The sequence below is a fragment of the Lutibacter oricola genome (assembly GCF_900106565.1).
Classification (GTDB): domain Bacteria; phylum Bacteroidota; class Bacteroidia; order Flavobacteriales; family Flavobacteriaceae; genus Lutibacter; species Lutibacter oricola.
Genome location: NZ_FNNJ01000001.1, coordinates 173014 through 288356, shown reverse-complemented (window position 1 = coordinate 288356; position 115343 = coordinate 173014). Strand labels below are relative to the sequence as shown.

105 protein-coding genes (2 of these 105 only partly in view) are annotated in these 115343 nt (G+C 30.1%); 69 read left to right on the top strand and 36 right to left on the bottom strand.

Features of this window, described 5'->3' with window-relative positions:
* Nucleotides 1-705: the 5' end (the start) of a tetratricopeptide repeat protein gene (locus tag BLU40_RS01255; RefSeq protein WP_090118912.1), read on the bottom strand. It extends 1326 nt beyond the left edge of the window; 705 of the gene's 2031 nt are visible here — the first part of the coding sequence; the start codon lies at nucleotides 703-705; its stop codon lies beyond the left edge, outside the window.
* Nucleotides 706-845: 140 nt separating this feature from the next.
* Here BLU40_RS01255 and BLU40_RS01250 point away from each other — a divergent pair, with 140 nt between their 5' ends.
* Nucleotides 846-1814, top strand: coding sequence for an endonuclease/exonuclease/phosphatase family protein (locus tag BLU40_RS01250; RefSeq protein WP_090118910.1), 969 nt, complete (start codon nucleotides 846-848; stop codon nucleotides 1812-1814).
* 57 nt (nucleotides 1815-1871) lie between these two features.
* Here BLU40_RS01250 and BLU40_RS01245 read toward each other — a convergent pair whose 3' ends face one another.
* From BLU40_RS01245 to BLU40_RS01235, 3 genes are all read right to left on the bottom strand, one after another.
* Entirely contained in the window at nucleotides 1872-2189 is a 318-nt protein-coding gene (locus tag BLU40_RS01245) for a hypothetical protein (RefSeq protein ID WP_090118908.1), read from the bottom strand.
* A 303-nt stretch (nucleotides 2190-2492) separates the two neighbouring features.
* A complete protein-coding gene (locus BLU40_RS01240) occupies nucleotides 2493-4544 on the bottom strand; it encodes a DUF5689 domain-containing protein (RefSeq protein ID WP_090118905.1) in 2052 nt (683 codons plus the stop codon).
* An 11-nt stretch (nucleotides 4545-4555) separates the two neighbouring features.
* A complete protein-coding gene (locus BLU40_RS01235; RefSeq protein WP_090118904.1) occupies nucleotides 4556-7300 on the bottom strand; it encodes a TonB-dependent receptor in 2745 nt (914 codons plus the stop codon).
* 98 nt (nucleotides 7301-7398) lie between these two features.
* Here BLU40_RS01235 and BLU40_RS01230 point away from each other — a divergent pair, with 98 nt between their 5' ends.
* Complete coding sequence (locus BLU40_RS01230) at nucleotides 7399-8445, top strand: endonuclease/exonuclease/phosphatase family protein (RefSeq protein ID WP_090118902.1); 1047 nt, start codon at nucleotides 7399-7401, stop codon at nucleotides 8443-8445.
* On the opposite strand, the gene recJ is transcribed toward BLU40_RS01230, so the two are convergent.
* Both recJ and BLU40_RS01220 read right to left on the bottom strand, forming a co-directional pair.
* Nucleotides 8442-10139 (bottom strand): single-stranded-DNA-specific exonuclease RecJ, encoded by a 1698-nt coding sequence (gene recJ, locus BLU40_RS01225; RefSeq protein ID WP_090118900.1) that lies wholly within the window; start codon nucleotides 10137-10139, stop codon nucleotides 8442-8444. The genes BLU40_RS01230 and recJ overlap by 4 nt on opposite strands.
* A gap of 38 nt (nucleotides 10140-10177) precedes the next feature.
* Nucleotides 10178-10594, bottom strand: a complete 417-nt coding sequence (locus tag BLU40_RS01220; RefSeq protein WP_090118898.1) for an OsmC family protein — start codon at nucleotides 10592-10594, stop codon at nucleotides 10178-10180.
* Between the two features lie 142 nt (nucleotides 10595-10736).
* Here BLU40_RS01220 and BLU40_RS01215 point away from each other — a divergent pair, with 142 nt between their 5' ends.
* The 10 genes from BLU40_RS01215 (at nucleotide 10737) to BLU40_RS01170 (ending at nucleotide 24644) form a co-directional block, all read left to right on the top strand.
* On the top strand, nucleotides 10737-11006 hold the full coding sequence (locus BLU40_RS01215) for a hypothetical protein (RefSeq protein WP_090118896.1): 270 nt from the start codon (nucleotides 10737-10739) through the stop codon (nucleotides 11004-11006).
* A gap of 86 nt (nucleotides 11007-11092) precedes the next feature.
* Nucleotides 11093-11671 (top strand): hypothetical protein, encoded by a 579-nt coding sequence (locus BLU40_RS01210; protein ID WP_090118894.1) that lies wholly within the window; start codon nucleotides 11093-11095, stop codon nucleotides 11669-11671.
* 10 nt (nucleotides 11672-11681) lie between these two features.
* Nucleotides 11682-13313, top strand: a complete 1632-nt coding sequence (locus BLU40_RS01205; protein WP_090118892.1) for a flotillin family protein — start codon at nucleotides 11682-11684, stop codon at nucleotides 13311-13313.
* A gap of 54 nt (nucleotides 13314-13367) precedes the next feature.
* Nucleotides 13368-13808, top strand: coding sequence for a hypothetical protein (locus BLU40_RS01200; RefSeq protein WP_090118891.1), 441 nt, complete (start codon nucleotides 13368-13370; stop codon nucleotides 13806-13808).
* A gap of 2 nt (nucleotides 13809-13810) precedes the next feature.
* On the top strand, nucleotides 13811-14095 hold the full coding sequence (locus tag BLU40_RS01195) for a hypothetical protein (protein ID WP_090118889.1): 285 nt from the start codon (nucleotides 13811-13813) through the stop codon (nucleotides 14093-14095).
* 53 nt (nucleotides 14096-14148) lie between these two features.
* A complete protein-coding gene (locus BLU40_RS01190) occupies nucleotides 14149-15435 on the top strand; it encodes a DUF2157 domain-containing protein (RefSeq protein WP_090118888.1) in 1287 nt (428 codons plus the stop codon).
* Nucleotides 15425-16006, top strand: coding sequence for a GDYXXLXY domain-containing protein (locus tag BLU40_RS01185; protein ID WP_090118886.1), 582 nt, complete (start codon nucleotides 15425-15427; stop codon nucleotides 16004-16006). Before BLU40_RS01190 ends, BLU40_RS01185 begins: the two co-directional genes overlap by 11 nt.
* 64 nt (nucleotides 16007-16070) lie before the next feature.
* Nucleotides 16071-19373, top strand: coding sequence for an Ig-like domain-containing protein (locus BLU40_RS01180; protein WP_090118884.1), 3303 nt, complete (start codon nucleotides 16071-16073; stop codon nucleotides 19371-19373).
* Between the two features lie 81 nt (nucleotides 19374-19454).
* Nucleotides 19455-23057: a T9SS type B sorting domain-containing protein gene (locus BLU40_RS01175; RefSeq protein WP_090118882.1), complete on the top strand. Its 3603-nt coding sequence runs from the start codon at nucleotides 19455-19457 to the stop codon at nucleotides 23055-23057.
* A gap of 153 nt (nucleotides 23058-23210) precedes the next feature.
* Nucleotides 23211-24644, top strand: a complete 1434-nt coding sequence (locus tag BLU40_RS01170; protein WP_090118880.1) for a YiiX/YebB-like N1pC/P60 family cysteine hydrolase — start codon at nucleotides 23211-23213, stop codon at nucleotides 24642-24644.
* On the opposite strand, the gene BLU40_RS01165 is transcribed toward BLU40_RS01170, so the two are convergent.
* On the bottom strand, nucleotides 24636-25439 hold the full coding sequence (locus tag BLU40_RS01165; RefSeq protein WP_090118877.1) for a Cof-type HAD-IIB family hydrolase: 804 nt from the start codon (nucleotides 25437-25439) through the stop codon (nucleotides 24636-24638). The genes BLU40_RS01170 and BLU40_RS01165 overlap by 9 nt on opposite strands.
* Before the next feature lie 103 nt (nucleotides 25440-25542).
* On the opposite strand from BLU40_RS01165, the gene BLU40_RS01160 reads away from it, so the two are divergent.
* Entirely contained in the window at nucleotides 25543-26835 is a 1293-nt protein-coding gene (locus BLU40_RS01160) for a DEAD/DEAH box helicase (protein WP_090118875.1), read from the top strand.
* Nucleotides 26836-26912: 77 nt separating this feature from the next.
* Here BLU40_RS01160 and BLU40_RS01155 read toward each other — a convergent pair whose 3' ends face one another.
* The 4 genes from BLU40_RS01155 to BLU40_RS01140 are packed head-to-tail and all read right to left on the bottom strand — an operon-like array spanning nucleotide 26913 to nucleotide 30814.
* Nucleotides 26913-28247: a Gfo/Idh/MocA family protein gene (locus BLU40_RS01155; protein WP_090118873.1), complete on the bottom strand. Its 1335-nt coding sequence runs from the start codon at nucleotides 28245-28247 to the stop codon at nucleotides 26913-26915.
* A 25-nt stretch (nucleotides 28248-28272) separates the two neighbouring features.
* The gene (locus BLU40_RS01150; protein ID WP_090118871.1) at nucleotides 28273-29232 is read right to left on the bottom strand and encodes a formylglycine-generating enzyme family protein; all 960 of its coding nucleotides are present in this window, start codon (nucleotides 29230-29232) and stop codon (nucleotides 28273-28275) included.
* 18 nt (nucleotides 29233-29250) lie between these two features.
* Nucleotides 29251-29844 (bottom strand): YceI family protein, encoded by a 594-nt coding sequence (locus BLU40_RS01145; RefSeq protein WP_090118869.1) that lies wholly within the window; start codon nucleotides 29842-29844, stop codon nucleotides 29251-29253.
* Between the two features lie 4 nt (nucleotides 29845-29848).
* The gene (locus BLU40_RS01140) at nucleotides 29849-30814 is read right to left on the bottom strand and encodes an FAD:protein FMN transferase (protein ID WP_175454722.1); all 966 of its coding nucleotides are present in this window, start codon (nucleotides 30812-30814) and stop codon (nucleotides 29849-29851) included.
* Between the two features lie 182 nt (nucleotides 30815-30996).
* Here BLU40_RS01140 and BLU40_RS01135 point away from each other — a divergent pair, with 182 nt between their 5' ends.
* From BLU40_RS01135 to BLU40_RS01120, 4 genes are read left to right on the top strand one after another with little or no spacing between them, the layout of a single operon-like run.
* Nucleotides 30997-31740 (top strand): helix-turn-helix domain-containing protein, encoded by a 744-nt coding sequence (locus BLU40_RS01135; RefSeq protein ID WP_090118865.1) that lies wholly within the window; start codon nucleotides 30997-30999, stop codon nucleotides 31738-31740.
* A 15-nt stretch (nucleotides 31741-31755) separates the two neighbouring features.
* On the top strand, nucleotides 31756-31998 hold the full coding sequence (locus BLU40_RS01130; protein WP_090118863.1) for a VF530 family protein: 243 nt from the start codon (nucleotides 31756-31758) through the stop codon (nucleotides 31996-31998).
* Nucleotides 31999-32520 (top strand): TlpA family protein disulfide reductase, encoded by a 522-nt coding sequence (locus BLU40_RS01125; RefSeq protein WP_090118861.1) that lies wholly within the window; start codon nucleotides 31999-32001, stop codon nucleotides 32518-32520.
* 46 nt (nucleotides 32521-32566) lie between these two features.
* A complete protein-coding gene (locus BLU40_RS01120) occupies nucleotides 32567-33799 on the top strand; it encodes a DEAD/DEAH box helicase (protein ID WP_090118859.1) in 1233 nt (410 codons plus the stop codon).
* Here BLU40_RS01120 and BLU40_RS01115 read toward each other — a convergent pair whose 3' ends face one another.
* The 3 genes from BLU40_RS01115 to rlmF all read right to left on the bottom strand — a co-directional run bounded on the left by BLU40_RS01115 (nucleotide 33800) and on the right by rlmF (nucleotide 37131).
* A complete protein-coding gene (locus BLU40_RS01115) occupies nucleotides 33800-34852 on the bottom strand; it encodes a sugar phosphate isomerase/epimerase family protein (RefSeq protein WP_090118857.1) in 1053 nt (350 codons plus the stop codon).
* Between the two features lie 103 nt (nucleotides 34853-34955).
* Nucleotides 34956-36098, bottom strand: a complete 1143-nt coding sequence (locus BLU40_RS01110) for a Gfo/Idh/MocA family protein (protein ID WP_090118855.1) — start codon at nucleotides 36096-36098, stop codon at nucleotides 34956-34958.
* Between the two features lie 76 nt (nucleotides 36099-36174).
* The gene (rlmF, locus tag BLU40_RS01105; RefSeq protein ID WP_245729871.1) at nucleotides 36175-37131 is read right to left on the bottom strand and encodes a 23S rRNA (adenine(1618)-N(6))-methyltransferase RlmF; all 957 of its coding nucleotides are present in this window, start codon (nucleotides 37129-37131) and stop codon (nucleotides 36175-36177) included.
* 85 nt (nucleotides 37132-37216) lie between these two features.
* On the opposite strand from rlmF, the gene BLU40_RS01100 reads away from it, so the two are divergent.
* The 4 genes from BLU40_RS01100 to BLU40_RS01085 all read left to right on the top strand — a co-directional run bounded on the left by BLU40_RS01100 (nucleotide 37217) and on the right by BLU40_RS01085 (nucleotide 40400).
* The gene (locus BLU40_RS01100; RefSeq protein WP_090118851.1) at nucleotides 37217-37795 is read left to right on the top strand and encodes a TetR/AcrR family transcriptional regulator; all 579 of its coding nucleotides are present in this window, start codon (nucleotides 37217-37219) and stop codon (nucleotides 37793-37795) included.
* A gap of 2 nt (nucleotides 37796-37797) precedes the next feature.
* On the top strand, nucleotides 37798-38463 hold the full coding sequence (locus BLU40_RS01095) for a Rossmann-fold NAD(P)-binding domain-containing protein (RefSeq protein ID WP_090118849.1): 666 nt from the start codon (nucleotides 37798-37800) through the stop codon (nucleotides 38461-38463).
* A 4-nt stretch (nucleotides 38464-38467) separates the two neighbouring features.
* Nucleotides 38468-39100 carry a nitroreductase family protein gene (locus tag BLU40_RS01090; protein ID WP_090118847.1) on the top strand — a complete coding sequence of 211 codons (633 nt, stop codon included), beginning with the start codon at nucleotides 38468-38470 and terminating at the stop codon, nucleotides 39098-39100.
* Nucleotides 39101-39233: 133 nt separating this feature from the next.
* Nucleotides 39234-40400 carry an iron-containing alcohol dehydrogenase gene (locus tag BLU40_RS01085; RefSeq protein WP_090118845.1) on the top strand — a complete coding sequence of 389 codons (1167 nt, stop codon included), beginning with the start codon at nucleotides 39234-39236 and terminating at the stop codon, nucleotides 40398-40400.
* Between the two features lie 137 nt (nucleotides 40401-40537).
* Here the strand turns inward: BLU40_RS01085 and BLU40_RS01080 are convergent, their stop codons facing one another.
* Nucleotides 40538-41524 (bottom strand): YhdH/YhfP family quinone oxidoreductase, encoded by a 987-nt coding sequence (locus BLU40_RS01080; protein ID WP_090120274.1) that lies wholly within the window; start codon nucleotides 41522-41524, stop codon nucleotides 40538-40540.
* A 146-nt stretch (nucleotides 41525-41670) separates the two neighbouring features.
* On the opposite strand from BLU40_RS01080, the gene BLU40_RS01075 reads away from it, so the two are divergent.
* Entirely contained in the window at nucleotides 41671-41997 is a 327-nt protein-coding gene (locus BLU40_RS01075; RefSeq protein ID WP_090118843.1) for a winged helix-turn-helix transcriptional regulator, read from the top strand.
* A 125-nt stretch (nucleotides 41998-42122) separates the two neighbouring features.
* Here the strand turns inward: BLU40_RS01075 and BLU40_RS01070 are convergent, their stop codons facing one another.
* The 4 genes from BLU40_RS01070 to BLU40_RS01055 all read right to left on the bottom strand — a co-directional run bounded on the left by BLU40_RS01070 (nucleotide 42123) and on the right by BLU40_RS01055 (nucleotide 46397).
* On the bottom strand, nucleotides 42123-42704 hold the full coding sequence (locus BLU40_RS01070) for a GNAT family N-acetyltransferase (RefSeq protein WP_090118841.1): 582 nt from the start codon (nucleotides 42702-42704) through the stop codon (nucleotides 42123-42125).
* Between the two features lie 32 nt (nucleotides 42705-42736).
* On the bottom strand, nucleotides 42737-43417 hold the full coding sequence (rsmI, locus tag BLU40_RS01065) for a 16S rRNA (cytidine(1402)-2'-O)-methyltransferase (RefSeq protein WP_262493695.1): 681 nt from the start codon (nucleotides 43415-43417) through the stop codon (nucleotides 42737-42739).
* 26 nt (nucleotides 43418-43443) lie between these two features.
* Nucleotides 43444-44532: a radical SAM/SPASM domain-containing protein gene (locus BLU40_RS01060; protein WP_090118839.1), complete on the bottom strand. Its 1089-nt coding sequence runs from the start codon at nucleotides 44530-44532 to the stop codon at nucleotides 43444-43446.
* A gap of 65 nt (nucleotides 44533-44597) precedes the next feature.
* Complete coding sequence (locus BLU40_RS01055; protein WP_090118837.1) at nucleotides 44598-46397, bottom strand: AMP-dependent synthetase/ligase; 1800 nt, start codon at nucleotides 46395-46397, stop codon at nucleotides 44598-44600.
* Between the two features lie 323 nt (nucleotides 46398-46720).
* On the opposite strand from BLU40_RS01055, the gene aspS reads away from it, so the two are divergent.
* Complete coding sequence (aspS, locus tag BLU40_RS01050; RefSeq protein ID WP_090118834.1) at nucleotides 46721-48469, top strand: aspartate--tRNA ligase; 1749 nt, start codon at nucleotides 46721-46723, stop codon at nucleotides 48467-48469.
* Nucleotides 48470-48537: 68 nt separating this feature from the next.
* Nucleotides 48538-50307, top strand: a complete 1770-nt coding sequence (locus BLU40_RS01045; RefSeq protein WP_245729870.1) for an APC family permease — start codon at nucleotides 48538-48540, stop codon at nucleotides 50305-50307.
* A 56-nt stretch (nucleotides 50308-50363) separates the two neighbouring features.
* Here the strand turns inward: BLU40_RS01045 and BLU40_RS01040 are convergent, their stop codons facing one another.
* Nucleotides 50364-51041: a LysE family translocator gene (locus BLU40_RS01040; protein WP_090118832.1), complete on the bottom strand. Its 678-nt coding sequence runs from the start codon at nucleotides 51039-51041 to the stop codon at nucleotides 50364-50366.
* Nucleotides 51042-51077: 36 nt separating this feature from the next.
* Complete coding sequence (locus BLU40_RS01035; RefSeq protein WP_090118830.1) at nucleotides 51078-52115, bottom strand: ferredoxin--NADP reductase; 1038 nt, start codon at nucleotides 52113-52115, stop codon at nucleotides 51078-51080.
* Nucleotides 52116-52234: 119 nt separating this feature from the next.
* Between BLU40_RS01035 and BLU40_RS01030 the strand changes: the two genes are divergently transcribed.
* From BLU40_RS01030 to BLU40_RS00930, 21 genes are all read left to right on the top strand, one after another.
* A complete protein-coding gene (locus BLU40_RS01030; RefSeq protein WP_090118828.1) occupies nucleotides 52235-52567 on the top strand; it encodes a PadR family transcriptional regulator in 333 nt (110 codons plus the stop codon).
* Nucleotides 52568-52572: 5 nt separating this feature from the next.
* Complete coding sequence (locus BLU40_RS01025; protein ID WP_090118826.1) at nucleotides 52573-53244, top strand: hypothetical protein; 672 nt, start codon at nucleotides 52573-52575, stop codon at nucleotides 53242-53244.
* Nucleotides 53241-53975 carry a hypothetical protein gene (locus BLU40_RS01020; RefSeq protein ID WP_090118823.1) on the top strand — a complete coding sequence of 245 codons (735 nt, stop codon included), beginning with the start codon at nucleotides 53241-53243 and terminating at the stop codon, nucleotides 53973-53975. The genes BLU40_RS01025 and BLU40_RS01020 overlap by 4 nt, the downstream gene beginning before the upstream one ends.
* Nucleotides 53972-54655 carry a hypothetical protein gene (locus tag BLU40_RS01015; RefSeq protein WP_090118821.1) on the top strand — a complete coding sequence of 228 codons (684 nt, stop codon included), beginning with the start codon at nucleotides 53972-53974 and terminating at the stop codon, nucleotides 54653-54655. The genes BLU40_RS01020 and BLU40_RS01015 overlap by 4 nt, the downstream gene beginning before the upstream one ends.
* Before the next feature lie 83 nt (nucleotides 54656-54738).
* The gene (locus tag BLU40_RS01010; protein WP_090118819.1) at nucleotides 54739-56220 is read left to right on the top strand and encodes a DUF5687 family protein; all 1482 of its coding nucleotides are present in this window, start codon (nucleotides 54739-54741) and stop codon (nucleotides 56218-56220) included.
* A gap of 19 nt (nucleotides 56221-56239) precedes the next feature.
* Entirely contained in the window at nucleotides 56240-56935 is a 696-nt protein-coding gene (locus tag BLU40_RS01005; protein WP_090118816.1) for an ABC transporter ATP-binding protein, read from the top strand.
* Between the two features lie 94 nt (nucleotides 56936-57029).
* Entirely contained in the window at nucleotides 57030-59192 is a 2163-nt protein-coding gene (porW, locus tag BLU40_RS01000) for a type IX secretion system periplasmic lipoprotein PorW/SprE (RefSeq protein WP_090118814.1), read from the top strand.
* A 24-nt stretch (nucleotides 59193-59216) separates the two neighbouring features.
* On the top strand, nucleotides 59217-59618 hold the full coding sequence (locus BLU40_RS00995; protein ID WP_090118813.1) for a bactofilin family protein: 402 nt from the start codon (nucleotides 59217-59219) through the stop codon (nucleotides 59616-59618).
* Entirely contained in the window at nucleotides 59584-59814 is a 231-nt protein-coding gene (locus tag BLU40_RS00990; protein WP_090118811.1) for an AtpZ/AtpI family protein, read from the top strand. The genes BLU40_RS00995 and BLU40_RS00990 overlap by 35 nt, the downstream gene beginning before the upstream one ends.
* A complete protein-coding gene (locus BLU40_RS17725) occupies nucleotides 59807-60187 on the top strand; it encodes a DUF6168 family protein (RefSeq protein ID WP_090118809.1) in 381 nt (126 codons plus the stop codon). The genes BLU40_RS00990 and BLU40_RS17725 overlap by 8 nt, the downstream gene beginning before the upstream one ends.
* 124 nt (nucleotides 60188-60311) lie before the next feature.
* Complete coding sequence (atpB, locus tag BLU40_RS00980) at nucleotides 60312-61397, top strand: F0F1 ATP synthase subunit A (protein WP_090118807.1); 1086 nt, start codon at nucleotides 60312-60314, stop codon at nucleotides 61395-61397.
* Between the two features lie 33 nt (nucleotides 61398-61430).
* The gene (gene atpE, locus BLU40_RS00975; RefSeq protein WP_046746066.1) at nucleotides 61431-61622 is read left to right on the top strand and encodes an ATP synthase F0 subunit C; all 192 of its coding nucleotides are present in this window, start codon (nucleotides 61431-61433) and stop codon (nucleotides 61620-61622) included.
* Nucleotides 61623-61695: 73 nt separating this feature from the next.
* Nucleotides 61696-62196 carry a F0F1 ATP synthase subunit B gene (locus tag BLU40_RS00970; protein ID WP_090118803.1) on the top strand — a complete coding sequence of 167 codons (501 nt, stop codon included), beginning with the start codon at nucleotides 61696-61698 and terminating at the stop codon, nucleotides 62194-62196.
* 10 nt (nucleotides 62197-62206) lie between these two features.
* Nucleotides 62207-62761, top strand: a complete 555-nt coding sequence (atpH, locus tag BLU40_RS00965; RefSeq protein ID WP_090118801.1) for an ATP synthase F1 subunit delta — start codon at nucleotides 62207-62209, stop codon at nucleotides 62759-62761.
* 32 nt (nucleotides 62762-62793) lie between these two features.
* Nucleotides 62794-64371, top strand: a complete 1578-nt coding sequence (gene atpA, locus BLU40_RS00960) for a F0F1 ATP synthase subunit alpha (RefSeq protein ID WP_090118799.1) — start codon at nucleotides 62794-62796, stop codon at nucleotides 64369-64371.
* A gap of 72 nt (nucleotides 64372-64443) precedes the next feature.
* A complete protein-coding gene (gene atpG, locus BLU40_RS00955) occupies nucleotides 64444-65304 on the top strand; it encodes an ATP synthase F1 subunit gamma (RefSeq protein ID WP_090118798.1) in 861 nt (286 codons plus the stop codon).
* A 177-nt stretch (nucleotides 65305-65481) separates the two neighbouring features.
* A complete protein-coding gene (locus BLU40_RS00950; protein ID WP_090118796.1) occupies nucleotides 65482-65949 on the top strand; it encodes a hypothetical protein in 468 nt (155 codons plus the stop codon).
* Nucleotides 65950-66063: 114 nt separating this feature from the next.
* On the top strand, nucleotides 66064-66993 hold the full coding sequence (locus BLU40_RS00945; RefSeq protein ID WP_090118794.1) for a hypothetical protein: 930 nt from the start codon (nucleotides 66064-66066) through the stop codon (nucleotides 66991-66993).
* 112 nt (nucleotides 66994-67105) lie between these two features.
* A complete protein-coding gene (locus BLU40_RS00940; RefSeq protein WP_090118792.1) occupies nucleotides 67106-67861 on the top strand; it encodes an SDR family NAD(P)-dependent oxidoreductase in 756 nt (251 codons plus the stop codon).
* Between the two features lies 1 nt (nucleotide 67862).
* Entirely contained in the window at nucleotides 67863-69005 is a 1143-nt protein-coding gene (locus BLU40_RS00935; protein ID WP_090118790.1) for an ATP-binding protein, read from the top strand.
* A gap of 65 nt (nucleotides 69006-69070) precedes the next feature.
* Nucleotides 69071-69802 (top strand): metallophosphoesterase family protein, encoded by a 732-nt coding sequence (locus BLU40_RS00930; RefSeq protein ID WP_090118787.1) that lies wholly within the window; start codon nucleotides 69071-69073, stop codon nucleotides 69800-69802.
* A 105-nt stretch (nucleotides 69803-69907) separates the two neighbouring features.
* Here the strand turns inward: BLU40_RS00930 and amaB are convergent, their stop codons facing one another.
* From amaB to BLU40_RS00915, 3 genes are all read right to left on the bottom strand, one after another.
* On the bottom strand, nucleotides 69908-71446 hold the full coding sequence (gene amaB / locus BLU40_RS00925; RefSeq protein WP_090118785.1) for an L-piperidine-6-carboxylate dehydrogenase: 1539 nt from the start codon (nucleotides 71444-71446) through the stop codon (nucleotides 69908-69910).
* A 112-nt stretch (nucleotides 71447-71558) separates the two neighbouring features.
* Nucleotides 71559-72761: an outer membrane beta-barrel protein gene (locus BLU40_RS00920; RefSeq protein WP_090118783.1), complete on the bottom strand. Its 1203-nt coding sequence runs from the start codon at nucleotides 72759-72761 to the stop codon at nucleotides 71559-71561.
* Nucleotides 72762-72776: 15 nt separating this feature from the next.
* On the bottom strand, nucleotides 72777-73313 hold the full coding sequence (locus tag BLU40_RS00915; RefSeq protein WP_090118782.1) for an RNA polymerase sigma factor: 537 nt from the start codon (nucleotides 73311-73313) through the stop codon (nucleotides 72777-72779).
* Between the two features lie 89 nt (nucleotides 73314-73402).
* Between BLU40_RS00915 and BLU40_RS00910 the strand changes: the two genes are divergently transcribed.
* Nucleotides 73403-74380 carry a LuxE/PaaK family acyltransferase gene (locus BLU40_RS00910; RefSeq protein WP_090118781.1) on the top strand — a complete coding sequence of 326 codons (978 nt, stop codon included), beginning with the start codon at nucleotides 73403-73405 and terminating at the stop codon, nucleotides 74378-74380.
* A 1-nt stretch (nucleotide 74381) separates the two neighbouring features.
* On the top strand, nucleotides 74382-74783 hold the full coding sequence (locus tag BLU40_RS00905) for a hypothetical protein (RefSeq protein WP_090118779.1): 402 nt from the start codon (nucleotides 74382-74384) through the stop codon (nucleotides 74781-74783).
* Between the two features lie 66 nt (nucleotides 74784-74849).
* Here the strand turns inward: BLU40_RS00905 and tyrS are convergent, their stop codons facing one another.
* Nucleotides 74850-76136: a tyrosine--tRNA ligase gene (gene tyrS, locus BLU40_RS00900; protein ID WP_090118777.1), complete on the bottom strand. Its 1287-nt coding sequence runs from the start codon at nucleotides 76134-76136 to the stop codon at nucleotides 74850-74852.
* 151 nt (nucleotides 76137-76287) lie between these two features.
* On the opposite strand from tyrS, the gene BLU40_RS00895 reads away from it, so the two are divergent.
* The gene (locus BLU40_RS00895; protein ID WP_090118775.1) at nucleotides 76288-77289 is read left to right on the top strand and encodes an SDR family oxidoreductase; all 1002 of its coding nucleotides are present in this window, start codon (nucleotides 76288-76290) and stop codon (nucleotides 77287-77289) included.
* A 4-nt stretch (nucleotides 77290-77293) separates the two neighbouring features.
* Nucleotides 77294-77872 carry a hypothetical protein gene (locus tag BLU40_RS00890; protein ID WP_090118773.1) on the top strand — a complete coding sequence of 193 codons (579 nt, stop codon included), beginning with the start codon at nucleotides 77294-77296 and terminating at the stop codon, nucleotides 77870-77872.
* Between the two features lie 4 nt (nucleotides 77873-77876).
* Here BLU40_RS00890 and BLU40_RS00885 read toward each other — a convergent pair whose 3' ends face one another.
* The 3 genes from BLU40_RS00885 to BLU40_RS00875 are packed head-to-tail and all read right to left on the bottom strand — an operon-like array spanning nucleotide 77877 to nucleotide 80381.
* Nucleotides 77877-78305, bottom strand: a complete 429-nt coding sequence (locus tag BLU40_RS00885) for a DUF4296 domain-containing protein (protein ID WP_090118772.1) — start codon at nucleotides 78303-78305, stop codon at nucleotides 77877-77879.
* A gap of 1 nt (nucleotide 78306) precedes the next feature.
* A complete protein-coding gene (locus BLU40_RS00880; RefSeq protein WP_090118771.1) occupies nucleotides 78307-79647 on the bottom strand; it encodes a dihydroorotase in 1341 nt (446 codons plus the stop codon).
* A gap of 14 nt (nucleotides 79648-79661) precedes the next feature.
* A complete protein-coding gene (locus BLU40_RS00875; protein ID WP_090118769.1) occupies nucleotides 79662-80381 on the bottom strand; it encodes a polyprenol monophosphomannose synthase in 720 nt (239 codons plus the stop codon).
* A 70-nt stretch (nucleotides 80382-80451) separates the two neighbouring features.
* Between BLU40_RS00875 and BLU40_RS17870 the strand changes: the two genes are divergently transcribed.
* Both BLU40_RS17870 and BLU40_RS00865 read left to right on the top strand, forming a co-directional pair.
* The gene (locus BLU40_RS17870; protein WP_090118767.1) at nucleotides 80452-81117 is read left to right on the top strand and encodes a DUF4271 domain-containing protein; all 666 of its coding nucleotides are present in this window, start codon (nucleotides 80452-80454) and stop codon (nucleotides 81115-81117) included.
* A 16-nt stretch (nucleotides 81118-81133) separates the two neighbouring features.
* The gene (locus BLU40_RS00865) at nucleotides 81134-81880 is read left to right on the top strand and encodes a uroporphyrinogen-III synthase (RefSeq protein WP_090118765.1); all 747 of its coding nucleotides are present in this window, start codon (nucleotides 81134-81136) and stop codon (nucleotides 81878-81880) included.
* A gap of 54 nt (nucleotides 81881-81934) precedes the next feature.
* On the opposite strand, the gene radA is transcribed toward BLU40_RS00865, so the two are convergent.
* The 4 genes from radA to panC are packed head-to-tail and all read right to left on the bottom strand — an operon-like array spanning nucleotide 81935 to nucleotide 85533.
* Nucleotides 81935-83290 (bottom strand): DNA repair protein RadA, encoded by a 1356-nt coding sequence (gene radA / locus BLU40_RS00860; RefSeq protein WP_090118763.1) that lies wholly within the window; start codon nucleotides 83288-83290, stop codon nucleotides 81935-81937.
* A gap of 26 nt (nucleotides 83291-83316) precedes the next feature.
* Nucleotides 83317-84303, bottom strand: a complete 987-nt coding sequence (locus BLU40_RS00855) for a lysylphosphatidylglycerol synthase transmembrane domain-containing protein (RefSeq protein ID WP_090118761.1) — start codon at nucleotides 84301-84303, stop codon at nucleotides 83317-83319.
* A gap of 1 nt (nucleotide 84304) precedes the next feature.
* Nucleotides 84305-84655, bottom strand: coding sequence for an aspartate 1-decarboxylase (panD, locus tag BLU40_RS00850; RefSeq protein WP_090118758.1), 351 nt, complete (start codon nucleotides 84653-84655; stop codon nucleotides 84305-84307).
* 38 nt (nucleotides 84656-84693) lie between these two features.
* Nucleotides 84694-85533, bottom strand: coding sequence for a pantoate--beta-alanine ligase (gene panC / locus BLU40_RS00845; RefSeq protein ID WP_090118756.1), 840 nt, complete (start codon nucleotides 85531-85533; stop codon nucleotides 84694-84696).
* A 107-nt stretch (nucleotides 85534-85640) separates the two neighbouring features.
* Between panC and BLU40_RS00840 the strand changes: the two genes are divergently transcribed.
* Genes BLU40_RS00840 through glmS form a run of 3 tightly spaced genes read left to right on the top strand, consistent with a single transcriptional unit; the run spans nucleotide 85641 to nucleotide 89862 of the window.
* Nucleotides 85641-86447 carry a glycogen/starch synthase gene (locus BLU40_RS00840; protein WP_090118755.1) on the top strand — a complete coding sequence of 269 codons (807 nt, stop codon included), beginning with the start codon at nucleotides 85641-85643 and terminating at the stop codon, nucleotides 86445-86447.
* Nucleotides 86448-86494: 47 nt separating this feature from the next.
* A complete protein-coding gene (locus BLU40_RS00835) occupies nucleotides 86495-88003 on the top strand; it encodes a DUF4270 domain-containing protein (RefSeq protein ID WP_175454721.1) in 1509 nt (502 codons plus the stop codon).
* A gap of 5 nt (nucleotides 88004-88008) precedes the next feature.
* Complete coding sequence (gene glmS / locus BLU40_RS00830; protein ID WP_090118751.1) at nucleotides 88009-89862, top strand: glutamine--fructose-6-phosphate transaminase (isomerizing); 1854 nt, start codon at nucleotides 88009-88011, stop codon at nucleotides 89860-89862.
* 50 nt (nucleotides 89863-89912) lie between these two features.
* Here glmS and BLU40_RS00825 read toward each other — a convergent pair whose 3' ends face one another.
* Both BLU40_RS00825 and BLU40_RS00820 read right to left on the bottom strand, forming a co-directional pair.
* A complete protein-coding gene (locus tag BLU40_RS00825; RefSeq protein WP_090118749.1) occupies nucleotides 89913-90527 on the bottom strand; it encodes an FAD-dependent oxidoreductase in 615 nt (204 codons plus the stop codon).
* 12 nt (nucleotides 90528-90539) lie between these two features.
* Nucleotides 90540-91121: a MarC family protein gene (locus tag BLU40_RS00820; RefSeq protein WP_090118747.1), complete on the bottom strand. Its 582-nt coding sequence runs from the start codon at nucleotides 91119-91121 to the stop codon at nucleotides 90540-90542.
* 91 nt (nucleotides 91122-91212) lie between these two features.
* On the opposite strand from BLU40_RS00820, the gene BLU40_RS00815 reads away from it, so the two are divergent.
* The 14 genes from BLU40_RS00815 to BLU40_RS00750 all read left to right on the top strand — a co-directional run bounded on the left by BLU40_RS00815 (nucleotide 91213) and on the right by BLU40_RS00750 (nucleotide 112118).
* Complete coding sequence (locus BLU40_RS00815) at nucleotides 91213-91779, top strand: DUF3109 family protein (protein ID WP_090118745.1); 567 nt, start codon at nucleotides 91213-91215, stop codon at nucleotides 91777-91779.
* 81 nt (nucleotides 91780-91860) lie between these two features.
* Nucleotides 91861-93444 carry a tetratricopeptide repeat protein gene (locus BLU40_RS00810; protein ID WP_090118743.1) on the top strand — a complete coding sequence of 528 codons (1584 nt, stop codon included), beginning with the start codon at nucleotides 91861-91863 and terminating at the stop codon, nucleotides 93442-93444.
* 259 nt (nucleotides 93445-93703) lie between these two features.
* Entirely contained in the window at nucleotides 93704-95020 is a 1317-nt protein-coding gene (locus BLU40_RS00805; RefSeq protein ID WP_090118741.1) for an OmpA family protein, read from the top strand.
* Nucleotides 95021-95105: 85 nt separating this feature from the next.
* The gene (locus tag BLU40_RS00800) at nucleotides 95106-95639 is read left to right on the top strand and encodes a hypothetical protein (protein ID WP_090118739.1); all 534 of its coding nucleotides are present in this window, start codon (nucleotides 95106-95108) and stop codon (nucleotides 95637-95639) included.
* Nucleotides 95640-95678: 39 nt separating this feature from the next.
* Nucleotides 95679-96875 (top strand): hypothetical protein, encoded by a 1197-nt coding sequence (locus BLU40_RS00795; RefSeq protein WP_090118737.1) that lies wholly within the window; start codon nucleotides 95679-95681, stop codon nucleotides 96873-96875.
* A gap of 23 nt (nucleotides 96876-96898) precedes the next feature.
* Complete coding sequence (locus BLU40_RS00790) at nucleotides 96899-98374, top strand: PLAT/LH2 domain-containing protein (RefSeq protein ID WP_090118735.1); 1476 nt, start codon at nucleotides 96899-96901, stop codon at nucleotides 98372-98374.
* A 64-nt stretch (nucleotides 98375-98438) separates the two neighbouring features.
* Entirely contained in the window at nucleotides 98439-99341 is a 903-nt protein-coding gene (locus tag BLU40_RS00785) for a hypothetical protein (protein ID WP_090118733.1), read from the top strand.
* A gap of 16 nt (nucleotides 99342-99357) precedes the next feature.
* The gene (locus tag BLU40_RS00780; RefSeq protein ID WP_090118731.1) at nucleotides 99358-100464 is read left to right on the top strand and encodes a hypothetical protein; all 1107 of its coding nucleotides are present in this window, start codon (nucleotides 99358-99360) and stop codon (nucleotides 100462-100464) included.
* Between the two features lie 10 nt (nucleotides 100465-100474).
* Nucleotides 100475-101422, top strand: a complete 948-nt coding sequence (locus tag BLU40_RS00775) for a hypothetical protein (RefSeq protein ID WP_090118729.1) — start codon at nucleotides 100475-100477, stop codon at nucleotides 101420-101422.
* 468 nt (nucleotides 101423-101890) lie between these two features.
* Nucleotides 101891-102862 (top strand): ribonucleotide-diphosphate reductase subunit beta, encoded by a 972-nt coding sequence (locus BLU40_RS00770; protein ID WP_090118727.1) that lies wholly within the window; start codon nucleotides 101891-101893, stop codon nucleotides 102860-102862.
* A 113-nt stretch (nucleotides 102863-102975) separates the two neighbouring features.
* Nucleotides 102976-105357 carry a ribonucleoside-diphosphate reductase subunit alpha gene (locus BLU40_RS00765; RefSeq protein WP_090118725.1) on the top strand — a complete coding sequence of 794 codons (2382 nt, stop codon included), beginning with the start codon at nucleotides 102976-102978 and terminating at the stop codon, nucleotides 105355-105357.
* A 201-nt stretch (nucleotides 105358-105558) separates the two neighbouring features.
* Nucleotides 105559-107814: an inorganic phosphate transporter gene (locus BLU40_RS00760; RefSeq protein ID WP_090118722.1), complete on the top strand. Its 2256-nt coding sequence runs from the start codon at nucleotides 105559-105561 to the stop codon at nucleotides 107812-107814.
* Between the two features lie 110 nt (nucleotides 107815-107924).
* Nucleotides 107925-109709: a Na/Pi cotransporter family protein gene (locus tag BLU40_RS00755; protein WP_090118720.1), complete on the top strand. Its 1785-nt coding sequence runs from the start codon at nucleotides 107925-107927 to the stop codon at nucleotides 109707-109709.
* Between the two features lie 156 nt (nucleotides 109710-109865).
* Entirely contained in the window at nucleotides 109866-112118 is a 2253-nt protein-coding gene (locus BLU40_RS00750) for an inorganic phosphate transporter (protein WP_090118718.1), read from the top strand.
* A gap of 73 nt (nucleotides 112119-112191) precedes the next feature.
* On the opposite strand, the gene BLU40_RS00745 is transcribed toward BLU40_RS00750, so the two are convergent.
* Entirely contained in the window at nucleotides 112192-113382 is a 1191-nt protein-coding gene (locus BLU40_RS00745; RefSeq protein WP_090118715.1) for a porin, read from the bottom strand.
* Nucleotides 113383-113910: 528 nt separating this feature from the next.
* Between BLU40_RS00745 and BLU40_RS00740 the strand changes: the two genes are divergently transcribed.
* Nucleotides 113911-114258: a toxin-antitoxin system YwqK family antitoxin gene (locus BLU40_RS00740; RefSeq protein ID WP_090118714.1), complete on the top strand. Its 348-nt coding sequence runs from the start codon at nucleotides 113911-113913 to the stop codon at nucleotides 114256-114258.
* Nucleotides 114259-114351: 93 nt separating this feature from the next.
* On the opposite strand, the gene BLU40_RS00735 is transcribed toward BLU40_RS00740, so the two are convergent.
* Nucleotides 114352-115343: the 3' portion of a multidrug transporter gene (locus BLU40_RS00735; protein ID WP_090118711.1), read on the bottom strand. Its footprint extends 193 nt past the window's final position; only the last 992 of its 1185 coding nucleotides appear in the window; its start codon lies beyond the right edge, outside the window; the stop codon is at nucleotides 114352-114354.

Below are 115343 nucleotides of genomic sequence, written 5' to 3'. Positions count from 1 at the left end.
AGACAACTCTAAAGATTTTGAATAATACTTTAACCCTTCTTCAATATTTCCGTCTGTAGATATGGCATTACCCAAATTTATATATGTCGCTATTAACCCTGCTTTATCATTATTTTTTTTATAAATAGTGTAAGATTTTAAGTAATACTTATAGGCTTCTTCATAATTTTCAATGTCGTAATATAAATTTCCAAAACCGTTATTTACATCTGCAATCCCGTTTTGATCATTTATTTTTTTAAATATTTGAAGTGCTTTTAAAAAATATTCTGAAGCTTTTTCAACCGAATTTAAATAAGAAAAACTATAACCTAAATAATTATAGCAATTAGCTAAACCTTGCTCATCACCAATAGACCTATACAACTCCAAAGCCTGTAAATAATACTCTAAAGATTCTTTGTAACGCTCTTTTTCATCAAGATAATACCCAATACTTAGTAAGCATTTTGCTTCAAATTTTTTATTTTTTATTTTCTTAGCAATATCTAAAGCCTTGTTATATTTTATATACGAAGAATCTGGAAACGAATAATAACAATCATCACCAGCATTAATTAACTGCTTAATTTTAATTGTATCATGTTTCTTATAATTTAATGTTTTTTGTAATTCATTTACATCGGCTTGAGCAAATAAGGCACTAAAAAACACTAAAAAACAGATAAAGCAACCATATGTACCTATTTTTTTTTGGCTATTCATAAAAAATGGTTAATTAACCACCTAAATTTTACATTAAATATAAATTTACAATTTTCTAGACTATTTAAATAACTTTTCTCAAATTAAAATATCTGAAAATTAAAATAACTACATTAGCATTCTAAAACTTTTAATTGCCTATGTTTTCATTTTTTAAATCTAAAGGAAAAATTCAAAATGCTTACACAGTAGCATTCTATAATTTAGAAAATTTATTTGATGTTGAAGATGATCCTAAAACACTTGATGATGATTTTACCCCTAAAGGAAAAAAGCACTGGAACAAAAAACGTTATAAAAATAAACTTAGAAAGTTAGGTAATGTAATTGGCCAGTTAGGAACAGAAAAATCTATGCATTCACCTGCAATTGTTGGTGTTGTAGAAGTGGAAAATGAAAAAGTTTTAATAGACTTAGTAAACAGTAAAAACCTAGTTCATAAAAATTATGGCTATGTGCATTATGATTCTCCAGATGAAAGAGGAATTGACGTTGCCTTATTGTACCAAAAAGACCTTTTTGAATTAATTCATTCTGAAACCTTTCCTTTATATTTAAATGGAAAAAATGGTGAAAGAGATTACACTAGAGATGTTTTACTTGTTAAAGGTAAATTAAACGGAGAATTAATTCATGTACTTGTCAACCATTGGCCTTCTAGACGAACTGGTCAAGATTCTACAGAATCTAAAAGACTTAAAGCTGCAGAATTAGTAAATAGCATTGCAAATAATATTAGAAACACAACAGACAATGCTAAAATAATTATTATGGGTGATTTTAATGACGACCCACACAGCAATAGCATAAAAGAAATTTCAAAAAACGACTTTTATAATCCAATGGAACGGTTATTAGATACTGGAAACGGCTCTCTTAATCACAAATTTAAATGGCATTTATTTGATCAAATTTTATTTACTCAAAACTTTTTTAGTAACAAAGAAGGTGGACATTTTTTTAAATATGCTGAAGTTTTTGATAAGCACTTTTTAAAAGAGTGGAATGGTAAATACAAAGGAAACCCTTTTAGAACCTATGTAGGTAAACGATACTTAGGTGGTTTTAGCGATCATTTTCCTGTGTATGTTTACCTTAAAAAAAATTAAATAAAAAAGCCAAACATTTCTGTTTGGCTTTTTTTTGAAAATTGAGTTTGGTTAAATTTATTTTATTCTAATAGGCATAGTGTAATGTCTATTAACTTTTCCTGGGTTTTGTAATACTTTCCCATTTAAGTTTTTACGTACAAAACTTAATACATCTTTATCTGATGATGCAACTTTTAAAACAACAATCTCTCCTTCAGTACTAAAAGTAAATGTTACTTTTACATCTTGGTTATCAATTGTGCTTTGAAAATCTTGAACTAATTCTACAATTTGTTTTCTTATTTCTTCTTTTGAAACTTCTGGGTTTATACTTGCAAATAAACTTGTTGTTCCTAACACTAAGGCTAATGCCAATAATTTAAATTTATTCATAATATTTAGTTTTAAAATCTTTGTTTTATTTTAATACTCAAATTTACTTCAAAAAAGCATTATTTTTTACATTTTGAAATTTTTAATACATTTTCAACGTTTTTTTAGAAATTTACATTTTTCGCAATACGAATACCTTTTCATTGCGTTATAATTCGATTAAATACAATTTTATTGCTTCACTATTGTGATATTCACAATTTTTAAAGTGTTAAAAAACGTTAATTTCTGCGTAATTTGACAAAAACCTTAATTTTTTTGATTTTTTTTAAAATTAATTCAACTAAAAAAAACAGCATAAAACTACCTAATATTTGGATTAAAATCATCTGGTGCTAATTGCGGTGAATTCGGATTTGATATTAAAGAATTATTAGCATCCGAATAAATGGTCCACTCACTTGAATTAAAAGTTGTATTTGGCTCAACTATATCTATGTTTCTATATGCTCTTCCATCCAAAAATTCCCAATCTGTTCCATTTCCATCTTCGCCAACTACTCCAAATCGATCCATAACTGCTCCGGTATTGTCTACCAATTCAAAAGAATCATCTCCATTTGCCGACATATAAGCGGTTTCAAAATTTGGAGCTATTGAAAATGCAGTAGAAAAACCTGTATTAGCAATAATTAAAAACTCCCCAACCGCAATGGAATACCCTGTTAAGTCTAATCCTCCACTTGAAGGTGAAGTAGAACCGTTTACATACTTATTCAATTTCCAACCTGTTAAATCAATTTCAGTATCTCCCGCATTAAATAATTCAACAAAACGTGCTGTAGTATAATTATCAGGATCAGCAACCTCAGTTATCATTATTTTAGGTACGATTACTGGGCAAACTTCAAAAGCTTCATTAAAATTAACATCATCTATTGTTCTAACTTCAATAATTTGATCTCCTAATATTCCGGTAATACTTCCGTGACCTTGAGGAAATAATTCATTAGCGAATGTCGCATCACCATTTGTAAATACACCTAGCTTTTTTGCTTCGCCACAAGTTTCTAATGTTCTTATCCCGTCTTCTGTTCCACTAAACTCTGCAAAAGCACTTCCTAATTCAGCTTCAACTAACTGAACATTATTAACTCTTACTAAAATATTCTTATAGTCTTCATTTTCAATATCTGAAATAATTATTTCAGTTGGCGTTATTTCAAATGTTTCTCCACTATTAATAATAAATGAAGCAAAGTCTTCTTCGTCAATTTCTTTAATTGAAGAACCATAACCAACAGTTAAAACTCCATCAACCTCATCCATATATAATTTATCTAGATTTACAAAAACTTTGTCACCAATAGAATAGTTTTCATAAACCTCATCACTCTCAATAAGTATTTGAATACCTGCAGTTGGGTTTTCAATAGCATCTTGAATAATTAAACGTTCACTAAAATTACCATCTTCATCTGCTGAAATCACATATCCTTCAGCTATATAATTATTCGAAATTCCAAAGGCAACTACATCACCTTCAAACATATCTTTTACTTCAGATAATGTAATGTTTGGTGTTAATGCGTTTGAGTAATCACAACGAGCATCATTTAAAGTAACATCGCTAGGATCTCTTAAATACAACTGAAAATCATCATAGTAATTACTAAAAATAGCAACTACACTTCCTTTACCTTCGGGTAATAATTCATTTTTAAAATCGGCATAACCAGAATTTCTAACCTCAACTTCACCTGTTAAATTACAGCTATCGTTAAAACTTTGCAATGTTCTATTAACGGTTGATGTATTATCAACATTAGCATAAGATTTACCCAAATCTTCAGTTCTAAATTGAACATTTTCTAGCTCAATTAACATTTCTAACATATCTTCGGTTAAATCTTCAACAGCTACTTTTTTAGGTACAATTGTAGCTACCTCACAAGAACGAACAATATGATTATCTAATTCAAAAGGAGAAATACCTTCTAATTCAGAATTTGCTATTCTCCCAATTTGCAAACTTCCAAAACTAAAATCTATTGCCAACCCATTTAATTTCACATAAATTTTTCTTCCAACTTCATATTTTGTATAAATATCAGTTTGATCTATAGCAATTTTTATTGCTGAAGTAGGATTCTCTGGTTTATCTTGAATAGATAATGATTTATAAATATTCCCAGATTGATCACTAGAAACAACATAACCTTCTATAATAATATCAGTCTCAAATTGCGTACCTCCAAAAGCGTACACATCTTTAATTTGACTTAATGTATTTGTCGCTGTTAACGATTGCTCTACACAATCTACATTTGGTGTTGAAAAATCTGAATCTTTAACACAACTAGTTGCTAATACCGTTATAACAACTAAAATAATTTTGTTTATATATTTTCTCATTGCTGAATTTTTTAAAATCTTACATATAAATTAAAATAATAGGAAGTACCACTATTGTACCAATACTTAGGTCCGAAAATTGGGTTCTCTAAGTTTTTATCTTCCTTTAACTCTGGATAGTTTGCATTACGAGCTTGCTCAAAACCACCAGTTTTATAAGTCTCACCCAACACATTGTTTATTCCGGCAAAAACACCCAAGTAATAATCATTTATTTTCCACGATTTACCTGCTACAATATTCATTAAAAAGATATCGTCAAACTTCTCTTGTTGCAATAAACCATCTACTTGTTCTTGTGTTACCTGAACTCCAGTTTCGTCATCTATAAATGGAATTCCATCTGTATCAACATAAAAATTTTCTGTTCTTAATAATGGTGAAATATCTAAATAATTGTTAGACATATAGTTTCCACTTACCTGAAACCAATAATAAGTTGGATCTCTATATTCTATTCCTAATAAATAAGCTCTTTGTGGTGTTCCAGACAATTTATAATCTTGTAAATAAGCCGTTCCAAAATCACTATCTTCATCTACAAAACTTTCAGATTGTAAATATAAATTTGGATTGTTATTGTACGTGAATTGTCCAAATGAACCTGCTCCTAAAACCTTAACAGTAGGTGTAGCCTGATACTCTAAGCTTAACTCTGCACCAATATGCTTTTTTTCTACACCAGTTAAAATTTCACTTACAAAATCTGCCTGATCTCCTCTTAAGCCTTCAGCAAATAAAAATGAAGTTTCTACTGCATCGCTAATTTTTGTAAAATAACCTGTTAAACGCGCTTGTATTTTTGGTGATCTAAAAATATAATTAGCATCGGCAGTTACTACTTTTTCACTTGTAATAGTTGGAGTTATTTCATTGTTAACTCTGGAATTAGAGAAAACAGTTCTAATAGTTGCTGCGTTTGATAAATAAGCACCGTTTACATTAAACAAATGACGTCCTGTAAATTTATAGGTGAATCCACCTTTAGCACTAAAATCTGAAAACGATTGTTTTTCTCCTTTTCCAAAGGAATTATTAGCAAAGGTTCCATTTTTATATAAACCATCTCGCTGAAAATTGCTGTTTTTAAAATTAAGGCCGGCAAAATAATCAACCTTTTTACTAGTAACTTGTACTTGAGCAAATGCTCCAACACTACTTGCAGCTATATTGTAATTATATTGAAACTCATCTCCAACCCCAACAACCTTATTCGGGTTATTTAGATCGTTATCTCTTGCATCTCCAATTGCGTATTGATCTATATCTAAAAAACTAGTTGCTCCTAATAAATCTGTCATTTCAGCAAAATTTCTTGAGCTCAAACTTTTAAATGAAACACCTGTATTTATCTGAACATTAGCATTTATTTTTGTATTGAAGTTTGAATTAAAACTAATTTGAGAATCTTCAACCCTATCATCATACACATAATATGAAGCGTTTTCCTTTCCTGCATTAGTTAAATAAAGTTCATTCCAATTTAATTGACCATTATTTCTAAAATCTTGGTCCGCCAAATATGCCTGACCTAAATCGTAATTATTACCTCTTAAATAATTGCTTGGTAAATATTTCCAATACGTAGGATCTGGGTTTGGCGCATTAAAATAGCCTAATCTTCCATTGGTTGTGTGTCCAGTTTGGTATGAAATAGAAGAAGTAAGTGTAGATTTTTCTGAAGTATAATAATGTGTTAGCATTACAATTGGCTCAAAAATTTCTTTCATTCTAGAGTTTCTTATATCTCCAACTTGGTCTCCCCAATATGAATTATAGGTATAACCCTTTAAATCATAAACTTCTTGAGTACTTGGTGAGGATTTTCCCTTTCTATTAAAAGCACCAATTGCCGTTAAGTTTATACTGTGGTTTTCGTTAAACTTTTTCTCTGCAGCTATAAAACCAGACCAAGAATTGTATGGTGTTCCATCCATATAACCTTCCTCTGCATATCGCCGAGAACCAGAAACTGTTAGCGCCCAATTTTTATCGTTTAAACCAGTTGAATACGTTGCCATTGCTCTACCTGTATAACTCTTATTAGTAAGAGCATATGAAACTTTTCCTCCTTCTCTATTTAAAGAAGCTCGAGTTTTAAAGTTTGTAGTTCCCAACATATTTCCAAAAGAAACTTCTGAAGGAGCAATTCCATTGCTGAAATCTTGATTTCGCAAGGCATCATTTAAACCTCCCCAATTGCTCCATTGTGGTCTTCCGTCGTAAAATTTATTCATTTCAACACCGTTCAATGTAATTTGTCCGTAGCGAGAATCATATCCTCGAACTTTGAACCAAGCCTGACTAAAATTAAACGCTGCCGCTTTTAAATAAGCATCTTTAGAAGATTGAAATAGCCCTGAAATGTATTCAGAATTTGAACTATTATCTTCAGTTAAATCATCATCAGTTAAAGAAATAATACTGGCGTCTTGAAAATTATCAATTATTGGCTCTAAATAAATTGTACCTAAATCAATACTTTTCTCTAAAGAAATAGGTAACGTTTGAACCAAATAACCTGTTAAACGGATTTGAAGTTTGTAATCTCCTTTTTGCAATTTCTCTAACACAAATATTCCTCCAATATCAGTTTCGGTAAAATAATTTGTGTTTAAAATAGAAATTTGAACCTGTGACAACGGATTCTCAGTTGTTACTTCTTGGATTTCTCCACGGATAGAATAAGTAGTTTGCGCTCTTAAATATGGAATATACGAAAAGCACAAAAAACCTAATAAAATTAGCTTTTTCATTTACAATTTTTTTCAAATAAACATAATTTACATCACATTATCAAATAACTAGCTCTTTTTCATATTTTTGATGTAGCTTTGAACCCTCAAATTTTAATATGAAAAAAATAACCTTAATACTGATTTTTTTAATCGGTTTTGTCAATAACACATACAGTCAAAAACAATATAAAATTAGAACCATTGCTTTTTATAATTTAGAAAATCTATTTGACACCAAAAACGACACTTTAAAAAATGATGAAGCTAGTCCAATAATGGAAATTAAAACAAATAGAGATTCTATTTATAGCCAAAAACTGAATAATATGGCTAAAGTAATTTCAGAAATTGGTACAAAAGAAGCTAAAAATAGCCCTGCAATTATTGGTGTTGCTGAAGTTGAAAACAGAAAAGTTCTAGAAGATTTAACATCAACATCTTATTTGAAAGAAAAAAAATACGAAATTATTCATTTTGACTCCCCAGATTTAAGAGGAATTGACGTTGCGCTATTATATCAACCAAACTATTTTATTCCAACACATTTTGAAAATTTTGAACTAAAACTTTGGGACGAAAAAGGAATGAGAATTTACACCAGAGACCAATTATTGGTTAGCGGTTATTTAGATAATGAATTGGTTCATATCATAGTAAATCATTGGCCTTCTAGACGTGGAGGAGAGAAAAAAAGCAGGTCTAAAAGAGAAAAAGCAGCTTATTTAAACACTCAAATTATTGAGAAAATTAAATTATCAGATCCAAACCCTAAAATAATAATTATGGGAGATTTAAATGACGACCCTCATAATTCTAGCTTAAAAAAGGTTTTAAAAACTAAAAAGAAAAAAAGAAAAGTAAAAGAAGGAGACCTTTACAACCCATACGAAGATTTATTTAAAAGAGGCCATAACACATTAGTATATAGAGATAATATAAATTTATTTGACCAAATAATATTTACCTCTCCGCTGCTTACAACCAAAAAAGAATATTCTAGCTTTAAAATGTTTAAAGCTGCAGTATATAAACCGCAATATTTAACTACACAAACAGGTAAATATAAAGGCTATCCTTTTAGAAGTTTTTCTAGCGGAAAATTTTTAGGTGGTTACAGCGATCATTACCCTGTTTATATATATTTAATTAAAGAAAAAAATTAAGCTGGTTGCAGATCTTTTAGCATTAATTGTAACGATGTATTTCCATTCCAATGGTTTTCATCAATATTAAAAGCTGCTTTAAAATCTTGCTCTTTTTGAACCAGTTCAAATTTATCTCCCATACTAAAACCAATAGCATTGTATGTTTTTTGGTTTACACCATCAATAATGCTTAGTTTTAAATGTGTTTGGTCTGCACCAACTTTTTTTCCATACCCATTATCTCTTAAACCTGAAGCAGAAAAAACAGGCCTTAAATTTTGAGGTCCAAAAGGCGCTAACTGATTTATTATTCGAAAAAACTTTGGTGTAATTTCAGATAAACTAATTTCAGCATCTATCAAAATTTCTGGTGTTCGTAGCTCTTCTGGCAAAGTTTCCTTTACAACTTCTTCAAATTTAGCTTTAAACTTTGGGTAGTTTTCTTCAGTTAACGTTAAGCCAGCAGCATATTTATGCCCTCCAAATTGCTCAATAAACTCGCTACATTGCTCCAAAGCATTATACACATCAAACCCTTTAACAGATCTTGCAGAAGCGGCTAATTTATCTCCGCTTTTTGTAAAAACTAATGTTGGTTTGTAATAGGTTTCTATTAATCTAGAAGCCACAATACCAATAACACCTTTATGCCAAGTTTCATTATAAACAACAGTCGAAAAGTTTTGCTGTTCATTATTTTTTTCAATTTGTTGTAATGCTTCATGTGTTATGCTTTTATCTAAATCTTTACGCTCGTTATTATTTTTTTCTATTGCTGAAGCAAATTCAACCGCGGTATCAAAATCTACTTCGGTTAATAATTCAACAGCATAATTACCATGCTTTATTCTACCTGCAGCATTAATTCTTGGCGCTATAATAAAAACAACATCAGTTATAGTTAGTTCATCCTTATCTATTTGATGAATCATCGCTTTCATACCATTTCTTGGGTTGGTATTTATAACCTTTAACCCATAATAAGCTAACACTCTATTTTCGCCTGTAATTGGCACAATATCTGCGGCAATTGCCGTAGCAACCAAATCTAAATACGGTAATAAATCATCTATAGTTTCACCTCGTTTACCTGCTAACGCTTGAATTAATTTAAAACCAACTCCACAACCACAAAGCTCTTTATATGGATACTCACAATCTTCACGTTTTGGATCTAAAACCGCAACAGCTTTAGGTATTTCTTTACCTGGCCTATGATGATCGCAAATAATAAAATCGATTCCTTTTTCTTTTGCGTACGCTACTTTTTCAATGGCTTTAATTCCACAATCTAGCGCAACAATTAATGTAATTCCATTGTCTTCAGCAAAATCAATTCCTTTATATGAAACACCATAACCTTCAGCATACCTATCTGGAATATAGGTTGCAACATTTGGGTGAATTGTTTTTAAATATGAAGAAAGTAACGACACCGAAGTAGTACCATCAACATCATAATCTCCATAAACTAAAATGTTTTCATTATTTGAAATTGCCAACTCAATTCGCTCAACAGCTAAGTCCATATCTTTCATTAAATATGGATTGTGTAAATCTGCTAAATCTGGTCTAAAAAAAGCCTTGGCATCATCAAAATTTTGAATTCCACGTTGAACCAACAACTTAGCCAATGTATAATCTATACTTAACTCTTTTGCAAGATTTGAAGTTATTTGAGAATCAGTCTCAGGCTTTAATTTCCAACGCATAGCAATACTTTTTTTTCAAAAGTAAGTATTTTAATTTATTACTCTTCGTAAATAATTTCAGTAGTAACTGTTGCAAATTGTCTAAACATTTCCATAACACCACAATAACGGTCTACAGATAATTTTACAGCTTTTTCAATTTTATCTTTTTTGAAATCACTTCCAAAAAAACGATATGTTACGTGAACTTTATCGTAATACTTAGGATGTTCCTCCGTTAAGCTTGCTTCAACTTCAATTTTAAAATCTTCAACCTCTGCACGCATTTTTTTTAGTAATGAAGAAATATCCATACCTGAACAGCCTGCCAAAGATGTTAACATCATAGCTTTAGGGCGTAAACCCTTACCTTGCCCACCAACTTCTTCTGCAGCATCAATCATTACATTTCCTTCTGGAGCAACAGATTCAAATAACATTTGACCTTTCCAGCTTAGTTCAATTTTATTAGTCATAATAGTAGTTTTATATATAATATTAACAAATGTAAAAGAAATTTAGACGAAAAGGCGTAACATTTTATACAAAAACACAACATATAATTAGAGAATCATTTCTTCTTTCTTAAATTATTAATAATTGCTAAAAATATAAATTATGAATTTTGGAGGTGCAGTTTCAGCTATGGTCACATCAATTAAAAATAATGCTAGACCAAAACGTAAAACCTATTTTGATAGAGATAATAAACCTTCAAAAAAGAAAAAGGAAAGGAATGCTTTATTAGAAAAAAAGGCAACACCACAACAGCTGTTAAAAATTAGACAAACAATAAAACTAGAAAATAAAGAGGCTTTAAAAAAGAACATTATAATTGTAGCTATTGGATTTGTAATTATTATTGGTGGTCTTTTGATATTTAATTAAAGCTAAACGAAAAATTAACGATTAAACAGTCTTATATTTTTCTAATATTTAGTATATTCGATAACTTCTTAAAAAATTGTGAAACTATGTTAGAATTTTTCGACGGAATGTCGACTCTTGAACAAACCTATTGGGGTATTGCGCTTATAGGCTCAGCTATATTTTTTATAATACTTATTTTAACTTTTATTGGCGGTGGAGATGCTGATATGGAAGCTGACGCAACGGAATTTGAAGCTGATGATGGTGGAGTTGGGTTTCAATTTTTTACTTTTAAAGGTTTGGTTGGTTTTTTCACCATTTTTGGCTGGACAGGAGTAACATGTTTAGATGCTGGTTTAACCACAGCAATTACACTGATAATTTCTTTTGTGTCGGGCTTAATAATGATGGTTGTAATTTCATTATTATTCTTTTGGATGCACAAACTAGCAGAATCTGGAACTTTAAAAATGAAAAACGCTGTAGGGGTTATTTGTGAAGTATATTTACCTATTGGACCAAACCGTTCTAAAATGGGTAAAGTTCAAATTAAAGTGCAAGGAAGCTTACGTGAATTAGAAGCAATTACCGACGAAAACGAAGAATTAAAAACTGGCGCTATGGTTAAAGTAACCAAAATTGTAAGTGCAGAAATATTATTAGTACAAAAATTAAACCAATAAAAATTAACCTATGAATTTATTATTATTACCATTACAATCCGGCTCATATGGAGTTTACCTAACAGCTGCTGCTATTTTTATACCAATTGTAATTGTTTTTGCAATGATTAGACGCTATAAGCGTTGTCCTTCAGATAGAATTTTAGTTGTTTACGGAAAAACAGGTGGTGGAAAATCCGCAAAATGTGTACACGGTGGAGCTGCATTTATTTGGCCAATAATACAAGATTATGAGTTTTTAGATTTAACTCCAATGTCTATTGAAGTAAATTTAACAAACGCCTTAAGTAAGCAGAACATTCGTGTAAATGTACCTTCTAGATTTACCATTGGTATTTCAACAGAACCAAGCGTAATGCAAAATGCTGCAGAACGTTTATTAGGTTTAAACCTAGATGCTGTACAAGAATTGGCACAAGAAATTATTTTTGGTCAATTACGTTTGGTAGTTGCATCTATGGATATTGAAGAAATTAACTCAGATAGAGATAAATTTTTATCGCACATTACACACAGTGTTGAAGCCGAATTGAAAAAAGTTGGTTTAAAATTAATCAACGTAAACATTACAGATATACATGATGGATCTGGTTATATTGAAGCTTTAGGAAAAGAAGCTGCTGCAAAAGCTATTAATGAAGCTATTGTTACGGTTGCACAAAAAGATAGAGATGGAGCAATTGGACAAGCAAAAGCAGTTCAAGACCAACGTACACAAGTTGCCGATGCTTTAGCAAAAGCAAAAATTGGTGAAGCTAATGCCAACCAAAACGAACGTGTTCAAGTTGCCGACATGAATGCTACTGCTATGATTGGAGAAGCTAACGCAGACCAAAAAGAACGTATTCAAACAGCTGATGCTGATGCAAAAGCAAAAATTGGTGAAGCTGAAGCCAAACAAGTTGAACGTATTAAAACAGCAATTGCCAACGCTAAGGCTATTGAAGGTGAAAATATTTCTAAAATTGAAATTGCTGAATCTGATGCCTTAAGACGTGAGCGTGAAGCTGAAGCAGCAAAACGAGCAATAGCATCTGAAAAAGTACAAGCTGCAAAAGCATTAGAAGAAGCATATGCTGCTGAAAAATTAGCCGAAGAAGCAAGAGCAAAACGTAAAGAAGCTGAACAATTAGCAGATATTGTTGTACCTGCTCAAATAGACAAACAAAAGGTTGAAATTGATGCTGAAGCTGAAGCTGAACAAATTAGACGTATTGCTAAAGGTGAAGCTGATGCCATTTTCTTAAAAAAAGAAGCTGAAGCAAAAGGTATGTTTGAAATACTAACTAAACAAGCTGAAGGTTTAGATCAAATTGTTAGAGCTGCTGGAGACGATGCTAAAGATGCTGTTAGATTATTAGTTGCTGATAAACTTCCAGAATTAATTAAAATTCAAGCTGAAGCTATTAAAAACATTAAAATTGATAAAGTTACTGTTTGGGAAAACGGCGGAGGAAAAGATGGTAAAACATCTACTTCAAACTTTATTTCTGGAATGTACAAAGCAGTTCCGCCATTACAAGAAATGTTTGATATGGCTGGTATGCAATTACCAGAATATTTAAAAGGTAAAGATGTTGAAGATATAACTTCAGAAGAAGAAACGCCAAAAAAACCTGATTCTAAAGAAAAGAAATCTTAATAGATTAAAAAGGCAATAAGAAATTTCTTATTGCCTTTTTTTAAATATTGCTTTATGAAAAAAAATATACTTTTAATTTTTTTACCGCTATTACTATTTGGTTGTAAAAATGATTGTGAAGGTATAGCCTGCTTTACACCTCCTCCAAATTTTATATTTGAATTAGTTGATAAAACTACTGGCGATAATTTATTTACAAAAGGTGAATTGGACAGCGATACTATAACCGTTCTCAATAAAAATTTCGAATCTGTAAATTTCGAATTTATTAGTGAAAACAATCTTAATGTAATTGAGTTATCAGAAATTGGTTGGAATTTAAACTTAGAACAATACACCATTAAAGTTGGTGAAATAGAATTTGTTGTTACGCTAGAAATGGAAGAAAAACACGAGAACTGTTGCACTTTTTTTAATATACTTCAGTTTGAAGTTTCTAAGTACACGTATCAACAATCAAACTCTTCTGAAATAATTAAAATTTTAATAGAGTAATTATGAGTTTTGGTGCTGGCTCCATACCTGGATATCTTGAAAGGTTACTAAAATCAAAAAATAGAAGAACAAACCATCAAAAAGAATTTAAAGGCGGTAATGATTATTCAAATGTAAAAAGTGTAAAAACTGAATATAACCTCCCCAAAATAAGCAAATACAATCTTGCTGAATTAAAAATAAAATTAAGGTTTGAATCACTTCAGAACAGTAAAAAGCAACAAATTACTTGGGCTTTAGGGTTTGTAGTGCTCTTAATCCTATTCTTAATTTTTAACTTTTATTAAACATTTCTTCAGTAAAAATAAATTAACTTTAGTTGTTCATAAAAATTGTATTAATGAACATTTCAAAAGATCTTAAAGAACTTATTGATGCTAATGTAATTTCAACAGAAATTGCTGGCAAAATTGATTCTTATTACAAAAGCAAAGAAAGTACTTCAACCAATAAATTATTTATAGTTTTTGGTGTTTTAGGCGCTTTATTAGTTGGACTTGGTATTATTTTAATTTTAGCTCATAATTGGGATAACCTTCCTAAATTAATTAAAACAACTTTAGCTTTTATTCCTTTACTAATTGGACAATTACTTTGTGGTTTTACCCTATTAAAAAAAAGCAAAAATGTTGCTTGGCGAGAAAGTTCAGCTGTATTTTTATTTTTTGCTGTGGGTTCTAGTATTTCACTAGTAAGCCAAATTTATAATATAGATGGTGATATTGCTTCTTTTACAATTACTTGGATGCTCTTATGTTTGCCATTGGTTTACTTACTTAAATCTTCAGTTGTATCACTTTTATACATTATTGGTATTACCTTTTATGCCGGAAAGGTTGGTTATTGGTCATACCCTAGAGCTGAATCGTACACTTATTGGTTATTGTTACTTTTAGTTATGCCACATTACTACCTTCTGTTTAAAAACAAACCAAAAAGTAACTTTTTTATTGTCCATAACTGGTTTATTCCATTATCTATTCTTTACGCCTTAGGCACAATAGCCAATAATTATGAAGAAATAATGTTTGTTGCATATTTATCTCTTTTAGGCATCTATTATTTAGTAGGAAATTCGAATTTCTGCAACAATCAAAAACTACGAAATAATAGTTATTTAATAATAGGATCGTTAGGTACAATTGGTATGCTACTATCTTTAAGTTTTAGTTGGTATTGGGAAGATTTATTAGACATTGAATTTACATTTAACACCATAAATAACTTTGCTGAAGTAATTGCTACAAGCGTTTTATTTATAACTGCGTTAGTATTGTTAATTAAACAATTTCAAAAAAAATCCATTAAACAATCTACACTAATAGAAGCTGCATTTTTACTGTTTACAATTTCCTTTTTTATTGGGCTAAAATTGTTTTTACCTATAATTTTTATAAACCTTCTTATTTTCTTAATAGGAATATTAACTATTAGAAAGGGCGAACAAAAAAATCATTTAGGCATTCTAAACTATGGCTTATTAATAATAACTACGCTTGTTGTTTGTCGTTTTTTTGATACCGATTTAAGCTTTGTGTTAAGAGGCTTGTTATTTGTTTCGGTAGGTGTTGGTTTTTTTATTACTAACTATTGGATGCTAAAAAAAAGAAATAAAAATGAAAAGTAAAATAATCATATTCAGTTTATTTTTAATTGTTGCGGTAGCTCAATTGTTTGTTCCTTTTAAAATGATTTCTAATCAAGAAGACGTTTTAAAAACTGGTGTAGCTTTCAAGTTTAAAACCGAGCCGTTAGATCCGTCAGACCCTTTTAGGGGAAAATATATACGGCTAAATTTTGAAGAAGATAAATTTAGTATTCAAAATAAAGATAATTGGACTAGAAATGAAGAGGTTTATGTAGTTGTAAAAAACGACGAAAATGGCTTTGCATCTATTAAAAATATTGTAAAAGAAAAACCTTTAAATACAACTAATTTTATAACTGCTAAAGTAAAATACATTCACTCTTATAAAGAGAATAAAAACATTACTATTGAATACCCTTTTGAACGGTTTTACATGGACGAATTTAAAGCAAAACCTGCTGAAGACGCTCACCAAGAATCTTTCAAAAAAGAAAACAATACCACCTACGCATTGGTTTACTTAAAAAATGGAGAATCTGTTTTAAGCGATGTACTAATTAATAATGAATCTATAAAAGACATAGTTTCTAAAAGAAAAATGACTAAATAAAAAGAAAAATTAAAACGCTAATTTCAATTTCACTACTTTTATAGTTGAATTAATAATTTGGCTCATGTCTTTTAAATTTAAGCTTCAATTTTTAGTAGCAATTCATTTGTTTTTTTACACTTTCATATACTCCAACCAACCACCAGTATTAACTGCTAGTGGAAATCAAGTATATTGCCCACAAACGCAAATGAACATTGTAACCGATTTTAATATTACTGACCCAGATGATAATGAAACAGAAGCAATTTTTATTCAAATTTCTACAGGCTATATTAATGGTGAAGACACTTTAACTTTACAAGGCACACATCCAAACATTTCAACAGCTTGGAATGCTCTTGAAGGAAAATTAACTTTAAAAAGTTCAACTACAGGAGATGTTTTATACACCGATTTAATTAACGCAGTTAAAAATGTAGTTTTTGAAAGTAGCTCACCAAACCCTAGTGCAGATAAATCTTTTTCAATTACAATTGGAGATGCAAACTACCTTCCTTCAACAGATCATTATTACGAGTATGTTCCTTCTTTAGGTATAACTTGGACCAATGCAAAAGCTGAAGCTGAAACAAGAACATATTTTGGACTTAAAGGTTATTTAGCTACTATTACTTCTGCGGAAGAAGCTCAACTATCTGGAGAGCAAGCTGCAGGTGCAGGTTGGATTGGAGGTACCGACGAAGAAACTGAAGGCGTTTGGAAATGGGCTACCGGACCAGAAACTGGAACTGTTTTTTGGAATGGAGGAGTTGGCGGTAGCACACCAAATTTTGCTTTTTGGAACACTGATGAACCTAACCAGCAAGGAAATGAAGATTACACACACGTTACAGCTCCAGGAATTGGTATAAATGGATCTTGGAACGATTTAAGCAACACTGGTCAAACCTCTGGAGATTACCAACCCAAAGGTTACATTGTAGAATACGGTGGAACCACAGGAGATCCTGTATTAAATATTTCTGCAAGTACAACTCTTTTAATGAACGACGTTTTAAGCACTTCAGAAAACAACACTTGCGATTCTGGGATTATAAGTCTTTCTGCAACTGCTAAATATGGAGATATTGCTTGGTTCGATTCACTTACAAACCCTATTCCAATTTATACAGGAACAAATTTTAACACACCCAATTTAACAGCAACAACAACTTATTATGTAGTTGCCTCTATAAATGGTTGTTTAAACGGAACCAGAACAGCAATTACGGCAACAGTATATTCTACACCAACAATAACCTCAACTACAGACACAATAATTTGCGAATCTGGAACTGGCGTTTTAAATGCTGTTTCCTCTTCTGGTACAATTAATTGGTACGATGCTAATATTGGAGGAAATTTAGTAGGTAATGGAAATACTTTTAACACCCCAAACCTAACAACTACAACTAATTATTTTGTCGAAGCTACTGAAAATGGCTGCACAACAACTTCGCGAACTCAAGTAACAGCAACAGTTCAAAATACAACTGCGCCAACAGGAAATGCTTCACAATCTTTTTGTGATATTGAAAATGCAACAATTGCAAACCTTACAACAACTGGAACAGCTATTTTATGGTACTCAAGTCAAACTAGCAATACACCCTTAAATAGTACTGATGTTTTAGTTAATGGTACCACTTATTATGCTACACAAACTGTAAACACTTGCGAAAGCACAAATAGATTAGCTGTAAATGTTACCATTTTTAATACAGTTAACACTCTTGCTAACTCTCAAATACCTATTTTACAAACTTGCGATAACAATACAGATGGAGATGATACTAATGGATATAGCGAATTTGATTTAACTTTAAATGAAAACACTTTACTTAATGGCGAATCAATTTCAGAGTTTGAAATTCATTATTATTCTGACGCCAGTTATAGCCCCACTTCAGAAATAACAAATATTACAACTTTTACAAATACTGTTGCAAACTCACAAACCATATTTGTTCGAATTGAAAACAAATTAGATACAACCTGTTACTCAGATACTTCTTTTACTATTGAAGTAACACCGCTACCTTCAATTATTAATGCAGCAGCATTAAAAAATTGCGATGAAGATGGTATACCTGACGGATTTACCAACTATAATTTAAATGAAGCAACACCACTTATTACAAACGGGGATACAAACCTTTCTGTTAGTTACTATTTAACAGTTTTAGATGCACAACAAAACAACAATGCAATAAACCCGGTACCATTCAATAATTCAGCAACTATAACACCAAATACTGTTTATGCTCGCATTGAAAATAGTTTTGGTTGTTTTAGAACTGCAACTATAACATTACAAGTTTCAACAACTTCGTTTCCTGCAGGCTATTCTCACGCTCCATTAGAAGCTTGCGATAATGATGACATAAATGATGGAATTGCCTCTTTTGATTTAACACAAGTATCTAACGATTTTATCAATTTATTTCCTTCAACAGGACAAACACTCTCAGTACATTACTATAGAAATTTAACTGATGCTGAATTAGAACAAAACGAAATACTACCACAAAACGACTATAGAAACGAAACACCAAATTCGCAATCTCTTTTTGTAAGAGTAGAAAGCGAACTTAATGAAGAGTGTTTTGGAATAGGCGAATATTTAACTTTAAATGTACAATCTCGCCCAAATTTTGAAGTAGAACCAGCGCAAATACTTTGCAAAAATTTACTACCAAAAACATTAACAACTTTTAATGCAGATGGTAATTATCATTACCAATGGTTTACTAATGGTGTTCAAATTGGAACCGGTAAGTTTCAAGAAATTTATGAAGGTGGTGAATACACTGTTACTGCAACATCTTCGGCTGGATGCATTTCTTTTGAAAAAACTATTGAAGTTACAGAATCTAATATTGCTAGCATAACATTAGATGATATTTTAACTATAGAAGACACTACCAACAGTATTTCTATTGCTACTGAAAATTTAGGTATTGGAAATTACGAATTTTCTTTAGACAATATAAACGGGCCATATCAAAGCGAACCAATATTTAACAATGTTGCTCCTGGTATTAGAACTATTTTTATAAAAGACCAAAATAACTGCGGAATTGAAGCGATTGATGTTTCTATAATTGGGTACCCTAAATTTTTCACTCCAAATAACGATGGTTATAACGATACTTGGAAAATTATTGGAGCTACTAGCGAATTCTATAGGTCTTCAACTGTACAAATATTTGATAGATTTGGAAAACTAATAACTCAGTTTAATACTTTAAACGAATCTGGTTGGGACGGTACTTATATCAAACAAAACCTTCCTTCTAGCGATTATTGGTTTAAAGCAACACTTATAAATCACGAAGGTGCTATTATAGAAAAAATAGGGCATTTTAGCCTTTTAAAAAGATAACACCGCGCTTTTATAAAACTATTTAAATTTTATTACTTTTACGCTTTTACAACTTTTACCTAGCGATCATAAATTACAACTATGAAAAAATTTATATTACTACTTGGTGTTTTACTTCTAAGTAATACTATTAGTTCTCAAATTTTAGAAATTAATAATTCTGCGAGCGCAGAATCTTCTTATACACCACAACAATTAGTAGAAGATATTTTAATTTCTGGAGCTTGTGCTCAAGTAGATAATTTTACCTCTGTTGTAAGTGGAGCGCCTACAGACACAAACACTAAAAGTTATGGTTACTTTAAAAAACCAGCAGGTAGTTCTTTTCCTTTTGAAGAAGGAATTATTTTAACATGTGGAAGAGCTTTTCCTGCCGGAAATGCGACAAGCACAACAACTGTTGACTTTGCAAACGGAACCGCAGGAGATGCAGATTTAGAAACTGCACTTGGCCAAACCAATACAAATGATGCTACTTATATTAAATTCGATTTTACACCAACTTCATCAACCATTAGTTTTAGATATTTAATGGCTTCTGAAGAATATAATGGTAATTTTGAATGTACTTATGCAGATGCTTTTGCCTTTTTATTAAGACCTGTAGGTACAACAACCTATACCAACCTTGCTGTAGTACCATCAACAACAACACCAGTAAGTACTACAACCATTCACCCAGATGTTGCTGGTGTTTGCCCAGCCATAAATGAAGCTTATTTTGAAGGCTATAATTTGGGAGATACAAATTACGGTGGAAGAACAAAGGTTTTCATAGCGAGCGCTACTGTTGTTCCTAATCAAAAATATGAAATTAAACTTGTTATTGCAGATCAAGGAGACTCATCATTAGATACTGCAGTTTTTTTAGAAGCTGGTAGTTTTCTATTAGATGCAGACCTAGGTGCTCCAAAATTAACTTCAACAAACAATGCCGCTTGTGGCGGTTCAATTTTATTAGATGCATCTATAGTTGCCACTTCATACAAATGGTTTAAAGATGGTGTTCTAATTCCTGGCGAAACAAGTCAAACGTATAATGCCAATTTAGGAGATGGTTTATATAAAGTTGAGGCAACTCTAGCTGTTGGCTGTGTGGCAGATGATGAAATTGATGTAGAGTTTACATCACAACCTACAGCAACCACACCAACAAATATTATACAATGTGATGATAATGGTGACGGTTTAATGTATTTCGATTTTACTACAAAAGATACAGAAATAGAAAATGGTCAAACAGATGTTAATACAACCTACTATACATCTCAAGCTAATGCCGATGCTAGAACTGGAGCTTTAACAAGCCCCTACGAATCTGGAAACGCAACTATTTATGCTCGTGTAGAAAACAATGCAAGTACCAACTGTTATGCAACAACTTCTTTTACTATTGAAGTTATAGACGAACCTTCTCCATTAGATGCAGCTAGTATTTTACCTATTGAAATGTGCGACAACACCTCTTTTGGAACTGATATTGACGGATTTATTACTGAAGATTTAACTACAAAAGACACAGAAATTTTAAATGGTCAATCTGCTGCTAATTTTAACGTAGACTATTATACCGATGCTTCATATAACATAGCAAGTTTAGTTACAACACCAACAGCATTTACAAATACAATTGCTGGCGGACAAACTATTTATGTACGTGTTTCAAACAAAATTAACAGTTTATGCTACAAAGATACTTCGTTTATTTTTACAGTTTTTTCATATCCAACAGTTAATCCAATTGTGGATTTAACACAATGTGATAATGATACCGATAGCTTTTCTTTATTTAACTTAACAGAAGCTAATATTTTAATTTCTTCAGGTACAGGAGAAACATTCACTTATTATTTAACTGAAGCAGAAGCAATAACCGGACTAGTTGCAGACCAAATTACAAACTTTACAAACTACCAAAACCCAACACCAATAAACAGTTTTGTTTATGCTCGTATTGAAAATGTAAATGGTTGTTTTAGAACTGCTAGAATAAACTTAATTGTAGGAGTATCGCAAATACCTTCAACATTTAATAATTTAGAATATGCTGTATGTGATGATGAGTTAGTTGATGGAGACAAAAGAAACGGAATAGCAAGTTTTGATTTTAGCGATGCTGAACAAACTATTGAAAACTTATTTCCTTCGCAAAATGTTAAAGTTACCTTCTACAATAATGAAGCTGATGCTTTAGCAGAATTAAATGCAATTCCAGATATTAGTAACCATAGAAATGAAGGATATCCAAACACTCAAAATATTTATGTTAGGGTAGACAGTGAAGTAGTAAACTCTTGTGAAGGTTTTGGACATTATATAACTTTAACTGTTGAAGAAATTCCAGTTGCGAACCCTGTAACTTTTGCAAGACAGTGTGATGATGTTCCTACAGACACCGAACTATCTTCTGAATTTGACACTAGTAATTTAGAAGCTGATGTTTTACTTGGTCAAACAAATGCAAATGTTACCTATTTTGCTGCTGACGGCTCTCCTCTAACAGATATTAATGGAAACGCAATTACAAGTCCTTTTCCTGCTGCATTTAGAACATTATCACAAATAATAACAGCACGTGTTACAAACAACACAACCAATGTTGCTAGTGGAAATGCATGTTACGAAGAAACAACTATTGAATTTATAGTAGATATTACTCCTGTAGCTAACCCTGTTATAATTGCACCTGCCTGTGATGATGGTATTAGCGATGTTGATGGATTACACGAATTTGATACATCAAACATTGAATCAACATTACTAGGCACACAAACTGGTATGACAGTTACTTATACCGACGAAAGTGGAGCTGCACTACCTAGTCCATTACCAAATCCGTTTAATACTAGTACACAAACAATAACAGTTCAAATAGAAAACCCAACAAATACAACTTGTATAGCAACAACAACCATAGATTTTATTGTAAATCCTTTACCAGATTTTGAAGTAACTTCTCCTCAAATAATTTGTTTAAACAATCCTGTAACTACGTTATCTATAGATTCTGAGTTAGAAGCTTATTCATATAATTGGCAAGATGAAAACGGGAATACAATAGCAACAAACTCGGCTTATGTAGATGTATTTACTAGTGGTTTATACACAGTAACAGCAACCAATACAATTACAAATTGTACTAGAGATTTAGAAATTCAAGTAAACGATTCTAATATTGCAAGTATTACCAAAAATGATATTACAATTGTTGATGATTCCGAGAACAATACAATTACAATTGATCCAACAAATTTAGGTATTGGAGATTATGAATTTTCGTTAAACGACCCTGATTTTGGTTATCAAGATGATCCGTTTTTTGATTATGTTGAAGCTGGAATTCACACTATTTATGCAAGAGACAAAAACGCTTGCGGAATAACTCCTTTTGAAGTAGCAGTTTTAGGGTTTCCAAAATTCTTTACTCCAAATAATGATGGATATAATGATTCTTGGAAAATTTTAGGTGCAACCGACCAGTTTTATGCTTCTTCATTAATTTACATTTTTGATAGATTTGGAAAACTTATAGCACAATTCAACACCTTAAATAATTCTGGATGGAACGGTGTATACAACGGAAGTCTACTTACCTCTAGCGATTATTGGTTTAAAGTTCAATTAACCGATAAAGAAGGAAATGTTAGAGAACGAAGCGGGCATTTTAGCTTAATTAGAAATTAACTAAAGTTCAATTAGAATAATACTTTAATTTAGGGATATAATATTATATCTACGCAGTAATATATATGTAACAAATAGTAAGTATTAATTCGCTGCAAAAAAGTATATTTATATAGGTAAAATACAATTAACAATAATAAATATACTTTTTAAATGAGTCGAGTATTAATGGTCTTATTATTTATACTATTAGTAAATAGTACGTTTGGTCAGCCAAATGAAAAAATGCTCGATGAAATAAGTATTACCTATAAAAATTATTCGAACTTAATAGAGAACCATTACAATTATCAAGTAGAATTGATAAACGAAATTGATTATTTTAATAAAATTGAACACAAAAATTATGTTTTAAAAGGTTTAGATTTAAAACAAATAAACTCTAAGTTTTCTAAAATAATAAACCTACTTCAGCAATCAATTACTTTTAATAACAAAAAAAACTCTTCACAAAAAAAAAATGGTCCAAATAAATTAAGTTTAAATGAAAAGATAATGCTTGACTTAATATTTATTCATTTAAGAATTAAAGCATTTGAAACTTATACGCTTCAGCAAAAAATGTTTAAAAAAAACATAAAAATTGCCAACCTATTAAATGAAGAAAACAGGATTTACAATAGAAAAAAAAACTCATTCAAAAACATATCTAAAATAATAATTTCAAATAAATACAGAAAGTCTATTATTAAAAATTGGTTATTTGTTAGCTCGTATGACAGCATAATTTTAAACAATAAAATAAATAATTACTTATTCAAAAAAATAACATCAACTAAATATTTCCAAGAATATTTAAAAACATCAGAACATATTAAAATTTCAAAAAAACGTTATACCTATTTAATTAAACAAAAAAGGGCTTTTAATACAAAAAGAGGTTTTACTAATTTTATAAATTCATTAGTTTTTGGGTGTTCTAAAATAATTGGAAATACAGCAGGTATAATTGCTACAAGAAAAGGAAAGCTACTAAATAAAAAACAATTTAGTAACGCTATAAAAACAAAATCTAAACCCTTGGATGTGTTTTTAGAAAAAACTCCTTTTAGATTAACCGATAAATTTATACCTGGTTATTGGGGGCATGCAGCCATTTATATAGGCAATGAAAACCAACTAAAAGAATTAGGTGTATGGGAAAACCCACTAGTAAAAAAGTATCATCAAACTATTAAAAATGGTGCTTGTATAATAGAAGCTTTAAGAAGCGATGTTGCGCTTCATGAATTTAAAAAATTCACCAATATTGATGATTTTGCTCATCTTAGATTAAAGAATAAAATTCCTTTAGCAAAAAAAAGAGAAATGCTTATTAGAGCTTTTGCACAAATTGGAAAAAAATATGACTTTAGATTTGATATTGAATCAAGTAAAAAAATTGTTTGCACCGAATTGCACTATATGATATTTGATGAAGTGAAATTTAATACAACTAAAAATTTTGGAAGATATACACTTTCTGCAGACAAAATTGCTGAACAAGCCTTAAAAAACAAGCCTTTTAAACTAATTAATTTATACATTAATGGTGTAGAGGTTACCCCAAATAAAAGGCAAACTATTTATAAAAGACTATTAAAATAACTCTTTAATAACTTTAGCAACTCCATCATTTTTATTAGTATCAGTTACTTTGTTTGCTACAGCTAAAACTTCATTATTAGCGTTAGATACTGCTACACCTAAACCAACAGCTTTAAGCATTTCAATATCGTTATAATTATCTCCAAAAGCCATTACATTTTCCATTTCTAGGTGTGGGTAATTTTGTTCAAGTAACATTTCAATGGCTGTCTTTTTTGAAATAGCACTATGAGAAATTTCAATATAAGTAGGCTTAGACCTGTACAGCATAATTTCATCTGAAAACTCTTTTTCTAATGAATTATACAACACTTCAATCTCTTCTTCTTCACCCATACACATAATTTTATGAGCGCCTTTTTCTTCATTCTTCCATTTAGTTAAAACTTCTTTGTTTGAAAGAACTTCTGGAGTTACTTTAGTATTGTTTTGTTCTCTTTTAGCCCAATAATCCATAGAAGGCACATACCATTCATCATTATGATATAAACTTAAATGAATTGAAGTTCCTTCACATTTTTCAATTGTATTTTCTAAAACAGAATTACATATTACTGTAGAATGTAATACTTTATCATTATCTAACACTAAACCACCATTATAAGCAATTAATGGTGTTGAAGTATTTTTAAACTCTTGCTGCAAATGACGCATTGCCGCAGGCATTCTAGATGAAATTAATACAAAAGGAATAGGAGCTATTCGTTGTACTTCTTTTATTGTCATTTCCGATAATTCTCGATCTTTATTCAACAGGGTTCCATCAATATCTGTACAAACTATTTTATAACTCATTTTGCGTGTTTTTAGCGAATGGCAAAGATAAAAAAAGCACTCCAATTAATTAAATTAGTATATCAAAACAATTCAACTACCTTTGTCCACTTATAAAAGATACATGACATTTAAAGATTTAGGGATTATAGAGCCTATTTTAAAAGCTCTTAATGACGCAGGATATACAAACCCAACACCAATTCAAGAACAAGCTATACCAATACTTTTAAACAGAGAAGATTTATTAGGTTGTGCGCAAACTGGTACCGGAAAAACGGCTGCTTTTACTATTCCAATTATTCAACATTTATACAATAGCAAACAAGACCAAAAAGGTAGACGAAAAATTAAAGCATTAATAATTACACCTACTAGAGAGTTAGCTATTCAAATTAACGACAATATTACTGCCTACGGAAGATTTACAGGCTTAAGAAATACTGTAATTTTTGGAGGTGTTAAACAAGGTAGTCAAACAAACGAATTAAAAAGAGGAACTGATATTTTAGTTGCCACTCCTGGACGTTTACTAGATTTAATTTCGCAAGGTTTTATTACCCTAAAAGATATTAAATACTTTGTTTTAGATGAAGCCGATCAAATGCTAGACATGGGCTTTATTCACGATATTAAAAAAGTGATTGCCAAACTACCATTTAAAAGACAATCGTTGTTTTTTTCAGCAACTATGCCAGTTTCAATAGTTAAACTGTCTAGTTCTATTTTAGGCAACTACAAAAAGGTTACTATAAAACCGAAACAAGCGACTGCAGAAAAAGTTGATCAAGCTATTTATTTTGTTAGTAAACCAAATAAGTTAAAACTGTTAACGCATATATTAGAAGCTAATGAGAATTCTTCTGTATTAGTGTTTTCTAGAACCAAACACGGCTCAGATAAAATTGTTCGTCAATTAGGTAAAGCTGGAATTAAATCTGCGGCTATACACGGAAACAAATCTCAAAACGCTAGACAACGTGCTTTAAAAAGCTTCAAAAAAGGAGAATTAAATGTACTTATTGCAACAGATATTGCTGCACGTGGTATTGATGTTAGTGATTTATCGTTAGTAATAAACTACGATTTACCAAATATACCTGAAACTTACGTACACCGAATTGGTAGAACTGGACGTGCAGAAGCTAGCGGAATTGCACTTTCGTTTTGTAATACTGAAGAAAAGGAATATTTAAAAGATATTCAGAAATTAATAAACCAACAAATACCTGTTATTGAAGAGCATCCTTTTCCTTTAGATGAAAATGAAGAAGTTGTTGTTGCTCCAAAACAAACTAAAAACCAGCGTAAAAAATCTGCTCGACGAAAAAACTCGAATCAAAAACCAAAAGAAAGTGGAGCTGCAAGCGCTAACAAACCTAAAAAAAGAAGGTATTATTCTGGTAGAAGAAAATAGACAAAAAAACTCTCAATTTATTTCCGCAATGAACTAAATTGAGAGTCTAAGTATATTAACTTTTATAAATTCAACTACTAAATAACAATTGTTTTTCCTGGTGTTGGCACAGGATAATTACCTAAAGTATCTGGTAATACTGGTGGCGTAGAATTCATACTTGTTCCATCTGTATAATCAAATAATGTAACTTTAGATTCTATTGCTTTATCCCATTTCATTTCTTTACCAGACCAACCAGACATTCTACCAAAAGCACCTGTCATAGAAGATTCTGCAGCATAAAATGCATCGTTAAAATATTTTTTATTGTGATAAATACTTTCCATTAATACTTTTTGAACAGTATCGTGTGCTCCGTGAAATCTACCGTGCTCTTTACTACTAGCAGAAAAAATTTCTTTTCCTTTATGGTTGTAAATTTTTGCTCCGCCTGCAATTACACATTTTCCTTTTGTTCCATAAAAATACTCTCCATTTTTATTTTTACAATTAGGTATATTTCTACTGTAACTATGTACAGAAACATCATTTTTGTATTTAAAATTAGATATTAAACTATCAAAACCACCTAAAGAACCTGAAAAGTTTTTATCTGGAGATTTACCTCCCATTGCTAAAACAGATTGTGGATGAGATTCTTGCAATACCCAATTTACAATATCAATATTATGTACGTGGTATTCTTCAACATTTCCACCACTAACCCAAGCAAATGATCTCCAATGTCTATTTTGAAACTCCATTTCTGTCCAATGCTCTTTTCTAGGTCTAGATAAATCACCAATTGGTCCACCCATCCAATAACACTCTGCAGATAAAATATCTCCAATAGCCCCGTTATGAATTTCATTAACTACAGCTTGGTAACCCGTAGAATATCTTCTCTGTAAACCACCAGCCACATATAAATTATTTTGCTTAGCCAAAGAAGCTGCCGCAATAATTTGCTTAAATCCAACAGAATCTACACAAACAGGTTTTTCAATAAATACGTGTTTTCCTTGCTTAATTGCTTCTGCAAAAATAGTAGGCTTAAAGGCAGCTGGAGTTGTAATAAACACAACATCTGCCAATGCAATAGCATCTTTATAACCTTGAAAACCTGTAAATTTGGTTTCTTCAGTAACCTTAATTCTACTTTTATCTTTTACGTTATTTAATAAAACTTTTTCTTTGCCATCCATTTTATCTTTAAACAAATCGGCCATAGCTACAAGCTCTGTTGGTATATCTAAATCTAACGCTGCTTTTACAGCTCTTGCACCTCTACCTCCACAACCAATGTATGCTATTTTTAAAGCGCCTACTGAATTATTGTGAAAGCCTAATCCATTAGCTAAAACTCCAGATGAAGTAATGATTCCTGCTCCAGCCAAAGCTGAATTTCGTATAAAATCTCTTCTTTCCATTATATATATTTTATTAAATTTTAGGTTATTCTAACATTGAAGAAAAAAACATTTCTGCATCTTCTTTACTTGGTTGTTCTAACGGTCTTACCAATCTAAAACCTACAAACTCCGAATCTGTATTCCACCAAAAACTTTTTGGTAATTGAGGATCTCTTGCTTTCCAATCGTCTGTTGAAGTAATTCTATTTGTACTTCTACATCCTGTTTCATCATCTATAAACGAACCTCCACGAACTGATCTTGGATATAAAGCATCTGGCATTCCTCGAGGATCTTTTTCTCCATCTTTTATTTGCGTATAAAAATCTTCGTAATATTGATCTAAACACCATTCTGAAACGTTTCCATAAATATCATACAATCCGTTAGGATTTGGCTTTTTCATACCAACTTCATGAAGTTGACCTTCTGCATTCTCTGCATACCAAGCATATTCTTTTAATTCTTTTTTCTTTTTCCCAAAAAAGTAAGGAGTTTCACTACCTGCTTTTGCGGCTAATTCCCATTCTGCTTCGGTAGGAATTCTATAAAAAACACCTGTTCTTTTATACAACCAACGACAGTATGATAAAGCTCCGTATTGTGTTAAACCAACGGTCGGTTTCATATCTTCATCTTCTAATCCTTTTGAAGGATCTTCATAAGGGCTAGATGGTCTAGAAATTACTTCAGGATTCAATTTTCCATTTGCTAATCTATCTCTAGTAGCATCGGTAAATAATAAAAATTCTTTGTGTGTTACTTCATATGCTCCCATCCAAAAAGAACTAATTTCTACTTTTTTTTGAGGTAACTCATCAGCTTCTTTTTTCTTGTCTTTTTTTGAAGCTCCTAACATAAAAGTACCTCCTTTAATTGGCACCATTTTAAAAGAAACATCTGTACCTTCAATTTTTTGGGTATATGGTTTAAAATTGTCTTGAGCAAAGCTATTTGTTGTTGAAAAAGCAAGTGCCACAACTAATAATTTAAAAAATTTCATATAAATATAATTAGGGTATTATTGTTTTATAAAACTAACATTAAACTTTACGTTTAACTCGTCTTTTGTTTTTAATTTACCAAAAAATGCCGTTGGCTTTACAATGTTAAACATAGACATTGTTACATCTTTATTTCCTTCAAAAGAAATTGTTTTCATATCAGCACTTAAAGAACCATTTAATAAAACCGTAAAAGGTTTTTCTACGCCAGCAGCAGCAATTGTTCCTTCACACTCTAGCACAAATTTATTTTCTTTTACCGAAGTAATTTTATTTTTAGATGACTTAAAAATTACCAATGGATTAGCAGTACTTAATAATGCTTTCTTAATTTTAGAATTCATTATTGGGCCTCTTCCACTTTCCATTTTATCTACCGGAAAACTAAATTCTAAATTAGAGTAAAGCATAGCTCCAACTTCCATTTTAAACTCATTAACCGAAGTAAAACTACCCGTTGCTTCTTTAACTTCTGCAGACCATTCACTAACAGTTGAAGAACCATCAACTTTCATTGTAGATTCTTTTGTAAGTGTATATTTTGCTTGTGAATTTATTGTATTACTTACCAATAGTAAGGTTACAAATAGTGTGAATATTTTTAATTTCATTCTATTATAATTTATTGTTTAAGAAATTATTTGTCTCAAAAATTGTTCCGTTGTTATTAAATAGTAAGATTTCTACATCTTTATAATTATTCAATATTTTTTCAATTTCATTTTTAGCTATTACAACATTAAACGTTGATGCTAAATAATCTGCCGTAGTCGCATTTTTAGCAATTACAGAAGATGTTACATTGTGCGTTATTGGCGTTGCTGTTTTTGGGTTTATTATATGAGAATATTTTTTCCCTTCAATAACCCTATACCTATATGTATTACCAGATGTAGCAATTGCTTGGCCAGATTTTAAGCTAACAACATAGTTTTTACTATTACTTGCTGAAACCCCAACAACCCATAAATCACTACCTTCTGGCTTGCCAGAAACTCGAATATCACCAGCAGCTTCAACCAAAAAATTAGAAATATTTTTACTTTTTAAAAAGTTAAAAACCTCATCAATTATATAGCCTTTTGCAATTCCGTTTATATCTAGTTTACTCTTTCGTTTTAAAAAAATTTCCTTGTTATTAATATTTAATACAGAATTTAACCCAATAGTTTTTGCCTTTTTTTGTAAACATTTATTTGAAGGAAGTCTTTTTCGCTTTTCTGCTTTATTCCAAAAATCCATTAAAGGTTTTACTGAAATATCGAAATAACCATTTGTTTTTTTGAAGGCAATTTGAGAAGCTTCTATTACTTGAAGTAATTCAACGGAAGTATTTTTAAGCTTACCTTTTTTATTTAGTCTATTAATTTTACTAGACTTTATATAGCTGCTTAAAATTTCATTTAAAGAATCTACTAATAAATAGGATTGTTTAGCAATTAAATCTGCTTTGCTCTTTTCTGAAGTATAAAAAACAAGCTTAAAATTTCCGCCTAGCTTATTTTCATTGTAAGAAAACTTTTTTGCATAGCTACTTAACACTGAAAAAACAGCAATAACCAACAATACTTTTTTATACAATTTAGCGCCAGATTTCACCTTAATAAATGATAACTTAATTACAATTGCTCAAAGTTATTTTAATAAACACATTCTTTATATGAATAAATTATCTTTTTTTTGTAAAATATAACCAATTTAAAATATACTTTCGTTATAAATTAGCACTTTAGAGAAAAGTAAAAAGAATAAAATACCCATAAATGTATACAGAACACTTATTATCTCAGAAGTTAAACTCCATTAATTTTACTCAAAATTTGTTTGAACAAACCAACGTTGGCTTTTTTGCTAAAGACATTAATGGTAAAATTATAAGCTTAAATTCTTTTATGTTATCTATATATGGCGTTGATAAAAAATCGATTGTTTTAGGAAAAACAGATTTTGATTTTTTACCTGATCATTTTGCAAAGTCTATTACCAAAGATGATTTTTATGTTCTAGAAAAAGGAAAAGCAATAATTGATAAAATTGAAATGGTTCCTTTTATAGATTTTAAAACTTATTGGTTAAAAACATCAAAGCACCCAATTTTTGACAATAAAAATAACGTTGTTGGTTTAATTGGTATTACTTCAAAATTAAATGAATCGGGTACCTACACTTTCAAAAATAAAAACCTAATTAAGGTTTTAAAATATATGGAAGCAAATATTGATAAAAAAATATCTTTAGATCAACTTTGTGATATTGCTTTAATGTCTAAAACTTCTCTTTTGCGTCATTTTAAAGACGATTTTCAAATATCTCCAATGGCCTATTTAAAAAAAGTTCGCTTACATTTGGCTTGTAAAATGCTTAGGAACTCAAATAAGGACTTACTTTCAATAGCGTATGCTTGCGGTTACTACGATCAAAGTCATTTTAATAAAGATTTTAAAGCTATTTTAAATGAAACACCAAAAAAATATAAGGCTAGGTTTGAAGCCATAATTAAAGATTAGTTTATATTCGTAAAAATGATAAAAAACAAAAAACCAGCAGAACAACAGCCAAATAATCCACTACACGGAGTTAAACTAGCTGAAATAGTTCAATATTTAGTTTCAACCTATGGTTGGAAAGAACTTGGAGCTATTGTTAAAATTAATAGTTTTAATAATAACCCAACTATAAAATCGAGTCTTAAATTTTTAAGAAAAACTGAGTGGGCTAGAGAAAAGGTTGAAAAACTATACTTACAAACTATAAAAAACGAATAAATGAAACGGCTATTTACTATTATAACCATTCTATTTATAAACCTTTCATTTGCTCAAAATACAGACAATAGAGGTTATAAAGTTAAAGTTGGAGATATGTCTCCAGAAATTTCACTTAACCTATTAGATGATACACCAATAACAAATCAATCTTTAAAAGGTAAAGTAACTGTATTACAATTTACAGCATCTTGGTGCAGCGTTTGTATTAAAGAAATGCCCCATTTAGAAAAACAAGTTTGGCAACGTTTTAAAAATGAAGACTTTATTTTAATTGGAGTAGACTTAAAAGAAACTCCTGAAAAAGTAGAAAAATTTATTAAAAAAACCAACATAACCTATCCTGTTGCTATTGATAAAGATGGTTCTTTATTTGATAGTTTTACAGTTAAAAATGCAGGTGTAACTAGAAATATTGTACTTAATAAAAAAGGTGAAATTATATTTTTAACTCGTTTATACAATGTTGAAGAGTTTAATAAAATGGTTGAAATTATTGATAACGAATTAAAAAAAGGATAAATCAACTAATACTGTATCTTTGCAAAAACTTGTTTAAACAATATCTATGCAATTTACAGACTTAAAGCTAAACAAACCTATTCTAAAAGCTGTTTCAGAAAAAAACTATACTGAGCCTACAGCTATTCAGAAAAAAGCGATACCATTAATTTTAGAAAAAAAAGATGTTATTGCTTCTGCGCAAACCGGAACAGGTAAAACTGCGGCTTTTGCATTACCTATTCTGCAATTGTTATTTGACAAACAAGATTCTGGTAAAAAAGGAAAAAAAATTAGAGCTTTAATTGTAAGTCCAACTAGAGAATTAGCACTTCAAATTCAAGAAAATTTTAATACTTACGGTAAATACACAAATTTAAAAAGTAGTGTTGTTTATGGAGGTACGTCTATTGAGCCTCAAATAGAAACTTTATCTAAAGGTGTTGATGTTTTAATTGCTACTCCAGGTAGGCTACTAGATTTACATAAACAAGAATGTGTTAGACTTAACCAGGTTGAAACCTTAGTTTTAGATGAAGCTGATTTAATGCTTGATATGGGCTTTATTGATGATGTTAAAAAAATCAATCGTTTATGCCCAAAAACGAAGCAAGTTTTATTGTTCTCTGCAACAATGCCAGCTAAAATTGATGAACTGGCTCTAGATGTTTTAAAAGATCCTGCTATTGTTAAAATTACAAAAGGTTCTTCCACTGCTTCTGGTGTTAATCAAAAATTATATTATGTACACAAACCTAAAAAAATTGAACTTTGTTTACACTTGTTAAGAAACACAATAAAAGGTGACATTTTAATTTTTAGACGCACAAAATTTGGAGTGGAAAAATTAGAAAAATCGCTGCAAAAAAACGGATATAAAGTAGACAGTATTCACGGAGATAAAACTCAAGCTGCAAGAGAAGATGCTTTAAATAAATTTAAAAGTAAAGAGGTAAATATATTAATTGCAACCGATGTTGCATCTCGTGGAATTGATATACAAAATTTGGATGCTGTTATTAATTTTGACATTCCAAACATTGCCGAAACTTATATACACCGAATTGGACGTACTGGTAGAGCTGGGAATACTGGAAATGCTTTCTCTTTCTGTTCTAGAGATGAAAAAGTATACATTACTGGAATTCAAAAGTTAATTAAAAAGGATATTCCTGTTGAAAAAGAACATCCTTACCCAATTGAAAAAGACAGTCCAAATATGTTTTTTAGAAAAGACAATAAAAACAAAAAAAACAGAAAATCTGCAAATTCAAAAAAGAATAAAAAACGTTGGTATTAATTACAAGCCTAATATTTTTTTCAACATTTCTTTATCAACATCTCCACCAGCAAAATCATCAAAAGCTGTTTCCGTTGCTTCAATAATATGTTTTTGAATAAATGGAGCACCTTCTTTTGCACCTTGTTCAGAACTTTTTATACAACATTCCCATTCCATAACAGCCCAAACATCGCAGCCATATTGTGTTAACTTAGAAAAAATACTAGCAAAATCTACTTGACCATCACCTAAAGAACGAAAACGTCCAGCTCTATCAATCCAATCTGCATAACCACCATAAACACCTTTTTTACCTGTAGGATTAAATTCTGCATCTTTTACGTGAAACGCTTTAATAAACTGATGATAATCATCTATATGCGCTAAATAATCCATTTGCTGTAATACATAATGACTAGGATCATACAACATATTTACACGTTTATGATTTCCAGTAGCCTCTAAAAAACGTTCAAACGAAATACCATCATGTAAATCTTCTCCAGGATGAATTTCATAACAAACATCCACTCCATTTTCATCAAAATGATTTAAAATTGGAGTCCATCTTTTTGCCAATTCTTCAAAACCCATTTCAACCAAACCTGCAGGACGTTGAGGCCAAGGATAAACAGTATGCCATAAAAATGCTCCAGAAAAAGTAGCGTGAGCTTTCAAACCTAACCTTCTACTTGCTGTACCAGCATTTTTTACTGTTTTAATAGCCCATTCTGTCCTCGCTTTTGGATTATTTCTTAATTCAGGCGGAGCAAAACCATCAAACATTGTGTCGTAAGCTGGATTTACAGCAACTAACTGCCCTTGTAAATGTGTAGAAAGCTCTGTGATTTCTAGTCCGTATGAATTTATTTTACCTTTTAAATCATCGCAATATTGTTGGCTTTCTGCCGCTTTATCTACATCAATTAAAAAAGATTCCCACGTTGGTAATTGAACTCCTTTATAGCCTAAATCTGCTGCCCATTTACACATACCATCTAAAGAATTATATGGTGCTTCACCGCCTACAAATTGAGCTAAAAATACTGCTGGTCCTTTTATTGTTTTCATGTGTTTATATTTATTGTTGTTCAATGGTCACATGCAGTTCGCAATTAATCATTCCCTTGAGTGATAAAATTATTAGCATGCTTGTTTCATCTAATTTAATTTTTTATAATTTAACCCAAGCTGAGTTGTTCTTATTGCTTTCTACTGCTCCGTAAATAAATTTCATTCCTCGCAACCCATCATAAACCGTTGGATACTGTCCTTCTAAATCTTTTTCTCCATTTATTAAAGCTAAAATATCTTTTGCAAAACCTTTATAAATAGTTGCGAAGGCTTCTAAATATCCTTCAGGGTGCCCTGCCGGAATTCGAGAAGTTTCTAATGCCATTGGATATAAACTATTTCCGTTTGGAGTATAAATTTTAACAGGTTCATCTAACCAATGTGTAATTAACTTATTAGGTTCTTCTTGATGCCATTCTATACTTCCTTTTTGACCATATACTTTAATTGCTAAGTTATTTTCTTCACCAACTGCAATTTGAGAAATAGACATTGTTCCTTTTGCTCCATTATCTAAACGAAGTAAAATATTTCCATCATCATCTAAAGTTCTTCCATCACCAAACACACCTAAATCTGCAGCCAATTCTTCAATTTTTAATCCAGTAATATATTCTACTAAATTTTCAGCGTGAGTTCCTATATCTCCCAAAGCACCACCAATTCCAGAACGTTTTGGATCGGTTCTCCAAGAAGCTTGTTTTTGTCCAGTTTTTTCTACTGAAGTTGCTAACCAACCTTGTAAATATTGCACTTGAACTTTTCTAATTCTACCAAGATCACCATTTGAAACAAGCTCTTTAGCTTGTTTTACCATTGGATGGCCTGTATAATTATGAGTTAAAGCAAAAAGTAATCCTGATTTTTCTACAATCGATTGTAATTCTTCAGCTTCTTTAAGCGTTAAAGTCATAGGTTTATCGCAAATAACATGAAAACCATTTTCCAAAGCCATTTTAGCTGGCTCAAAATGCATATGATTTGGAGTAACAATAGCCACAAAATCCATTCGTTCATTTTCTGGAAGCTCTGCTTCTTTCAGAATCATTTCTTCAAAAGTTCCGTAACAACGATCCTCTTGTAAATACAAATCCATACCAGATTTTACAGACTTTTCTGAAGAACTACTAAAAGCCCCACAAACTAATTCTATCATTCCATCAATGGAAGCTGCTTTGCGGTGAACATCACCAATAAATGAATCTCTTCCACCGCCAATCATTCCCATTTTTAATTTTCTCATATCTTTAAATTTGCTTTTTTTGAAAAACCAATGCTAAAGATATTATTTTTTAAGGAATAAACATACTAGAATTTAGCTACCACTTCCCTTTTTCTGTTGAAGTTAAAAAAGTCCAAGCAACAACACGCGTAACTTTATTTCCTTGATTCATTGGAATGGTTTTTACTTCTGTTGCTCCTAACTTTTTCAAAGATGCGTAGATACTTTGTAAGTTATCTTTGTTTGAAACCAAGGTTGTGTACCAAAAACATTGTTGTTTAAATAAAGAACTTTCATACAAAAACGTATGTACAAATGCTTTTTCACCACCTTTATACCAAAGTTCGTTGGCGTTTCCACTAAAGTTTCTTCCTTCAGAAGATGGTTGTTTTAAGCCTTTTAATTTACGTGCGTTTGCTCCCATTGCTTCATCTTTTGATTTGTAAAATGGCGGATTACACATTGCAGCAGAAAACTTGGAATTTTCATTAAAAATTCCTTTAAAAATATTGGTTTCGTCTGGTTGAAGTTTAAACTGAATAGCATCATTTAAACCATTTCTATCTATTATATTTTTGGCAATAAATATAGATTCGTTGTCTATATCAGTTCCTAAAAACTTCCAATTGTAAACTGAATTTCCTAACAATGGATACACGCAAGTTGCTCCAGTTCCAACATCAATTACATTTATATCTTCTGAAATATCAGAATCTTTTAACAAATCGGCTAAATGATGAATATAATCTACTCTACCAGGAATTGGCGGACATAAATTTTCATCAGGAAAATCCCATTCTTTAATTCTGTAATGTTTTTGCAACAAAGCAGTATTTAAACATTTTACAGCTTTAGAATTTGAAAAATCTATAGTTTCTGTTCCATATTTATTTGTAAACACAAATTCTTTTAATGCTGTATTCACTTCACACAATTCTTCTAAATTATAACCATTTTTATGTAGGTTGTTTTTATGAAGCTTACTTTCACTTTTCTTTTTGGTTCCCATTGTTTTATATCTGTTTGCAAAAGTACTACAATTAAATTTTAACATTACTTTACACTTACAAAAAGAATGAACGTTCATTTTGTAAATTATTTTTTATACATTTGCATCAGAAATTTATTAAAAATAGAAAATGGCAATACGACAAAAATGTCCGGAGAAAAGAAAATCTTTATTAAACGCTACATTAAATTTAGTGAATAATAATGGATTTCATGATGCGCCTATGAGTAAAATTGCCAAAACAGCAAATGTTTCTCCTGCAACTATTTACATTTACTTTAAAAACAAACAAGATCTTGTAGACCAACTGTATTTAGAGGTTAAAAAACATTTTAGCGAGTATGCTTTTAAAAACTATAATGAGGATTTAGGTATTGAAGATGGTTTTAAATTAATTTGGCACAACATTGCTCAATTTAAATTAGAACAAGTTGAAGAGGCTAATTTTTTATCTGCCTGTGATAATACGCCAATTATAAATGATGAAATTAGAAAGTTAGGTGTAGAATTATTAAATCCGTTAAAACTTCTTTGGGAAAAAGGCATAAAAGATAATATTTTAAAAAACCTTTCTCCTTTTACAATGTATGCCTTTACCATTTACCCATTGGCTTTTTTATTACAATGTCATCAAAAAAAACAATGCGAACTCAATTCAGAAAAAATGGACAGGGCGTATAAAGCCGCTTGGGACAGTATTAAACTTTAATAATGAAAAAAACAGCAATTATACTTGGTGCATCTGGATTAACTGGCTCAATAGTTTTAGAAAAATTATTGAATGATGAACGTTATGAAACTATAAAATTATTTTCAAGAAGTACCATAGAAAACTTACCTTCAAAAGTAATTCAGTTTACTGGAAATTTATTGGAATTAAAAAGCTTCAAACCAGATTTTACTGCTGATGAAGTATATTGTTGTATAGGAACAACTGCAAAAAAAACTCCAGATAAAACTGTTTATAAAGCCATTGATTATGGAATTCCTGTTGCTGCTGCAAAACTTTCAAAAGAAAACAATATTGAAACTTACTGTGTAGTTTCTGCCATTGGAGCAAATGCAAACAGCAGCATTTTTTATAACAAAATTAAAGGCGAAATGGAACGTGATGTGCTTTCAGAAAAAATTGAAAACACCTACATTTTACAACCTTCAATAATTGAAGGAAAAAGAAAAGAACAACGTTTAGGAGAGAAAATAGGTTTGGTAATTTTAATAATACTTCAACCTTTATTCTTCGGAAAATTAAAAAAATATAGCATTACCGAAGCTGAACATATTGCACAAGCTATGATAAACTTGGCAAATTCAACTTCTAAAACACAAATTATTACTTCAGAAAAAATAAAACAAATAGCAATAAATAAAAACTAAAAAAATGGAATTATTAGATAAATTAAATTGGAGATACGCTGCAAAGGCAATGAATGGAGAAAAAGTATCTCAAGAAAAAATTGACAATATTATTGAAGCTGCTCGTTTGGCTCCAACGTCAAGCGGTTTACAACCTTTTGAAATATTAGTAGTAACAAATCAAGAAATTAAAGAGCAAATTAGACCTGTTTCTTGGAACCAATCTATGATTACAGATTGTTCTCACTTATTGGTTTTTGCTGCTTGGGACACTTATACTGAAGACCGAATTAACACAGCATTTGATTTGGTAAATGAAGTACGTGGATTTGAAAATGAAGGTTGGGAAGCTTACCGTCAGAAATTATTAAGTTTTTACCCAAAACAAGATGCAGAAATAAACTTTAATCACGCTGCTAAACAAGCTTACATTGCTTTTAGCGCATCAATTATTGCTGCTGCTTATGAAGGTGTAGACACAACACCAATTGAAGGTTTTGAACCTGAAGCAGTAGACAAAATTTTAGGCTTACGCGAAAAAGGATTACGTAGTTGCGTTATGTTACCTGTTGGCTACAGAGACACAGAAAATGATTGGTTGGTTAACTTGAAAAAAGTTAGAAAATCTACTAAAGATTTAGTAACAGTTATTGAATAACTCAACAGCTAGATTATGTCATTCTGAACGACAGTGAAGAATCTTATCTAGTTCTAAATATATCTTGTAATAACACTTCGATTCTGCTTAGTTATCAACTAATAGTTGAGTCGAAACAACAAATAAAAAAATTATGAATAATTTTGATTTTCAAAATCCGACAAAAATTATCTTTGGAAAAGATGAAATTGCAAAAATTTCAAATGAAATTCCTGAAGGAGCAAAAGTACTCGTACTTTTTGGTGGTGGAAGTATAAAAAAGAACGGAGTTTACGAGCAAGTTTCTAATGCACTTTCAAATTTTGAAGTGATTGAATTTGGTGGAATTCCTGCAAATCCAGAATACGAAGTCCTATTAGAAGCTTTAGATATTATTAAAGCTGAAAATATTACTTTTTTATTAGCAGTTGGTGGTGGATCGGTAATTGATGGAACTAAATTTTTAGCTGCAGCAGCAAATTATAAAGGTGATAACCCTTGGGATATTTTAGCAAATAATATTAGAACTGAAGAAGGAAAAGGAATGCCTTTTGGTACTGTTTTAACTTTACCAGCAACAGGTTCTGAAATGAATTCTGGCGCTGTAGTTTCTAGAGCAGAAACAAAAGAAAAACGAGTATTAGGCGGACCAGGATTGTTTCCAAAGTTTTCAATTTTAGATCCACAAGTTGTAAAATCTATTCCAAAACGTCAAATTGCAAATGGTTTAGCCGATGCATTTACACACGTTTTAGAACAGTATATGACCTACTCTGTTGATGCAAAATTACAAGATAGATTTGCTGAAGGAATTATTCAAACATTGGTTGAAATTGCACCAACAATGCTAAAAGATGAATTTGATTACAAGGCTTCTGCAAACTTTATGTGGAGTTGTACAATGGCATTAAATGGATTGATTCAAAAAGGAGTTCCAAGTGATTGGGCAATTCATATGATTGGCCACGAATTAACCGCTTTATACGGAATTGACCACGCGAGAACATTGGCAATTATTACTGAAAGTCATTACACGGTAAACTTTGATGATAAAAAAGAAAAACTAGCGCAATATGCTGAACGTGTTTGGAATGTTAGTGAAGGAACTTTAGACGAAAAAGCAAAGGCAGGAATTGAAAAAACTACTGCGTTTTATCAATCTTTAGGAATAGACACTAAATTATCGGATTATACTGAAAACTTTGAAGGAACGGCTAAAGAAATAGCAAAACGTTTTACAGAAAGAGGCTGGAAAGGAATTGGTGAAAAAGGAAAAGTAACTCCTGAAATGGTGGAGAAAATTGTGGAAATGAGTTACTAAAAAATAGATGTCATTCTGAATGAAATGAAGAATCTATAGATTTTTCACTTCACTACGTTTTGTTCAAAATGACAAGATTGAAAACAAAAAAGCCGAAGAAAAATCTTCGGCTTTTTATCAATAGATTACTTAGATTATTAAGCAAGCTCTAAAACTGTTCTACCTTTCAATTGTCCTTTCAACATTAAGTTTAGTTTTTCGCTTAATTCATTCATAGTGATTATTGCAGGGTTATTTTGTAAATAATTTAATTTCCATTCTTTTGCAAATTTACTCCAAACTTGCTCTCTGTAGTTCATTGGGTAGTTTTGAGAATCAATTCCTATTAATGAAACTCCTCTTAAAATAAATGGGAAAACTGTTAACTCTAATTTTATGGAAGCTGCATTTCCACAAGCTGTAACCACACCTAACGGGTTTACAGATTTAATTATATTCTCTAAAATTACACCACCTACAGTGTCAATAGCACCAGCAAATTCTGGTTTTAATAATGGTCTATTTTTAAGTTCTTCAAAATCTTTTCTTAAAATTACTTCTGTAGCTCCTAAATCTAATAAATATTGCTTTTCAGTTTCTTTTCCTGTAATTGCAGCAACTTTATAACCAAGTTTATTCAAAATCATAATACTTAATGAACCAACTCCACCAGTTGCTCCAGAAACCACAATAGTTCCATCTTCTGGCTTTACTGTTTCTACCAATCTTAAAACCGACATACCAGCAGTTAAACCTGCTGTACCAATAATCATAGCTTCTTTTTTTGAAAGGTTTTCAGGTAATTTTACCACCCAATTTGCAGGAACTTTTACATACTCTGCAAAACCACCATTGGTGTTCATACCTAAATCGTAACTAGTAACTAACACCTCTTCTCCAACTTTAAATTTGTCAGATTTTGATTCAGAAATTACACCTGCAGCATCAATTCCTGGCGTGTGAGGGAAATTTCTTGTTACTCCTTTATTTCCTGCAAACGAAAGTGCGTCTTTAAAATTTAACGAACTATAACTAACCTTAATCAAAACTTCGTTTTCTTCTAATTCTTGAAAAGGCATATCTTGTATTGAAGAAACAAATTTTCCTTCAACCTCTTCTACCCTAAATGCTTTAAATGTTTCCATAAAATTCAATATTTATATTACTGTGTTTTACTATTTTTGTACAAATTTCGACCATTAAATTATTGTAAACAAGAGCTTACAATTTATGCACTAACGAACATTTTGTGCTGTTTTGTGTATTTCCTAAGTTTAAACACCGAAAAAAAATGAAAAAAAGTTATTGCCCAATAGATACTTTTATTAATGTGATTAAAGGCAAGCGAAAAAGCACTATTATTTTACATTTATCGCAAGGAAATAAACGTTACAACGAATTGGTAAAATTACTACCAGATATTAGCGAACGAATGGTTACCAAACAGCTGAAAGAATTAGAAGAAGATAAACTAATAAACCGAGAAGTATTTCCTGAAGTTCCACCAAAGGTTGAATATAGTTTAACAGAGTTAGGTCGTGAAATTCACCCTTATTTAAAAGGAATGTTTAGAGGTGGAATTTTATTTGAAAAAATGATTGATGCTGAAAAAATTTAACCTTTTTTGTCTTTCTGAACATAGCGAAGAATCTCACACAACAAATTAGGTTCTTCATTCCGTTTTACTTCATTCAGAATGACAATACTAACTTTGATTGTCATTCCTGCGTAGGCAGGAATCTACTAATTCAACCTTAAAAAGCAAATAGGAAAACCTAACGATTTGTCTTCTTTAAAAACTTTAAACCCAAATTTCTGATACAATTTTACATTCTTTTTTGAAGCCGCATCTACAATTACTGGTAATTTATTTTTCTTATGGTAGTTTTTAACTTCTAGCATTAAACGAGCTGCAGTTCCATTTCCCTTGCATTCATTTGTAACACCCATAATTAAAGGAATTATATATTTACCTTTTGGATAATTATGTTTTACTTTTTGCTGGCGTTTTAAAACCTTAAAAACACGATTAAATCCAATGCATTTATTCGCTAATTTAAAATCTAAACATATGGTTTTTAACGTTGTTTTTTCGGTGTATGGAAAAGATAAAAGTATACACGCCTGATCGTTATTTGAAATATAAATTTCACCAAAATTAAAGGCTTTTTCAAAAAGGTATTCCATTAAAATTTTCATTCGCTCAACTCTTTTTTCATCTTGTTTTACAACAAGATTAATTGAGTTTTCACCTTTTAATGGTAAAAATGCCGAAACTAATATTTCAGCTACTAAATTTTTATCGGTGTAGTTGGCTATTCTCAAATTAGATTTTTTAAATTAAGAATAACAGTTATTTATTTGGAGCTTTTACCTGCTACTACAATTACAAACTCACCTTTTGGTGCCTTTTTTGTAAAGTGAGCTGTTACCTCTGTAACGGTTCCTCTAACTGTTTCTTCGTATAGTTTTGTAAGCTCTCGCGAAACAGAAATTTGACGGTTTTCACCAAAATATTCAGTAAAACTTTTTAAGGTTTTTAATAGTTTATGAGGCGATTCATAAAAAATCATTGTTCTGGTTTCTTCAGCTAAAAATAAAAATCGTGTTTGTCGTCCTTTTTTTACTGGTAAAAAACCTTCAAACACAAATTTATCATTTGGCAAACCACTATTTACCAACGCAGGCACAAAAGCCGTTGCACCAGGTAAACATTCAATTTCAATATTACTTTCTAAACAAGCTCTACTAAGCAAAAATCCAGGATCGGAAATTGCAGGTGTACCAGCATCTGATATTAATGCTACAGATTCTCCGCTTTTAATACGTTGTACTATGTTAGCTACCGTTTTATGCTCATTGTGCATATGGTGGCTATGCATATGTGTAGAAATTTCAAAATGTTTTAATAATTTTCCACTAGTACGCGTGTCTTCGGCCAAAATTAAATCTACGTCTTTTAAAACCTTTATGGCTCTAAAAGTCATATCATCTAAATTTCCAATAGGTGTTGGCACTAAATAAAGTTTTGCTTCCAAATTATTTTACTTTTAAAAACTTCTAATTAACTATTCTCTGTAGATTTTTTTACAGGCTCAATATCTATTAAATGGCATTTATCACAAAAATTTGGAGTTTCATTTTTAAACCAAAGTTTTCTCCAATCAATCATAGATTTATTGTTAAGAATGCTCATAATGTTTTTATTAAATACATTTCCAAAATTTAACTCTTTAGGAAATGGTTTTGCACAACAAGGTGGCACATACCCATCCCAAGAAACATAAAAATGAGACCAAGGAAAAATACATTTTTTAAAACCATTATCTGTTTTAAAATTCCTGTTTGTTACATAAACACTCGGTTTATTTTTAATTTTATCTTCTAAAAGCCCAAGTGCTTCTAAAAACTCTTTAGATTTATAAAATTGATAATAGGATCTATCTATATTAGTTACTGACGCTAAGTTGAACAAGGTAAAATCTAAAAAGTCAATACCTACTTCATCTGCATAATCAACTAAATTCGGCATTTGAAAATAGTTTTCTTTAGTAACAACCATATTCAACATTAATGTTGTGTTAGAACCTTTACACAACTCTTTTAGTTTTCTTAAATTTTCATCTAATTTAGAAAAAGTGGCATTCAATCTAATTTTCTCATACACTTCATTTAAACCATCAATAGATATTTGAACAGTATCTATTTTGTTAATAATTTTTGAAGCTCTTTTTATAAATGAAGGTAAAACTGCATTGGTTGAAACCGAAATAATTATTCCTTTATTTTTTCTTTTAATATAATCTACAACTTCTTCAATTTCGTTATACATAAAGGTTTCACCCATTCCTGTTAATCCAATAGAATCTAAATAAGGCCAAAGTTGATCTATTATTTTTTTTGCTTGGTTAATATCCATTAACCCAGTATTCATTTGTTTACCGTAGGTGTATTCTCTAGGACAAGTTGTACATGCTAAATTACAAAGGTTAGTAAGTTCCAACATTATTGTTGAAGGATATGCTACTTTATGAGATTTTGTTATTTTAAAATAAAAATGCTTTACTTTATTTATTAAATACAATACTAGATATTTATTTCTAGGTAAATATTTAATTCTTCTTAAAGCCTTTTTTAACCTTCTTTTATTCATTTTAATTTAAAACTCTATTCGTATTAGCTATAACAAAATCTAATTATAACTCGTTTAAAATTCGTTTAATCTTTATACATTTTATCAATTAGCTCTTTGTATTTTTTCTGAATTACTTTACGTTTTAACTTAAGCGTAGCTGTAATTTCACCAGCTTCAATACTAAACTCTTTTGGTAATAACGTAAACTTTTTAATTTTTTCGAACTTAGAAAACTCTTGTTGTAGCTCTTCAAAACGTTTTTCAAACATATCCTTAATTTGGTTATGATTAATTAATTCTTCAACATCTTTAAAGCTTATACTGTGCTCGTCAGCATATTTTTTAATATTTTCAAAACTAGGAACCGCTAGGGCTGTTACATACTTTTGCTGATCTCCAATTACTGCAATTTGCTCGATAAATGAATCACTTACCAATGCCATTTCTAGTTTTTGAGGTGCAATATATTTACCTCCAGAAGTTTTCATTAAATCTTTAATTCTATCGGTAATTTCAAGGTTTCCTTCAGCATCTAATCTACCTGCATCTCCTGTTTTAAACCAGCCATCATTAGTAAATACTTCGGCAGTTGCTTCTGGTTTTTTATAATAACCTTGCATTACTCCAGGTCCTTTAACTAAAACCTCATTATTTTCTCCAATTTTAATTTGGGTTCCGTGAATTGCTTTACCTGCTGAATTAAACTCGTAATGTTTATAACCAAACAATGAAACTGTTGCAGTAGTTTCGGTTAAACCGTAACCACACTTTATATTTAAACCAAAAGAATAGAAAAACGATACCATATCTGCTGCTAATGGAGCTCCTCCACAAGGCATAAATTTAATTCGACCTCCAAAAACTTCTCTAAGTTTGCTCAACACCAATTTGTCGGCAATTTTAAATTTCATTTTTAATCCTAATGGAACTTTTTTATCAAGTCGTCTATGGTTATTATGATATTTATTTCCAATACCTAAAGCCCAACTAGCCATTTTCATTTTAGTTGGTGAGGCTTCTTTTCTTTTTTCTTGAATTGCTGAAAATATTTTTTCGAAAATACGAGGTACCGTACACATTACTGTTGGTTTTACCTCTTTTAAAACATCTGCTATTTTTTTAGGGTCTTGGTTAAAATAAACCTCCATACCTACGTGTAAACAGAAAAACACCCAGCTACGTTCGTAAATATGACTTAACGGTAAAAAACTAAGAGATGAATCTGTTTCGTCTACATCTAATTCAAAATCGTGTGCTTTTAGCGAAGTTGCAAAATTGTTATGATCTAACATAACTCCTTTTGGCTCTCCAGTAGTTCCTGAAGTATAAATAATACTCGCTAAATCGTTTTTAGAAAGCTCATATTCTCTTTTTTGACGTTCAATTTCAACTGTTTCTGCAAAATCTTGTTGCATAAAATGGTTAAAATAAACTGCATTAGAATGGTTTCTTAAATCTACCGTTGGTGTTAGTGCTACAATTAATTTTAAAAATTGATTTGTTTCACAAATTTCTTCAACCTTATCGAATTCTTCTTGATCGCCAACAAAAATTACGCTTACCTCGGCATCATTAACAATATACTCGGTTTCTTTTTTAGAATTGGTAGCATAAACAGGTACAGTTACTGCTCTAATACTCATTATTGCTAAATCTGCAATAATCCATTCGGGCATATTTTGTGCAAAAATAGCAATGTTATCTTGCTCTTTAATTCCAAAATTTAGTAATGCTTTTGATACTTTTTTAATTTGATCTCCAAAACTATTCCAAGAGATTCCAACCCATTTATTTGTTGAAGTATCTTTGTAATGAATGGCACTTTTATCTTGAATTCTTGAGACGTTATTCTTAATTTCAAGACCTATATGTTTGTAACTCATGAGCGGTTAAGTTTCTAAATTGCAATATACAAATTACCTAATTCAAAGCTCACAAAACTACTACTATTTAATTGTTGTTGCTAATTTGATTGTTACACTTTGCAATATTTAACTTTATTTTACAACAAAAACGCAGTTATAAGTCTTTTTGCGTTAAGGATTGAGCTTTTGTTTAAGCTCTTTTTTTGATTTTTGGAGCAAAAAAAAGCGAGTAGCGAAAGCCTGACATTTGCCAAAGCAAATGGAACGCCCAAAAAATTATGCATAACATAAAATACTATTGTTTAATTACCTAAATTTGCACTTTCTTAAAAATTTAGAAAATGTATAGAACACATTCAAACGGAGAATTACGATTAACAAATGTTGGCCAAGAAGTTACGTTGGCAGGTTGGGTGCAAAAAACGCGCGATAAAGGATTTATGATTTGGGTTGATTTACGTGACCGATACGGTATTACGCAACTTATTTTTGATGAAGAACGTACTCCAAAAGATATAGTAGAAAAAGCAAAAACTTTAGGTAGAGAGTTTGTTATACAAGTAAAAGGTGAAGTAATTGAGCGTGTTTCTAAAAATGATAACATTGCTACTGGTGAGGTTGAAATTTTAGTGAAAGAACTAGCTATTTTAAACGAATCTTTAACACCTCCTTTTACTATTGAAGACGAAACTGATGGTGGTGATGAATTACGTATGAAATATCGTTATTTGGATATTAGAAGAAACCCAGTGAAGGAAAGTTTAATTTTCCGTCATAAAGTTGCTATTGAAGTTAGAAAATATCTATCTGACAAAGAGTTTATTGAAGTTGAAACTCCGGTTTTAATTAAATCTACGCCTGAAGGTGCTCGTGATTTTGTTGTGCCAAGTAGAATGAACGAAGGTCAATTTTATGCTTTACCACAATCGCCTCAAACATTTAAACAATTGTTAATGGTTGGTGGAATGGATAAGTATTTTCAGATTGTAAAATGCTTTAGAGATGAAGATTTACGTGCCGACAGACAACCAGAATTTACACAAATTGACTGTGAAATGGCGTTTGTTGAGCAAGAAGATATTTTAAATACGTTTGAAGGTTTAACACGTCACTTACTAAAAGAAGTTAACGGTGTTGAAATTGCAGATTTTCCACGTATGACATACGATGTTGCAATGAAAAAATACGGAAACGACAAGCCAGATATTAGATTTGGAATGGAGTTTGGCGAATTAAACGAAGTTGCACAACATAAAGAATTTGGTGTTTTTAACAATGCTGAATTAGTTGTTGGTATTGCTGTTCCTGGTGGAGCTAGTTATACGCGTAAAGAAATTGACAAGTTAATTGATTGGGTAAAGCGTCCGCAAGTTGGTGCTTTAGGTATGGTATATGTAAAATGTAATGAAGATGGTAGTTTTAAATCGTCTGTAGATAAATTTTACGATCAAGAAGATTTAGCTAAATGGGCTGAAACTACTGGAGCTAAACCTGGAGATTTAATTTGTGTTTTAAGTGGTGTTGCTGATAAAGTAAGAGCGCAGTTAAGTGCTTTACGTATGGAATTAGCAGAACGTTTAGGTTTACGCGACCCTAAAGTATTTGCTCCGTTATGGGTAGTTGATTTTCCATTATTAGAATGGGATGAAGATACTGAGCGTTACCACGCAATGCACCATCCGTTTACATCGCCAAAACCAGAAGATATGGCTATGTTAGATACAGACCCTGGAAAAGTAAGAGCTAATGCTTACGATTTAGTTTTAAATGGAAACGAAATTGGTGGTGGATCTATTAGAATTCACGATAAAGAAACACAAGCCTTAATGTTTGATCATTTAGGATTTACGCCTGAAGAAGCTAAAGAACAATTTGGTTTTTTAATGAATGCTTTTGAATACGGTGCGCCTCCACACGGTGGTTTAGCTTTTGGATTAGATAGACTTGTTGCTATTTTAGGTGGACAAGAAACTATTAGAGATTTTATTGCATTCCCAAAAAACAACAGTGGACGAGACGTTATGATTGACGCCCCATCAAACATTGATGATGAACAACTTAAAGAACTAAACTTAAAATTAAGTTTATAACAACAAAAATTAAAAACCTCGCAAACTGCGAGGTTTTTTTATCTCAAAATTTAAAATTTATTGAAAAAGTGGAAACTAACAAAATTCACAAAAAGCTAAACGAGTTAGCCTCTACGGCTATTTCTGGAAACGACATTAGTTCGTCTGTATTATACGTATCTGCATTAGCCATTGCTTTTGCAGGCCAATACGCTTGGATTACTTTACTAATAGTATCATTAGTATTATTTTTATTTAGGAAAATTTATGGCGAAGTTGTAGGTGCTTTACCATTAAACGGTGGTGCATACAATGCATTATTAAATACAACTAGTAAAGGAATGGCATCTTTTGCCGCTACACTTACACTACTATCGTATATGGCAACAGCAGTAATTTCAGCAAATGAAGCAATTCATTATTTACATCATTTAATACCTGCCATGCCAATTATAATTTCAACTATAGTTTTGTTGGCATTTTTTGCCGTATTAACTATTGGTGGTATTACAGAATCTTCTAAAGTTGCCATTGGAATATTTATTTTTCACTTATCATCATTATTTATTTTAGCTAGTTTCATTTTCTATTTCTTATTACAAAACGGTAGTTCAATGTTTATTGAAAACTGGAATGCTCCGGTTACAAATGGAAGTATTAGCAACGCTATATTTTTAGGTTTTGCAGCTTCAATGCTAGGAGTTTCTGGTTTTGAGAGTTCGGCAAACTTTGTTGAAGAACAACAAAAAGGTGTTTTTCCAAAAACCCTGAGAAATATGTGGGCAATTGTAAGTATAATAAATCCATTAATGGCTGTTTTAGCATTGGCTTTATTTGCAATTCCAGTATTACAAAGCAGCGAATTTCAAAACACCTTACTTATTGAAATGGGGCATTATGTTGGTGGAAAATGGGTTGCTACTTTAATTGCTGTTGATGCATTTTTAGTATTAAGTGGAGCCGTTTTAACAAGTTTTGTGGGTGTATCTGGTTTATTAGAACGAATGACTTTAGATAGAATTATGCCTCAATTTTTCTTGAAGAAAAGTTCTAGAGGAAGCTCATACAGAATTATTTTAATGTTTTTCTTTTTATCGGTTTCAGTACTTCTAATAACCAATGGAGATGTAAAATTATTAGCTGGTGTTTACACCATTTCATTTTTATCTGTAATGGCATTATTTGGAATTGGTAATATTTTGTTGAAGGTAAAACGAAAATCGTTACCAAGACCAGAAGTTGCTTCTTGGTTATCAATTTTTATTGCAATATCAGCTGTAGTTATTGCACTAATTGGAAACATTACTATGAAAACTGAAGGCGACGCTCCAAGTAATTTAGTAGTGTTTTTAGATTATTTTATACCTTCAATTATATTTGTTGCATTTATGCTAAACAGAACTTTAATACTTAAGTTTTTACTAAATGCAATGCACACCATATTTGATCCTGTAAGAAGTTTGGTTTTAAAAATGGATAAAAAAATAATAAAAACTATAGACAAAATTAACTCTCAAGAATTTGTGTTTTTTACTAAAGGAGATAATATTGCTACCTTAAATAAAGTTATGCTATACATTATAAAAAATGAGCATACCAAAAAAATTAAAATTGTTTTAGCACATGGTAAAGATGAAGTAATACCTCCAAATTTACCTATGGAAATTGAGTTTCTAGGTAAAGAATACCCTGAAATAACAATTGAATTTTTAATAATTGAAGGTCAATTCAGCCCTAAATTAATTAAAGAGCTTTCTAAGAAATGGAAAATACCAATTAACTTTATGTTTATTGGGTCTCCAAGCGATAAATTTCCATACAAGATTGAAGAACTAGGAGGAGTTAGATTAATTATATAAAAAAAGGAGCCTACTAAATTTAGTAGGCTCCTTTTTTATTATTCTTTAAAATTGAATTAATGTTCTACCTGTTCAATTACATTTTTAAAATTTAGTTTTTGTTTAGGTAAAAAACCTTTTAAAATAAGTGCAATTCCAAAAATCATAAGTAACACTCCCATTCCTCTTTTTATTTTATAAATAACTGCTGGTGTTAGTTTCTTTTTTAATTGCTTAGCCAACACAATTTTTCCTATATCTGTTATAAAATAGCTAACTAATATTACTGTAAAAAAGTTGAATATTTTGTTAGAGTCCATTTCTAAATTAGGACCAATAACCACAATCATTCCTAACCAAAAAGCTAAAACACCAACATTAATAAAGTTTAATAAAAAACCTTTTATACCAAGCCTTAAATAATTCACTTTTTCGGGTAACACTAAAGTTTCGTCTTGTACAACTCGCTTTTGACTTTTATCTAAATAGGTAATAATACCATAAATTAATAAAATTAACCCTCCAATATAAAACATTCTAGGATCGTCTTTTATTCGTTCTAACAAACTTTTACTTCCGTAATAAGCCATTAAAATAAATACAACATCGCCTAATATTACGCCAAAATCGAATGCAATTGCTGCCCTTGCTCCTTTAATTATACTGGTTTGAATAAGCATAAAAAAAACAGGGCCTATCATAAAGGCCAAGAAAAATCCAATTAAAACTGCTTCTTTTAGCTCGCTAAAATCCATTATCTAAATTTAAAGGTGTGAAATTACTACAATTTCTTAAACATCATCAAAATCGACCGTTATTTTCTTGGTAACAGGATGCGCTTGGCATGTTAAAATAAGTCCTTCTTCAATTTCTTCATTAGATAAAATAGAATTTTTATCCATTACTGCTTTTCCTTCGGTAACTTTAGCTAAGCAACTACTACATATTCCGCCTTGGCAAGAATATGGAGCATCTAAACCTTCTTCTAAAGCTGCCGTTAAAACAGTTGTTTTAGAATTCATTGTAAATGTTTCTTCTTCCTCATCTACAATAACAGTAATATCGCATTCGCCTTCGTAAACTCCTTCGGTTTCGTTAGTATCTGCTGAAGCTGTAAATAACTCAAATTTTATATTTTCTTCATTTAAACCATAATTAATTAAAGTTTCTTTTGAAGTCTTAATCATTTCTTCTGGTCCGCAAATAAAAGCTTCATCGAACCTATTTTTTAGAATAGCTTTTAAATTTTCAGCGTTTATTCTTCCAGCTAAAGCATTCTCTTTTTCTTCTCTACTTAGCACATATTGCACATTAAAAGTTGAAGAAAATTCATTTTTTAAAGCATCAATTTCGTCTTTAAATATAGTTTCTGCTTCAGTTTTGTTTCCGTATAACAGTGTAAAAGTGCTATTTGGCTCTTCGTTTAAAACCTCTTTAATCATTGACATAATTGGTGTAATTCCACTTCCTGCTGCAATTCCTAAATAGTTTTTCGAATTGTTTGAAGACGTTTCCAACACAAATTTTCCTTCTGGTTTTGAAACTTCTAAAACATCGCCTTCTTTTAAAATTGTTGTTGCAAAAACAGAAAAAGTCCCGTTATCAACGGCTTTTACTGCAACTTTAAATTCTTCTGAATTTGGTTTAGAACATAATGAATAAGCTCTTCTAATTTCTTTACCTGCTAATTCTTTTTTTATGGTAATGTATTGGCCTGCTTTGTACTGAAATGCTGCTTTTAAATCTTCAGGAATTTCAAAAGCTATAGAAACAGCATTAGGTGTTTCTTTTATAATTTTTTGAATTTTTAATTCGTAGAAATTTGACATTTTTTAGTTTTTATGAGTACAAATGTATTGAAACAAAACTCTTTTTATAAAAAAAATAATACCTAATTTATTTATGCATAAGAAAATTATGTATATATTTGAAGCAGAAAACTACAATTATGGGCAATCAAAAATTATACAAAGGTTCTTTACAAACTATCATTTTAAAATTATTAGAAGAAAATGATAAAATGTATGGTTATGAAATCACTCAAAAAGTAAAAGAATTAACCAAAGGTGAATTAAAAATTACCGAAGGAGCATTGTATCCTGCGCTTCATAAATTAGAGGCCGAAGGTTTGTTAGATGTTGAAGTTGCCAATGTTGGAAATAGATTACGCAAATACTATAAACTTACTGAAACTGGCACTAAAGAAACCGTAAACCGTTTGGCTGAACTAGAAGAATTTATTGCCACCATGCAAACTATTGTAAACCCTAAACTTGCTTAAATGCCATGAAACTGAATGAAAAACAATTGCAAAAAGTAAAAGATTATTTAAAAAACAAAGATGTTGAATATATAGATTTACATTTTGAAGTTTTAGACCATATTGCTTCGGATATTGAAACCAAAATGGAAACATCTAAACTAGATTTTGAAACTGCTTTTGAAAAAGTTAAAGAGAAGTGGAATAAAAATTTTACATATAAATGGAGTTTTTGGCTTGGACTCACAAATGGAGGTAGCAAGTTGTTTATAGACCATTGTTTAAGAATTTATAAACCAATTTTAATTAAAATTTTATTAATCAACATTCTTTTTTCACTAGCAATTTATTCTATAAATGAATTGGGTTATTTTAATTTTTCTAAATACAACTCTATCATAAATCATTTCTATACTGCTTTTGCTTTATTTTTTATTGGACTTTGTACCTTATGGTATTTTAAAATTAAAAACTCAAAGATAAAAACATCTTATAGGTATTTATTTAACAAACAAGTTTATACAAATATTTATACAGCAGGTTATATTTTAATTAACTCTCTTATCCCTCCAAAAGATTTCAACATATATCAAGTAATATTCTTCTCAATTGCTTTAACAATTTTAATAACTGGGTTTGAATTGTATAAAAAACACTTCAAAGTTGTTTCAAAACATAAAAAATATCAATTGCTGTGAAACTCTCCAAAGAACAAATAACATATATAGACGATTACTTAAAACATCACAAAATAAAATACTGGGATGTTCGAATAGAATTACTCGACCATATTGTTACCAAGGTCGAAGATTTAATGCATGAGGGAAAAAACTTTGATAAAGCTTTAGAAGAAGTTCATTTAAGTTTTGGAAACAGTTTAAAACGCTTTTGGAACTCGGGTATTGAATATGGGGTAATGGAAAACGGAATTGGATATGAGAATTTGATGGATTCTAAAAGACGAGAAACTAATAGGAAATATAGAGTCCTTTTATGGAAAGATATAAAAGCTTTTTTTGTAGAGCCAACAAACTTTTTAGTCATTCTTATTATGTTCTTTATCTGTTTCAAAGTAATTTTTTATGCCGACACCAAATTTATTAAATACGCAATGGCTGCTTTTGTCTTTATTCCTGCTTTGGCGGTATATATTTATCCAATTAAAATGTGGTTTCAAAAGAAAAGAGAAAAGACTTTAAATTTAGAATATGCACTTTTTTATGCAGGATTTACCCTGACACTTTTAAATTTATTTTTTCAATTATTTAGCCCAAAAGGCGCATTCCATTTATTAAATGAAATTCAGTTTAAGTGGGTATTAGTAATTTGTACTCCTTTATTTGCGGGTTTCAATTATTGCGGGTTTAAAATGTATAAAAGAACATTTGATTATTACAATAATTTGTATGAAAAACTTCAACAGCTATGAAACTAACTTCACACCACATACAAGAACTCCATAAATTCACAAGAGCACATTATGTAGAACATTTTGATGTTCAAACCGAGTTAGTAGATCATTTAGCAAACGATATTGAAGCCATTTGGCAAGAAAAACCAAACTTAACTTTTGATGAAGCCAAAACAATCTCGTTCAAAAAGTTTGGAGTTTATGGGTTTATGAATATTGTAGAAAAAAGAACAAATGCACTCTATAAAAAATACTGGAGATTGGTTTGGTCAATTTTTAAATCATATTTTAAACTACCGCAAGTAATTTCAGTTTTCATACTTTTTATATTAGTATACTCTAGCTTTAGCTATAATATTTCAAATCAAAAATGGATTTATATATTCTTAGGCTTTGGAATTATTATTTTTATGATATATCACCTTTTTAGACTTCATAAAATCAAGAGAAATAGACAAAAACAATCTGGCAAAAAATGGCTTTTTGAAGAAAGTATTTTAAATGCTGGAGGAATTGGAGCCTTTAGTTATTTATTTTTCCAAATTCCTTTATCATTTGAATTTCAACTTCAATCATTTTACTCAATTTTTTTAATGTCACTTTTTCTTACTTGTTATATATTAATTATTTATTGCGTACTTACAGTTTTACCTTCAAGAATTGAAATTATTTTATCTAAAACAATATCCAGAATATAAATTAGTTTCAAAACACAACTCTTAAATTGTAACAAAACACATTAATTTTATACTTATAAACCAACAACCACAAACCAAACTCTATGACAAAGCAATTTATAAATTTAGAATGGAAACAATTTTTCCGTTCATCGTATTGGCAAAAAAGCATTGGTATAAAAATACTAATGATATTTTTTGGCCTTTATCTTTCACTCATATTTTTAAGCTTAGGAGTAGGACTTTATCCTGGATTAAAAAAATTATACCCAGATTCGGATCCTTTACTAGTTGTAAATAATTTTTTATTTTATTGGTTTATAGGCGATTTAATTTTTCGTTTTTTCTTTCAAAAACTACCCGTAATGGATGTAAAACCCTTACTAACATTACCAATTAAAAAAAATAAAATTATAAATTATGTTTTAGGTAAATCAACACTATCGTTTTTTAACTTTTTACCATTATTTGCAATTGTACCTTTTTCAGCAATATTATTATATAAGCAATACGAAGTTTCGGTAGTTTTAACTTGGGCTTCAATTTTAATAATTGCAATACTAATTATTAACTTTTTAAATTTTATAATTGAAAGTAAATCTGCAGAAACTGAGCTTAATTTTTTACCAATTCTTATAATTAGTTCTGTGCTTCTTGGTTTAGATTATTTTAATTTAGTTTCATTTTCTCAACTAACAGGTAATGCAGTTAACGCTATTACTGCTGCGCCTTATTTAATAAGTATACCAATTGCTATTTTGGTTTTAATTTATAGCTTAAATTTTAAGTCTTTAAAACAAAAATTAAGTTTAGACGAAGCTTTAAAAGTAAAAGAAACAGCTGTTAATTCTTCAAATTTAGAATGGACTAAAAAGTTTGGTTCGGCTGCGCCATTTTTACAATTAGATTTACGATTAATTTGGAGAAATAAAAGAACCAAATCTTCAGTTTGGATGTTGGTTATGGGTTTATTATACGGACTTATTTTTTATCCAAATCCTAGTCCAACTTTTTCAGGTGAATTCTTTTACATTTTTATTGGAATATTTATAACTGGAATATTTCTAATGAATTTTGGACAATTTATTCCTGCATGGGATAGCAAATATTATAAATTACTAATGAGTCAGAACATTAAGTACAAAGAGTATTTAAAATCAAAGTATGTATTAATGGCTGCAAGTTGTATTATTATGTTTGTTCTTAGTATACCTTATGTGTATTTTGGATGGAAAATTTTACTGGTTCATTTTGTTGCAATGATATATAATATAGGTGTAAACACGTATGTTTTAATGTATGCAGGCTCTTATAACAGAAAAGCTATTGAGTTGGATAAAAAAGCAGCATTTAATTACCAAGGTACAGGAGCAGTTCAATGGCTTGTAGGTATTCCACTAATGTTAGTTCCAATGCTAATTTTTGCACTTTTAAATTGGCTAGTAAGCTTTGAAGTTGCTACGGCTACAATTGCAATACTTGGAATAATAGGAATTGTTTTACATAACAAAACAATAAATCTAATTGTAAAAAAATACAAATCCGCTAAACACGAAATGATTAGTGCATTTGACCAATCTAACTAACTCTTAAACTCACACAACAATGATACAAGCATCTCAAATATCAAAAACATACGGTAAAACAACCGTTTTAAATATAGAATCATTAGAAATCCCTAAAGGTCAATCTTTTGGCTTAGTAGGAAATAATGGAGCAGGTAAAACAACATTTTTCAACTTACTTTTAGATTTAATAAATCCAACTTCAGGGCAAATAACAAACAATAAAGTTCAAGTTAATAAAAGTGAAGACTGGAAACCTTTTACAGCAGCTTTTATAGATGAGAGTTTTTTAATTGGTTATTTAACTCCAGAAGAATATTTCTACTTTATTGGAGAATTACGAGGAATGAACAAAGCAGATATTGATTCGTTTTTAAAACAATTTGAAGAAATTTTTAACGATGAAATTATAGGTAAAAAGAAATATTTAAGAGATTTATCTAAAGGAAATCAAAAAAAAGCAGGCATAGTTGCTGCACTTATTGGTAATCCTGAAGTAATTATTTTAGATGAACCTTTTGCAAATTTAGATCCAACAACTCAAATTAGATTAAAACAATTATTAAAAACTTTAACCGAAAACAATAGTGCAACTGTGTTAATTTCTAGTCACGATTTAGGGCACGTTACAGAAGTTTGCGAACGTATTGTTGTTTTAGATAAAGGTGAAGTTGTTAACGACATAAAAACTTCTGAAGAAACCTTAAAAGAATTAGAAGCCTATTTTTCAGCATAATCTAATAAAATACATAGTTTTTTGTATTTTTACATCCCTTTAACAATAAATCTAAGTATTAAGAAGTTAAAGGGATGTAAAAAATTGAAATCTTTTGAAACTATCAACTAAAATAATATTAGGTGTTTTTGCAGTTCTTTTTGCAATAAGTTGCTCTACAAAAAAAGACACTTTTATAAATAGAAGTTTTCATTCTGTTACTACTAAATACAATGTGTTATTTAATGGTCATGAAGCTTTTAGAATTGGTTTAGAACAATTAAACGAAAATTACCAAGATAATTATTGGGAACGCTTACCTATTGAACCTTTAAAGGTTGAAGAATTAGCGTTACCAGGTATGAAAAAAGACGAAGATACTTCGCCTAAAGAATTCGAAAAAGCAGAAGAAAAAGCAGTAAAAGCGGTTCAAAAACACTCTATGCTAATTGCCCGTCAAGAGCGCAACAGTCAAATAGACGATGCATATTTGTTGTTAGGTAAATCTCGTTATTATTCTAAACGTTTTGTACCAGCATTAGAAGCTTTCAATTATTCAATAAAAAATTACAGATATGCTAGTTTAATTAATGAAACTAGAATTTGGCAAGCAAAAACACATATTCGTTTACGTAACCCGGAACAAGCTATTGAAAACCTTAAATATCTTTTTAAAAACGAAGAATTAACTGACGAAATTAAAGAAGCTGCCCATACTGCAATGGCAATGGCCTATGTAAAAACCGACAGCATTCAAAGAGTTATAGAACATTTAACAAAAGCGGTAGAAACTACAAATAATAGAGAACAAACGGCTAGAAACTTATTTATTTTAGGTCAGTTATACAGAGAAAATAAAGTTATAGATACATCAAACATAGCTTTTCAAAAAATTATCGACTTTAAAAAAGCGCCTTACAAATACAAAATTCACGCACAGTTAGAAATTGCAAAAAATTCTATAGGCAATAGTGATAATATTGAAGTTATTGAAGCACTTCAAAAATTAGCTAAAAACAGAGATAATAAACCTTATTTAGATGAAATTTATTATCAATTAGGTGAACTAACAAAAACTAATGATGTTGATACCTCTTTAGAGTATTATAAAAAATCTTTACTAGCTAGCAACAATAGCAATTTCCAAAAAGAACTTTCTTACGAAGCTGCTGGAAATTTATTCTTCGATAAAGCAGAATTCATAACAGCTGGAGCTTATTACGATAGTATTTTACAAATTGCAAAAGATGTAATTTCTAAAAGAGTTAGACGCCTAAAACGTAAAAGAAATAGTTTAAATGAAGTAATAAATTTCGAAAACATTGCTAAAAGTAACGACAGTATTATAAATATTGTTGAAATGAGCAAAGAAGAGCAAAAGGAATTTTTTACTACATATGTTGAAAAACTAAAAAAAGAAGAAGAAAAACAACAAGCACTTATAAATTCTGGATCTAGTATTGTTTCAAACAAATCAAATAAAAATGGTTCTGGCGGTAAATGGTATTTCTACAATCCGCAAACTGTTGGGTTTGGACAAACTGAATTTAGACGTGTTTGGGGTAATAGACCTTTAGAAGACAATTGGAGATTAAGCGATAAAACTGTTTTAAACTCAATTACTAACGGAAATGCAGAGAAACCGTTAAGCAACGAAGAAAAATTTGATGTTGAATATTATTTAAAAAACATTCCTTCAGACATTGCTAAAATAGACAGTATTAAATTAGATAGAAATAATGCCTATTATAATTTAGGAGTTATTTATAAAGAACAATTTAAAGAGCCTGAATTAGCTATTTCTAAACTAGAGAGCTTATTAAACTTTAAACCTGATGCCAATTTAGAACTGCCTGCAAAATATCATTTATTTAAAATTTATGACGCACTAAAAAGCGACAAAGCCAACACTCTAAAAAAAGACATAACAACCAATTTCACTTCTTCTAAATATGCTCAAATAATTTTAAACCCTAACAAGGTTTTAAAAAATGAAGAAGACGAAAACACACCAGAAAAATATTACGCTGAAGTATTTTACCAATATAAAGATGATAAGTTTGATGATGTTATTAAAAAATCAACAGAAGCTCTTGTAAAATATGAAGGAGAACCTATTGTACCTAAATTTGAATTATTAAAAGCATATGCCATTGGTAAAAAAGATGGTTTACTTGCTTTTAAAGAAGCTTTAGATTTTGTAGCTATGAATTACCCTAATACTGAAGAAGGAAAAAAAGCTAAAGAAGTAATTAGTACAATTAAAACCAAAATATAAAACACCAAAAAAACTATCCCAATTATGTTTTCAGAAAAAAAAGATAAACAAGCTCAAGTTTTAGAAAGAAATATTATAGGTAAAAACACCGCAATTGTAGGAGATATAAATTCTGAAGGTGATTTTAGAATTGATGGTAAAGTAGACGGAACTATTAATACAACAGGTAGAGTTGTAATTGGAAAATCAGGCTCTGTAAGTGGTAAAGTATCTTGTAATAATGCTGAAATTGAAGGTGTATTTTCTGGAGAACTTACCGTAAATAGTTTACTTACCTTAAAATCTACAGCTAAAATATCTGGAGATATTGTAATTAGTAAACTTTCTGTAGAACCAGGAGCAGAATTCAATGCAACTTGTGCAATGAAAGGAACTGTGAAGGAATTAAAAAATGACCAAACCAAAAAAGAAAAATCAGCTTCATAAATTTGCACAACTATCTGGTATAGCTTTTCAAATGGGAATTACTATTTATTTAGGTGCCTACTTTGGAAAAAAACTCGATGCTTATTTTGAAACAACTAATAAAATATATACGCTAGTTTTAACACTTTTAGCATTAGCACTCTCTATTTATAGTGTTTTACTTCAGTTAAAAAAAATTAACGACAAGTATGAATAAAACTGTTCTTGGGTTTTCGCTTAAACTTTTATTTACGCTTATAATTACATTTTGTGTTCACATAACCATTTTAAATTATTTTAAAAACCCTTTATTCGAAAACAGAATTATATTGGCTTATAGTTTAAACTATATTTTAGCTATTGTAATTTTTATTGGTTTATTTATTCTTCAAAAAAAATATTTACACATTTTAGGCTTCGTTTTTATGGGTGGAAGCATGCTTAAATTTACAATTTTCTTCATTTTCTTTTACCCTTTTTTTAAACAAGATGGAGAGTTAAATCTGCTAGAGGCCACGTCCTTTTTAGTACCCTACTTAACAAGTCTACTAATAGAAACAATTTATCTTTCAAAAATGCTAAACAAATAACTAAAGCCCTAATAGTGAACACTTGTTATTAAGATTTAATCTAAGTAAGTTTTATTTTTGATTTTGATATTTAAAAATGTACATTTGCACAATATTTTTCAGCACATACTATTAACTAAGTGACATGAATAGATTTAAATTAGTAAAAACAATTACCTTACTATTATTATTTGTAACTGCTTCCATGCATGCAATTTCTACCCCTTCAAAGGAAGAAACTCATGGAAAAAAAGACCTTAAAACTGAAATTAAGGAATACATTAATCATCACTTATTAGACTCACACGATTTTAGTTTGTATTCTTACGAAACTGATGAAGGTGAACACAAATATATAGGTGCTCCATTACCTGTTATTTTATGGGATGGTGGTTTAAAAGTTTTTTCATCTTCTAAATTTCACCACGGCGAAACTCTTGCAGAAGTTGATGGAAATTACTACAAATTATACCACGGTAAAATATACAAAACCGATGCTGCTGGAACTATTAATTATGATGAAGATCATCATGCAACTAATGCAAAACCACTAGATTTCTCTATAACTAAAAATGTTGTTTTTATATTTTTAGTAGGTTTATTAATGTTCTTTATGTTTAGCAGAATGGCTAAAAAATACAAAAACAACCCAATACCTACTGGTCTTGGACGTTTATTAGAACCTATTATACTTTATGTTAGAGACGATATAGCTATACCAAATATTGGTAAGAAAAAATATAAAAAGTATATGAGTTACTTATTAACTATATTCTTTTTTATATGGATTATAAACTTACTAGGTTTAACTCCACTTGGTGTAAATGTAACTAACAATATTGCAGTTACATTAGCATTAGCATTAATGACATACTTTATTACTACTTTCTCAGGAAACAAAGATTACTGGAAACACATTTTTTGGATGCCAGGTGTACCTGTACCAATGAAAATAATTTTAGCTCCTATTGAATTATTAGGAACTATTATTAAACCTTTCTCTTTAATGATTCGTTTATACGCGAACATTACAGCAGGTCACGTAGTATTAATGAGTATTATTGGGTTAATGTTCATTTTCAAAAACTGGATTGGTAGTCCATTATCTTTTGGGTTAGCATTTGCCTTATCATTATTAGAATTATTAGTAGCAGCGCTACAAGCTTATATTTTCACAATGCTATCCGCACTATATTTCGGTTCAGCTGTTGAAGAACACGAGCATCACTAAAATTGAATGTTAAATTAAATAAATATATACATTATGACAATTCCAAACATTGTAGGAGCAGGTTTAATCGTAATCGGTGCTGGTTTAGGTATCGGTAAAATTGGTGGATCAGCAATGGACGCTATCGCACGTCAACCAGAAGCTTCAGGAAAAATTCAAACAGCTATGCTTATTGCAGCTGCCTTAATAGAAGGTATTGGATTTGCTGCTTTATTTGCAGCTTAAAAAACAAACTAATAGCTACAACGGTTGGTTGTAGCTATTGTTTAAACATTAAATAAACACTATAATATAATATATGGACAAGTTAATAGAACAGTTTTCATTAGGACTTTTTGTTTGGCAAACAGTATTATTCCTTGCGTTAGTACTTTTATTAAGAAAGTTTGCTTGGAAACCTATTTTAGAAGCCGTAAATAACAGAGAAGAAGGTATTAAAAATGCTTTAGACGAAGCTGAAAATGCTCGTAAAGAAATGCAAAACCTTCAAGCTGATAACGAACGTATTTTAAACGAAGCACGTACAGAACGTGACGGAATGTTAAAAGAAGCTCGTGAACTTAAAGAAAGTATTATAGCAGAAGCTAAGGAAGAAGCTACAATTCAAGCTAATAAAGTTATTGAACAAGCACAAGCTACAATTCAATCTGAAAAACAAGCTGCAATTGCTGATATTAAAAATCAAGTAGCAGAAATTTCAGTAGGTATTGCAGAAAAAGTAGTAAAAACAGAACTATCTGACAAAGACAAGCAAATTAAACTTGTTGAAGATATGTTAAAAGAAGTAACAATTAGCTAATACAACCTAAATGAGCACAAGAGCAGCAATACGCTACGCAAAAGCAATATTAAATTTTTCGCTTGAACAACAAAAAGAAGTTGAAGTGAACAAAGATATGTTGTTTATTGCAAAAACAATTGATGAGAGTAAAGACTTACAATTGTTGCTTAGTAGCCCAGTATTAAAATCAGAAACAAAACAAGCAACGTTAAAAGAAGTTTTTGCTTCAAAAATTTCACCTTTATCGTTTGGTTTAATAGACTTATTAATTGCAAACAAACGTATTAGCTTGTTAAGTACAGTGGCTAAACAATTTAAAGTTTTGTTTGATGAGTTGAAAGAAGTTCAAATTGCTAAGGTAACTTCAGCAATTGCTTTAACAGAAGATTTAAAAACAAAAGTTTTAGCAAAAGTAAAAGAGCTTACTGGTAAAGAAGCAACGTTACAAAACATTATAAATCCTGATATTATTGGAGGATTTATTCTTCGTGTTGGAGATATTCAATACGATGCAAGTGTTAGCAATAAATTACAAGTATTAAAAAGACAATTTGAAAACAACAACTTTGTTTCAAGTTTGTAAATAAAAAGAAATAGTTTTAAAAAATAGTTAAAATGGCATCAATAAAACCAGCTGAAGTTTCAGCAATTTTAAAACAACAATTAGCAGGATTTGACGGTTCTGCCTCTTTAGATGAAGTAGGATCTGTTCTACAAGTAGGTGATGGTATTGCACGTGTTTACGGTTTAGCAAACGCACAATACGGTGAGCTAGTTGAGTTTGAAGATGGGTTAGAAGGAATTGTTTTAAACTTAGAAGAAGACAACGTAGGTGTTGTATTATTAGGACACTCTAAAACAATCAAAGAAGGATCTACAGTAAAACGTACCGAACGTATTGCTTCATTAAATGTTGGTGAAGGAATTGTTGGACGTGTTGTAAATACTTTAGGAGACCCTATTGATGGTAAAGGTCCAATTCAAGGAAAAACTTTTGAAATGCCATTAGAGCGTAAAGCCCCTGGTGTAGTATTTCGTGAGCCAGTAACTGAACCATTACAAACAGGTGTAAAAGCAGTTGATGCTATGATTCCTGTTGGTAGAGGACAACGTGAGCTTATTATTGGTGACCGTCAAACTGGTAAATCTACAGTTGCTATTGATACTATTATCAATCAAAAAGAATTTTACGATGCTGGTGAACCAGTATTTTGTATATATGTTGCAATTGGTCAAAAAGCATCTACAGTTGCTGGAATTGCAAACTTATTAGAAGAAAAAGGAGCTATGGCTTATACAACTATTGTTGCTGCCAATGCATCAGATCCAGCTGCAATGCAAGTATACGCTCCAATGGGAGGTGCTGCAATTGGTGAATATTTTAGAGATACAGGTAGACCTGCATTAATTGTTTATGATGATTTATCTAAACAAGCTGTAGCTTACCGTGAGATTTCATTATTACTACGTCGTCCACCAGGACGTGAGGCGTACCCTGGTGATGTATTCTATTTACACTCTCGTTTATTAGAACGTGCTGCAAAAGTTATTAATGACGATACAATTGCTGCTCAAATGAATGATGTACCAGAATCGTTACAAGGACAAATTAAAGGTGGTGGTTCTTTAACTGCTTTACCAATTATTGAAACACAAGCAGGAGATGTTTCCGCTTATATTCCAACAAACGTAATTTCAATTACTGACGGACAAATTTTCTTAGATGGAGATTTATTTAACTCAGGTGTACGTCCAGCTATTAACGTAGGTATCTCAGTATCTCGTGTAGGTGGTAACGCACAAATTAAATCAATGAAAAAAGTAGCAGGTACTTTAAAATTAGATCAAGCACAATACCGTGAGCTAGAAGCTTTCGCTAAGTTTGGTTCAGATTTAGATGCTGCAACTATGAATGTAATTGAAAAAGGAAAACGTAACGTTGAAATTTTAAAACAAGCTCAATCAGATCCTTTTAAAGTTGAAGATCAAATTGCTATTATTTACGCAGGTTCTAAAAACTTATTAAAAGATGTACCTGTAGAAAAAGTAAAAGAGTTTGAGGCAGATTATATTCAATATATGAATGCTAAGCATAGAGACACATTAGATACTTTAAAAGCTGGTAAATTAACTGATGAAGTTATTGACACTTTAACAAGTGCAGCAAAAGAAGTTTCAGCTAAATACGCTTAAAAAGATTTTTAGTATTAAGTATTGAGATCGATATCTCAATACTTAATATTTTATACTAACTACCAGAAACAAATGGCAAACTTAAAAGAAATACGTAACAGAATTACATCCATTGGTTCAACAATGCAAATTACCAGTGCCATGAAAATGGTATCGGCTGCAAAGTTGAAAAAAGCGCAAGATGCAATTACGCAAATGCGTCCGTATGCCAATAAGTTAACTGAACTTTTACAAAGTTTAAGTGCTACTTTAGATGGTGATATTGGCGGTGTATATTCTGAACAAAAAGAAGTTTCAAAAGTATTACTAGTAACCATTACTTCTAACAGAGGTTTATGTGGTGGTTTTAACTCTTCTATTATTAAAGAGACTGTAAAAAACATTGAAACTAACTATGCTGGTAAACAAGTAGACCTTTTAACTATTGGTAAAAAAGGTAACGACATTTTATCTAAATCAAATAATGTTATTGAAAACAACAACGATGTTTTTGATGATTTAACTTTTGAAAATGTTGCTGTAATTGCTGAAAAAATAATGAAATTATTTGCTGAAGGTAGTTATGACAGAGTAGAACTTGTTTACAATAGGTTTAAAAATGCTGCAACTCAAATTACAACTATCGAGCAATTTTTACCAATTGCACCTGTTGAAGGTGGAACTAACGTAAATGCTGATTATATTTTTGAGCCATCAAAACCAGAAATTGTGTTAGAATTGATTCCTAAATCATTAAAAACACAATTATATAAAGCAATTAGAGATTCTTTTGCTTCAGAACACGGTGCTCGTATGACAGCAATGCACAAAGCAACTGATAATGCTACAGATTTACGTAATGAGTTATTATTAACGTATAACAAAGCGCGTCAAGCAGCTATTACAAATGAAATTTTAGAAATTGTTGGTGGTGCGGAAGCATTAAATAATTAGACGAAGCATAGCGAAGTCAAATTATAAAAATGGAGCAGAAGCTATAATTAATTAGATAAAGCAGAAAAACTCAACAAATACACAAAACTATTTTACAAAAAAAGAGCCTATCTAATTAGATAGGCTCTTTTTTTGTAATTTGGTATATAATTTGCTTTAGTTTTAAAAATACAAAACATGAAATTATTCCATAATATCATACTTATTATTACAATTCCCTTGCTATTTTCAAATTGTAGTACATCACAAAGTACATTTGTAAAAAAAGCTCCTTTTACTATAAAAAATGCTTCTTATAGTTATTGGACTGGTGGCAGACCAGGCGTAGGCGGTGTAACCATTAAAATTGAAACTACTAATAGTAACGTTAAATTAGATTCTGTTTATTTCAGAAATAAAAAATTTCCTTTAAAAGCTACAAACTCTGGCTATACAGGTACTATTGTACATTCAAATACTAGAAAAAATCGAATAATAGCGAGTAATAGAAAAAAAGAATATGGTAATAAAGTTCCAGATATTTCTAAAAAAATACCTTTTGAACTAAAAAAAGATGAAGCCATAGTAACGTTCTATATCAAAAATAAAGAGAAACTTTACAAAATAAAAAATCTTATCGAAACTAAACCTATTGAATTTCCATAAAAATATTTAAACCTAACTCACTATATCACTGCAACTTAAAACTAGCTCGTTGAAAATTTTATTTTTTGGCACGAATATTGAAATTTATAAATCGTAACCCAAAAATGATAGAATATGAAAACTTTAAAACTACTTTTCGCAACTTTAGTATTAAGCATAGCAGTTACCTCGTGTAGCACTACAGTTAATGGTTTAAATGATGATGATTTTTATTACGCTACATTAGAAGATATTATTTCTACAAATGATATTTGGTATGTAGATTATAATGAAACTACGGGTACTGGAGACATTCCTTTTATGTCTAAAGCATTTACAATTTCTTTTTTAAACGGAAAATTATACGCAAATAACAATCTTGTAGGAATTGGTAGCACAGGAAATGGATATGGAATTCAAATTGGTTATTACAATACAAATAAAGGTTACTTAGAAATAGATCACGATATAGATGGGTTTATAGATTTTGATGTTATTGAAATTAACAGCGATAGAATTAAACTTAGCGATAACTACAATAATGTAACATATACTTTGGAAGGGTACCAAAAATATAATTTCGACTTTGATAAAATATTTTATGAAAACATTGAATACCTTTTACAAGAGTTCGAAGCTTGGGAAAAATCTTATGTAAGCGATAGTGGTGACGTTAACGAATTTGATAACGAAAACTTTTTAGCATTTACACCAGAAAACATAACAACATTTTATTCTTCTAAAGACGAGGTTGGCACAAATATTGCTAATATACTATGGGACTATGTAGGCGGATATGAAGTATATGACGTTCAAGGGTACGAAAATTTAAAAATTTTAACATTAGATTATGATTCGTACGGTACTGAAGAATTCGAATTAACCGTTATAAATGACGATAAGATAGAATTGTACCACGTAAACTCTGGAACAACATATGAATTTGATGGATTAAATTATATTCAATATAAAAAATCTGCAAAAGGTAAAGGTTCTACTGTAAGTAATGAAGGTAGAAAACGTACTAAAGTAAAAAGAGCAACAAAAATTAGAAAAAAGCATTAAAAATAAAGTTTGGTTAGTTGATTTTTAGTTGACTATTTAATTAGTCAGCTAATTAAAAACGGTTCTCGCTCGAGAACCGTTTTTTTGTATATTTATATTTCAAAAATTTAGTATGAAAACATTTACTGCTCTAATAACAGGAGCAACATCTGGTATAGGAAAAGCAACAGCACAATTATTCGCAAAAAACAATATTCAGTTAATAATTTGTGGCAGGCGAAAAAATCGTTTAATTGAATTGGAAAAAGAATTAAGCCAGTATACTAAAGTAACTACTTTACAATTTGATGTAAGTAATAAACAAGAAGTGTTTTCTGCCATTAAATCTATTCCAACTGAATTCAAAAATATTGATATTTTAATAAATAATGCTGGCAACGCCCACGGTCTAAACACAATTCAAGATGGTAGTTTAGATGATTGGGATGCCATGCTCGATATTAATGTAAAAGGCTTATTATATGTTTCAAAAGCAATTATACCAACTATGATTAAAAATAATAATGGTTTTATTGTTAATATAGGCTCTATTGCAGGAAAAGAAGTATACCCAAACGGAAATGTTTATTGCGCCTCTAAACACGCCGTAAACGCTTTAAATAAAGCCATGAGGATTGATTTAAACAAATATAATATACGTGTTTCAGGAATTCATCCTGGAGCAGTAGAAACTGAATTTTCTGAAGTTAGGTTTAAAGGCGATGTTGACAAAGCAAAAAAAGTTTATGAAGGCTACAAACCATTAAAAGCTGAAGATATTGCAGATATTATTCACTTTGTAGTAACAAGACCTTATCACGTAAATATAGAAGATTTAGTTGTGTATCCAACTGCACAAGCAAGTGCTACAATTTTAAATAAGGCTTAAAATGATTAACAAACGCCTTTTAATTAAAAACCTATTAACTCATAACGATGAGAATAGCTTTTACGATAAAAAACGAAAGCTAAATTTAGCAACTAAAGAAGGCAAAGCCAAATTTTTAAAGCACGTATGTGCACTGTCTAATTCAAACCCCGAAAACAATTCATTTATTGTGGTTGGTGTAGAAGATGAAGATAATAAAATTGAAGGTGTAGATTTTTATGATGATAGTAAAATTCAAAATTTAGTAAATTCATATTTTAATAATCCCCCTAAAATTCAATACGAAAACGTTGCTTTTCCAAGATTACCAAGGCATAAGGTTGTAGGTTTAGTAACCATATATCCAAAAAATAAAGTTACCTCTTTAAATAAACCTATTTGGAAGTATGTAAGTGGCAGAACGTTTTACAGAAGAGGTAGCAATTCTATGTCTACACTTGGAAAATACGAATTAAAAAACACAAATAAAACCATTGTTGAAGCTATAGAAAAAAACGCTAGCAACAACATACAATTAACGTTAGATAGTGTTTTTCTTTTTTTTGAAAGACATAAAGATGAATACAACCCTACTTACAAGGTTTTTAATGAACAATTTGTGCTTTGCTGGGCTGGCAAAAAGAAAACTGTAGGTGAAAAAACTTTTTATTCGAGAGTAGATATTGAACTGGTAAGCGAACAAGTACGTTTATTTTATTCTGCTTTAGATGAAGTTAAAATTGAATACAACCACCATTCATTTATTATAACGGAATATGTGTTTTTAAAAATAAATGATGAATTTGATTATTACCCCTTCGAAAAAACAATTATTAATTTTAAACGAAACGGAAAACACGATATAGCAACAGAACTTTTATTTAAACCTCCACAATTTAACACTTTCGATTTACTACATATATTTAATAATTGTAATGCTATTTTAGAAAAGCTTAAAAAAGGAATCCCTTTAAATAATAGAGAAGAACAAGATTTAATCGAATCGCCTACTAATTATTTAATTTGTATTTTAAATAACATTCCAAATGCTTATAAGAAATTAACGGAATTAAAGCCTTATCTAAAAAAAATAGAAAATAAAACAAGCTATATAAAATATAAAGAAGCTGTTAGGGTACTGCGTAAAATAAAATACAATAGATAGCAACAATTTATTAACTTCAACTTTCAATTTAAACACTTACTTTTGTGCAAAATGTAGATTAAAACATGAAAGGAAGAACTTTAGTAATTGGAGATATACACGGAGCTTTAAAAGCTTTAAAACAAGCTTTTATAAAAGCAAATGTAACTGAAAACGACACGCTTATTTTTGTTGGTGATTATGTAGATGGTTGGAGCGATGCAGCAAATACTGTTCGTTTTTTAATTGAACTAAATTCTACACATAACTGTGTTTTTATTAAAGGAAACCACGACGAATTATTTTTAAACTGGTTAACTAAACAACCTCACAATCCGCAATGGTTAATTCACGGTGGGCAAACAACCATAGATTCTTATAGCGAACTTTCTAAAAGTGAATTAGAATTACACACTCAATTTTTTGAAAACCTTGATAATTATTACTTAGACACCAAAAACAGACTGTTTTTACACGCAGGTTTTACCAATGAAAAAGGTATTGAACATGAAATAATTTCAAAAAACTTTTATTGGGACAGAACACTTTGGGAAATGGCAATAGCAATGGATAAAAACTTACCTATTGATAACCCATGCTATCCGAAAAGGTTAAAAAACTATACTGAAATTTATATTGGGCATACTGTTTTATCAAGAATTAACGAAACTACACCTCAACAAAGAGCAAATGTTTGGAATGTTGATACTGCTGCAGCTTTAAAAGGTCCATTAACTATTATGGATGTCGATACGAAAGAATATTGGCAAAGTGAGCCAGCATTTGAGCTGTACCCAAACGAGAAAGGTAGAAATTAAAAAAAATGTCATTCTGAATGAAGTAAAGCGAAATGAAGAATCTCTTATTTTTGAAAAGATTCTTCACTATCGTTCAGAATGACAATCAATAGTATTCTTATAAATTTACAAATCAAACTTAATACCTTGTGCTAAAGGTAAATCTGTAGTATAATTTATAGTATTTGTTTGTCTACGCATATATACTTTCCAAGCATCAGAACCAGATTCTCTACCTCCACCAGTTTCTTTTTCACCTCCAAATGCTCCGCCTATTTCAGCTCCTGAAGTTCCAATATTTACATTGGCTATTCCACAATCTGAACCAGCGTGCGATAAAAATGCTTCGGCTTCACGTAAATTATTAGTCATAATTGCTGAAGATAATCCTTGCGCAACATTATTCTGTATTTCAATAGCATTTTCAACACCTCCAGAATACTTCAATAAATATAAAATTGGCGCAAATGTTTCGTGCTGCACAATTTCAAAGTTATTTTCTGCTTCAACAATTGCAGGCTTTACATAACAACCACTTTCATAACCTTCACCACTTAAAACTCCACCTTCAACAACCTTGTTACCTCCTTCTGCAACAGCTTTCGCTAAAGCATCTTCATACATTTTAACAGCGTCGGTATCAATTAATGGACCTACGTGATTGTTTTCATCTAAAGGGTTTCCAATTTTTAATTGTTTATAAGCATCTACCAAAGTATTTTTCACTTTATCGTACATAGATTCGTGAATAATTAATCTTCTGGTTGAAGTACAACGTTGACCAGCAGTACCAACAGCTCCAAAAACAGCTCCTATAATTGCAATTTTTAAATCTGCATCTGGTGTTATAATCATTGCATTATTTCCACCCAACTCTAAAAGTGATTTTCCTAAACGTTCTCCTACTGTTTTACTAACAATTTTACCCATTCTAGTAGATCCAGTTGCTGATACTAGTGGAATACGTTTATCTGTTGTCATATACTCACCTACCTTATAATCTCCGTTTACAATGCACGAAATTCCTTCAGGTAAATTATTGTTTTTTAAAACTTCAGCAATAATATTTTGACAAGCTATACTGCATAAAGGTGCTTTTTCGGAAGCTTTCCACACGCAAACATCTCCACAAATCCAAGCTAAAGCTGTATTCCAACTCCAAACTGCTACCGGAAAGTTAAATGCTGAAATTATTCCAACAATTCCTAGTGGATGATACTGTTCGTACATTCTGTGTCCAAAACGTTCAGAATGCATTGTTAAACCATGTAATTGGCGAGATAAACCTACTGCAAAATCACAGATATCTATCATTTCTTGAACTTCACCTAAACCTTCTTGCAAAGATTTTCCCATTTCGTAAGAAACTAACTCCCCTAATGGTTGTTTAAGTTCTCGTAATTTATCTCCAAATTGACGCACAATTTCGCCTCGTAATGGAGCAGGTGTAGTTTTCCAAGTTTTAAAAGCTGTTTGAGCAGAATCTATAACTTTTTCATAATCTTCTTTAGTGGTTGAAGTAACTTTTCCTATTAATTTTCCATCTACTGGAGAATAAGATGAGATTTCATTTCCACTTCCAAAGAACTCTTGTCCGGTAGAAGTACCTAGGTTTACTTCTCGAACACCTAAATCTTTAAGTGTTTTTGTTAATGTAGTTTTCATTGATTGAATTTATAATTGGTATTAACAAAGCTACATAAAAAAGAAAAGCCATTTTAATACTAAAATGGCTTTCTTCATTCAATATTTGGTAACCAGCCAAATAATAAACCAACTAAAACTTATAATTTAATCCTGTATAAACTCCTAGATAGTATGGTAACACACTTCCAGAGTTTTTTGAAAAGGTATTTGTTTGAACTTTAAACATTGGTGAAACGTTTATGTATAGGTTTTTTCTAATTGAGTAATCGACATCTAGCCCAATATTACCGCTAAAATTAATTGAGCGTAAATTGTTAGACTCTCCTAAGCTTTGTGTAAAACTATTTGTTTCTACAAAAACTTCATCTTTATTTAATAATAACGTACTAAAACCTCCAATTAAATTAACACCAACTTTACCGTTTGTAACGTTATATTTTAATTCTACAGGTATTTCTACATAACCAAAAACCTGATTTAAACTACCAATATTGTTTTCTAAAGGCAGTGCTGCATTTTTGCTTGCCACCCCTTTTGAAGCGTATAAATTATTATCTATTGGAGACGTTGATAAGTTTGAAAACCCAACTACTGACACATTTGGGTTTACATATACATTATTAGTTGTATACCCCATATTAATAAGGTTTACACCAGATTGTACACTAAACTTATCGTTTAACTGATATGCAAATTTTACTCCGTATGAGTAAGATGAATTTCCAGAAATTGGGTTATCTCCAAACTGAGAATCAACTCCAGAACCATCTCCAAAAGAGTTTAAGTAAATAGGAGCATAAATAGTTGCAACGGTAAATTTATTAGACACTGGTTGTTTAATATCTATATTATCGGTTGCTTTATAAAGTTGATATTTTTCTTTTTTTAATAATTGATTGTTAGGTAAGGTTTCATTTTCTAATTCAGAATTTTCAGTATCAGAACCTGCAATTTCTTCTAACGATTCAATATCTATTTTACTACTTGTAGATTTTATTTTTTTGGCAGTATTTAGTTTTGTTTTTGAAGTTTTATTAGTTTCTTCAACAACTAGTACAGTATCAACATCTACAGTTTGTTCATTTTCTTCAAAATTTAAAAACTGACTAGCAATTGAATCTTTTGGTAAAAAATAAATGGCACTTATACTAAATATAAACAACAGCATAGCTGCTGCACTCGCAATTTTAACCCAAGTTGGTACACTGCGTTTTCTTACTTTTACAGGAGCTAGATTTTTTTCAATTTTATTCCACGCATTGTTTGGCGGAAATACTTCAAAATCTTTTAATTTCTCCTGAAATAGTCTATCTATGTTCTTATTATCCTTCACTTCTACCTATTCTTCTTATATAGATTCTTGTTGTTCTTGATGACTTTCAATTTTTTGTTTCAAAATTGCTCGAGCTCTAGCTAAATTAGATTTAGAAGTACCTTCGGCAATTTCTAACATTTTTGAAATTTCTTTATGCGAATAACCATCTAACACGTACAAATTAAACACTAATCTGTAGCGTTCTGGCAATTCACCAATTAGGCTAAGCAAAAAATCTAAAGAAATATCATCGTCATCAATATCAACAATAACCTCATCAGGTATCTCTTCAGTAACAATGTTTAATACTCTTCTACTTCTATACTTTTGTAAAACAGAATTTAACATTACTCGCTTAATCCATCCTTCAAATGATCCTTTAAATTTAAACTGCCCAATTTTATCGAAAATAACTATAAAGCCATCTTGAAAATTATCTTGAGCCTCTTGTTTATTTTTAGAGTACTTAAGGCATATTGAGAATAATTTACCAGCAAACAAGTGGTAAATTTCCTTTTGTGCCCTTCGATCATTTTTAGCACACTCTTTTATGAGCTTATTTAAACTCAAATAGCGAACGTTTTAATTGTTAATAAGATACCTAAAAAGAATATAGGTTGCGTAAATTTACATTACTTTTGCTTCGATTCCCAAAAATTATGGAACTAAATAGCATTTTTAACATACAAAACACTGCTGAATTTGAGCAAAAATCTCTTGAAATTTTCAAGTTTCAGGCGGAAAACAATTTGGTATACAAAACGTTTTTAACTCATTTAAAAACAAATGTTTCGGCTATTAATTCTATAAATAAAATTCCTTTTTTACCTATTCAGTTTTTTAAAAGTCATTCTATTCTTTCTTCAACAAAAAAAGTAGAAAAAACCTTTTTAAGTAGTGGAACTACTGGAATGACACAGAGTAAACATTTGGTTACCGATATAAATATTTATGAAAATAGTTACTTAAAGGGCTTTCATCATTTTTATGAAAACATAGAAAATTATACAGTTCTAGCTTTACTTCCTGCTTATTTAGAACGAGAAGGATCGTCGTTAATTTATATGGTAGATGATTTAATTAAAAAATCTAAAAAACCAAACAGTGGTTTTTACCTAAATAATTTAGAAAAATTAGCTAAAACTTTAATAAAATTAGACCAAAATGGCGAAAAAGTACTACTTATAGGTGTTTCTTTTGCTTTGCTAGATTTGGTTGAATCTTACCAATTTAACTTAAAAAATACCATTGTTATGGAAACCGGTGGTATGAAAGGACGAAGAAAAGAATTAATACGCGAAGAGTTACATGCAATTTTATCTAACGGTTTTGGTGTTTCTAAAATTCATTCGGAATATGGTATGACCGAGTTATTAAGCCAGGCTTATTCAAATGGAAACGGTATTTTTAAATGCCCACCTTGGATGAAAATTTTAACTCGCGATCCTGAAGATGCGTTAACTATTTTTCCAGAAGGAAAATCTGGAGGAATTAACATTATTGATTTAGCCAATATAAATTCTTGCTCATTTATTGCTACGCAAGATCTAGGGAAAACCTATGCTAATAATACTTTTGAAGTTATAGGTAGGTTTGACACGTCTGACATTAGAGGTTGTAATTTAATGGTTTTATAGTATGAATGAAATTAATTTATTTGCTTGTTTAGCTAAAATTAATAGAGAATTATATATCTATTTTTCTAATATTCAAAAAGAAAATTTAGCAAAAAAACTAACCTTTAGGAACCGTTCACAAGGAGATCTTGAAAATTTTCCTTCAGTTCCAATTATTTTTGTTTGGTGTTATATATGGGAATTTGAAGATGTAAAACATGAAATTACTTTTGAAATTTGGAAAGATACTACGTGGATAATGCGATCGGAGTATAATACAGAAGAAAGACCTTATGTAAACAATCATTTAAAAAGTGATTTTCTATTTGATTATTCATACAATAATGTTCTAGATATGGTCAATAATTCTGAGGAAGTGAAACAAGAATTTATTTCTTTTTTTGAAAAAAAATTTAAGTTGTAAAATTTCTTCATAAAACAAAAAAGACCACTTTTCAGCAGTCTTTTTTTATATTGAGTTCATTAAAAGTTAAATTACTTTCAACAAGAAATAACTTTTCTTACCGCGTTGTAAAAGCACAAACTTATCTGCAATTAGATCGTTTGCAGAAATTACAAATTCTTCTTTTACTTTTTCTTTGTTCACAGAAATAGAATTTTCTTTTAATGCTCTACGAACTTCTCCGTTAGACTTTAAAAATCCATTATCTGCAAAAGCTGGCACAATTTCCAATCCGTTTTCAATAACAGATCTTTCAATTTCTGCTTGTGGTACGCCATCAAAAACATCTAAAAATGTTTGTTCGTCCAAACTTTTTAAATCATCTGCTGTAGAACGTCCAAATAATATATTTGATGCTTTAATAGCGTTATCATAAGCCTCTCTACCGTGCGTCATTACAGTAACTTCTTCTCCAATTTTCTTTTGAAGTAAACGCATATGTGGCGCTTCTTTATGCTCAGCAATTAAAGCTTCGATAGTTTCTTTATCTAAAAACGTAAATATTTTAATGTATTTTTCAGCATCTTCATCAGAAGAGTTTAACCAATATTGGTAAAATTTATAAGGTGAAGTTCTACCAGCATCTAACCAAACGTTTCCTCCTGCTGTTTTTCCAAATTTAGTTCCATCTGCCTTAGTAATTAATTTACAAGTTAAAGCATACGCTTTTCCTTGTGCTTTACGCCTTACCAATTCTGTACCAGTAGTAATATTTCCCCATTGATCAGAACCTCCCATTTGAAGTTTACAATTTTTCTCCTTATATAAGTGGTAAAAATCGTATCCTTGAAATAATTGGTATGTAAATTCAGTAAAACTCATTCCTGTTTTAGCATCAGAACCTAAACGTTTTTTTACTGAATCTTTTGCCATCATGTAGTTAACTGTAATATGTTTACCAACATCACGTACAAAATCGATTAATGAAATTCCTTTCATCCAATCGTAGTTATTTACCATTTCAGCTCCATTTTCAGCAGTTTCATCAAAATTTAAAAAACGTGCTAATTGGCTTTTTACTCCTGCTACATTTTTATTTAGTGTTTCTTCATCTAACAAATTACGCTCGTCAGATTTTCCTGAAGGATCACCAACCATACCAGTTGCTCCACCAACTAATGCTATTGGATTGTGCCCAGCTTTTTGAAAGTGCATTAATATAATAATTGGCACTAAACTACCAATATGCAGAGAGTCTGCAGTTGGGTCAAAGCCTATATAACCAGTTGTTTTGTTTTTTAATAAGTATTCTTCAGTTTCAGGCATTATGTCGTGCAACATGCCTCTCCAACGTAGTTCTTCAACAAAATTCATTTGTAAAAATTTTAATTTCAGCAAAGATAAAATTTTACTTTATAGTTAACAGTTTAAAACTATAGTTTTTTCAGCCTCTATTTTAAACCTTTCAACAAATAAACAATTGAACTATTTATTATAAAACAAACATTTTTGTTACATTCGTTTTATGATTTTAGTTACTGGTGGAACTGGCTTAGTTGGTTCGCATTTATTATATCAACTTTCATTAGAAAATGAACCTATACGTGCTATTAAAAGAAAAAATAGCGATGTAGCTGGTGTAAAAAGAGTTTTTAGTTATTATACTTCTAATTTTGAAGCGCTTTTTAATAAAATTAAATGGATAGAAGCCGATATTACGGACATTTCAACACTTAATAATGCATTTAAAAATGTAACTAAAGTATACCATTCTGCTGCATTAATTTCTTTTAATCCTAGAGATTACCGAGCTATGCGAAAAATTAATATCCATGGCACGTCTAACATTGTTAATTTTTGTATTTCTAAAAATGTTGAAAAATTATGTTTTGTAAGCTCTATTGCCACTATAGAAAAGTCTGTAAATAAAAAGCTAATTACTGAACTTGACGAATGGAGTTTTGAAAAAAACAATTACGGTTATGCCATTACAAAATACGGCGCTGAAATGGAGGTTTGGAGAGCCTCGCAAGAGGGTATTCCAGTTGTAATAGTAAATCCGGGAGTTATTTTAGGTGCAGGCTTATGGAAAAATGGTCCTGGTGCAATTTTTGACAAAGTGTATAAAGGTTTAAAATTTTATTCTGAAGGCGTAACTGCTTTTGTTTCGGTTGAAGATGTTGTAAAAGCTATGACCAAATTAATGCAAAGCCCTATTAAAAACGAACGCTATATTCTAGTTTCAGAAAACATATCTTTTAAAGATGTTTTCTTTAAAATTGCCGATAATTTCAACAAAAAAAGACCTACGTTTAAAACTTCGAAATTAATGAGCGAAATTTTATGGCGATTAGAGAGTGTTAAAACTTTTATATTTAATAAACAACCCATTTTAACTAAGCACTCAGCAAAATCTATACATAACAAACATTATTACTCTTCAGAAAAAATAAAAAAAGATTTAAATTTTACTTTTGAACCAATAGAAAACTGTATTAAACGTGTTTGTAAATTATATTTAAAATAATAAAATGAGTCTAGAATTTCTAAATATTGCCAATTTACTAACTAAAAATCAGACTTTAAATCAAAAAATAATTACGCTTTTTTACACTGTTAGAGATATTCCTTACGGGAACATTGGCTCTAGAAATGCTATAGATGTTTACAAACAAAATAAAGGTACTTGCTCTGGAAAACACGCACTGTTAAAAGAGCTTTATGTGGCTATTGGTGTTGAAGTAAAAGAGTTTATTGTAATGCACTCTTTTAATGAAATTGGAGTTGATTTTCCAAAAAAAGTTCAACAAATATTAGATAATACAAATATTGTTGACCCTCACAATTTTATTAAAATAAAGGTTAATAACCAATGGCTAACTATAGATGCAACATGGAATTTACAATTAAAACAATTCAATTTTCCTATAAATGAAATTTGGAATGGTAATAAGTCTATGCCTATTTCTGTAAAATGCACCAATGAAGTTTACGAAACAACACAACCAGAAAAATTAAAAAAAGAGTTAATACAAAAACTACCAAAAAAAGTACAAAACCAACGCTTACTTTTTTTAAAAGAATGTACAAAATGGTTAGATAGCGTATAAATAATTATTTAAAATCTTTTATAATACTATCTTTTGAAATGGTCTTTGCTTTACGTTCAATTCTTTTAAGTGAATCTCTCACTTTTAATTCGCTTTTAAAAATCTCTTTTTTTTGTTCTAGCCTTTCACTTACTTCTTTTAAAATATCGCTATAATCATCAATTCTAGAAGTATAGTAAACATTACTAGCATTAAAAGCTGTTGAATCTATTTTATATTTTTCAAATATTAGTGGAAAATAATTAACCTTACGCTCTAAGTTTAAATTTTTAATATTGTTTCCGCCAGTTGCCATAAGCATATCGGTAACAATACTAACCATTTGATCTTTAGCAATTAAATTATCTGGCTTTTTATAAATAGTGTTACTTGTACAAAAGGTTAGTAATGAACAAGTAAGTATTAATATTATGAACTTTAATAGAGTTTTCATTTTATCTATTAAAAACTAAACGTTTTCCTTTAACATCATCTTTAAATTTACCATTTGCATAAACAGCAATACCATTTACAAATGTGTAAATAATTTTCGAATAAAAAGTAGTTCCTTCAAAAGGAGACCAACCACATTTATATAAAATATTTTCTTTTTTAACTGTCCAAGGCGAAGCGTTATCTACCAAAACTAAATCTGCATAATACCCTTTTTTAATAAATCCTCTTTTTTCAATTTTGAAGATTTTAGCTGGGTTATGGCTCATTTTTTCAACAATTTTTTCTATTGAAATTTTACCCTGTCTATTTGCTTTTAATAAAGCTGGCAAAGCGTGTTGAACTAATGGCCCACCACTTGGTGCTTTAGTATATACTTGTTTTTTTTCTTTTAAAGTATGTGGTGCGTGATCCGTAGCAATAATATCAATTCTATCATCTAATAATGCTTTCCAAAGACCTTCTTTATCTTTTTCTGTTTTTACAGCAGGATTCCACTTTATAAAAGTTCCTTTTTTCTCGTAATCACTTTCATCAAACCATAAATGGTGTACACAAACTTCAGCTGTAATTTGTTTTTCTTCTAAAGGAATTTTATTTGTAAATAATTTTGTTTCTTTTTCTGTAGATAAGTGAAAAACATGCAATCTTGCTCCAGTTTTTTTGGCAAGTTCTATTGCTTTTGATGAAGATAAATAACAAGCTTCTTCGCTTCTAATTTTCGGGTGCATTTCAATAGGAATATCTTCTCCATACTGCTCTAAATAGCTCTCTAAATTAGCCTTAATTGTTGCTTCATCTTCACAATGAACAGCAATTAACATTTTTGTTGAAGAAAATATTTTTTCCAAAACTTCTTCATTATCAACCAACATATTACCCGTAGAAGAACCTAAAAACAATTTAATACCCGCAACATTTTTTGGGTCGGTTTTTAATAACTCCTCTAAATTATCATTAGTACCGCCAAACATAAATGAATAGTTAGCATAAGAAACCTTTGAAGCATTTTCAAATTTTTCTTCTAACAATTCTTGAGTTGTAGCTTGTGGAACTGTATTTGGCATTTCTATAAAAGAAGTAATACCTCCAGCTACAGCAGCTCTACTTTCTGTTTCAATATTCGCTTTATGTGTTAAGCCAGGCTCACGAAAATGTACTTGATCATCAATAACTCCTGGAATTAAATATTTTCCTTCAGCATCAATAACTTTCGTATTTGCCGATTTTGAACTAATCGAAGAATCTATATCTACAATAAATTCTCCATCAATTAACACATCACCTTCAAATACTTTACCTTCGTTTACTATTTGAGCATTTTTAATTAGGGTAAGACTCATTTTTTTCGATTTTTTTATTTAGGTAATCCTTTCAAGCGCATTTTAATTACACCAAAAACTGCTTCAGAAATTATTGAACCACTAAGCTTTGATGTTCCTATTTTTCTGTCGGTAAAGATAACAGAAACTTCTTTGTGTTTAAAATTTCTTTTCCAAGCTTTAAATTTCATTTCAATTTGAAATGCATAACCTATAAACTTAATCTTACCTAACTCTATGTTTTCAAGTACTTTTCTGTGGTAACATACAAACCCTGCGGTTGTATCAAAAATTGGAATATTCGTAATAATTTTCACATATTTTGAAGCAAAATATGATAAAAACAAACGTTTAAAATCCCAATCTACAACATTAATTTTATTATTCAAATATCTAGATCCAATAGAAAAATCTGCTCCATCAATAACGCAAGCATTATACAAACGAATTAAATCTTTTGGATTGTGCGAAAAATCTGCATCCATTTCAATAATATATTCGTATTCTCTATTTAAAGCCCAATTAAAACCGTGAATATAAGCTGTACCTAAACCATGTTTTCCTTCTCTATTTTCAATAAATAAGTTAGAGAACTCTTTTTGAAGCTTATTTACTATTGCAGCAGTACCATCAGGTGAATTATCATCAACCACCAAAACATCAAATTCCTTTTCTTGAGAAAAAACTGCTCTAATAATAGCTTCTATATTCTCCTTTTCATTATAAGTTGGAATTATTACAAGTGTATCTGACATATCTTTAATTAAGCGGCAAAGATAAAACAATTTATTACTAAATTTGTGTTAATAAAAACAACTGTATTTAATGAATGATGCTTTAAAAATAATACACCAAAACAACGATTGGTTAACTTTTGTTTTTATTGCTATTTTAACCATTTTAGCTTTTGTAAAGCTCTTATTTTCAGACCAATTAAAATACACTAGTGTTTTATTTATTTCAAAAAAATATTTACTTATTTACTTTGGTAAAGAGAAGAGAGCTGTATTTAATTTATTTCAAATTTCTTTATTTGTTATTCAAATATTAGTTATTTCATTGCTTTTTCAGCTAATAATTACGCATTTTGAATTAAAATTTAGCCAGTTTAAACCTATAAAACTATATTTTTTACTGCTTTTTGCAGTTATTTGTTATTTTGGAGTTAGATATTTTATAGGTATTTTAATTGCTAGTTTATTTAACCTTAAAAAAAAGCATGAACAAATTATACACGAAAAAACAAACTACCTTAACAATTTGATTTTATGGGTTTTACCTTTTTTTATAATTACTACATACACTGTTAAATTCAAATTATTTTTTCTAAAAACAACAATAATAATAGGTGTTATTTTACTTGTTTTTAGATATACACTACTCCTAATTAACAACAAAAAGTTAATTTTTAACAACTTGTTTTATTTTATTTTGTACCTTTGCGCACTTGAAATAGCACCTTTATTAATCATTTTAAAATTAGCTGTTTAACCACAAAATTGAAGTTATGAAAGTGAAGACAATTTTGGTTTCCCAACCTGCACCAAAAACAGAAAATTCACCTTATTTTGAATTATCTGAAAAACAAAAAGTTAAAATAGACTTTAGATCTTTTATTCACGTAGAAGGAGTTCCTGCAAAAGAAGTTAGAGCTCAAAAAATCGATTTATCAAAATACACTGCAATTATACTTACAAGTAGAAATGCAGTAGACAATTTCTTTAGAATTGCTGAAGAAATGCGCTTTACAGTTCCTGATTCGATGAAATATTTTTGTCAATCTGAAGCTGTTGCTTACTACTTACAAAAATACGTAGTTTACAGAAAACGTAAAATTTATGTTGGTACTAGAACTTTTGCTGAATTATCTAAGTTAATTAAAAAGTATAAGGATGAAAAATTCTTACTACCTTCTTCAGACAAATTAAAACCTATTATTCCAGAAATTTTAGACGAATTAAAAATTGATTGGGATAAAGCTACTTTATTTAAAACTGTAGTTAGTGATTTATCTGACTTAGAAAATGTTTTTTACGACATATTAGTTTTCTTTAGCCCTTCTGGAATAGATTCTTTATTCAAAAACTTTCCAGACTTTAAACAAAACGATACAACAATTGCCGTTTTTGGAAACTCTACAATTAAAGCTGCAACAAAAGCTGGCTTAAAATGTAACATTCAAGCTCCAACGCCTGAAACTCCATCTATGACAATGGCTTTAGACAAATATATTGCTGAAGTAAATAAAAAATAATTACTTTTAAAAAAGTAAAATTGAAAGCTGAGTTTAAACACTCAGCTTTTTTTGTTAAAATAAATTGTTAAAAACATCATCTACTTTTGTAATTTTTACAACCTGAATTTTAAAGTTAGAATGATTTATTTTATTGAATTTTGACACAAATATTTTATGAAATCCGAGTTTTTGAGCTTCTAAAATTCGTTGCTCAACCCTATTCACAGGTCTAACTTCACCAGCTAAACCTATTTCGGCAGCAAAACAAAAATCTTGTTCAATAGCATCATCTTCATTCGAAGACATAATTGCACTTACAACTGCCAAATCAATTGCCGGATCATCAACTTTTATTCCTCCAGCAATATTCAAAAACACATCTTTAGCTCCTAACCTAAAACCTGCTCGTTTTTCTAAAACTGCCAGCAACATATTTAAACGCTTAGTATCATAACCTGTTGCCGAACGTTGTGGCGTACCATAAACTGCAGTACTAACCAATGCTTGAACTTCAATCATTAGTGGACGCATACCTTCTAAAGTAGCTGCAATTGCGGTACCGCTTAAATTGTCATCTTTTTGAGAAATTAATATTTCTGATGGATTTTCTACCTCTCTTAATCCAGTAGATTGCATTTCATAAATACCCAATTCAGCTGTAGAACCAAATCTATTTTTATTTGCTCGTAATATTCTATAAGAATGATTTCTATCGCCTTCAAACTGCAAAACCACATCTACCATATGTTCTAAAATTTTTGGTCCTGCAATAGCACCATCTTTAGTTATATGGCCAATTAACAACACTGGCGTAGCAGTTTCTTTTGCGAATTTTGTAAGCTCTGCCGTAGTTTCTCTAATTTGAGAAATTGAACCAGGTGAAGCTTCAATATAATCGGTATGTAATGTTTGAATAGAATCAATAACCAAAACATCTGGTTGAATTTCTTCTATTGCTCTAAAAATATGCTGTGTATTGGTTTCTGTTAAAATAAGGCAATTATTATTCGCTACACTTAACCTTTCTGAACGCATTTTAATTTGCGCTTGACTCTCTTCACCAGAAACATATAATATTTTTTTTGGTATAGCCAAGGCTATTTGCAACAACAAGGTAGATTTTCCAATTCCAGGTTCTCCTCCTAACAAAAGCATAGAACCTTTTACTAAACCTCCACCTAAAACTCTATTTAATTCGCCATTTTCTGTTGAAATTCTATCTTCTTCATTTAAAACAATTTCTGCAATTTTTAAGGCTTTATTTACCTTTTTAGTTGAAGTTGTTTGTTTCCAATTTCGTTTTTCTTCTTTCTGAATTACTTCTTCAACAATTGTATTCCACTCTTTACAAGAGGTACATTGCCCCATCCATTTTGCATATTGCGAACCACAATTTTGACAAAAAAAGGTAGTTTTTGTTTTAGCCATTTTTTAATTTTAGAACACTAAAGGTATTAAGAAATTTTGTTTCCTATAAATTTATTATAGAAAGGAAGAAGTACTAAAGATAACGAACCAAACAATATTACCATTATTGTTTGTGCTGTCCACATTATCCAACCAAATGCTAAAGCAGCATTGTTATCTATTTTGTATAAGACCAAAGCACTAGCCACAAAAACTGGATACGTACCTAAACCTCCGTTTGTAAGCGCCATACTTAAAGCACCAACTACAAAACAAACAACTACAGCTCCAAGAGAAAGATTACTTGTTTCTGGTAAAGAAAAAGTTACCACATACATCATTAATATATACATTACCCATATAAAAAATGTATGAAAAATAAATTCCCATTTTCTACGCATTGTTAAAATACTAGTCAAACCTTCTAGTAAACCTTTTATAAAGGATATAATTTTTGCAATGTATGGGTTTGTAGATTTTTTAAAATATCTATACGTAAAAAAACCAATTATTGGAAGCACTCCAAACATTATAACTTTAGTATAAATACTACTTTCACCATCATCTTTAAATAAATAACCACTAATTAATTCTGATTGTAAAAAGAAAGCAATTGCAATAATACCAAATAACATAATAACATCGGCTACACGCTCAGCTACAATAGTACCAAATGCTTTTTCAAAAGGAATTTTCTCGTATTTTTTTATACTTGCTGCACGTGCCACTTCGCCTGAACGCGGTATTAATAAGTTTAATAAATACGCAATTAAAACAGCCATAACACTATTAGCATACCTTGGTTTATACCCCATTGGTTCTAACATAAAATGCCAGCGATAAGCTCTAGACAAATGACTAAGAACGCCAAACAATAAAGATAAAGCTACCCACCAATAATTTGCAGTTTTAAACGAGTTGGTTATAGATTCAACATCTTGAGGAGACAACTTGGATAGTGAGTACCAAATTAAAAATACTCCCAAGGCTATTGGGAGTATTAATAGTACTGTTTTTTTTATTTTTTTGCTCAATTTAGTTTAATAAATTGTTTTCTTCATTTGGAAACACAATTGCAGGCATAAATGTTTTTGCCTCTTCCAACTCCATACGTGCATAGGTTATTAGTATAAGAACATCACCTACAGCTACTTTACGTGCTGCAGCACCGTTTAAAGTTATTTCACCGCTGTTTCTTGGTCCTGGAATTGCATATGTTTCAAGACGTTCTCCATTGTTATTGTTTACAATTTGAACTTTTTCACCTCGAATTATATTTGCAGCTTCCATTAAATCTTCATCAATAGTTATACTACCAATGTAATTTAAATCGGCTCCAGTTACCTTAACTCTGTGAATTTTAGATTTTACTACTTCTATTTGCATAATGCAAAAATACTTTTTTTTAGTTAATTGGTTAATTTTTACAAACTTATATTATCAATAAGTCTTATTTCTCCAGCTAAAACAGCTATAAATGCTCTATATTTTTCGCCTGGTTGTTTTATACCTATTGTTTCAAGTGTTTTTTCACTTGCAATTTCAAAATATTCTAGTTCTAACAATGGCTGTTTTTCAAACTCTTGCTCAACCCATTGCATTATATCACTAGCATTTTTCGTGCCAAATTTATTTTTAGCCTCCTTAATTGTTTTATAAATAAAAGGAGCTACTTTCCTATGTTCTTTAGTTAGTCGTACATTTCTTGAACTCATTGCAAGACCATCTTTTTCTCTATAAATATCGCAACCAATAATTTGAACAGGAACTTGATAAAGTTCAACCATTTTTTTTATTATTTGAAGCTGTTGAAAATCTTTTTCGCCAAAGTAAGATTTTGTTGGAGTTACTATTTCAAACAATTTTTTAACAATTGTACCAACACCGTCAAAATGTCCTTTTCTATGCTTACCTTCCATTTGATGCTCTAAACCATCAAATTTAAATAGCTGAGATTGTATATTATTTGCATAAATTTCAGCTGCTGAAGGAATAAAAACCAAATCGCAACCCACAGATTTTAGCATTTCTAAATCACTATCCATTGTTTTTGGGTAGTTTACTAAATCTTCTTTTTTATCAAATTGAGTTGGATTTACAAAAATGCTTACAGCAACATAATCGTTCTCCGATTTTGCGTGTTTTATTAGCGACAAATGCCCTTCATGTAAAGCTCCCATTGTTGGCACAAAGCCTACCGAAGTTTCTTTTTTTAACGAGCTGATTTTTTGTTTTACAGATTTTATTTTAGCAAAAACTAACATAGTGTATTTGTTAATAAACGTTAAAAGCGTGCAAACTTACGTTTTTCAAGCGAATTTCTGTATAAATTTTCGTAATTTTGCATATTCTTTAAAGTATAAGATTTTTTATGAAAGATAAGAGAGTATTGTTTGTTTCTTCGGAAGTGGTACCTTATTTACCAGAAAATGAATTATCAACAACTTCATTTGAAGCGGCTAAAACCGTTCATAACAAGGGTGGCCAAACTAGAATATTTATGCCACGTTATGGTTTAATTAACGAAAGAAGACACCAACTACATGAAGTTATTCGATTATCTGGTATGAACCTAGTAATTAACGACATGGATATGCCTTTAATTATTAAAGTAGCTTCTATTCCTAAGGAAAGAATGCAAGTTTATTTTATTGATAACGATGAGTACTTCAAAAGAAAAGCTTTATTTTCTGATGAGGATAACAACTTGTTTGAGGACAATGATGAAAGAGCTATATTTTTTGCAAAAGGGGTTGTTGAAACCGTAAAAAAATTAAATTGGTCTCCAGATGTAATTCATGTTCATGGATGGATGGCGAGTTTATTACCTCTTTATATTAAAGAATACTATAAAGACGATCCTTTATTTGCCAACAGCAAAATTGTAACATCTGTTTATAATAATGGTTTTGAAGGAACGTTAGATAATGAATTTGTTAACAAAATAAAATTTGATAACATTGACGAATCTAAAATAGAATCTATTACTAAACCAACTTATACAAACCTTTTAATTAATGCTATTCAACATTCGGACGCTATTATTAAAGGAAGTGAAAAGTTACCTGATGAATTAGAAGAATTTTTAGGTACTACAAATAAGCCAACTTTAGAATTTGCTTCAGAAGAAGATTTTAAAGAAGCTTATACGGAATTTTACAAAACAAACGTTTTATAGTTAACTCAAAAAAATTGATTTATATGACAACAAGTGTTGCCAAAAATATGAAATACCTATGTCTATTTTTAATTACATTAGGTATAACTGTTTCATGTGAAAAAGATATAGAAAATGTTGGTGTAAACTTAGTAGACAATAATGCTTTCGAAACTGAATCTATTTCTGATTTCGATTTTAATTCTGCAAACAAAAATATTGAAAACGTAATAGCAAATAACTTAGGCACTTATTTACTTGGCGTTTATTCAGACAAAGAATTTGGAGAGTTAAAAGCATCATTTGTATCTCAAGTTAGCCTTCCTTATGTGGGTGAAACCTACGAAAACACGTATGGAGATGAATCTGCAATAGACTCTGTACTATTGTCAATTCCTTACCCATCAACATTAGATACTGTTGTTGGTGGAATTAATCAATATAGTATTGATAACTTTATAGGTAACGAAAACAATGAATTTCAATTAGATGTTTTTGAATTAAAAACATTTTTAAACACACTTAATCCTGAAAACCCAGCTGAAAGCGCTATTTATTATTCAGATAAAGAGTTTTTGAAAGGCGATAGTTTTTATTCAGATACTTTTAAATTAAATTCTAATGATACTGTTGCTTATATTAAAAGATATTTAGCAGACGGAATAACAAGTTACGATATAGATACTATTAAGCAAGATAATTTAAGTCCTACTATTAAAATACCATTAAACGAAAGCTTAATTCAACAACTATTTATAGACAAAGCTGGCGATTCTGAATTTGAGTCTCAAGAGAGTTTCACTGGTTTTTTTAGAGGGTTATACGTTCAGGCCAGTTCTTTAGGTAACAATTCACACCTAATGTCATTAGATTTAACTTCTGCAAAAATTTCTGTGTACTACTCTAAAACTCTAGACGAAACTGAAGATCAAGATTTAGATGGAGATGGAGTTAAAGGAGAAACTGGTGTTAGAGTTAAAAAAACAAACACCTATACTTTAAGTGGTGTAAAATCTAGTATTTACGAAAGAGATTATACTTCCTCTAAAGAAAGCGGAATGGATAGATTATACGTTCAAGGTGCTAGTGGAGAAGTTTCTTCTATTGAATTAAATATTACAGATACAGAATTAGAAGATTTACGTAATCAAAATTTACTTATTACAGAAGCTAACATTACGGTATACGTAGATTATAATGAAGCAAATAGCGATATAACTCCAGAAAGATTGTTTATCTATAATTTTGATGAAACAACACAAATAACTGATTATATTACAGAAGGTGAATCAGTAGTAGGTGGTCTTTTAGAATATGACGATGATGACAAACCTTATAAGTATGTTTTTAAAATTACAGATTATATTTCAAATTTACTAGACTCTTCAGATCCCGCAGACCTAGTTACTTTTGGAATTAAAACATATAATACAACAGATACGCCTACATCTTCAGTAAATACAACAATTAACAATTATAATTGGAATCCAAAAGGAGTTGTTCTTTTTAATGAAAATGGAGACAGTAACGGAGATAAAAAAATTGAATTAGAAATATTTTACACTAAACTTAATTAAATTGTATGTGCGGTATTACAGGTTATGTTGGATATAGAGAAGCTTATCCTATAGTAATAAAAGGACTAGAACGCTTAGAATATAGAGGTTATGATAGTGCTGGAATAGTACTATCTAACAACAATAATGGTATTGATCTATACAAAACAAAAGGTAAAGTTTCAGACTTAAAACAAATTGCCGAAGAAAAACGCTCAACATCTACTTTAGGCTTGGGTCATACACGTTGGGCAACACATGGCGTTCCAAACGATGTAAATTCTCACCCACATGTTTCAAATTCTGGAAATTTAGTAATTGTACATAATGGTATAATTGAAAACTATGACACCTTAAGACAAGAACTAATTACAAGAGGGTATACATTTCAAAGTGATACTGATACAGAAGTTTTAGTTAACTTAATTGAAGAAATAAAAACACAAAACAATTGCAAACTTGGTAAAGCTGTTCAATTAGCACTAACACAAGTAGTTGGCGCATACGCAATTGCTGTATACGATATTAATAAATCAAATGAAATTGTTGTTGCTAGACTTGGAAGTCCAATAGCAATAGGTATTGGAAAAGATAATAAAGAATTTTTTGTAGCTTCTGATGCTTCACCATTTATTGAGTATACGAGTGATGCCATTTATTTAAATGATGAAGAACTGGCTGTAATAAAATTAGATAGAGATATTAAAGTTTTTAAAATTGAAGATGATTCTACAGTTACTCCAAATATTCAAGAGCTTCAATTAAATTTAGAGCAAATTGAAAAAGGTGGTTATGAACACTTTATGCTTAAAGAAATTCATGAACAACCAGATGCAATTAGAGATACTTATAGAGGAAGACTTTTAGTAGATAAAGGCATTATTAAAATGGGTAGTGTAGATAATAACATTACTAAATTTTTAAATGCTAAACGTATTATAATTGTTGCCTGTGGTACTTCTTGGCACGCAGGTCTTACTGCTGAATACTTATTTGAAGATATTGCAAGAATACCTGTAGAAGTTGAATACGCATCAGAATTTAGATACAGAAACCCAGTTATAAATAAAGACGATATTGTAATTGCCGTTTCACAATCTGGTGAAACAGCAGATACTTTAGCTGCTATTAAATTAGCTAAATCTCAAGGAGCATTTGTATTTGGAGTTTGTAATGTGGTTGGTTCATCTATAGCTAGAGAAACCAACTCTGGAGCTTATACACATGCAGGTCCAGAAATAGGTGTTGCTTCAACAAAAGCATTTACAACACAAATTACTGTTTTAGCTTTAATAGCTTTAAAACTAGGTAATCTAAAAGGTGAAATTTCAAACTCAGCATTACATACTTATTTACGCCAAATGAGTTTAATACCTGATAAAGTTACTGAACTATTAAAAATAAACGATAAAATTGAAGCAATTGCTGAGATATACAAAGATGCCCCTAACTGCCTTTATTTAGGTAGAGGATATAATTTCCCTGTTGCATTAGAGGGAGCTTTAAAACTTAAAGAAATATCATATATTCACGCAGAAGGTTACCCTGCTGCAGAAATGAAACATGGACCAATTGCTTTAATTGATGAATCTATGCCTGTTGTAGTTATTGCAACAAGAAAAGGTCACTACGAAAAAGTGGTTAGTAATATTCAAGAAATTAAATCTAGAAAAGGAAAAATAATTGCTGTAGTTATGGAAGGTGATAAAACTGTAAAAGAAATTGCAGATCACGTTATTGAAATTCCAGATACGCTAGAACCTTTTACACCATTACTAACAACTATCCCTTTACAACTATTATCTTATCATATTGCTGTAATGAGAGGTTGTAATGTAGATCAACCAAGAAATTTAGCAAAATCTGTTACGGTGGAATAAACAATAACAAGTACATATATAAAAAAAGCCAGCTTAAAAGCTGGCTTTTTTTATTCTATAACATCGTGTATCATAGTGTGTTTTCCTTCATTCCAAAGTGTAAGAATATCAGTTCCAACCTGTGCTCCACTTCCAGCGGCAATTGCATATTGGCTTCTCCACCCAGCAATAATTCCAGCAACATAAAGCCCTTCATCTATTAAATGATTAAAATTACGTAACATAATTTTATCTTTTTCTATAGGCATTTGAATATGAGATTCAACAAACTGTTCAAGCCCTACAATATTAATCATTTTAGAAGGCCCAACTGCAATCACAACAATTTTAGCTTTATAACTATTTTTATTTGTAATTACCTCAGATGTATTATCCTCAAATCTTTTTATTTCAATAACCTTTTCAAAATGAATTTGCTCAATGTGTGAATAATTTTTTGACAATTGAGTTAATCCTTCATTTAAAATTTCTGTCCCTTTTGTCCCCTTTTTAAACCCTAAAACATTATTTAGTTCAGCATTATTTAAAGCTGAAGCTTTTTGATGTGCAACAATTCCAATTTCTTTTCCTTCAGCAAAAGGTTTTCCTTTAGCCGAGCCTAATATTAAAGCGCAAGACAAGCCTGCAGCACTTCCACCGATAATTAAAACATCAAAATTTTTCATTTTTTTAAATTTTTAAGAAAACAATCCTTGAATATTAGTGGTAAATAATTTTACAGATATAGCCAATAAAATTACCCCAAACACTTTTCTAATAATATTAATACCAGTTTCTCCAATAAACCCTTCAATTTTTTCTGAAGTTTTTAAAACTATGTACATAAATATAATGTTTATAACAATAGCAATTCCAATATTAACAGCACTAAACTCTGCCCTTAAAGATAATATTGAAGTTAAACTTCCTGGTCCTGCAATTAACGGAAATGCTAACGGAAATACAGAAGCTGTTACCGGATTAGTAGAATCTTCTTTATAAAGTGAAATACCTAAAATCATTTCTAAAGCCAAAAAAAACAAAATTAGCGACCCCGCAACGGCAAATGAATTAACATCAATTCCAATTAAATTTAAAATACTTTTTCCTAAAAACAAAAAAGCAATCATAATTACACAAGCAACAATAGATGCTTTTTCCGATTCTAGTTTACCTATTTTTTTACGTAAATCAATAATAATTGGTACGTTTCCAATAACATCAATTACAGCAAACAATATCATTGTTGCAGTAAGAATTTCTTTAAAATTAATATCCATTTCTTTACTATTTAAAATTTGGTCGGCAAATGTATATAATCAAACCTAATTTATAACAAATGTATGTAAAAAAATAGTTTATTTTTGCCATATGTTTCAATTAGGAAAAACCATAGTTTCAGAAGATATTATTGAGAAAGAATTTGTTTGCAATTTAGCTGCTTGTAAAGGAAAATGTTGTGTTGATGGCGAAGCTGGAGCACCTTTAGAAGAAGAAGAATTACAAATTTTACTTGATACTTACCCAAAAGTTAGACCTTTTTTACGTGAAGAAGGAATTAAAGCAATTGAAGAACAAGGCCTTTTTATGACAGAAGATGGAGAATATGAAACTCCACTTATTGATGGAAAAGATTGCGCTTTTGTTATTTTTGATGATAAAAATACTGCTAAATGTGGTATCGAAGAAGCTTATAATCAAGGTGAAATAAATTGGAAAAAACCAATTTCATGTCATTTATACCCTATTAGAATTATGGATTACAGTGAATTTTCGGCTGTAAATTACCACAAATGGCCAATTTGTGATGATGCCTGTAGTTTAGGAAAAGAGTTGCAAGTACCTGTTTACAAATTTGTAAAAGAAGCTTTAATTAGAAAATTTGGTAAAAACTGGTATACTGAACTTGAAAAAGTAGCCGAAAACTATAAAAAATAAAAATTTTATAACTCTAAAATTTGTTTGATTTAAGTCTTGTTTTGTATTTTTACTGAAAATGCTAACCCGCAATCTTAAGTCATGTTAAGAACTCATAAACTGATAGTTACAATAATATTTTTATTATTACTTCAAAACTCATTTGCTCAAAAATTAACTAAAAAACAAATAGACAGCACTTATAATGCTTTAACAGTATTACCAAATAGTATTCAAAAAGTTGAAGACTTAATTTCGTTATATAAAAAATCTATTAAAAGTAGACTTATTGATGAATCTATAATTGATGAAGCAAAAAATATATCTGAAGAAATTGCTTATTTCGACGGATTAGCTAAATGTTATAATAGAAAAGGAATTGCAGCACGAATTGATTTCGATTACACAAATTCAGTCTTATTTCATAAAAGAGCATTAAATTACCTACATAATAGTACAGATTCGTTATTAATATCCAAATGCCTTTTAAACTTAGGTGTTACTTACCGAAAATTAAACCTAGAAAAGGAAGCCTTCGAATACTATTTTAAAGCATTAAAATTTTCAGAAAAAATTGATGATAGAATTGGGGTTACCATTTCGTTAAACGGTATTGGTAATGTATTTTTAAATACCGAGCAATACGACAAGGCTCTATATTACTTAAAAAAAGCATTAGCTGTTGAAATTAAAGCAGGAAACCCTCGAGGAGAAGAGTATGGCCTTTTAAATATAGGTGAAACTTTTTTAAAAATGAAGCAATATGACTCTGCATATTACTATTTTGATAGGTCATTAAAACTTGCAATTAAACATCCTCGAAGGGAAAGTTTAGCTATTAAATACTCAAAATTAGGCTGGTTATATCAATCAAAAGGTGAATATCAAAAATCTTTAGATTATTACAAATCTTCAATTCCTTTATTTGAAAAATACAACAATGTTAGGTATTTAAGTAACACACTAATAAACATTGGTAAAAATCAATTAAATTTAAAAAAATACAATCAAGCACATGAAAATATTTTATTAGGTCTAAATGGTGCAAAAGCCATAAAATCCAAAGAAAATATAATGCTTGGTTATAATGCATTAGTTGATTATTACACACTAACCAACAATTATAAAAAAGCTTTAGGCGCACATAAAAATGCCACTGCTTTTCATGATAGTATTGTAAATGAAGCTTCACAAAAAAGAATTATAAGTACACAAATTGCTTATGAAACGGCTAAAAAAGATAAGCAAATACAAAAACTAGCCATTGAAAAAGAACAAAGTGAAAAAAATGCCAAATCTAACTTTAACAGGCTTATAATTTTAGGAATTGTAGGTGTGCTAGTATTGCTGTTTTTAGGTTATCTATTGTATTTGTATAGACGAAATTCGGATCTTGAAATTGAAAATTTAAATTCTGAACTTAAAAATTACATTCACCAAGTACACGAGCTTAAAGACAAAGCTAACAATAAGCAGTTCGATTCAACCGAAAATTTTGAAGAATTTGGACTTTCTAAACGTGAAATTGAAGTTTTCACACACATTACTTCTGGTTTAAGTAACGACGAAATTGCAACAAAAATGTTTGTTTCTAAAAACACAGTAAAAACACACATTAAAAACATTTATTCAAAACTAGATGTTAAAAATAGAATTCAAGCTATGAAAAAAGTTAGTGCTATTTAGCAGTATTCTTTGCTTTTTTTTAAGTAAAAACTAAACTCTTTCTTTAAGTAAAGACATTTTATTTTTAAACTTCCATTATTTTCTAACTTTTAATTACAAAAAATTAAAATGTTAGTAAAATCAATACCTACACACATAATATCACCCTAAAGGGTTACATAAATCATCCTTTTAAATGACCTAATTTTCCCTGTTTAGATATAATTTAGCCTAAGAATTAATCAACAAATTAATCGCTAAAAATCTAAAAGAAAAAATTATGAAAAACCAACAATCAAAATTCAAAAACAAACTCCTATTTAAACTTTTATTAGTAATAGGATTACTTTTTGCGGCACCTCAACAAGTAGAAGCACAATTTTTCAAAAACTTAAAAGAAAAAGCAGAAAAGAAAATTAAACGAGAAGCCGAAAAAAGATCTGAACGCAGAGTAAATAAAAAAATTGATAAAACTTTTGATGATGCTGAAGATATACTTGACGGAAAGAAGAAGAAAAAGAAAACTACCAAAAAAGAAAAAGCTTCAAAAACCAAAACAGATAAAAACAGTAACAACATAAATGAAGTTAAAAAAGATAAAGTAAAGAAGCCTAATGTTTCTTGGAGTCGTTTTGATTTTGTACCAGGTGATACTGTATTGTTTGAAGATGGACCAAATATTAATGAAGATAATGGTGAGTTTCCTTCACGCTGGGATATAGTTAAAGGTAACTGTGAAATAGTTAATGTGAATGGCGAAAATGTAATTGCTTTTCCAAAAGGAGGTACAATTATTCCATATTTAAAAAACAGTAAAAATGACTATCTCCCTGAGGTGTTTACAATTGAATTAGATGCCTGGTTTTATACAGATACAAATCAGCGAGACTTTTATATATCTTTCTATGATAAAAAAAATCAACGCCATGATAATTCTAATTATAAATCGGTAAGAGTAAATAGTTTCTCAGCCAGTTTTGACAATAGTTATCAAGTAATTCCAAAAGTAAACACTAATGGAATGTGGAGACATGTATCAATTGCATACACAAAAGGAAAACTAAAAGTATATCTCGATGAAACTCGATTAATAAACATTCCTCATATGGAAGGAAATCCAACAGGAATCACAATCGAATTCAATGGTTATTCTGCTGATAAACCAGATCAACTTCAGTACATTAAAAATGTTAGCATTGCCAAAGGCGGTGTAAAATATTATGACCGTGTACTTTCTGAAGGTAAAATTATTGTTAACGGTATAAAATTCGATGTTAATAAGGCTACTTTAAAACCTGAAAGTATGGGGCCAATCAACAAAATTTATCAGTTAATGCAAAAGAATACTGATATCAATTTTAGTGTTGAAGGGCATACTGATAGTGACGGTAGTGACGAAGCTAATATGACTTTATCTAAGGCAAGAGGAAAATCTGTAATGAACAAGCTTATTGAAATGGGTATTTCGGCAAACAGATTAAAATCTAATGGTTTTGGGGAATCTAAACCTATAGATAATAATAGTACTCCAGAAGGAAAAGCTAACAATAGACGTGTTGAGTTTGTAAAATATAGCAGTACTGGAAATTCACAATAAACACTACCAGCAGCAATTCACTATTTGATAAGCTAAATAAAAAATCAATTTCATCTTCAGAAGAATAGATATTAAAAATTAAATTATGAAAAACACAATTAAATTATTAACAGCAGTACTCATTATCGCATTCACATTTACATCGTGTGATGAAGACGACATAAAATCAATTGCAGATGTAACTGTTGAAACTTCTTTAAGCGAAACCTTCGGCTTAAATTTTAAAGCAGAAACTCAAGAAGAAATAAACGAATCAATGACTATTAATTTAGCAGATAACAATTCAATTGCTGAATATTTAAACAAGCTTAAAAAAATAAAAATCACAAAAATAACTTACGAAATCACAGAATTTTCTGGAGATAATTATACCGAAATGAATGTTGGTTATTATATAAATGGAAATACAATTGTTGCACCAAAAAATTACAATGTAAACGATTCTAAAGGTGTAGAATACGAAATAATAGATTCTGATATTTTACAAACAATTTCAACAACATTATTAAATAACAAACAAGTAACACTTGAACTTAAAGGAGATTATCAAAGTTTACAAAATGCTACAGGTAAAATTACTGTAACAGTTTATTTTGAAGCAACAGCTAATCCTTTATAAAAAGTTGTAAAACAAATTAATTTATTTAAAACAAAAACAATGAAAAAATTAACAATTATACTAGTTGCAATATTTAGCTTAAATCAAATAACAGCACAAATAGAGCTTTCAAGAAATATAGAAGAAATAACAAAAGATGTACATAATGCAAATTCTGAAGATAATATTCTAGAGACTTTAAATCTTGAAATTGATGATTTTGAAGTTGAAAATGAAATTTCTTATGAAGAAGAATTTGAATTAGACAACGAACAAGATGTTTTAGACATGTTTGGAGATCTTATTAAAGCTAGAAAAAATAGAGAAATTCCAAAATCTATATGGGATAATTTTAACGTTGGTGATCTTTTACATGGAAATATTAATGCAGATGGTAGCATTAACATTGAAGGATTTATTGGAAATATACCAATGCCAGACGCTGATTTCGACTTAGATATTGGTTCTGATGTTGGAGGCAACAGAAATAATAGGTCTTACGCAGGTAGCGGTTATGGAAGAAATAAAGGAAGTGGTGTTGGTGATCTAAACAACCCTACAGGCAACTATGGAAATAAAGATTTTAATGGTGTTCCAGGACAAGGTCATGATTTTAATGGCGGAACAGGTTCTTGGGATGTAAACGCAACTCATACTTCATCAAAAAATTCTAATGGAGATACTACAACTTCATTTTTTAGTCATACATCATCAGTAAGTAACGATAGTGGTTACCATTCTGAAACTAACAAACAACATTACAATAATGGTGACGGAACTTGGGTAACAACAGTAAATGTTTCACAAACTCAAGCTGATGGTAGCAACGCAACCTCTAATAAAACTGTAACTAAAGACGAAGATGGAACGGTAACTACAACAACTACGGTTACTAAAACCGATTCGGATGGTAACGTAGTGAGTGAAAAAACTACTGAGAAAAAAGAAAAAAAGGAAGAACAAAATTCTGGAGATCCAAGAGAAGACCATGAAAATGGAAATCCTCCTCCTGGACCAATAGAAATACAAATGGCAATATTTAGAGCAGTTACTTTAAACTCAATGGCAGGTGGAAGCATTGGCGGAGACGCAAATGACCCAAGAGGCGATGCTAATACAACGGCAACTGGTAACGGTGTAATGAAAATTAATGATGGATCTACACTAGGTAATATGAAACCTAAAACAGCAGGTGGAAAAATTAATCTAAATAAAGTTCATAAAAAACAACAGGTTATTAAAACAATAAAACAATAAATTCTAATATAAAAACAAAAGCTATGACATTTATTATTAAACACAAACCGGTAAACAAAATGTATAAGGTTTCAAAAATGAAACCAAAGCAACTCAAATCAAAAAAACGCAAGTCTCTAAAAACAAAAGCACCATCATTGTTGCAAAATCGTTTACGTTTAAGTAAAAAACAAATAAGTTTCTTAAATGAAGTAGAGAGTTCTCAACCACAACCAGAAAACACTCATTTAATACCTGGACTTCATTTCTTAGGATGCGGTTACAACATTTTTGGTTCGTATGCAGATGAAAGCGCAATTTTAGAACGTTTAATTGACCCTAATAAAATAAAACAATGGGGTACAACTCCACAGGGAAGTAAAACTTACGCCCATTGGCCTTTTGTAAAATTTATAAAAAAATCTAAAGCTCTTTCACAAACTTTTAGTGGTAAAAATTTAGATAGTATGTGCAAAGAAATGACCAAAAAAGCTGGAATATCAGGCTCTTATTGTGGATTTCAAGGTTCTGTGAATTTAGATACTTATAAATCCGTTTCTAAAAGCTACTATCACGAATGGTATAGAAAGCTATCAATAATACAAAAATGGCAGCTAACATTAGATAACCCTACACAAATACGAAAATTCCTTTACCCTAATGTTGCAAAAGCTATTAACAATTGGGAGCCAAACAAACTTTTTAAAAGATATGGCCTTTATTTTACCGATGGTGTTATTTTAGGTGGAAAATTTAGTTATACTTCTGCTATTGATACTTATAAATGGGCTTCAAAAGACGAAATGAATTTAGCTGTTAAAGCAAGCTATTTTTCATTTGTTAAATCATCTGCAAGTTACACTTCAACAACCATAAAAAACAAATACGAATCAAGTTCTGAAATTGAAATAGAAACTGTTGGTGGTGATAATATAGTTGGTGGTGATAGTATTTCAAACAGTCAATCATATCAAAATTGGAAGAACTCAATCAAAGATGAAGATATTACTCTTATTGATTTTACTGATGGTGGAGGCTTAACGGGAATTTGGGAATTGGCGAGCACTCACAGCCGTAGATCTTATCTTCAACAAAAGGCACGTGAATATGGGGAAAAGATGGAAGACAAATACGGATTTAATCCATTAGGAGGTAGAAAACTAGTTGACTACGTAATTAAAATAAAAACAGGAAACTCTAAATACGATGATACAGATGCCAAAGTTCTAGCACGTTTGGTAGGTATAGATCGATTAGGAATAAGACGTGTTGGCTTGTGGGAAAATTTAGACACCGTTAAAAATGATAGAGAGAGAGGTAAAACAGATGAACATTATATTGATAAACACGAAGACTTAGGCGAATTAATACAAATAGAATTATATCATACTGAAAAAAAAGATGCCTGGGTGTGTGAATGGGTAGAGATTAAGAATAAAACCAATGGAAAAACCTATTCAGCTAGAGTTAATAAAAAATTCAAGCACAATAAATCATTAATATCATTAACTGAAGAATAACTTTATGTTTAAGCTCGCTTAAATGTTTGATTTAAGCGAGCTTAATTAATAAAAAATACTAATTATGAAAAAATTAAGCATAATAATCGCATTATTTACAATAATAGTAAGTTGCAAAGGCAACGAAAACAAACCAGCAGATAGCTTGGCTATAAACAGCACTAAATCCGACCAAAACAAACTAAAACGTTACCAAGTAAAATCTGGTATCATCCACTACACTTCAACAATTTCAGGAAAAGTTTTAGGCAATACAATGTCTGGTACAGGAACCGAAAGTGTTTACTTCAAAGATTGGGGAGCCATTGAGCTAAGAGATGAAAAATCTACCGAAACTAGTAGTATGAAATTTTTTGGTAAAACAAAAAAAGAAACTACAAATAAACGCGTGATAAACAAATTAGATAATGGCGAATGGTACATAGTTGATTTTGATCGAAAAGAAATTACTGCAACTAGGTCTTTACCTATAGATGCTATTACTGCATTTCATCCAGAATCTGACGCAGGAGACACAGGTAAACAAATGGTAAAAGGTCTTGGTGGTAAAAAAATTGGAGAAGAAACCTTTATGGGGTATAACTGTGAAATTTGGGAAGCCTTGGGTGTAAAACAATGGGTTTACAAGCATATAACTTTAAAAATTGAATCTACTGTATTAGGTGTTACTACTTCAAAAAAAGCTACAAGCATAAAATTTAATATATCTGTTCCAGATTCACATTTTAAACTGCCAGATTTTCCAATTGTTAAACAAGAAAGCTTTTTAAGTAATGATGATATAGATTTTGATATGGAAGATATAGATGCAAACTTAGAAAAGGTTGGTAAACTTTCTTATAGTGAATGGAAAAAAATGGCCTTAGCTGATAAAGATGATGAAGAAATGCAAAATATGAGTGAAGAAGAATTACGCCAAACTTATGATATGATTCAGAAAATGGTAAAAATGAGAAAAGGGAATTAATCGCAAAAAAATTGCTATGAAAATTTGGATTCCACTCCTGTTTCTTATCAGTTTAACAACTGCAAAAGCACAAGAGTTTAAACCGTTCAAAATAAAGTCTGGAAAAATTACTTATCAAAAGTTGAAATATTCAACTGTTTCAAGTTACTCCAACAAAAACGGAGTTGAAACAAGCTACAGTAAACAAGTACCTTATGTAGCCGAACAAGTATTTTATTGTTGGGATCAATTTGGCGATATTGCTTTTGAAGAAGTTTACAAAGTCTCGAAATTTGGAGGAGAATTATTACCTGAAAAAGTAAAAATTACTGAACAATTATGGATTGATGAACACCACTATTATTTTGATATAAAAAACAATAAAGTAAGTGATGATCTTTACTATTTAAGAAAAAAATGTAGAGAACGGTTTCAATATTACCAAATAACAGATTCTTGGATAAAAACTTTATATATGGGAACAGATAAATCTGGAACCGAAACTATTTTAGATAAAAAAGCCGATTGTTATAAAATAGATAAATATACAGATTTGTATGCCTGGAAAGGATTGGAATTAAAAAATGTAAGCTATTATACCACTCCAAAAGGTGAACGATTATATCCTAACCGAGCAAAAATAGCAGTTAAAATTGATACTCTCTCGCCAATAAATAAGGCTATTTTCAATCCAACTTGGTTAAAACGAGAAAAATTTTACAATTCTTTAGATGGAGACAAAATTTCAGAAATAGTTGATACTCGTCCAAATGTAACAGAACAAGCAGATAATATTAAAGGAATTGAACTTCAAAAAAATGACATCTTTTTATTTGTAACCAATAAATTACAATTAGGTAAAATGCAGGTTTTAAAAATTGATAGTAACAAGCAACTTATTATAAAATATAGTTTATATAGCTTCAATAATGAGATTAACAAAAACAATTCATTTACAATTAAAAATAATACACTTGTAAATATAGATGCTCCTTTTAGTAAAGAATCATTTCCTAAAGATTTAGATTTTAAATGGAGCGTATCCAATAAAACCAAGTTATTCCCTCAAAATAACATTAGCGTATTATTACTAAAACCAAGTAGAACAACACTAGAAATTAAAAAATACAAAAGAAATAATTAAATAAAATATTATGAAAAAATTAATCGTACTAATAATTATCATTTGTAGTATTTCAGCAAAAGCCCAAAAATCTAAAATAATTGGAAACTGGCAATTAGTAAAAGCTGTTATAGGAGATAAAACCGAAACCGATTTAAAAGCAGTATTCATTTTTGAAGATAAAGGAGTTTTAAAAGCTGCAAGAAGTGCTACTTCAAAAATAGTAACAGTTGGTACTTGGAAATACAATAAAAAGAAAAAAACAATTGTAATGAACAGCTCTTTAGATAAAGATTTTAATGGAGAAGCTTCTGTAATAAAATCTAAAAACAAAGAACTGGTTTATAAAAAAGATAAAGCAATACTAAGCTTTGTAAAAATAAAAATGCAAAACGCTTCACCAAAAATAAAAATGGAAAAACCAATACTTTCATTTAAAAGGGAAGCTATGTATAATAAAAATGGTGATTTTAATTACGAAGAGGAAGAAGCAAAATTACCTTGGAAAATTGAAACTATTGTAAACAATTTAAAAAATTACACAGAATTGGTCTATAACATAACTAGTTTTCCTGATGAACAAGAGCCAGATGCCTGGGTAGTAAGCGAAAAAATAAACTACAATGCTACAGAAAAATCTATTGACGTTAGGGAATATTCATATTTTCAAAACGATTATATCGATATGACCGAAAATCCAATTTGGATGAATAACTTATCTGATTATGAGTATGATTACAACTTTTTTCCAAAAGATAATGTAGATACCTACAAAGTTTTAGGAACAGAAGAAATTAAAACACCTGCAGGTACTTTTAATTGTACAGTTGTTGAAGGTTTTGGTCAATTTGATAGTAAAATTAAATATTGGATGATAACAGAAAAACCAGGAGTATTTGCCAAAATAATAAAAGTAAAAGATGCTCCAGTACCATTTGGTAGTACAAATGTGTATATATTAAAAGAAATTAAAAACTAGATAATCCCCTGCACTCAAAAAAAAGCGCTATAAAAAGTAATTACACTTATGCTTCTTGTAAATTACATCTGTTTATTATTTATAAAACAAACAGATGTAATTCAAGAAACGTATTTCAAAAAGCATTCAAAAATTAGTATTTGCAGTAATTAATTGTTGATTTAATTCCATGTACTTTGAAAAGTTCAAGTTTAAAAGCTTGAACTTTTTTCATTTATTTACACCAATACTCCTTTTCAATACAAAGCCAATAAAACCAACTAGCGAGCAACAAAACAGATTTATATTTTACTGATAATCAGTTTTTAGGAGTAATTAGTCGTTAATTACAAAAATAGTAGAATGTTAAAAACTTATTGATAAATGTGAATAAGTACCCCTTTCATTATACCCAATTTTTTCCAATATTTGTTTCTCTCGTTTCAAGAGAAATCAACTAACTATTTACCATCTAAAAAAGTCAAAGAAATGCCTGCTATTGAACCTATTTTACAAGAAAACAAAGACCGATTTGTAATTTTCCCTATTCAACACCAAGATATTTGGGAATGGTATAAAAAGCAAGAAGCTAGTATTTGGACTGCTGAAGAAATTGATTTACACCAAGATGTAATTGATTGGGAAAATAAATTAAACGATGATGAACGTTATTTTATCAAACATATTTTAGCGTTTTTTGCAGCTTCTGATGGTATTGTAAACGAAAATTTAGCAGAAAATTTTGTTAGTGAAGTTCAATATTCTGAAGCAAAATTTTTCTATGGTTTTCAAATAATGATGGAAAATATACACTCTGAAGTATACTCATTGTTAATTGATACGTATGTAAAAAATGAAGCAGAAAAAGATCAATTGTTTAAAGCAATTGAGGTGTTTCCTGCTATTAAATTAAAAGCTGATTGGGCATTAAAATGGATTGAAAGTCCAAGTTTTGCTGAGCGTTTAATTGCTTTTGCTGCCGTTGAAGGAATTTTCTTTTCAGGAAGTTTTTGCTCTATTTTTTGGTTAAAAAAACGAGGATTATTACCAGGCTTAACATTTTCTAACGAATTAATTTCTAGAGATGAAGGTTTACACTGTGATTTTGCTGTACACTTACACAATAACCATATTGTAAACAAAGTACCAAAAGAACGCATTTCAGAAATTATTGTAGATGCATTAGATATTGAACGTAAATTTATAACAGAATCATTACCAGTTAGTTTAATTGGTATGAATGCTAAATTAATGACTCAATATTTAGAATTTGTAACAGACAGACTTTTAACTGAATTTGGATGTGATAAAGTTTACAATGTTTCTAATCCTTTTGACTTTATGGAAATGATTTCTTTAGAAGGAAAAACAAATTTTTTCGAAAAAAGAGTATCTGAATACCAAAAAGCTGGTGTAAAAAGCGGAGGAACTGGTGATATAAGTTTTGATGCTGACTTCTAATATTTATTAGAAAAACTTTTCAAATTACAATACACCCCAATTGAAATTTGATTTTTTAAATAAAATCAATAATACAACTGTATATAATAATTATTAAAACCAACGTGTAACCTATGTTTGTACTTAAAAGAGACGGAAGAAAAGAGCCTGTAATGTTCGATAAAATTACAGCAAGAGTTAGAAAAATGTGTTATGGCCTTAATAAATTGGTAGATCCTGTTCAGGTAGCTATGAGAGTTATTGAAGGACTTTATGATGGGGTTACCACTTCCGAACTTGATAATTTAGCTGCTGAAACTGCTGCTACAATGACTGTACGACACCCAGATTATGCAAAACTAGCTGCACGTATTGCTGTTTCTAACTTACATAAAAACACTAAAAAAACATTTAGTGAAGTTATGACGGATTTATACAATTATGTAAATCCAAGAACTGGTAAAAAAGCACCATTATTATCTGACGAGACATACAAATCTATTATGGATAATGCTGCCAAGCTAGATTCAACAATTATATACAATAGAGATTTTGGGTACGATTATTTTGGTTTTAAAACATTAGAACGCTCCTATTTATTAAAATTAAACGGTAAAATTGCTGAAAGACCTCAGCATATGTTAATGCGTGTTGCAATTGGAATTCATCAAAATGATATTGATGAAGCTATTGAAACGTATGAGTTAATGTCTAAAAAGATTTTTACTCACGCAACACCAACATTATTCAATTCAGGAACACCAAAACCACAAATGTCGTCTTGTTTTTTACTTCAAATACAAGAAGATAGTATTGATGGTATTTATGATACATTAAAACAAACTGCAAAAATTTCTCAATCTGCTGGAGGAATTGGTTTATCTATTCACAACGTACGTGCAACAGGATCTTATATTAGAGGTACTAATGGAACTTCAAACGGAATTGTTCCAATGCTAAAAGTTTATAATGATACTGCTCGTTATGTAGATCAAGGTGGAGGAAAACGTAAAGGTTCTTTCGCTATTTATATGGAACCTTGGCACGCAGATGTTTTTAACTTTTTAGATTTACGTAAAAATACTGGAGCTGAAGAAATGCGTGCGCGTGATTTATTTTACGCTATGTGGATTCCAGATTTATTTATGAAACGTGTTGAAGAAAATGGAGATTGGACATTAATGTGTCCTAATGAATGTCCTCATTTATTTGATACTTATGGAGATGAGTTTGAAAAACTATACACAGGTTATGAGCAAGTTGGTAAAGGACGTAAAACTATAAAAGCACGTGAACTTTGGGAAAAGATTTTAGAAGCTCAAATTGAAACTGGAAATCCATACATGCTTTACAAAGATTCGGCAAATAGAAAATCGAATCAAAAAAATTTAGGAACCATTCGTTCTTCAAATTTATGTACAGAAATTATGGAATATACTGCAAAAGATGAAGTTGCAGTATGTAACTTAGCTTCAATTGCCATTCCAATGTTTGTAGATGAAAATGAAAAGGGCGAAAAATATTTTAATCACCAAAAACTATTTGAGGTAACTAAAAAAATTACAAGAAATTTAGATACAGTAATAGATCGTAATTATTACCCAGTTAAAGAAGCCGAAAATTCAAACTTTAGACATAGACCCGTAGGTTTAGGAATTCAAGGTTTGGCAGATGCTTTTATTATGCTGCGTATGCCTTTTACAAGTGACGAAGCGAAAAAGTTAAACGAAGAAATTTTTGAAACCATTTACTTTGCTGCTGTAACCTCATCAATGGAAATGGCTAAAACTAAAGGAACCTACTCTACATATGAAGGCTCTCCAATGTCTAAAGGAGAATTTCAATTTAACATGTGGAATGTTTCTGAAGATGATTTGAGTGGTCGTTGGGACTGGAAAGCTCTTAGAAAAAATGTATTAGAAAACGGTATTAGAAACTCGTTATTAGTTGCTCCAATGCCAACAGCTTCAACTTCACAAATTTTAGGTAATAACGAAGCTTTTGAGCCTTACACATCTAATATTTACACGCGTAGAGTTTTAAGCGGCGAATATATTGTTGTTAATAAGCATTTACTAGAAGACTTGGTTGAATTAGGTTTATGGAATAATGAAATGAAAGAAGAAATAATGCGTGCCAACGGTTCAATCCAACATATAGATGTTATTCCACAAGATTTAAAAGAACTGTATAAAACCGTTTGGGAAATGAGTATGAAAGATATTATTGATATGTCTCGCCAAAGAGGATATTTTATTGATCAATCTCAATCATTAAATTTATTTATGCAAGATGCAAATTACTCTAAATTAACATCTATGCATTTTTACGCTTGGAAAAGTGGCTTAAAAACTGGAATGTACTACTTACGTACAAAAAGTGCTGTAAACGCAATTAAATTTACCTTATCTAACAATAAAAAAGAAGAAGACAAGCCATTAACTCCTGAAGAACTAAAGGCTATGTTAATTGCTTCACAAAACAATCCAGACGATTGTGAAATGTGTGGATCATAAAATGTAAAATACATTATTAAAAATAAGCCTTTAAGTACTATTATTTAAAGGCTTATTTATATTAATACCAAATAGTATTAATTTTGTAAATTTATACCCATCTTATAACGGTAAATTAACACAATTTTAATGTTGTTAACCTTAACTTAACATACGCTAAAAAGAATGAATATATTTTTGCGCTTTAAATAATAATAAAAAATGGGAGATATTTACATTTTAATGCTTGTTGCATTAACAGTACTAGCAATTATTGATTTAGTTGTTGGAGTTAGTAACGATGCAGTAAACTTTTTGAATTCAGCAATTGGTTCTAAAGCTATTTCTATGAAATGGATTTTAATTATTGCAAGTATTGGAGTTGCTCTTGGAGCAATAACCTCGAGTGGAATGATGGAGGTTGCACGTAAAGGTATTTTTAATCCGGCAGAATTTTATTTCGACGAAATAATGTTCATTTTTATGGCGGTAATGATAACAGACATTCTTCTGTTAGATGTTTTTAATTCATTAGGAATGCCAACATCTACAACAGTTTCTATTGTATTTGAATTGTTGGGTGCTGCAGTTGCAATGGCATTAATTAAAATTTCTAATGCTGAAGGTGAAACTATAGCTAGCTTAGGAAAATACATTAATTCAGAAAAAGCCTTATTAATTATATCGGGTATTTTACTCTCTGTATTTATAGCATTTTCGGTGGGTGCAATTGTACAATTCCTATCGCGTTTGCTGTATTCTTTCCAATTTGAAAAAAGAAAAAGTTATATAAATGCAATTTTTGGAGGTTTTGCAATTACAGCAATTACCTACTTTATTTTTGTAAAAGGTATGAAAGGAACTCCTTTTTACGGAGATATTAAACACTTAATTGAAGGAAAAACTTTTGAAATTATCCTTTATGGTTTTGCTTTCTGGACAATATTATCGCAATTATTAATAATGCTATTCAAAGTAAATATTTTAAAATTTATTGTAATAATTGGAACATTTTCTTTAGCAATGGCATTTGCTGGTAACGATTTAGTTAACTTTATTGGTGTACCTATTGCTGCTTGGAACTCTTACCAAGAATGGAGTGCTTCTGGAATACCTGCTAATGAATTCTCAATGGGAGTTTTAGCCAAAAAAGTACCATCTAACCCAATGCTATTATTAGCTGCAGGTGCAATTATGGTTATTACTTTATGGTTCTCTAAAAAAGCAAAAGCAGTAATTGAAACTGGTATTAACCTTTCTCGACAAGGAGAAGGGCATGAAAAATTTCAATCAAATGCCGTTTCTAGAACTGTTGTTCGTGGAGCAATTTTGTTTAGCTCTGGTTTAGCTAAAGTAGTTCCTAATAGATCTTTAAAGTGGATAGACTCTAAATTCCAAAAACCTGTTATAGATTTATCTAAAGAAAAAACTTATGAATTACCTGCCTTTGATATGGTTAGAGCATCGGTTAACTTATTTGTTGCTGGTATTTTAATTTCGATTGGTACTTCATTAAAACTGCCATTATCTACAACTTACGTTACCTTTATGGTAGCAATGGGTACATCTTTAGCTGATAGAGCTTGGGGTAGAGAAAGTGCCGTTTATAGAGTTGCTGGTGTATTTAACGTAATTGGTGGTTGGTTTTTAACTGCTTTATCTGCATTTACAGTAGCTGCAATTTTTGCTTACATTATATATTTAGGTGAAATTGTTTCTGTAGCTGTATTATTAATTATTGTATTGTTTTTAATAGGTAGAAGTTCTGTTAGACATACAAGAAAAGCAAAAGAGAAAAAAGAAAGAAAATATATTGAACGTGCTGAGTTAATAACTATTAATGAAGTTGTTGAGGAAAGTTCTGATCACATTTCTGAAGTTGTAAAACGTGTGAATAAGCTATTTACAAACGTTGTAGATGATTTATCTAACCACGATTTAAAGAAGTTAACCAAAACTGAAAAACACGTTAAAAAACTAAATAAAGAAGTTAACGAACTTAAAAGTGAAGTTTTCTACTTTATTAAATCTTTAGATGACTCTTCTGTAAAAGCAAGTAGATTTTATATTTTAGTTTTAGGGTACTTACAAGATGTAACACAGTCTATTGAATATATTTCAACAACAAGTTACAACCACGTTAATAACAACCACAAGAATCTTAAAAAATCTCAAGTAAAAGATTTAAAATCTATTAATAATGAGCTACAATCGTTATTTAGTAAAATAGAAAAAGACTTCTCTGATAGAGATTTCTCTAACCTATTAACTATTATAAACGCTAAACAAGAGTTATTTAATAACGTTTCTGAATCTATTGATAAGCAAATTTCAAGAATTAGAACAGAAGAAACGAGTCCTAAAAACTCAACATTATACTTTGGTATTCTATTAGAAACTAAAGATTTAATTTCTGCTTTAATGAGCCTACTTCAATTATATGAAGAATTTCAAGTTCAAGAAAACGGAAATAAATAATTAACTTATATTTCTAAAAAGCCTTCAAATTAAATTATTTGAAGGCTTTTTTTGTTTTAATTAATATATGTAAGTTTATAACTTTTTAGACCAAATATTTCCTTTTATAAATGATTAGAAAAGTTTCCTTTACTATATTTTTAGCCGCTTTAGCTGTTGTACTTTACTTTAACCCTAATTTTAAAACAATTTCCGCAGGTGTTGCCATTTTACTATTTGGAATGATAATGCTTGAAGAAGGTTTTAAAGTATTTACAAAAGGTCCGCTTCAAAATATATTAAAAAAAGCTACTAATAAATTATACAAAAGTATTACAGCTGGTGCTTTTGTTACTGCTTTAATTCAATCTAGTTCTTTAGTGTCAGTAATTACAATTTCATTTATAAGCGCTGGTTTAATTAGCCTTTCTGGAGGTTTAGGATTAATTTTTGGAGCAAACATTGGTACAACTGCTACAGCTTGGCTAGTTGCTGGTTTTGGTTTAAAAATTAAGATTTCGGCATTAGCTATGCCAATGCTAATTTTTGGAATCATATTTTCTTTTCAGAAAAAAGTAGCACTAAAAGGTGTTGGAAATGTATTAGCTGGGTTAGGTTTTTTCTTTCTTGGTATACATTATATGAAAGAAGGTTTTGATATTTTTAAGCAATATATAGACCTTACCCAATTTGCAGTTTCAGGATTTTTAGGAGCTTTAATTTATGCCGGTTTAGGAATTTTAATAACTACTATTTTACAATCTAGTAGCGCAACACTGGCCTTAATTTTAACAGCACTTGCAGCTGGACAAATAGAATATGAAAACGCACTTGCATTAGCAATTGGAGCCAATGTTGGTACAACAATTACTGCGGTTTTAGGATCTTTAAGTTCAAACATTGCTGGAAAACGTCTTGCTGGAGCACATTTAGTTTTTAATGTTACCACCGGTATTATAACCTTAATTTTAATATTTCCATTAGCAAGACTAGTTAATCATTTATCTGAATTATTACAAATAGCCCACGATGATTATACCTTAAAACTAGCACTATTTCATACCATTTTTAATGTGCTGGGTGTTTTAGTTATGATTCCTTTTATTAATATACTTGAACGTTTTTTAATAAAAGTTATTAAAGATAAAAAGACAAAAGATATTGATGATGCAAAATTCTTAACCGAATCTGTGTTAGAATTTCCTGGAACTGCTATTTCTTCGTTAGTAAAAGAATCTGAGTATTTATTTAAAAATGCAATTTTTGAAATAGTTGCACACGGGTTAAACATTCATCAAAGTGATATTAAATCGGATTTAAAGATTAAAAAAATTATAAAAAAATCAACTGTTGACATGGAAACAGATGTTGAAGAATTATATTATACCAAAGTAAAATCTATTTATGGCGAAATTATTAGGTATGCAACAACTGTTCAAAGCGATTTAATTTTAAATAAAAAACAACACAAAACTATTACAGAGATTAAAATTGCTAATAGAAAAATGGTTGAAATTATAAAGGATATTAGAGAGTTGAATAAAAACTTAACTTCCTCTGTAAGTTTAAACAACAAAGATCTTCACCATGAATATGATAATTTCAGAAAAAAAGTAACAAAAGTATTGCGCGTTATTTACCTTTTTAGCACTGAAGAAAACTCTGAAAAGTATGCCGAAAAGCTAAATGAGCTAAAAGAAAATGCTAGAGAAAATATTAGGCAAAGTAATAAATCTATAGATAAGTTAATTCGAAAAGATTTAATTTCTGCAGAAATGGCTTCTTCACTATTTAATGATTTTACCAACGTAAACGATATGATAAAAAAGCTAATTGAAGTAGCCGAATTATTATATGGTGAAAAAGACTCATTATTAGAAAACGGAAAAGTTAAAAAGAAAAAGAAGAACAAATAACCCATTATTACCAACCAACTTATAACAACATAAAAACTAAAACATTAAGGGTTATTTTTGTTAACATTAACATAGTATAAGCCGGCTAATATTAACATTAACTTAATGTCAACTACTTAATTTCAAATTAATTTTGCAATATATTAAATTGAAATCATGAATGATATTTATATATTAATGCTAGTGGCATTAACCATTTTAGCAGTAATAGATTTAGTGGTTGGTGTTAGTAATGATGCTGTTAACTTTTTAAACTCCGCTTTGGGTTCTAAAGCTGTTTCAGTAAGAACTTTAATGATAATTGCGAGTTTTGGTATTTTCTTTGGTGCCGTTTTTTCGAGCGGTATGATGGAAGTTGCTAGAAAAGGTATTTTTATTCCTAGTGAGTTTTACTTTAATGAAATTATGTTCATTTTTATGGCGGTTATGATAACCGATGTAATTTTGTTGGATTTGTTTAACTCTTTAGGTATGCCAACCTCAACTACAGTTTCTATTGTATTTGAATTGTTAGGTGCTGCCGTAGCTATTGCATTAATTAAAATTAATGCCAATGATGCTCAAACTTTTGCAGATTTAGGTCATTATATAAATTCAGATAGAGCATTGCTAATTATATCTGGTATTTTAATGTCTGTAGTAATTGCATTCTCTATTGGTGCTATTGTTCAATACATTTCTCGTTTGGTGTTTTCATTTCATTATGAAAAAAGAATGAAATATTTTGGGGCTATTTTTGGTGGTATAGCACTAACAGCAATTACCTATTTTATCTTTATGAAAGGTTTAAAAGGAACTCCTTTTTATGGAGATGTTAAGCATATTTTAAATGGTAACGAACTTATTATTATTGGTGGAAGTTTTGTTTTTTGGACTTTACTTTCTCAATTATACACAAGCTTATTCAAAAAAAACATATTAGTTCTTGTTATTATTATCGGAACATTTGGTTTAGCCTTAGCCTTTGCAGGTAATGATTTAGTTAACTTTATTGGAGTGCCAATGGCTGCACTACACTCTTATGATGCTTGGGTAGCGAGCGGTGTGCCCGCTACTGAATTTTCTATGGGTGTTTTAGCTAAAAAAGTGCCAACAGAATCTACCCTATTATTTATTGCTGGTGCAATTATGGTAGTTACTTTATGGTTTTCTAAAAAAGCAAAATCTGTAACCGAAACCGAAATTGGTTTAGCAAGACAAGGAGCTGGACACGAAAAATTTAAATCTAACATGCTTTCTAGGTCAATTGTTAGAGGTACTGTAAGTTTAAGTAAAACTCTTAATAGCATTTTACCTAATTCAATATCTAGTAAAATAGATAGTCAATTTCAAAAACCTACAATAGCACTACCAAAAGATAAAGAATATGAGCTTCCTGCATTTGATATGATACGAGCTTCTGTTAATTTAATGGTAGCTGGTATTTTAATATCTATTGCAACCTCATTAAAGCTACCTTTATCTACTACCTATGTAACTTTTATGGTGGCAATGGGAACTTCATTAGCAGATAGAGCTTGGGATAGAGAAAGTGCTGTTTATAGAGTTGCTGGTGTAGTTAACGTAATTGCTGGTTGGTTTTCTACTGCCATTATTGCTTTTACAGCTGCAGGTATATTCGCTTTCTTAATGTATTTAGGAGGTATTTCTGTAGTTGCAGTTTTATTAGTTATAGTAGCTTTTTTATTAGTAAGAAGTTATTTAAACCATTCTAAAAAACTAAAAGAAAAAAAGGAAGTACAACGTGTTAATAGAGCCGAAGTTAATTCTATTAATGAAGTTATTGAAGATAGTTCGGGACATATTTCTGAAGTAATAAACCGTGTAAATAAATTATACACCAATGTTGTTACAGATTTAACCAACCAAGATTTAAACAAGCTATCTAAAACCGATAAACACGTTAAAAAATTAAATACTGAAGTAAACGAACTAAAATCTGACATATTCTACTTTATTAAATCTTTAGATGATAGTTTAGTAAAAGCAAGTAGGTTTTATTTGCTAGTATTAAGATATTTACAAGATATTACACAGTCTATTGAGTTTATTTCTACAACTAGTTTTAATCATGTAAACAACAATCATAAAGACCTTAAAAAAGGTCAAATTAAAGATTTAAAACTAATTAATAAAAAGCTTCAAAAGTTACTGGACCAAATAATTGTAGATTTTGATAAAAGAAACTTTACAAACTTTGCGTATATAATTGATGACAAACAAAACTTATTAAATCATGTTTCTGATTCGATTGATAGCCAAATTTCAAGAATTAGAACAGATGAAACAAGTCCAAAAAATTCTACTTTATACTTTGGAATTCTACTAGAAACAAAAGATTTAATTACAGCTTTAATGAGTTTACTACAACTATTTCAAGAGTTTCAAATAAATAATGAAAATAAGTAGTTGAATTTATACCAATAAAAAAGGTCGCTATATAAACATATAGCGACCTTTTTTATTACTCAGTTTTAAGCTCTTAGAAATGAATATCTACTTGTAGCCTATATAACAGTTCGTTATTACCTCCATCAATTTCTAAATGGCTAATGTCGGTTTGTACCTTTAAACTATGACCAACAATGTATTTTGAAAGTCCTAATGTATATTGGCTCTCTTGATTTTTTCCTGTAATATTTTTATCTAACTCAATGTTTGTATAACGACCAGAAACTTCCCAATCATTATTTAATAAATATCCTGTTTGTAAATTTAATCCGTTTCCTACTTGAACCACATCACCAGTTAAAGTACCGTCAGAGTTTTTTGCAAATGGGTCATCTGCTGTTCTATCTGAATATTCAGCCATAAAAGAGAACCCTTGATATTTAAACATTGCATCTATAAACCAAGTGTTAATATTTGTTTCAAAAAAACCATTATCAGTTTCCATATAAGAACCTTGATTACTTCTGGTTTTAACAGCATTGTTATTATGGTCATAACTTACTCCAATAGCTAATTTTGGCTTAGCTTCACGTTGTAAATCAGCTCCTTTATAATCTCCTTTACCAGCAAAACTTCCAAAAGGAAATAACTCAACACGCCCAGTATACTGGTGACCTCCAAGATTTCCAGAGGTAATATTTCTACCTTCTCCTTGTGCTACTGAAAATATTTCTTTTACCACAAATTTATCCGTTAAATTAAATTTATGTCTCAATTGAACTCCAAAATCACGATCTATAGTAAACCTTTTATTTAATAAAGATCTATCTACTTGCTGTAAATTTGCTGATGAAATAACTCGCTCTCTGTTTCCTGGAAGTTTACCTTGACCAAACCACAATTCAAAATTTTGGTAAAAATTCCATTTTAATTGTGCATCTAAAATATAACGTGGCGCGTTACTTGTATATTCTGAAGCTCCAGATTGATCTCTATTAGATAAGCCTAATTCAATTTTGTATTTTAATTTTGGACTGTATGCAAAACCATCAAATTTTAACCTTGCTCTTCTAGTTAAAAAATTTGCTTCGCTTTTGCCTCCATCTTCCCAGTTAGAAGTTCCTAAAAGTTGCATACGTAAACCAACTTTCATACTCCAGCTGTCATTTTCACCTTTTAAATTAAAAAGACCTTTTCCAAATTTTGAAGCATTTGCTTCTTGAGAATAAGTTAATGGTACGGCTAAAAGCCATAACATAATTAGTAATACTTTGAATTTCATAAATAGTGTTGTTTCGTTTTTGTCGCTGCAAAGAACTCATTTTAATGTTAAGTTAATGTTTCTTAATGATTAACTTATAATTAAAAGGAGTGTTTTTTAATCTATTCTTTAAACATATTTAATAGTAAACTAACATTTTAATTTTTATTAAAATAAAAGACCACCAAATAATGGTGGTCTTTTTCATTTCAATGTATTGTTGACAAAAACGATATTTATGAAATGTTATATCTTCTATATGAGAAAAACAAATATTACATAATAATCTTAATTTAATTTAAACTAAATATTATCTAAATATTAAGATTTAAACACCCTTTTTATTGTTACTCTAATGTTAATATTTTAAATATCCAAATTTTAAGCGCCTTTCAACACTAAACTTTAGGTGTTGATAATCAGTTTTTTAAGTGATTTTTTAAAAAATTTAATGTAAACTTAATGTTAAGAAACTGTAATTTTAATGTAAACCTACTATATTTGAGTATTATTAAAAACTAAAAAAATAACCTTAAAAAACATATAGACATGAAAACATTATTAAAATTAGTTGTATTATTATTTTGTGTTACAACATTTGCTCAAGAACAAAAAGTAGACTTCAAAAAAATTGATAACGATTTAACAAAAGCAACTTATTACTTTGCAGATAATGCAAATATAGTTGAACGTGAAGGTTTCTTTAATAAATCTGGTAAGTTACATGGTACTTGGATCAATTACGACGTAAACGGATCTAAAACGATTATTGCGAATTACAAAAACGGTAAAAAAGAAGGTACTTGGAGTTTTATTAAAAAAGACAAAGTTAACTTAGTTACTTATAAAAATAACAAAGTGGTTAATGTAGAAACTAAAGACATTATTATTAATTAGCACAAATCTCATTCTTTTAAATAGTGCTTATAAAAAAAGGGATGCTTAAAGCATCCCTTTTTTATTTATATAACAACAATTATATTTTATAGTTTACTCAACAGTCCAACCAGCTCCCCAAGTAGCATAATCAGTTCCTGTTCCATTTCCATCACCTGAAATAAAATCAGCTTCAGTAAAAGAAAAACCAGTATCGTTTTTTAATTTAACAGTTACAGTATTAAAAGTAACATTGTTAACTTGTAATACATCATCAATAACTCCTTGTCCTGTTGGGTTATCAGAAGTATCTCCATCCAAATCGAATCCTTCTTCAAAGTTGTTTATTACAACGTTTGTAAAAATTCCTTGTGTACCAGCTCTTAATCTAATTGCTTCACCTTCGAAACCGTCTACAGTAACGTTTGTTACGTTTGGTGCAGAAAAATATTTAGGGCTTGAGTTGTTACCTATATCAGTATTATAACCATCACATTCAAAAGCTTTATCGTGGTCGGCTCCGTGCATAACATAAGCATTCATAATAGTACCTGTGTAACCTTCAGTCCAGTCAATAGAATCATCTTGAGCGTTTACAACAGAAACATAACTTACGTTAACTGTACCTCCAAAAAATTCTAAACCATCATCTAAACCTTCAAACATTTGAATGTACTCAACAGTAGTTCCACTTCCTACACCGTAAAAAGAAAATCCGTTGTTTTCAGACTGTCCATCAGCTTTACCACCTGAATATTGAACACGTACGTAACGAAGTGTACCTGAGTTATCAGTAGCGTCAGTTCCACCGTAAGGTAAACTTCCAATTTCTGAAGTTGAAGTTCCAGTAGCAACAGAGTTAATAGGTGCTTTTCCTAAAATAATTAATCCTCCCCAATCACCAGCTTTAGGTGCAGTAGAGTTAGATGTCATAATAATTGGCTTATCTTTAGTTCCTTCTGCAACAATTTTTGCTCCTTGTGCAATTGCAATATACACATCAGATCCTGAAGCTTGCGCTTTAATTACAGTACCTTCTTCAATAGTTAAAGTAGTACCAGCTTCCATTACTAATGCACCTGTTAAAGTGTATTCATTTTTAGCCT

Bases quoted from the DNA above. Each gene is read 5' to 3' on its own strand.
- BLU40_RS01165 (WP_090118877.1), bottom strand. From the start codon at position 25,439: ATGAGTTATAAAATAGTTTGTACAGATATTGATGGAACCCTGTTGAAT.
- BLU40_RS01110 (WP_090118855.1), bottom strand. From the start codon at position 36,098: ATGAGAAAATTAAAAATGGGAATGATTGGCGGTGGAAGAGATTCATTT.
- BLU40_RS00885 (WP_090118772.1), bottom strand. From the start codon at position 78,305: ATGAAAACTCTATTAAAGTTCATAATATTAATACTTACTTGTTCATTA.
- BLU40_RS01005 (WP_090118816.1), top strand. From the start codon at position 56,240: ATGATACAAGCATCTCAAATATCAAAAACATACGGTAAAACAACCGTT.
- BLU40_RS01015 (WP_090118821.1), top strand. From the start codon at position 53,972: ATGAAACTAACTTCACACCACATACAAGAACTCCATAAATTCACAAGA.
- BLU40_RS00875 (WP_090118769.1), bottom strand. From the start codon at position 80,381: ATGTCAGATACACTTGTAATAATTCCAACTTATAATGAAAAGGAGAAT.
- BLU40_RS00865 (WP_090118765.1), top strand. From the start codon at position 81,134: ATGAAAGTGAAGACAATTTTGGTTTCCCAACCTGCACCAAAAACAGAA.
- BLU40_RS00740 (WP_090118714.1), top strand. From the start codon at position 113,911: ATGAAAACATTATTAAAATTAGTTGTATTATTATTTTGTGTTACAACA.
- BLU40_RS17870 (WP_090118767.1), top strand. From the start codon at position 80,452: ATGAATGATGCTTTAAAAATAATACACCAAAACAACGATTGGTTAACT.
- BLU40_RS01135 (WP_090118865.1), top strand. From the start codon at position 30,997: ATGTATACAGAACACTTATTATCTCAGAAGTTAAACTCCATTAATTTT.
- BLU40_RS01180 (WP_090118884.1), top strand. From the start codon at position 16,071: ATGTCTTTTAAATTTAAGCTTCAATTTTTAGTAGCAATTCATTTGTTT.
- rlmF (WP_245729871.1), bottom strand. From the start codon at position 37,131: ATGTTAAAATTTAATTGTAGTACTTTTGCAAACAGATATAAAACAATG.
- BLU40_RS01185 (WP_090118886.1), top strand. From the start codon at position 15,425: ATGAAAAGTAAAATAATCATATTCAGTTTATTTTTAATTGTTGCGGTA.
- radA (WP_090118763.1), bottom strand. From the start codon at position 83,290: ATGGCTAAAACAAAAACTACCTTTTTTTGTCAAAATTGTGGTTCGCAA.
- BLU40_RS01175 (WP_090118882.1), top strand. From the start codon at position 19,455: ATGAAAAAATTTATATTACTACTTGGTGTTTTACTTCTAAGTAATACT.
- BLU40_RS00970 (WP_090118803.1), top strand. From the start codon at position 61,696: ATGGACAAGTTAATAGAACAGTTTTCATTAGGACTTTTTGTTTGGCAA.
- BLU40_RS01095 (WP_090118849.1), top strand. From the start codon at position 37,798: ATGAAAAAAACAGCAATTATACTTGGTGCATCTGGATTAACTGGCTCA.
- BLU40_RS00780 (WP_090118731.1), top strand. From the start codon at position 99,358: ATGAAAATTTGGATTCCACTCCTGTTTCTTATCAGTTTAACAACTGCA.
- BLU40_RS00760 (WP_090118722.1), top strand. From the start codon at position 105,559: ATGGGAGATATTTACATTTTAATGCTTGTTGCATTAACAGTACTAGCA.
- BLU40_RS00755 (WP_090118720.1), top strand. From the start codon at position 107,925: ATGATTAGAAAAGTTTCCTTTACTATATTTTTAGCCGCTTTAGCTGTT.
- BLU40_RS00775 (WP_090118729.1), top strand. From the start codon at position 100,475: ATGAAAAAATTAATCGTACTAATAATTATCATTTGTAGTATTTCAGCA.
- BLU40_RS01085 (WP_090118845.1), top strand. From the start codon at position 39,234: ATGAATAATTTTGATTTTCAAAATCCGACAAAAATTATCTTTGGAAAA.
- BLU40_RS00890 (WP_090118773.1), top strand. From the start codon at position 77,294: ATGAGTCTAGAATTTCTAAATATTGCCAATTTACTAACTAAAAATCAG.
- BLU40_RS00825 (WP_090118749.1), bottom strand. From the start codon at position 90,527: ATGAAAAATTTTGATGTTTTAATTATCGGTGGAAGTGCTGCAGGCTTG.
- aspS (WP_090118834.1), top strand. From the start codon at position 46,721: ATGTATAGAACACATTCAAACGGAGAATTACGATTAACAAATGTTGGC.
- BLU40_RS01150 (WP_090118871.1), bottom strand. From the start codon at position 29,232: ATGAAATTTTTTAAATTATTAGTTGTGGCACTTGCTTTTTCAACAACA.
- BLU40_RS00880 (WP_090118771.1), bottom strand. From the start codon at position 79,647: ATGAGTCTTACCCTAATTAAAAATGCTCAAATAGTAAACGAAGGTAAA.
- atpB (WP_090118807.1), top strand. From the start codon at position 60,312: ATGAATAGATTTAAATTAGTAAAAACAATTACCTTACTATTATTATTT.
- BLU40_RS01090 (WP_090118847.1), top strand. From the start codon at position 38,468: ATGGAATTATTAGATAAATTAAATTGGAGATACGCTGCAAAGGCAATG.
- BLU40_RS00910 (WP_090118781.1), top strand. From the start codon at position 73,403: ATGGAACTAAATAGCATTTTTAACATACAAAACACTGCTGAATTTGAG.
- glmS (WP_090118751.1), top strand. From the start codon at position 88,009: ATGTGCGGTATTACAGGTTATGTTGGATATAGAGAAGCTTATCCTATA.
- BLU40_RS01155 (WP_090118873.1), bottom strand. From the start codon at position 28,247: ATGGAAAGAAGAGATTTTATACGAAATTCAGCTTTGGCTGGAGCAGGA.
- BLU40_RS00905 (WP_090118779.1), top strand. From the start codon at position 74,382: ATGAATGAAATTAATTTATTTGCTTGTTTAGCTAAAATTAATAGAGAA.
- BLU40_RS01145 (WP_090118869.1), bottom strand. From the start codon at position 29,844: ATGAAATTAAAAATATTCACACTATTTGTAACCTTACTATTGGTAAGT.
- BLU40_RS17725 (WP_090118809.1), top strand. From the start codon at position 59,807: ATGAATAAAACTGTTCTTGGGTTTTCGCTTAAACTTTTATTTACGCTT.
- BLU40_RS01235 (WP_090118904.1), bottom strand. From the start codon at position 7,300: ATGAAAAAGCTAATTTTATTAGGTTTTTTGTGCTTTTCGTATATTCCA.
- atpH (WP_090118801.1), top strand. From the start codon at position 62,207: ATGAGCACAAGAGCAGCAATACGCTACGCAAAAGCAATATTAAATTTT.
- panC (WP_090118756.1), bottom strand. From the start codon at position 85,533: ATGTTAGTTTTTGCTAAAATAAAATCTGTAAAACAAAAAATCAGCTCG.
- atpA (WP_090118799.1), top strand. From the start codon at position 62,794: ATGGCATCAATAAAACCAGCTGAAGTTTCAGCAATTTTAAAACAACAA.
- BLU40_RS01040 (WP_090118832.1), bottom strand. From the start codon at position 51,041: ATGGATTTTAGCGAGCTAAAAGAAGCAGTTTTAATTGGATTTTTCTTG.
- BLU40_RS01075 (WP_090118843.1), top strand. From the start codon at position 41,671: ATGAAAAAAAGTTATTGCCCAATAGATACTTTTATTAATGTGATTAAA.
- BLU40_RS01115 (WP_090118857.1), bottom strand. From the start codon at position 34,852: ATGAAAACAATAAAAGGACCAGCAGTATTTTTAGCTCAATTTGTAGGC.
- BLU40_RS01210 (WP_090118894.1), top strand. From the start codon at position 11,093: ATGTTAGAATTTTTCGACGGAATGTCGACTCTTGAACAAACCTATTGG.
- BLU40_RS00815 (WP_090118745.1), top strand. From the start codon at position 91,213: ATGTTTCAATTAGGAAAAACCATAGTTTCAGAAGATATTATTGAGAAA.
- BLU40_RS00770 (WP_090118727.1), top strand. From the start codon at position 101,891: ATGCCTGCTATTGAACCTATTTTACAAGAAAACAAAGACCGATTTGTA.
- BLU40_RS01200 (WP_090118891.1), top strand. From the start codon at position 13,368: ATGAAAAAAAATATACTTTTAATTTTTTTACCGCTATTACTATTTGGT.
- BLU40_RS01080 (WP_090120274.1), bottom strand. From the start codon at position 41,524: ATGGAAACATTTAAAGCATTTAGGGTAGAAGAGGTTGAAGGAAAATTT.
- BLU40_RS00835 (WP_175454721.1), top strand. From the start codon at position 86,495: ATGAAATACCTATGTCTATTTTTAATTACATTAGGTATAACTGTTTCA.
- BLU40_RS00820 (WP_090118747.1), bottom strand. From the start codon at position 91,121: ATGGATATTAATTTTAAAGAAATTCTTACTGCAACAATGATATTGTTT.
- BLU40_RS01120 (WP_090118859.1), top strand. From the start codon at position 32,567: ATGCAATTTACAGACTTAAAGCTAAACAAACCTATTCTAAAAGCTGTT.
- BLU40_RS01060 (WP_090118839.1), bottom strand. From the start codon at position 44,532: ATGAATAAAAGAAGGTTAAAAAAGGCTTTAAGAAGAATTAAATATTTA.
- BLU40_RS00800 (WP_090118739.1), top strand. From the start codon at position 95,106: ATGAAAAACACAATTAAATTATTAACAGCAGTACTCATTATCGCATTC.
- BLU40_RS00785 (WP_090118733.1), top strand. From the start codon at position 98,439: ATGAAAAAATTAAGCATAATAATCGCATTATTTACAATAATAGTAAGT.
- BLU40_RS01190 (WP_090118888.1), top strand. From the start codon at position 14,149: ATGAACATTTCAAAAGATCTTAAAGAACTTATTGATGCTAATGTAATT.
- BLU40_RS00935 (WP_090118790.1), top strand. From the start codon at position 67,863: ATGATTAACAAACGCCTTTTAATTAAAAACCTATTAACTCATAACGAT.
- BLU40_RS01025 (WP_090118826.1), top strand. From the start codon at position 52,573: ATGAAACTGAATGAAAAACAATTGCAAAAAGTAAAAGATTATTTAAAA.
- atpE (WP_046746066.1), top strand. From the start codon at position 61,431: ATGACAATTCCAAACATTGTAGGAGCAGGTTTAATCGTAATCGGTGCT.
- BLU40_RS01215 (WP_090118896.1), top strand. From the start codon at position 10,737: ATGAATTTTGGAGGTGCAGTTTCAGCTATGGTCACATCAATTAAAAAT.
- BLU40_RS00745 (WP_090118715.1), bottom strand. From the start codon at position 113,382: ATGAAATTCAAAGTATTACTAATTATGTTATGGCTTTTAGCCGTACCA.
- BLU40_RS01205 (WP_090118892.1), top strand. From the start codon at position 11,682: ATGAATTTATTATTATTACCATTACAATCCGGCTCATATGGAGTTTAC.
- BLU40_RS01195 (WP_090118889.1), top strand. From the start codon at position 13,811: ATGAGTTTTGGTGCTGGCTCCATACCTGGATATCTTGAAAGGTTACTA.
- BLU40_RS00945 (WP_090118794.1), top strand. From the start codon at position 66,064: ATGAAAACTTTAAAACTACTTTTCGCAACTTTAGTATTAAGCATAGCA.
- BLU40_RS00895 (WP_090118775.1), top strand. From the start codon at position 76,288: ATGATTTTAGTTACTGGTGGAACTGGCTTAGTTGGTTCGCATTTATTA.
- BLU40_RS01250 (WP_090118910.1), top strand. From the start codon at position 846: ATGTTTTCATTTTTTAAATCTAAAGGAAAAATTCAAAATGCTTACACA.
- BLU40_RS00930 (WP_090118787.1), top strand. From the start codon at position 69,071: ATGAAAGGAAGAACTTTAGTAATTGGAGATATACACGGAGCTTTAAAA.
- BLU40_RS00950 (WP_090118796.1), top strand. From the start codon at position 65,482: ATGAAATTATTCCATAATATCATACTTATTATTACAATTCCCTTGCTA.
- BLU40_RS01230 (WP_090118902.1), top strand. From the start codon at position 7,399: ATGAAAAAAATAACCTTAATACTGATTTTTTTAATCGGTTTTGTCAAT.
- BLU40_RS00995 (WP_090118813.1), top strand. From the start codon at position 59,217: ATGTTTTCAGAAAAAAAAGATAAACAAGCTCAAGTTTTAGAAAGAAAT.
- BLU40_RS00940 (WP_090118792.1), top strand. From the start codon at position 67,106: ATGAAAACATTTACTGCTCTAATAACAGGAGCAACATCTGGTATAGGA.
- atpG (WP_090118798.1), top strand. From the start codon at position 64,444: ATGGCAAACTTAAAAGAAATACGTAACAGAATTACATCCATTGGTTCA.
- BLU40_RS01055 (WP_090118837.1), bottom strand. From the start codon at position 46,397: ATGAGTTACAAACATATAGGTCTTGAAATTAAGAATAACGTCTCAAGA.
- BLU40_RS01220 (WP_090118898.1), bottom strand. From the start codon at position 10,594: ATGACTAATAAAATTGAACTAAGCTGGAAAGGTCAAATGTTATTTGAA.
- BLU40_RS00810 (WP_090118743.1), top strand. From the start codon at position 91,861: ATGTTAAGAACTCATAAACTGATAGTTACAATAATATTTTTATTATTA.
- BLU40_RS00765 (WP_090118725.1), top strand. From the start codon at position 102,976: ATGTTTGTACTTAAAAGAGACGGAAGAAAAGAGCCTGTAATGTTCGAT.
- BLU40_RS00805 (WP_090118741.1), top strand. From the start codon at position 93,704: ATGAAAAACCAACAATCAAAATTCAAAAACAAACTCCTATTTAAACTT.
- tyrS (WP_090118777.1), bottom strand. From the start codon at position 76,136: ATGAATTTTGTTGAAGAACTACGTTGGAGAGGCATGTTGCACGACATA.
- BLU40_RS00750 (WP_090118718.1), top strand. From the start codon at position 109,866: ATGAATGATATTTATATATTAATGCTAGTGGCATTAACCATTTTAGCA.
- BLU40_RS01125 (WP_090118861.1), top strand. From the start codon at position 31,999: ATGAAACGGCTATTTACTATTATAACCATTCTATTTATAAACCTTTCA.
- BLU40_RS00795 (WP_090118737.1), top strand. From the start codon at position 95,679: ATGAAAAAATTAACAATTATACTAGTTGCAATATTTAGCTTAAATCAA.
- BLU40_RS01170 (WP_090118880.1), top strand. From the start codon at position 23,211: ATGAGTCGAGTATTAATGGTCTTATTATTTATACTATTAGTAAATAGT.
- amaB (WP_090118785.1), bottom strand. From the start codon at position 71,446: ATGAAAACTACATTAACAAAAACACTTAAAGATTTAGGTGTTCGAGAA.
- recJ (WP_090118900.1), bottom strand. From the start codon at position 10,139: ATGCGTTGGAAATTAAAGCCTGAGACTGATTCTCAAATAACTTCAAAT.
- BLU40_RS01030 (WP_090118828.1), top strand. From the start codon at position 52,235: ATGGGCAATCAAAAATTATACAAAGGTTCTTTACAAACTATCATTTTA.
- BLU40_RS00840 (WP_090118755.1), top strand. From the start codon at position 85,641: ATGAAAGATAAGAGAGTATTGTTTGTTTCTTCGGAAGTGGTACCTTAT.
- BLU40_RS01130 (WP_090118863.1), top strand. From the start codon at position 31,756: ATGATAAAAAACAAAAAACCAGCAGAACAACAGCCAAATAATCCACTA.
- BLU40_RS01035 (WP_090118830.1), bottom strand. From the start codon at position 52,115: ATGTCAAATTTCTACGAATTAAAAATTCAAAAAATTATAAAAGAAACA.
- BLU40_RS00790 (WP_090118735.1), top strand. From the start codon at position 96,899: ATGACATTTATTATTAAACACAAACCGGTAAACAAAATGTATAAGGTT.
- BLU40_RS01100 (WP_090118851.1), top strand. From the start codon at position 37,217: ATGGCAATACGACAAAAATGTCCGGAGAAAAGAAAATCTTTATTAAAC.
- BLU40_RS00990 (WP_090118811.1), top strand. From the start codon at position 59,584: ATGACCAAACCAAAAAAGAAAAATCAGCTTCATAAATTTGCACAACTA.
- panD (WP_090118758.1), bottom strand. From the start codon at position 84,655: ATGCAAATAGAAGTAGTAAAATCTAAAATTCACAGAGTTAAGGTAACT.
- BLU40_RS01245 (WP_090118908.1), bottom strand. From the start codon at position 2,189: ATGAATAAATTTAAATTATTGGCATTAGCCTTAGTGTTAGGAACAACA.
- BLU40_RS01010 (WP_090118819.1), top strand. From the start codon at position 54,739: ATGACAAAGCAATTTATAAATTTAGAATGGAAACAATTTTTCCGTTCA.
- BLU40_RS01160 (WP_090118875.1), top strand. From the start codon at position 25,543: ATGACATTTAAAGATTTAGGGATTATAGAGCCTATTTTAAAAGCTCTT.
- BLU40_RS01240 (WP_090118905.1), bottom strand. From the start codon at position 4,544: ATGAGAAAATATATAAACAAAATTATTTTAGTTGTTATAACGGTATTA.